This window comes from Dokdonella sp., from assembly GCF_017744955.1.
Taxonomy (GTDB): Bacteria; Pseudomonadota; Gammaproteobacteria; order Xanthomonadales; family Rhodanobacteraceae; genus Dokdonella_A.
This window is the reverse complement of record NZ_JAGIAG010000002.1, coordinates 168,242-283,584: the sequence shown is the minus strand read 5'-3', so window position 1 is coordinate 283,584 and position 115,343 is coordinate 168,242. Positions and strand designations below refer to the sequence as shown.

The window sequence follows — 115,343 nt, the reverse complement described above, 5'->3', positions numbered from 1 at the left end:
CGGAACAGCTCGGCGCAATACTCCACGTGCGCGCCCAGCCGATGGTCGTCGTCGACCAGGTGCAGCGCGGCCGAGCGGTCGCGGGCGAACTCGATCACGGCGTCGACCGGGCAGAGTTCGTCGCGCCAGCCGTGCGCCAGCGCCATCGGCACCGCGGCGGCGCTGAACGCGCGTGGATAGCCCGGGATGCCAGTCGGCAACGCCATCAGGAACAAGCCGGCGCAGGCGCGCTCGATCGACGCCGGACCGGAGATGAACGCACCCATGCTGGATCCTGCGAAGACGACGCGACCTTGCGCCGGCGCGTGCTCGAGTGCCCGCGCGATGCGCGCGTCGATCCGGCGCACGTCGCGGGTGGCGTCGAGATCGCGATAGTCCGGCCGCACCTCGGCCCAGCCGAGCGCGATGGCCGCTTCGGCGAGCGCGCTGACCTTGGTCGCCTGCGGGCCGCTTTCCAGGCCGTGCGAGAGGATGACCGTGCCTTTCATGAGAGCCGGGATTGGGGATTGGAGATGGGGGATTCGGAGAAGCATAACGGGCTTCACCGGCCGCGGCGAAAGCTTGTACGCTTTCACGTTGCCGAATCCCGAATCTCCAATCCCCAATCCCGGCCCCTCCATGCCCGCCCTAGCCATCGACGACTGGCCGCTGCCGTACGAAGAACGCCTGGCGGCACGCCCGTCCGCGGCGATCGACCTGGTCGTGATCCATTGCACCGAACTGCCGGACATGAAGCTCGCGCGCGAGTTCGGCGAACGCGTCCACTACGAGGGCACGCAGACCGGCAACAGCGGCCACTACTACATCGACACCGACGGCAAGGTGTTCCGCTTCGTCGCCGACCTGCGCGCGGCCAACCACACCTACGGCTACAACCCGCGCTCGATCGGCATCGAGCTGGTCAACATCGGCCGCTATCCGCACTGGGGCGACAGCCGCCACCAGGCGTTCACGGTGCCGTACACGCAGGAGCAGATCGATTCGCTGCGCAGCCTGCTCGCGCAGCTGCGCCACGACCATTCCAACCTGCGCTGGATCGCCGGCCACGAGGATCTCGACCGCCGCCTCGAGCCGGCCAAGGACGATCCGTCGATCCAGTTGCGACGCCGGCAGGATCCCGGACCGCTGTTCCCGTGGGAAGACGTCGTCCCGGCCAGCGGATTGGAGCGCTTGAAGCCGAAAGAGCCGGACGCGGATCGACACGGATAAATACGGATCGGGCCGAGGCAAGAAGCGTTTAGCGGACAAATCCAGCTTTGCTCGATCGGCTTTTATCCGCGTCGATCCGCGTCCAAAGCCCCCGCTCTCCCCCGCTATACTTCCGCGCCCTCCCCGAGCGACCCGCCCGATGTCGTCCAGCGTTGAAGAACTGCTGATCCTGCTCCAGCTCGAGCGCCTCGAAGACAACCTCTTCCGCGGCGAGAGCCGCGACATCGGCACGCGCTACGTGTTCGGTGGCCAGGTGCTCGGCCAGGCGCTCTCGGCCGCGCAGCAGACCGTCGACGCCGATCGCGCCGCGCATTCGCTGCACGCGTACTTCCTGCGCGCCGGCGACATCGAGAAACCGATCGTCTACAACGTCGAGCGCACGCGCGACGGCGGCAGCTTCTCCGTGCGGCGCGTCACCGCGATCCAGCACGGCCAGCCGATCTTCAATTTCTCCGCGTCGTTCCAGGTCGCCGAGAGCGGCGTCGAGCACCAGGTGTCGATGCCGGAAGTGCCGAAGGCCGACGATCTTGAACCGCCCCAGCCGCTGTCGCCGGAAGAACTCGCCAAGCTGCCGCCGAAGCTGCAGCGCTGGTTCGGCCGCTCGGGGCCGTTCGAGTTCCGCCACGTCTATCCGCGCGACGAGCTGAACCCGGCGAAGCGCCCGCCGCAGCAGCAGGTCTGGTTCCGCCTGACCCGCCGCATCGCCGACGACGCGGTGCTGCATCGCGCCCTGCTCGCCTACGCGTCCGATTTCCACCTGATCGGCACGGCGATGCTGCCACACGGCATCTCGTTCCTGCAGCGCAACGTGCAGGTCGCCAGCCTCGACCACGCGCTGTGGTTCCACCGCCCGTTCCGCGTCGACGAATGGCTGCTGTACGCCTGCGACAGCCCGACCGCGCAGGGCGGCCGCGGGCTGGCGCGCGGACTGTTCTACAGCGAGGACGGCCGCCTGGTCGCCTCGACCGCGCAGGAAGGATTGATCCGCCTGCGCCCAGAAACGGCGTAGCATCGAACCATGCGCCAGATCTACACCTCACCCCGCTTGGAAAACATTCAGCGCGTCGTCGCGCTGATGGCCGAACAAGGCATCCAGACCTCGATCGCCAACCGCCGCGCCTACCAGGGCTCGGACTGGAAGCGCTTCAGCTACACCGCCAAGGGCGACCGCGATTCCTGGCCGCAGGTCTGGGTGGTGCGTTCGGAAGACCAGACCGCCGCACGCCGCATCCTGCGCGAGGCCGGCCTGGAACCGGCGACCCGCTTCGCCGACGAACTCGCCGCCGCGCGTGTGGCCGGCGACACCAGCGGCCACCGCCGCACCTCGCTGCGCATCAAGCTGATCCTGCTCGCTCTGATCGCCGGCGTCGCCGCACTGATCGCCCTCACGCAGCTGTCGCATTGACGCTGCCGTTACCTGGCGTGAGCTAGAAGCTCGACGCGGATCAGGCGGATGAACACGGATAAAGCATTTTTTTGACTTATCCGCTTTGATCCGCCTGATCCGCGTACAGCTCTTCGCTCCCGGATCAGAGTCGGGTTTTCCAGTATCGTCGTCCCGCTCGACGAGCCACTAGAATGCGGCCATGCGCTCGGATGTCGTCCGCCTGTTCCAGACCCTGCCGCACCCGTGCGGCTATTTCGACGGGCGCACCGCGCAGAACATCGTCATCGACCCGAGCGCGCCGCAGCTGCCGCAGATCTACGACCTGGCCGTGCAGCGCGGCTACCGCCGTGCCGGCGGCCACGTCTACCACCCGCAATGCCAGAGCTGCCGCGCCTGCGTGGCCTGCCGCGTGCCGGTGGCGCGCTTCCAGCCGGATCGCAGCCAGCGGCGCTGCCTGGCACGCAACGCCGATCTCGGCGTGCAGGTCGTTCCAGCCGCCTACACCGACGAATACTTCGCGCTGTACCGCCGCTACCTGCGCGCGCGCCATCCCGACGGCGGCATGGACGACGCGCGGCCGGAGGATTTCGCGCGCTTCCTCTACACCGCCTGGAGCCCGACCCGCTTCGTCGAATTCCGCCACGGCGCGCAGCTCGTCGCCCTGGCCGTCACCGACTTCTGCGCCGCCGGGCTTTCGGCCGTCTATACGTTTTTCGATCCAGAGCAGCAATCGCGCGGACTCGGTGCCTATGCGATCCTGAGCCAGATCCGCCTCGCGCGCGAACGCGGCCTGCCGCACGTCTACCTGGGCTTCTGGATCGACCGCCACCCGAAGATGCACTACAAGTCGCGCTATCGGCCGCTGGAGATCCTGCGCGACAATGCCTGGATCGATCTGGACGCTCCTTCCGGCTGAGTCCACCGATCTTCGGTCACGGCTCACGGGGATGCGTCGATCCGACCATGCGCAACCGGCTCTACCGCTTCGGAAAATTCCAGCTCACCAACGGCGCGCGCGAACTGCGCCGCGAGGGTGAGCGCGTGCCGCTGGCGCGGCGCGCGTTCGACTGCCTCCTCTACCTGATCGAGCACCGCGACCGCGCCGTCGGTCGCGACGAGCTGACCGCGGCGGTCTGGGGCCGCGTCGACGTGACCGACGCCCAGCTCAGCCAGGTCATGCTGCAGGCGCGCCGCGCGATCGACGACAGCGGCCAGGCCCAGTCGGCGGTCCGCACGCTGCCGGGATTCGGCTATCGCTGGATCGCCGAAACCGACGAGCGCTCCGACGACGGCGGCCCGGCCGAGGCGGCAAGCGCCGCGGTAGCGGACGAGCCGCCTGCGCCGGAACCGGAAACCGAGGCCGCGCCGACCGGCACGGCAGTGTGGACGTTCGAAGCTCCGGCTGCAGCGGCGCGACGAGCGCCCGCGCCGCGACGCCGGTTCGCCGCGGCGGCGGCGATCGCCGCGCTCGCCGTCGCGCTGGCGGCAGTCGCCTGGCTGAGCCACCGCTCGCCGAACGCCGATCCGGTAGCGGAAGCAAGCGCGGAACCCTCCTCGTTCGCCGTCCTGCCGCTCGACGTGAACGGCCCCAAGGACAGCAGCTGGATACGGCTCGGCGCAATGGACCTGATCGCCGAGCGTCTGCGCGACGCGGGCCTGGCCGTGCCGCCGAGCGAGAACGTGCTGATCGCCCTGCGCGGCGCGCCGGCCGACGACGGCGGAACGCCCCGGCTCCGCGGCAATCTCGGCGTCGGCAGCCTGGTCGAGGGCAAGGCGATGCGATCGCCGGAAGGCTGGACGGTCGAACTCGCCGCCACCCGCGGCGACGCCCAGCGCTACACCGCCACCGCCAAGCACGTCGACGTGATCCGCGCCGCGCGCCAGGCCGCCGACCTGCTGCTCGCCGCGATGGGCCATTCGCCGCCGGCCGAGCGCGGCGAGAACGACGATCTCGACGAACGCCTGCAACAGGCACAGGCAGCGATGCTGGCCAGCGAACTGGACACCGCGCGCAAGATCCTCGCCGCGATCCCGGAGCAGGACGCGCCGCGCGCGCGGCTGATGCTGGCGATGGTCGACGCGCGCGCCGGCCGGCTCGACCAGGCCGACGCCGGCTATACGCGACTCGTCGCCGATCCATCCGTGCGCGCCGATCCCGTGCTGTACGGACGCGCGCTCTCCAACCGCGCCCTGGCACGCGTGCGGCTCGAACGGTACGCCGACGCCGAAAGCGACTACGACGCGGCCGTCGGCGCCTTGCAGAACGCGAATTCGCCGATCGACCTGGCGCGCGCGCTGAACGGCCGCGGCGGCGTGCGCGTCGGCCTCGACCGCTTCGACGAAGCGGCGACCGACCTCGGCCGCGCGCGCATCGAACTGCAGCGCAACGGCGACCGGCTCGGCCTGATCCAGTCGGACACCAACCTCGGCCTGCTCGAATACCAGCGCGAACGCTACGAACCGGCGTTGAAATCCCTGCTCGGCGCCGCCGACCAGTTCGAGGCGTTCGGCGCACCGGAGCGCATGCTCGGCGTGCTGACCGTCGCCTTCGACGCCGACGCGGCGCTGTGGCGCTGGCCGGAGGCGCTGGCGATCGCCGATCGCCAATGGGCGCATCGCGATCGCGCCGGCGATCCCGGGCTGGCGCTGAAGATCGCGGTCAACCGCGGCGAGGCGCTGGTGATGCTCGGCCGCCTGCGCGAAGCGCGCGAATTGGCCGCGCAGGCGCAGCGCGAGCACGCCAATACGCGCCCGCAGGCGCGCCGCTATCTCGACGCGCTGCTGGCGACGATCGCTTGGAGTGCCGGCGACGCCAGGCAAGCCGCCACCGCCGCGGAGCGCGGACTCGCGCTGTGGTCGCCCGATGATCCGGATGTCGAGCGCAACGGCGCGCAGTTGATCCTGCTGCACCAGCGCGCGTTGATCGCCGCCGGCGAAGCCTCCGTCGACACGATGGAACGCGAGCTTTCTCCCGGCACCAGGAATCCGTCGCCGTTCCTGTTGATCGCGCGCGCCGAAAGGTCTGCGTGGACGGGCAAGCCGACGGATGCCGAGAACCACTTCCGCGCCGCGCTGAAGCAGGCGGAAGCGCGCGGCACGCCGATCGGTCTGGTCACGGTCGGCGTGGCCTACGGCCGCTGGCTGCTGGCGCAGCGCCGCGTCGAGGAAGCCGGCGCCCTGGCCGGCCGGCTGGCCCCGTGGAGCGATCGCGACTTCGACGTCGCGCTGTTCGAGGCGGCCGTCTTCGATGCGCGCGGCGATCGCCGGGAGTCGGATGCGGCGCTGCAACGAGCCCGCGCGCTGGCCGGCGAACGCGAGGTCCCGAGCGGGTCGCGCACCGTCGCCTCGAAGTGACCGGCGCCGCGTCGGTAGCCGCCAAAGCGCGCCGCAAGGCGATTCCGCGCCGATCCGAAGACGAATCAAAGACGATTCAAAGACGATCCCGAAACCGCGTAACACGGGGCGGCTAGGCCGCCGGACATACTGCCGCGTCGGACCGGCGGGGAGCCGTTGACGAGGTCCGACTCGCCATCGGCGACCACTCGCGGGAGATCCTTGACCTCTATGAAACCCACCATCCTTCTTCGCCTCGCCTTCGCGGCAGCCGCCGCGTTCGGCGGGTCCGCCGGCGCGACCGTGTTCGCGCCGAATCCGAACGACTTCGTCAGATCCATCCTGCCGCTGCCGGACGGCGACATCCTGGTCGGCGGCACCTTCAGCCAGATCGGCGGCGCGCCGCACAACTACCTCGCGCGCCTCGACGAGGACGGCAACCTCGACGCGAGCTTCACCGGCATCGCCAGCGGCGGCACCTCCTATGGCGTGATGGCGATCGTCAGGCAGCCCGACGGCAAGATCCTGATCGGCGGCAGCTTCGACCAGGTCGACGGCGTCCCGCGCAAGGGGCTGGCGCGGCTCAATGCCGACGGCAGCCTGGACACGTCCTTCGCCGCGCTCGATTTCGCCGGCGACGGCAGCACGCCCGACGTCGGCGGCGTCCTGCTGCAGGCGGACGGCAAGATCCTGGTCTTCAAGACCATCGACGGCTACGGCTTCAACTCGATCAACGGCCAGCCCTTCCCGGCCGGCATCGCGCGGCTGAACGGCGACGGCACGCTGGACTCGACCTTCGCGCTGCCGGGCTCCGCCGACGGCGGTCCGGACAGCGTCTACTCGGCCGCCTTGCAGGCCGACGGCAAGATCCTTCTCGGCGGCTCCTACGGCGGCCAGCACGGCGTGCTGCGGCTGAACGCGAACGGCTCGCTCGATCCCAGCTTCCAGACCGCGAACATCAACAACCTGGTGACCGAGGTGCTGGTGCAGAGCGACGGCGCCGTCGTCATCAGCGGCCGCTTCACGACCCCGTTCCGCGGGCTCGCGCGACTGCGCCCCGACGGCAGCCTGGACAACGCGTTCGACGCGGCGACGCGCCTGAACTTCAGCGAGATCAACCAGATCCTGCAGCAAGGCGACGGCAAGCTCCTGCTCTCCGGCGGCACGGCCTACGTTTCCACCGGCTACCCGAAACCGGCGGTGGTGCGCCTCGACCCGGACGGCACGATCGACACGAGCTTCGCCGACCCGAAGATCGTCTACGCGATCGTCGTGGCGTCGGCGCTGCAGGCCGACGGCAAGGTACTCACCGGCGGCTACTTCTACGAAGCCGGCGGCGGCTATCCGCGCAAGAACCTGGCGCGGCTGAATTCCGACGGCACGATCGACATCCCCGTCCACACCGTCACGCCGGCGGCAGGCGCCAACGGCAGCCTTTCGCCGTCGACGCCGCAGAGCGTGCACGAAGGCGAGACGACGCGCTTCACGATCCAGCCCGATGCGGGCTACCGCCTCGACGCCGTCGACGGCTGCGGCGGCTCGATCCAGGGCCCCGACTACGTCACCGGACCGGTCACCGCGGATTGCACGGTCAGCGCCAGCTTCGTCGCCGACCCGAATGCGCCGACCTTCGTCGTCAACACGGCCGTCAGCACCGGCACGCCGCTGAGCGGCTCGCTGTCGCCGGCCGGGCCGCAGACGGTGCGCTTTGGACAGACCATCAGCTTCACCCTGGTGCCGAGCACCGGCTACTACGTGAGCGCCGCCAGCGGCTGCAACGGCACGTTGAACGGCGACGTGTACACCACCGGGCCAATCGCGGCCGACTGCACCGTCACGGCGGAATTCGTGGCGCCCGGCCGGGTCACGCTCGGCGGCACGCCGCAGACCGCGGTCACCGGACTGCCGTTCGCGACACCGCTGAAGGTGCGCGTGCTCGGCGCCTTTCCGGCCGTGCCGGTGCGCGGCGTGCAGGTCAGTTTCCAAGCGCCTGCCGGCGGCCCCGGCGCCCTCCTGTCCGCCTCCACCGCGACCACCGACGCCAACGGCGAGGCCAGCGTGACAGCCGTCGCCAACGGCGTCGGCGGCAGCTACGCGGTGAAGGCGGTGGTGACCGGCCTGGAGAGCGCTCCGTCGTTCTTCCTGCTCAGCAACGAAGCGATCGACGGTCCGGGCATCGAGCTGCAGGTGACCCTGAGCGCCGATCCGCCGCCGGCCTGCGGTGCCTCGGCGCATCTGGAGGTCACGCCCGGCACGCCGGTCAACTACTGCTTCACGCTGACCAACCGCACCTCGACGCCACTGAACTACCACAGCCTGCAGCATTCGCCGTGGGCGTACTTCTGGACGCTCGACAGCGATCAGGCGCTCTACCTCCAACCGCTGGCCATCGCCGCGCAGTCGACGGTCCGCTACCACATCACCACCGCCGCCACCGCCGACAGCATGGACGAGGAGTTCACCTGGACCGCGTTCGCCGCCGCGCCGGGCTATCACGCCGACACGAACGCGACGGAAGCCTTCGTCGACATCTCCGGCACCGGCCAGGCGGTGATCTCCGAAGCGCTCGGCGTCACCGACCTGCCGGTGCCGTTCCCGCTGACCTACTTCGGCACCACCTTCCGGCCGGACTCGGGCGACCATCTGTGCGTCAACAACAGCGGCACGCTGCGCCTGGTGCCCGGTTTCTACACGGAATGCCCGTCGACGCAGAATTCCGTCCTGACGCCGCCCTTCGTCGGCGACAACGGACAGACCGACAGCGACTACACCGACGGCATCCTGCCGTACTGGGACGTGCTCGGCGACAACGGCGCGGTCTACGTGCAGACCGTCGGCGCAGCGCCGAACCGGCGCCTGATCGTGCAGTGGGATCGGAAGGACCACGCCAGCGTGCCCAATCCGGCCGGCGGCATCACCTTCGAGGCGATCGTCGACGAGGACAGCGGAACGATCCGCTACGTCTACCGCGATCTCGACTTCGACGATCCCTCCGCACCGTCGCTCAGCTACGGCGGCTCGGCCACGATCGGCCTGATCGGCACCAATCCGTCGGTCGACGGCGCGGTCGACGTCGCGCCGCCTCTGCACGACGGGCAGAGCATCGTGTTCTCGCCGACCTCCCGTCCGCACATCGCCACCGCCGCGACGCATCTGCAGGTCGGCACGCCGCGCGTGCAGGCGCCGGCGAGCCTCGCTGCGAGCGCGGCCCGGCAGCAGTCCGTGACGCGAATGCTCGACATCGCCAACACCGGCAACCTGACGCTCGACTGGTCGCTCGACCGCGCCGCCGCGGCCGGACACTTCCCGGAAACGCAACGCTGGGTGCTGCCGCCCGAACGATCCGGCCTGCCGTACCGGCCGTCGACGCATCCGCAAAGCAAGAACGCGTCCGCATCGACGCGTTTCGCGCCGGCATCGGCGGCCTTCGACGTGCCCGCCTACGGCGCCATGATCGCCTCCACGACCAACCATCTCGGCGGCGCCAACTACGTGACGTTCAACGCGAATAATCCGACCGAACTGACGCCGGTGTTCTTCAATTCCGTCGGCACCCAGGGTGGCGACTTCATTCGCGACGACTTCAGCCAGCAGTACATCCTGTACTCGCCGAACGAAGGAGACGCCGTCGCCCTGCTGCGGCTGGACTACACCGATTTTCAGGCCTACCAGGTCAGCCAGCCGCTGACGACCATGCCGGCCAACGGGCAGCGGCTGAGCGGCCTGGCCTGGGACCGCAGCACCGATACGCTGTTCGCCTCCTCCGCCATGACCGGCGGCCAGGGACAACCCTGCGACGAACAGGTGGCGTTCGGCAGCTCGGCGCTGTACACGATCGATCCGGATACCGGTGAACAACGCACCATCGGCGCGATCCACTTCGACGATGCCCGCCCGCTCTGCGTCACCGACATCGCGGTCTCGCCGGGCGGCCAGATGTACGGTATCGACCTGCTCAACGATGCGCTGGTCGCGATCGACAAGACCAACGGCCGCGCCGCGCTGATCGGCTCGCTCGGCTTCGACATCCAGGACACCAATAGCATCGACTTCGACGACGCCAGCGGCGTGCTGTATCTCGCCGCCGGGTACTACCCCGCCTTCGGCACGAGCGCCGGCGGCGGCCTCTACACGATCGACCTGGTCACCGGCGTCGCGCAACGGATCTCGCCGTATCCGCTGCGGCCCAATCAGCACGGCTACCTGCAGATCGACGCCCTGTCGATCGCACGCGCCGGCGGAGCGTGCGCGTATCCGGGCGAGATTGCGTGGCTGCGCTTCGACGTCGCCGAAGGCCGCACCTCGCCGGGCGCACGTTCGCCGGTGACCGTGACCTTCGACGCCGGCGGCCTGGAGGCCGGGGAATACAGCGCCAACATCTGCATCGACAGCAACGACCGCGCGCATTCGCTGCTGGCGGTGCCGGTCGCCTTCACCGTCACGAACGGCGACGGCGGCGCGGCGATCTTCCGCGACGGCTTCGACGGCACCGTGCGCTGACGCGGTAGCGGGAAACGGCAGGCGCCGCCGGCAACGGCGGCGCTTCGCCCCTGAGAATCCTGAGCGCCGTCATCCCGCGACAACGGGAACCCGTTCGCTCCGACGATGCGCGATCAGACGAAACCGATCTCGTGCTCGCCGTGCATCGACATGACCAGCTTGACCATCGACACCGGCAGCATCAGCTCCAGCTCCAGCCGCTCGCCGGCCGGTCCCTTGCCGACCAAGGTCATGCCGAACAGCGGGCCGGACGCGTCGATCTCGACGCAGACGATGTGCGGGCCGCCGGGCGCGTCGCGCAGGTAGGGCTTGATCGGCTCGCCGAGCGCTTCCAGGGCCTGCGGGAACAGGAACACGGCATAGTTCGGGGCATCGGGCATGCGACGGTCCTTCGTGAGAGTTGCGGAAAGGTTCGATTCAGAGCGTGATCGACAGCCGCGAGGCAGCGCGCACGGCCTTGGCGATCGCTGCGTCGACGTCGACGTCGCGCGCCAGCGTGACCGCCATGCGGCGCTGGCCGCGCACTTCCGGCTTGCCGAACAGGCGCAGCATCGTATCGGGCTCGTTCAACGCTTCGGCGACGCCGTGGTAGCCCGGCCGCGCCCCGTGGCCTTCGGCGAGCACGGCGCAGGAAGCCGACGGCCCGAGCTGGCGGATCGCCGGGATCGGCAGACCGAGGATCGCGCGCGCGTGCAGTGCGAACTCCGACAGGTCCTGCGAGATCAGCGTGACCAGGCCGGTGTCGTGCGGGCGCGGGCTGACTTCCGAGAACACCACCGCATCGCCCTTGACGAAGAACTCGACGCCGAACACCCCGTATCCGCCGAGCGCCGCCGTGATCATGGCCGCCTGGCGTTCCGCCTCGGCCAGCGCCGCGTCGCTCATCGGCTGCGGCTGCCAGGACTCGCGATAGTCGCCGTGCTCCTGGCGATGGCCGATCGGCGCGCAGAAACCGGTGCCGCCGACGTGGCGCACGGTGAGCAAGGTGATTTCGTAGTCGAACTCGACGAAGCCCTCGACGATGCAGCGGCCCTGCCCGGCGCGTCCGCCGGACTGCGCGTAGTCCCAGGCGGCGTCGAGCTCGCCTTCGCCGCGCACGATGCTCTGGCCCTTGCCCGAGCTCGACATCACCGGCTTGATCACGAGCGGCAGGCCGATCTCGGCCGCCGCGGCGAGATAGTCCTCGCGCGTGTCGACGAAGCGGTACGGCGAGGTCGGCAAGCCCAGTTCTTCGGCGGCGAGCCGGCGGATGCCTTCGCGGTTCATCGTCAGCCAGGCCGCGCGCGCGGTCGGCACCACGTTCAGGCCCTGCCGCTCCAGCTCGACCAGGGTCGGCGTATGGATCGCCTCGATCTCCGGCACGACGAGGTCGGGGCGCTCTAGCTCGATCACGCGGCGCAGCTCGGCGCCGTCGAGCATGTCGATCACGTGCGAGCGATGGGCGACCTGCATCGCCGGCGCGTTCGCGTAGCGGTCGACCGCGATCACCTCGACCGCGAAGCGCTGCAGCTCGATCGCGACCTCCTTGCCGAGCTCGCCCGAGCCGAGCAGCAGGACGCGGATCGCGGTGTCGGTGTGCGGCGTGCCGAAGGCTTTCATGCGCGGACTCGTGGAAACAGGAGCGCAATTGTAGTGAGTGCCGCCGCGGCGAGTGCAGTCCGGCGAATGAGCCGTGGCGGGAAAAAAGGCGCGTCGACGCCGAAACGGCACCCCGGACCGGGCCCGCACGCTCCGCGACGCAGATTGGCACAATAGGCGCCTGCCACCGGGAATTCGCATGCGTCGCCTTCTTCTCGCCGTCCTGTTCGCCCTGCCGTCGCTCGCCGGCGCCGCACCTCCGCAGGACCAGTGGTTCACGGTCCTGCTCGACGGCCGCAAGATCGGCACGTTCGAGTCCAGGCGCGAGGTGCGCGGCGGCGAAGTGGTGACGATGCAGAAGCTCGATCTCGTGCTCGATCGCGCCGGCACCCAGGTGACGATGAGCAGCGCGGAAACCAGCACCGAGACCGAGGACGGCAAGCCGCTCGGCTTCCGCAGCGTGTCGCAGCTGTCCGGCAGCGAGACCGTCCTTGAGGGCACGTTGCGCGGCGACACCCTGCGCCTGGTCTCGAGCAACGGCGGCGAGACGCAGAAGCGCACTCTGCCGTGGCCGAAGGGCGCCCTGCTGCCGGAAGGCGTGCGCCTCGCCGGCGTGCGCGCCGGCCTCGCGCCGGGCACGCGGTACAAGGCCTTGTCGTTCCAGCCGTCGAGCGCGGACGCCGCCGAGATCACCAGCGTGGTCGGCGCGAAGGAAGATGTGGACCTGCCCACCGGCCGCCGCAGCCTCAGTCCGGTCGAGCAGACGCTGGCCTTTCCGGGCGCGCCGATGAAGACGCGCGCCTGGGTCGACGCCGACCAGACCGTCTACAAGCTGGCCATGCCGGTGATGGGCGTCGAACTGGTCCTGCTCGCCTGCGACCGCACCTGTGCGACCGCGCCGAACCAGGGCAGCGACGTGTTCGAACGCACGCTGGTGGATTCGCCGCGCGCGCTGACCCCGGCCGGACTCGCCGGCACGATGCGCTACACGCTGGCACCGCGCGAATCCGGCAAGCCGCTGACCCTGCCCGACACCGACGAGCAGAGCGTCGAGCGGCGCGGCGACGAGCTCCTCGTCACCGTGCGGCGCAAGGCGGTGGCGCGCGGCGAAGCGAAGCCCGACCGCGACGACTACCAGCCCAACGACTGGCTGCAGAGCAAGTCGCCGGAACTGGTCAAGCTGGCGCGCCGCGCCGTCGGCACGAAGCGCGATCCGCTCGCGCAGATGCACGCGGTGGAGACGTTCGTGCGCGGCTTCATCCGCAACAAGAGCCTCGGCGTCGGCTACGCCTCCGCGCTCGAAGTCGCGCGCAAGCCCGAGGGCGACTGCACCGAGCACGCCGTGCTGGTCGCCGCTCTCGGCCGCACGCTCGGCCTGGCCACGCGCGTGGTCGACGGACTCGCCTACGCGCCCGGCTTCGCCGGCAAGGAACAGGTGTTCGTGCCGCACGCCTGGGCGCAGGCGTGGATCGACGGCCGCTGGCAGAGCTTCGACGCCGCCCTGCCCGGCTTCGACGCCGGCCACATCGCGCTGTCGGTCGGCGACGGCGATCCGTGGCGGTTCTACGCCGGGCTGGACATGCTCGGGCGCATCGAGCTGCGCGAAGCCGAAGCCCTGACGCCGTGAGCGCGGACGGCTACGGCGACTCGAAGCCGTTGCGGAAGATCACGTCGTTGCCGACCTGGATCGTCCAGCTGCGCCGATGCTCGAGCAGGCCGCCGGCCATCGTCGGCGACACCAGCGCCGTCGAATCGGTCACGCGCACTTCGAGCGTGCGCGTCGCCGGCGTCGGCGAGCCTTGCGAGAAGACGTAGCTCGCCGCGTTCGCGCCGCTGATAGCGGCGCCGTCCAGATACCACTGGACGGCGATCGAGCCGATCGTCGGCTGCAGCGTCGAGACCTGGAACGTGCGCGAGGAACCCAGCCCGTAGGCGACGACACCCGAGGTCGGCGGCGATTCGCTGCCCGGCTCGATCAGGTCGATGCCGCCCGCCGGCACGCCGAATCCGCCGCGATACAGCGTGCGCACGTATTCCTGCGCGCAGACCGGACAGAACGGCACGCCGAGGAATTGCATCAGGCATTGCGTGTCGACCGGGCGGAACATGCCGCTGCTTCGATAGCGCGCGCCTTCGAACAGGCCCACGCCGGAAGTGCCCGGCGGCGTCGGAATCGGATTGCCGGGCGTGAACCAGCTCTTCCATTTCACCGACGACGCGCTGGTCTGGTCGGTCACGTTCGCTTCGCAGGGCGCCCCGCCGGAAAGATCGCTGCATGGCGGAAATCCCGGATACGGCGAATCGTATTCGTCGGCGAGGCCGGTGAAGCTGTGGCCGTACTCGTGCAGCACGATCTGCGTCGCCTGCGCATGCGTCGAGGTGGTCGAAATGTTTCCGCCCGCGCCGCCGTAGACCGGATCGTTGACGACGACGACGATCTTGTCCCAGTCCGGATACGCCGCCGCCGCGGCGAGCACGGCGCCGTCGTCGACGGTGAGCAGGCGGTGGATCTGGAACGCGCAGAACGTCGCGTCGAACGCGGTGTCGACGAATTGGCCCGCGCGCGGATCGCTTTGCGCCTCCGGATCCGAGCAGCAGGTCGCCTGCGTGCAGCCGGACTGATACGGCGGATGATCGGCGCCGGACTGGTTCGAGGCGACGAAGCCGGTCGTCCAGTTCACGAAGCTCTGATATTCCTTGTACGGCGTGAGGCCGAAGAACGACTCGCGCAGGATCGCCGCGTCGCTGTCGAACAGTCCCTGCTGCGCCGCGGTGTAGCCTTCGCCGATCACCAGCATGTCGACGCGATTGGCCGGATTGCCCGCGTTCGGCGCGCGCTCGATCTGCATCGGCGTCCGCCCGGCGTAGGTGGTCGTCTGCTCGCGCGACGCGAGCTCGTGCAGATCGAAACGCTGCGTCTTGCCGGCGTCGCCGAACTCGACCGTGTCGGCGTCGGCGAGCGGCACACGCAGCACGAAGTGCCGCACGGCGGCGTCGACCGGCCTGGCCACGATGCGCTGGTCGCCGCGATCCGGGTCACGCGCGAACTCGGCGCGCAGCGAAGGCACCTCGACGCTGCGCTCGCCGCGGCCGACGCCGTCGCGCACGAGGCGGTAGGCGATTCGCTCCTCGCCCGCCGGCTGCGCGTCGCGGGCGCGCTCCAGTGCCGCGTCGGCGATGTCGACCTGCGTGTAGAAGAGCGCCCGTACGTTCTTCGCCGCGTCCATCTCGAACACGACGTAGTGCGCCGGCGCCGCCCAGGCCGCGTTCGACGCCGCGATCGCGGCCAGCCACGTCCAGCGGAACTTCGGTTTCATCGATCCCTCCTCCGTTTTCTGCTTTCCCAACTATGGCGGAAAAAAGCGTCGGAACGGCTCATCCGAACCAGGGATTTCCAAATTGATATGTTTTTGATATCGTCTCGCTCCACTTCGAGGAGCCGCCATGAACGAGCGCAAAGCGTTTTCCGTCGCCGGCCTGCCGGTCGTGCTGCTGCTGATCGCGACCGCGATCGTCGCCTTCGTCTGGCTCGGCGGCGCCATGGGACACGGCCCCGGGCAGCCGTACACGGTCGGCGGCGCGGCCATCCTGATCGGCGCGATTTCCTTCCTCGTCAAGGGCCTGTTCCAGGTGCAGCCGAACCAGGGCCAGGTCATGCAGCTGTTCGGCCGCTACGCCGGCAGCGTGCGCGAAGAAGGCCTGCGTTGGACCAACCCGTTCTACTCGCGCCGCGCGCTGTCCCTGCGCGTGCGCAACTTCGAATCCGGCAAGCTCAAGGTCAACGACAACGACGGCAACCCGATCGAGATCGCGGCGGTCGTGGTGTGGCAGGTGGTCGACACCGCCGAGGCGGTGTTCCAGGTCGACGACTACGAGAACTTCGTGCGCATCCAGTCCGAATCGGCGCTGCGGCAGATGGCGCAGAGCTATCCCTACGACGCGCACGACAGCGACAAGCCCTCGCTGCGCAGTCACGGCGAGGAGGTCAACGCGCATTTGCGCGACGAGATCCAGACCCGCCTCGGCAAAGCCGGCGTGCAGGTCATCGAGGCGCGCATCAGCCACCTCGCCTACGCGCAGGAAATCGCCCAGGCGATGCTGCAGCGCCAGCAGGCCGGCGCGATCATCGCCGCGCGCACGCGCATCGTCGAAGGCGCGGTCAGCATGGTCGAGATGGCGCTGGCCGAACTCGGCAAGCGCGGCGTCGTCGACCTCGACAACGAGCGCCGCGCGGCGATGGTGAGCAACCTCCTGGTCGTGCTGTGCGGAGATCGCAGCACGCAGCCGGTGGTGAATACCGGAACGCTCTACTGAGCCCGCGAAGCTGCCGGAGGAGCACCGTCATGCGCAACGGACCAGTCTGGCTCACGTTCGTCGCCGCCGCCGTGATCTGGACGATCGCCTGGCTCGTGCGCAGCCGGCAACGCGTCGGACTGCTCAACTTCGTCGATCCCGCGCGCGTCGCCGATCGCGCCGGACTCGGGCGCTTCGCCGGCAACCTCCTGTACGTCCTCGGCGGCCTGATCGCGGCGTTCGGCGCGGCGGTCGGATCCGGGCTCGTCGACGACCGCATCGCCTCGTCCTTCCTGGTCGCGATGATCCTGGTGCTGGCCGCCTGGCTGTACCTCGGCGCGCAGAACTATCTGAAGCCGTGAGCGAAAAGAAAGCCTACCCGCTGCGCATCAGCGCGCCCGTGCTCGAGGCGGTGCAGCGCTGGGCCGACGACGATCTGCGCTCGCTCAACGCGCAGATCGAATACCTGCTGCGCGATGCGCTGCGCAAGGCCGGCCGCCTGAAGCCGGCGCAGAAGCCGAAGCTGATCGAGGACGATTCCGCGTGAGCCGTCTTCCGCCCGGCGGTACCGCGCTGCACCGACCGGCCGGCTCAGCGTCGATACATGCCGTCGTGATAGCGTTGGCGCCCGTTCGGCCGCGAGGCATCGCGGCGCCCGTCGCCCGGAGATTTCCCATGTCGATACGTGCCCTCGCCTGCATCCTGCTGCTCGCCGCCGCCAGTGCCCAGGCGGCCGCGCCCGCGAAGAAGAAGGCGCCGCCGGAAGCCCCGCCGCAGGAACTCGATGTCGACGCGATGGCGCGCGCCAAGGACGTCGACGCGCAGAAGACGCCGCCGCAGGACGCCGCGGCGGAAACCTCGACCGCCGCACCGGCCGACGCGGCAACGAGCGAGACGGCGAATGCCGAGCCCGCTGCGACCGAAGCGAAAACCGAAGCCGAGAAGGCCGAATCGCAAGACGCCCAATCCAAACCGGAGTCCGCATCGGCGGCGAGCAAGCCGAGCGAGAACGCCGCGCAGGACGCCGTCGCGCTGACGCCGCCGATCGACGCGAAGGAAAAGCGCCTCGCGACGTCCTGCGAATCGCGCTCGACGACGCTGCTCGACGCGGCGCAGAAAGGCGACTTCGCTGCCGCGACCAGGGACTTCGACGCGAAGATGCGCAGCGCGCTGCCGCCGGCCAAGTTCAAGGAGACCTGGAGTTCGCTGGCTCAGTTCGGCGCCCTGCAGGCGCGCGGCCAGGCGCACCCGGCCAAGGGCGAAGGCTACTTCATCGTGATGACGCCGCTGATCTTCGAGAAGACCACCCTGGTTGCCCAGGTCACCTGCGGCAGCGATGCGCGCATCGCCGGCTTCTACGTCAAGCCGTTGTCGGCCGTGCAGCCGTGAGCACCGGCGCCGCGCACCTTCGCTTCGCGGCGTGAGCGAACCCGCGCCGCCCGCCCGTTGCGATACACGGCAGCGCCTCGACGTGCTGCGCGAAGCCGCGCGGCTCGGCGTGCCGCACGACTACGGCCGCACGCGCGCGTTGCGCATCGTGCGCGAACCGCGCGAACTCGTCTGCGTCGGCGAGGACATCCATGCGCGCCACCAGTGGCTGGCGCCGCGCGCCGCGCGCGCCTTCGTGCGCCTGCGCGACGCCGCCGCGCACGACGGCGTCGAACTGCAACTCGTCTCGGCGTTCCGCTCGGCGGAGTACCAGCTCGGCATCTTGAAGCGCAAGCTCGAGCGCGGGCAGAGCGTGGAGGAGATCCTGCGCGTCAGCGCGGCGCCCGGCTACAGCGAGCATCACTCCGGTCGCGTCGTCGACCTGACCACGCCCGGCTACGCGGCGCTCGAAGAGGAGTTCGAGCATTCGCCGGCGTTCGCGTGGCTCGCGCGGCGCGCGCGCGAGTTCGGTTTCGTGCTGTCGTATCCGCGCGGCAACCGGCACGCCATCGCCTACGAGCCGTGGCACTGGTGCTGGCATGCGCGATCGTCTTCGCGCGGCGCTACCGCCTAAGTTTTTCCCGATCGAGACTCGCTTCCGAACGTCAGCATGCAGTGTCGGCAGCCGCGCGTCGCGCGCCACGGCCGCCGAACGAACGCTCTTCTCAGTCGAAGCCATCGCTGAAGAGGACGTCGCTGGGGCGCTCCACCTCGACGGCACCGATGTCGCACACCGCATTGCCGTCGGCGTTGCCGTCCTGCGGGCGTTCGATGCCGCGCGCATCGCGACGGGCACAGGCAGCGGCATCGCCGGCATCGACCAGCGGGCTTCCCGCCAGCGGCAGATGCACGGGAAGCACCGAATCGTAAAGGCCGAGCGGCGACAGTCGCGGATCGATGCCGATCAGGTCGCTTGTGGTGTGGAACGTGCACGAACCGGGCGCCTGCACCAAGTTGCGTTTGGTCGCCATCAGGTTCGGGGCGCCCAGCTCGCAATCGGAGGGAGTCTCCGGATGATCGAACCGATGATTGCCGGCCAGGACGCTGTTGCGGACCTGCAATTGGTTCGATCCGTCGAGCCACAGGCCACCGGCCTTGGTGTCCGAGGCGATTTCTCCGAACGTATTGCCGACGATGCTTACGTTGTTCAGCACTCCGTGCTCCATGCCGTAGATGTACAAGCCGCCGGCACTGCTGCGCGAGCGGTTCGCGCTGATGGTCGAATTGACCAGAACGAGGTCGAACAAACTTTCGACGGATAGTCCGCCGCCGCCGCTTGCCTGGGACTCTCCCGCGTCGTTTGCGGTGAAAGTCGACTCACGCGCTTCCACGTTGTAGCCGGAGGCGTATGCGCCGCCGCCCATTCCCACCGCGCGATTGCCGGCGACCAGGCTTTGAACGAACGACGCCGCGCCGGCGCTGACGGCGACGCCGCCACCGTTGCGCTGCGTGACGGAATCGGTCACCGCGACGCGCTCGAGCGCGACGTAGCCGCGGCGCACGAAGACCGCCCCGCCGCTCTCTGTGGTGCTGCCGTTGGTCAAGGTCAGGTCGTGCAACCCCCAGGTGAGGATCTGCGCGTTGGCGTTCTGTTCCGGGAACGTCATCACGCGCCCGTCCTGCGCGGCGTCGATGACGGTCTCGGCCATTCCGGCGCCGTAGAGGTTCATGCCGCCTGGATTGGATGTGCCGAAATCCAGCCCGCCCGGAACCTTGTAGTGGCCCGCCGGAACGAGGATGGCGCCCGGCTGGGCGACGGCCTGGTTCACCGCCTCGCGCAGCGAACAATCCTTCTCGTCGCATCGGCCGTCGTCGCCGTCTTCGGTCTTGGTCACCCGATGCACGGCGCTGCGCGACATCGAAAACTCGAGCACGGCGTCGTCGAAGACGAAGACGTAGGCGGCGACGAAGATCGAATAGGCAGTGTTCGCGCGCAGCTTCAGCCCGCGCACGAGGGATCCGCTTCCGACGCGCGCGCCGTCGTCGTTGCAGCCGCCCGGCACGTCGACGAACGCCCCCGGCTCGCCCTCGTAGACGGCGAGGATCGTGTCGTAGCCGGCGGTGTCCATGTCGACGTATTCGTCGGCATCGCCGGTGACGAATCCGAACCACAGGCCGTATTGGCCGGGACTCGCCGGATGGGACGACTGCCACCAGCAGAAGACGTCCGGATCGGTGTCGTCGGTGGTCGCGCTCACAATCTCCGGCACGGTCGCCGAAAACGGCAGCTCGGTGATCATGGTGCGCTCCGACCAGTGATCATTGGCTGGCGCGGCGTGGCCGATGCCGCAGACGCCCCAGGCGGCTGCGATCGCGCCGATGAATCGGTAGATGCCCATCGTCGTATTCCCTCACGCTTCGATTCGGAAGACACCCGCGCCGCCGCGGCTCGGGCCGGAGTCGGCCCCGCACTCCCGAGGACGGCGTCGGGGACGAGCGCTCGCAGTGCTCGGGGGGGGCGCCGCCGTCCGCAGGGTGCGGGGACCGGCATCGAATCTAGAGGGAGGACCGGCAGGTGTCGGCACGCGCCGGTAACGACGAGGTAACGCCGGAGTAACGCCGAAGAAAACATTGCGCTTTCTTCGTACTTACAGCTTCGTAGACCCGCGGACGGCGCGAAGCCGTCGGTGTCCGCGGCCCGGCCGGCGCCACCGCGGGGCGGCGCCGGCTCCCTTTTCCTACGGTTGGAAATTCAGCGTCGTGACCGACGCGGCGATCGCCGCGGAGGCCGGAATCGGCAGATCGTGGTAGTGGCCGGTCAGCCACAGCGGCAGCTGGTCGACGTAGTTCGGACTGCCGAGCACGCCGGAGTTGCCGCCCGGGATCACTTCCGTCGCGCCGATCGTCGCCGACATCTCGCCGACGAAGCGGCGCGCCGAGCCGGAGCCGAACATGAAGCCGTTCGCCGCATCCGCGCGCAGGTCGTAGTTGCCGACGTTGACGGTCTCCCACGCGCCGTCGCGCGCGATGCCGGGCAGGCCTTCGGCCAGATCGGTGAAGCCGTACGGGCTCGGAATGCCGTTCTGACCCGGCGCGCTGAACGGTCCGCCGAGCGGATGATCGAAAACGATGCGGTGCAGGCGGCCCCAGCGATAGTCGGCCAGGTTCGTCGAACCGGCGAAGGCCGGCGCGAACGCGTCCGAGCCGAGCGCGTCGAGCGATTCGCGCAGACTGTTCAACAGCACGATGTCGCGCTGGGTGGCGGCATCGTCGCTCTCCGCCGACGCGAAGAACGACAGCCCCGACGCGCTCTTCCCGCCCAGCGCGTCGAAGTTGTCCAGCACGAACTTGAGGCCGTTGAACGCGAGGCCCGCGCCCGGCAGGTGATCGCCGAGCCCGGCCTGGGTCAGCGTCGCGTCGACGGTGTCGCGCAAGGCGTGACTGCGCCAGCTCGCCCAGAGCGTCGCGGCGACGCTGGCGTCGATCTCGGCCTGGCCCGGCTGCGGCAGCGCGAGCGGATTGTCGCCGGCGTCGTAGCCCTGCGCGATGCCGGTCGGCGTCGAGTAGTCCCAGGCGCGCAGACGCTCGATCGCCTCGGCGACGTTCGCGGACGCCGCCAGCTGCGCGAGCGGCGCCGGCGCGTCGGCCGCCGTCGCGTGGTCGTAGGCGGCGAACAGATGCGGCAACAGCAGCTCCGCGTCGAGCGCCTTCGTGTTCGCCTGGAGCGCCTGCATGTCGGCCGGCGTGATCTTGTGACCGGCGCTCTTGAAGGCCTGGATCTCGCGGTCGATGCGCCCCATGCGCAGCGAGGACGCGCCGCCCCAGTCGAGGTAGTAGAGGCCGCCGCCGGGCCGCAGCTGGTTCAGCGGGTTGTTGTCGAGCGAGAAGCCGATCGGATCGTTGTTGGCATTCGCGAAATAGCCGCTCTGCGGATTGACGACGAACGGCATCTCGTCCGCCGGCAGGATCTCGAACGGCGTCGCCTGGTTCGGTTGCGGATGCGCGACCGGCATCCAGTCGTGCCCGAGCGCGCCGGAGCCGTCGCGGATCAGCCACGGCGGACGCCCGCCGCCGGGCGCGCCCTTGGTCTGCAGGTCCGTGCGCACCGGCGCTTCGGCACTGGTGAAGTAGGCGATGTTGCCGGCGGTGTCGGCGTAGGCGAAGTTCTGCGAGCCGAAATCGAAATAGGTCAGCGCATCGCGGAACTCGTCGAGATTCGACGCACGGTTGATGCGGCGGAACGATTCGATCTCCTGCGTCGCGCCGAAGCCGGTGTAGGCGATCGACAGGCCCTGCGCGTTGGCGCTGTCGATCTGCACGATCGGGCCGTTGTTGCGGCGGGGCACGACCAGCGTGAGCGCGCCGTTGGCGTAGCCGATCGACTCGTCGCGCACGACGTTGTCCGGCGTGCCGTCCATGCGGTTGACGTAGTAGCTCTGCAAGATCCACTGCAACGGCTCGTCGGCGCCGTCGTGCACGATCGCGACCGGCAGGCCGAAGCTGTTCAGGCGCAGCGTTTCCTGGAACACGTCGGTGACGTCGAGCGAGTTCGTGGTGGTGCCCCAGCACACGGTCTGGTTGCAGCCCTGGATCACGCCGGGTGCGCCGGGCACGGTCACGCCGGTGACGTCCATCGCGCGGCCGTCGCGCTTCTCGGCCGAGGACAGGTGCTGCTCCATGAACACCGGCGACAACGACAAGCCCAGGTGCGGATCGTTGGACAGGATCGGCTTGCCCGACGCGGTCAGGCTGCCCGACACCACCCATTCGTTGCTGCCGATCGGCGTGTCACGCCCGGCCAGCGCCTTCTCGAACAGCGGATTGCCGGCGATGCTGGCGCGGTAGGCGCGCGCAAGGTCGATCGTGACAGGATCGATGCGGCCGAGCGTCGGTGCGGCGGCCGCTTTCGGCGTCGCCGCCGACTTGCCCGCGCCGGGCTCGAAGCCGGGCACGGTGACGCGGTCGTCGGCCGGCGCGGAGCGATGCACGTCGCCGAAGAACAGCGCGGTGCCGTCGAATCCGCCGGCCTCGCCGGCTTGCTGGTATGCGCCGAGCTGGATCGTCGCGTCGATGTCGAGGTCGAAGGAAAGCTGGTACGCAAGACCCTTGCCGACGCACAGCGTGTCGACCGGCGTCCACGCGTCGGCGCGCGTCAGGTCGAGCGCGGCGTATTCGAGCGGCAGCGGATTGGTCGCCAGCCAGTGGTTCACGCCGGAAGCGTAGGCGGCGATCCAGCCGCGCGTGTCGTCCGACATCGCCGCCCAGCTGCGCTCGGCGGCGCGGCGCAGACCCAGCGTGCGCGCCTGCACGTCGTTGGCGAGCTGCGACTGGCCGACCAGCGCCGCCAGCGTGCCGCTGACCTGGCGCCGGGTCAGATCCATCTGGAAGAAGCGCGCCTGCGCATGGGCGTAGCCCTGCAGGAACGCGACGTCGTTGTCGCTCTGCGCCTGGATCGTCGGCATGCCGCGCGCGTCGAAGGAAATCTTTCCGGGCGCGCCGAGTTGCGGTGCCGAAACGGTCTGCGCGGCCGCAGAGGCCGAGAACGCGAGCGCGATGGCGACGGGCAACGCGCGCCGAACGATGGACGTGAACATGGATGGCCCCTTCTTCGAAATCCGACCGAACGATCGTTCGAACGAGTATGCGCCAAGGCGGGTGAAACCCCGTTGTGCAACGCATCGCGCTGGCACTTTCGCCGTGCCGCCGATTTCCGTCGCGCGGCCTATCGGTATTGCCGATCGCTCATCCTGTGCGCTCGGCAGCGGAGCGCCACGCGTACCAGGCCAGCGCGAGCCAACCGGCGATGAAAGCCACGCCTCCCACGGGAGTGATTGCACCGACTGCGCCCGGCACGCCCAGCGCGAGCGCATACAAGCTTCCGCAGAAGAGCGGCATTCCGATCGCGAACGCCGTGACGGCGACGCGCAGCGAACGCGCTTCGCTGTCGCGCGCCAGCACGCCGACGAGCAATACCGCCAGCGCATGCCAGAACTGGTAGTCGACCGCCGTACGCCAGATCGCCAGCGCGCGCTCGTCGAGACTCGCGCGCAACGCATGCGCGCCGAACGCGCCGAGCGCCACGGCCGTCGCACCGGCGACGCTTCCGATCAACAGTGCGCAACGGGCCGCTCTCACGACGTCACCTCTTCGGCATTCGCGACGTCGGGGTCTTCCGCGTCGGCGACGAAACGTCCCTGCCCGTCCAGCTCGGCGAACAGGCCGCCTTGCGCGACCAGCTCGGCGTAGCGACCCTGCTCGACCAGCTCGCCGTCCTTCAACACGAGGATCACGTCGGCATTGCGCACGGTCGACAAGCGGTGCGCGATGACGAAGGTGGTGCGGTTCTTGGTCAGCTTGTTCAAGGCGCGCTGGATGCGCGCCTCGGTGGCGTTGTCGAGCGCGCTGGTGGCCTCGTCGAGGATCAGGATCGGCGCGTTCTTCAGCATCGCGCGCGCGATCGACAGGCGCTGGCGCTCGCCACCCGACAACGAACGGCCGCGTTCGGCGACCAACGTCGAATAGCCGTCCGGCTTGACCACGATGAAGCCGTGCGCCTCGGCCGCCTCGGCGGCGAGCTGCAGTTCCTCGTCGGTGGCGTCCGGCTTGCCGATGCGCAGGTTGTCGGCGATCGAGCGATAGAACAGGCCGGGATCCTGGAACACCACCGCGATCTGTTCGCGCAGGCTGTGGATGTTGACGGTGCGGATGTCGATGCCGTCGATCGTGATGCGGCCCGCGTCCGGATCGTAGGCGCGATAGAGCAGGCTCAACGCGGTGGTCTTGCCGGCACCGGTCGGGCCGACGATCGCCGCGGTGCCTCCGGCCGGCACGCGGAACGAAAGATGCTTCAACGCCGGATGCGAGGCGTCGTAGCCGAAGGAGACGTCGTCGAACACGACTTCGCCCTGCGCCAGCGGCAGATCCGGCGCGCGCTTGTCGTCGCTGAGCACGGCCGGCGTGTCAAGCACGGCGAAGAAATCCTTCAGCGAGTGCGTCTGGAAGAACAAGCCGGAGATGAAGCCGGCGAACTGCTCCATGCGGCCGATCAGCTGCATCGAGAAGCCGACGAAGGTGACGATCGCGCCGACCGTGACCTCGCCCTTCACGTTGAGCGAGGTGCCGAGCGCGAAGATCGCGACGATCGTCAGCGTGCTCGCCGCGCGATTGGCGACCGACAGCCAGGCCCAGCCGCGCAGCACCGGGTACTGCGCGCTCAGCACCCGGCGCACCATGCTCTTGATCTCGGCCACCTCGGCCGAGATGCGCGAGAAGCTCTGCACCACCATCACGTTGCCGAACACGTCGCCGACGCGCTCGGAGATCGCGTGATGCAGTTGCTCCACCTCGCCCTGCGCCGCGTGCGTGCGGCGCATCGCGATCGCGTTGAACACGCCGAAGCTGAGCAGCAGCAGGATCATCAGCAGCGCGAGCTTCCAGTTCATCGACAGCGCCAGCGGCACCATCACCAGGATCGCCAGCACCGTCGCCAGATGCTCGCGGAAGAAGCCGAGCCAGAGCCCGAACAGGTTGCTGCTGCCGCCGTGCATGATGCGCAGCAGGCGCCCGGTGTGATGGCGGCCGTGGAACGCCAGCGGCAGGCCGATCGCGTGCTCGAAGAACTGCGCGATCACCGCCAGCCGGCGCCGATGCGCGAGGCGGTCGGCATAGAGCGACACCAGTACGCTGGCGGCGACACCGGCGAAGCCGACCCCGGCCCACCAGAGGATGTAGGTCCAGACGTGGCCGGGCTTGGTGCCGGCCAGCGCGTCGACGACGCGGCCGAACAGCCAGGGTTCGAGGAAGAACACGCCGGCGAGGGCGAGATTGGCCAAAGCCAGCAGCGCCGCCAGCCATTTTTCCGGCGCGAGCAAGGTGATGACGCGATAGTAGATGCGCAGGATGTCCACGACGTCTTCCTTCCGAGAAAACCCCGAGAAACCGCCACTCCGACGCCGTTTCGCTCGGCGACCGGCGCCGACGTCCGGATCGTGGACGGTGCCGCCGAAGCGCTTCCGACCCCGGAGCGCCTTCGAATGGCGGCGAATCCTAGCAAACGCCGACGCCCGAACATGTCGTTCATATTCGCCGGGCTAAGCTGCGACGCACACGTTTGCAGTCCGGAGACCGCACCCGATGCCGCGCCGATTCCGTCCAGTCGCAGTCGCCGCCTTGATCCTCGTCGCTGGCTGCGTCAGCACGCCGCGCGGACCGGGGCCCGGGCCGTCGCAGGAGCCGCCGCCGGTGTCGTCGTACGTCTCCGAACGCGACGCGGCGACGATCGCCGAAATGCGTGCCGCGCCGCCCACCGCGCCGGAACTCGTGCTCGGCAAGAACCCGTCCAGCGATCCCAACCGCCTCGCCGCGCAGGGCTTCGTGCGCGTCGGCACGGCGAACTACGCCGGTTCCGAAACGGTCGCGCGCGAGGAAGCGGATCGACAAGGCCAGGCCGTCGGCGCGGATCGCATCCTGCTGTATCCGCCGCTGCCGAGCGCGACCTCCGCCGCCGCCCCGGTCTGGAACGCCGCGTTCTACGTCCGCTTCAAGCTGCCCTTCGGCGCGACGTTCCGCGACCTCAAAGCCGAGGAACGCGCCGCGATCGGCCACGACGGCGGCGTGGAGATCGGCTCGGTGGTCGGCGGCACGCCGGCCTCGCGGGCGAACCTGCTGGCGGGGGATTTCGTCGTGCAGGTCAACGGCAAGCCGATCGCCGGCAAGAGCGCGTTCCAGAACCTGCTGAAGGCGAATGCCGGACGTACGGTCACGCTGACCATCGTACGAAACGGCGAAACCTTGCAACGCGTGCTGCGGCTCGGGTCTCTCGCGCCCGAATGACGGCGCGGCGACAACTCGCTTTCCTTCACGGCGGCCGGCCAGCGCGACCGCCGGCCTGGAGAACGGATCATGGCTGACAACCGGAATTCGAGGGCGGCCATACCGCCCGGCGCGCGTCCCGACCGTCTGGCAGGGCTTTCTCCGAGCGCGGTCACGCTGCTGCAGAACGTCAACACCGCCCTGGCGCGGCGCGACGCTCCCGAACTCCAACGCCGTCTCGCCGCGCTGGTGGCCCTCGCGCCATCCCATCCGGAAACACTGCGCATGCGCGCAGCGACGGCCTACCTGCAGGGACGCAACGACGAGGCCGTCGAGTTTCTGCGCCGCGTCGCGGCAGCCCGACCGAACGATGCCCAGGCCTCGTTCGACCTCGGCAACGCACTCGTGCGCAAAGGCGATTTCGAGGCGGCGATCGCGACGCTGCGCCGGGCGGCAGACCTGGATCCGACCAAGGCGGTCGCACTGCTCTCGCTCGCTCGGACCTACGAGCACCAGGGGGACATGGACGCCGCCGTCGCGGCACTCGAAGAAGCGATCGTTCGCGAACCGCCTCATCTGCCTGCGCGCGATCTGCTCGGGCGCGCGCTGCATTTCGCCGGACGCATCGCCGAGTCCGAAGCGGCGTACCGAAGCGCGCTGACGTTGTCCCCCGCCGCCGCCATGACCTGGTTCGGCCTGTCGACGCTGCGGACGCTCCGCTTCGGCGCCGACGATCTGGCGGCTCTGGAGGCACTGCGACCGGAGACGTTGCGCGAACACGAACGCGCGCCCGCCCTGTTCGCCTTGGCGAAGGCCTATGAGGACAATGACCGCTACGCCGACGCGTTCCGCACCTTCGAGGCCGCCAACGCGTTGCGGCGCAGGCAGCTGCACTGGGATTCGGCCGTGTTCACGGCGAACGTCACCGCCATCGAGCAGACGTTCGGTTCCCGGCCGGGCGAAGTCCCGGCCGACGCGGGACGCGGAGACGGCATCGTCTTCCTCGTCGGCATGCCGCGCTCGGGCTCCACGCTCGTCGAGCAAATTCTCGCTGCGCATCCCGACGTCGCATCCGGGGGCGAACTCGAAGACGTACGCGACCTCGTGCGCGACGAATCCCAGCGGCGCGGCAGCGACTTCCCCGCCTGGATCGACGACACGACGGACGCGGACTGGGCAGGGCTCGCCCGGCGATACCTCGATCGTACCGCCCATCTGCGCGGCTCGAAGCCGCGCTTCGTCGACAAGGCGCTGCTGAACTGGCGCTACGTCGGCGCGCTGCGCGCGATGCTGCCCGGCGCGCGCTTCGTCGACTGCAGACGCGATGCGCTCGAAACGTGCCTCGGCTGCTTCCGGCAATTGTTCGAGACCGAAATGGCTTTCACCTACGACCTCGGCGAACTCGCCGCGTTCTGGCGTGACTACGATCGCCTGATGCGCTTCTGGTCGGCGCGCGATCCGGAGGCCGTCTTCACGCTGTCCCACGAGAAGCTCGTCGCCGATCCGGAGGCGGAAATCCGGCGCCTGCTGGACTTCTGCGGCCTCCCGTTCGACGCCGCGTGCCTGCGCTTCCACGAGAGCCGCCGCGCGGTGCGCACGGCAAGCGCGGCGCAGGTGCGCGAGCCGTTGCGCAAGAACACGGCACGCGCGGAACGATACGGAACCTTGCTGGACCCGCTGCGGGCGATGCTGCGCACGTGAACGCACGGCGCGCGACCGCGCTCGGCGCATGCAGCGATGGCGAGGGTTTCAGCGGCTCGGCGAGCCGGACCTGATCCGCTGCCGGCGGAGGAGAATTCGACGCGAAACGCTGCGCCGCAAACGACGACGGCGGACCCGAGGCCCGCCGTCGTTGCGAACTGCAGGGCGACGCGAAGCGCCGCCCGCGACACCGCTTCCGTCAGGAAGCGGCGCCTTCTTCCTCGAGCGCCTTCATCGACAGGCGAATGCGGCCCTGCTTGTCGACTTCGAGCACCTTGACCTTGACGATGTCGCCTTCCTTGAGCTTGTCGGACACCTTCTCGACGCGCTCGTTGGAGATCTGCGAGACGTGCACGAGACCGTCCTTGCCCGGCAGGATCGTGACGAAGGCGCCGAAGTCCATCAGCTTGGCGACCTTGCCCTCGTAGATGCGGCCCGGCTCGACGTCGGAGACGATCTGCTCGATGCGCTTCTTGGCGGCGTCGCCGGCCTCGCGGTTGACCGAGGCGATGACGACGGTGCCGTCGTCGCTGATGTCGATCGTCGCGCCGGTCTCCTCCGTGATCGAGCGGATCGTGGTGCCGCCCTTGCCGATCACTTCGCGGATCTTGTCCGGGTGGATCTTCATCGTGATCAGGCGCGGCGCGTACTCGCTCATCTCGCTGCGCGAGGCGCTGATGACCTTGCCCATCTCGCCGAGGATGTGCAGACGGCCCTGCTTGGCCTGCGCCAGCGCGACCTTCATGATCTCCTCGGTGATGCCGTCGATCTTGATGTCCATCTGCAACGCGCTGATGCCTTCGGCGCTGCCGGCGACCTTGAAATCCATGTCGCCGAGATGATCCTCGTCGCCGAGGATGTCGGACAGGACGACGAACTGCTCGCCTTCCTTGACCAGACCCATCGCGATGCCCGCGACCGGCGCCTTCAGCGGCACGCCGGCGTCCATCATCGCCAGCGAGGAGCCGCACACCGACGCCATCGACGAGGAACCGTTCGACTCGGTGATCTCCGAGACCACGCGCAGCACGTACGGGAACGCTTCGATGGTCGGCTTGACCGCCTGCACGCCGCGCTTGGCGAGGCGGCCATGGCCGATCTCGCGACGCTTCGGCGCGCCGAAGCGGCCGGCTTCACCGACCGAGAACGGCGGGAAGTTGTAGTGGAACAGGAAGGCGTCCTTCGACTCGCCTTCCGGCGCGTCGATGATCTGCGCGTCGCGCGTGGTGCCGAGCGTGACGACGACCAGTGCCTGCGTCTCGCCGCGCGTGAACAGCGCCGAGCCGTGCGTGCGCGGCAGCACGCCGACGCGCGAGGTGATCGGGCGGATGTCGTCGAGCTTGCGGCCGTCGATGCGCACCTTGGTGGCGAGCACGGAATCGCGCAGCGTGCGGTATTCCAGCTCGCCGAATTCCTTGGCGAGATCGCCGGCGGCCCAGTTGCCGGCTTCGGCCTGGCCCTTGAGCGACTCGAACGTGTCGGCCTTGATCGCGGCGATCGCGTCGCGGCGCTGCAGCTTGTCGCGGATCTGGAACGCCTGCGCCAGCTTGTCGCCGACGGCGCCCTTGAGCGCGCCGATCAGCGCCTCGTTCTTGGCCGGAGCGACCCATGCCGAGGGCTTGGTGCCGGCTTCGACGGTCAGCTCGTTGATCGCATTGATCACGACCTGCATCGCCTTGTGGCCGAACACCACGGCACCGAGCATGACGTCTTCGCTGAGCAGCTTGGCCTCGGACTCGACCATCAGCACGGCGTTGGAGGTGCCCGCGACGACGAGGTCGAGATCGGAAGTCTTCAGTTCCGTCGCGGTCGGGTTCAGCACGTACTGGCCGTTCACGTAGCCGACGCGCGCGGCGCCGATCGGGCCCTTGAACGGAATGCCGGCCAGCGACAGCGCGGCCGAGGCGCCGATCATCGCCGGGACGTCGCCGTCCACTTCCGGATTGAGCGAGATCACCTGCGCGATGACCTGCACTTCGTTCTTGTATTCCTCCGGGAACAGCGGGCGCACCGGACGATCGATCAGACGCGAGGTCAGCGTCTCCTTCTCGGTCGGACGGCCTTCGCGCTTGAAGAAGCCGCCCGGGATGCGACCGGCGGAATAGAACTTCTCGACGTAGTCGACGGTGAGCGGGAAGAAGTCCTGCCCTTCCTTCGCTTTCGCCGCGGCCACGGCGGTGACCAGCACGACGGTGCCGTCGACGCTGACGACGACGGCGCCGGAAGCCTGGCGGGCGATTTCGCCCGTCTCCAGCGTGACCGTGTGATTACCGTACTGGAACGACTTGGTTACTTTCGCCACGAGTCTCTCCTGATGGGCGCTTAGCGGCGCAGGCCGAGACGTTCGATCAGCGATTTGTAGCGATCGCCGTCCTTGTTCTTCAGATAACCGAGCAGGCGGCGGCGCTGGTTGACCATCTTCAGCAGGCCGCGACGCGAGTGGTGGTCCTTGTCGTGGTCGGCGAAATGCTTGCTCAGGTGGTCGATGCGGGCCGACAGCAGGGCGACCTGGACTTCCGGCGAACCGGTGTCGTTGGTGCCGCGACCGAAGTCGGCGATGATCTTGGAGGTTTGTTCGTTGGACAGAGACATCTGCGTGAATCCTTGAATGCGGAAGCGAGACTTGCGAATGCCCACGAGGATCGTCGCGTCCGCGATGGCGCGGAGCGCACGGGCGAATCGCCCTGGGATTGACGTGGTCGTTCGCAAGCCCCGCAGGGGTTGGTCGGACGGAATGTTCGGAAGGGAACGGGCTATTTTAGCTGCCGGAGCGGTGTCGGAACAAGCAGTTAACCCTTCATGACACTGCCGCGGAGGCGTTGAAGCCGCGCAGCGGCCGCAACTGACCGGCGGCGACTTCCGCCAGCGCGACCGCGCGCCCGTTCGGGTCCAGGGCCACGCAGCGGCCCGGCGGGCCGGGCCAGTCGATCGCCTGCCCCTGACGCAGCCGCGTCGCCTGGGCTTCGTCCAGACGCGCCTGCGGGTAGCCGGCCAGGCCCTCCTCCAGCGGCAGCAACAGGGCGTCCAGGGCGGCCGGATCGGCCTCGGCCAGGCGGTTCAGCTCGTCCAGGGTGTGCATCCGCGGCGCCAGGAAAGGCTCGACCCAGGTCCGGCGCAGCACGGTCACGTGCGCCCCGCAGCCGAGCCGTTCGCCGAGATCGCGCACCAGGCTGCGCACGTAGGTCCCCGAACCGCATTCGACCCGCAGGCGCAGGCGGTCGCCGGCCCGATCGTGCAACTCGAAGCGATGCACCTCGACTTCGCGCGGCGCCGCCGCCACGTCCTCGCCGCGGCGCGCGCGCCGGTACAGCGGCTCGCCGCCCTGCTTCAGCGCCGAATAGACCGGCGGTACCTGGACGATGCGGCCGGTCAGCCCGGCCAGCGCGGCACGAATCGCCGCGTCGTCCAGCACCGGAACCTCGCGCCGCTCGACGACCTCGCCTTCGGCGTCGTCGGTGGTGGTGGTGAGGCCCAGACGCGCCTCGGTCTCGTAGGCCTTGCGCGAACCGAGCAACAGGCCGGCGATCTTGGTCGCCTCGCCGAAACACAGCGGCAGCAGGCCGGTCGCGAGCGGATCGAGGCTGCCGGTGTGTCCGCCCTTCTCGGCGCGCAAGAGTCGCCGCACCTTCTGCAACGCGGCGTTGGAACTCAGGCCTTGCGGCTTGTCCAGCAGCAGGATGCCGTGCAGGTCGCGCCAGGAAATCTTTCGGTTCGGAACGCTTTCGTCTACCGGCACGAGCTTCGATCAATGCGACGCGCGAAATTGCGCGCGCATTCTAGCGGGAGTGTCGGGCGACGAAAGGAAAGCGGAAGCCGGACGCGGATCGACGCGGATCCGCACGGATAAAGCTCCAGCCCTATTTTCCCGCTCTATCCGCGCCATCCGCGTCCGACGCTTTTCCATCAATCAGTTCCGGCCGGAGGCGAGGAAAAGGAACAAGCCGACGATGGCGACGACGGCGACCAGTCCGCGCACGATCCAGTGCACCTGGCCGGCGAGCAGCCAGGTCGTCGCGACCTTGCCGCCGGTCTTGGCGATGTCGGCGGCGTTGCCGCCGTGGATCGCGCCACCGCTCTGGGCAGGAGCCGCGATCGGATGACCGCAACTCGGACACGCCGGCGCCTTGTCCGACACCTCACGCGCGCATTCGGGGCATTTCATCAGGGCCATGGCCAGGACTCCAAAGGCAGGATCTCTCAGGATTGAACGGGACGCAGCACGATCTCGACGCGGCGGTTCTTCTGCCGGCCTTGCGGATCGTCGCTGCCGTCGGCGTGCGTATTGGATGCCACCGGCTGCTTCTCGCCGAAGCCGCGCACGTCGAACGCGCGCGCCGGCGAGCCGTCGCGCTCGTGCAGGTAGCGGTGCACCGTCTCTGCGCGGCGGCGCGACAGCCCGTCGTTGTAGGCGTCGTCCCCCTTGCTGTCGGTATGTCCGTTGACGGCGACGCCGCGCGCCGGAAACGCGGCGAGCAGGCCGACGATGCGATCGAGCACCGGCAACGCATCCGCGCGCAGGTCGGACTTGTCGAAATCGAACAGCACGTCGCCCGGCAGGTCGACGACGATCGCGCCCTGCGCATCGGGGCGCGCCTGCAGTTCGCCGAGCATCTTGCGCGTGGCGTCGAGGCGCTCCGGCGGAACGTCGGCCAGCGCGAACTCGGATTTCGGAACCGCCGCAGGAGCCAGACTCGAAGCCGGACCGCCGGTCGCGGTCGTCGACGCGATGCCCTTTTCCTGCCACAGCGATTGCGGCTGCGGCGATTCGCTCCAGGTCGAAGCCCGCTCGCCGAGCCGGGTCGGCACGCGCTCGACGATCAACTGGGCCTGCGCGGACGCGCCGAACAGCGCCGCCGCGAGCAATACGATGCGCACGACTCAGCCCGACGTTAGCGGAACGTCGATGCTGAGGCCCGGCCCGTTGGTATCGCTGCCGGCACGCCCTTCGTTGAAGACCAGCTTGATCTTCTTCGACTCCGGCGCGACACGGCCGAGGAAGACCAGCCGCCCCTGCATGGTGTCGCCGCGCGAGATGCGCAGGTTCGGATTGTCTTCCGGGCTGCGCAGCGGATATTTCTGCCCGCTCTCGTCCTGCAGGTAGGTGCCGCTGTCCGAATAGGCCAGCTCGAGAAAACTCGTCTCGCCGCTGTAGGACGCGCTGACGGTGACCAGGGTCACGTCCTCGGCGGCGACCACCTCCTTGACGCGCACGACGACGCCGACGGCGGCGGTGGCCTGCACGTTGGAAGGAATCGCCAGCTTGGTACCGGCTGCGTCGGCGGCCTGTCCGTCCGCCGCCGTCGCCGGCGACGCCGCGACACCGATCGAAAGCCCGAGGGCAAGCACCGTGGAAATCGTCCGCTTCGTCATGAATCCTCCTGTGATTGCGCGCCATCGACGCGCCGCCGAGACCGTTCGGCGGTGCTAGCGTAGAGGAAGGCGGCGACGCGGAGATTAAAACGGCGTTGCGGCGGCGTTAGAAATGGATTCGCGGCGGCCCGGCGCGCGGGCGCGATCAGTCGTGCGAGTCGCCGCGCAGCAGGGACTCGATGCGTTCGCCCTTGTCGACCGAATCGTCGTAGCGGAAACGCAGCTCCGGCACGCGACGCAGCTTCATCGAGCGCGACAACTCGCGGCGGAATTCCTTCGCCAGCTCGTTCAGCGCGGCGGTCGCCTTGATGCCCTCGTCGCCGATCAACGTGGTCACGTAGACGGTGGCGACGTCGAGATCCTTGGTGACCTCGACGTCGGACACGCTCACCGACGGCAATCCGTATTCGCGCGCGGCCGCGTGCACGAGCACGGCCAGCTCGCGCCGGAGTTCGGCGGAGACGCGGTCGGAGCGGTTGAAGGACTTCGCGGGCATAAGGTTGGGAATGAGTGGAGAAGAACGAGAAACGAGTGGAGGCAAGACCGGAACGCATCACTCGTTCCTCACTCCTCTCCACCCGTTCCTCATTTCACAGCGTCCGCGCGACCTCGATACGCTCGAAGCACTCGATCTGGTCGCCCGGCTTGACGTCGTTGTACTGCTTGACGCCGATGCCGCACTCGGTGCCGTTGCGCACTTCGTCGACGTTCTCCTTGAAGCGGCGCAGCGATTCGAGTTCGCCCTGGAAGATCACCGTGTTGTCGCGCAGCACGCGGATCGGCTTGTGCCGCTTGACCGTGCCTTCGACCACCATGCAGCCGGCGATCGCGCCGAACTTCGACGAGCGGAACACGTCGCGCACCTCGGCCACGCCGATGATCTCTTCGCGCACCTCGGTGCCGAGCAGGCCGGTGGCGACCTGCTTCACCTGGTCGATCACGTCGTAGATGATCGAGAAGTAGCGCAGATCCAGGCCGTTCGCCTCGATGATGCGCCGCGCGGAAGCGTCCGCACGCACGTTGAAGCCGATGATCGTCGCCTTCGAGGTGACCGCCGAGTTCGCGTCCGACTCGGTGATGCCGCCGACGCCGGAGATGATCACGTTGACCTTGATCTTGTCGGTCGTGATCGCCGTCAGCGCCTCGCGCAGCGCTTCGGCCGAACCCTGCACGTCGGCCTTGACGACCAGGTTCAGGGTCAGCTGGCCGGTGCCCTCGCCCATCTGCGCCATCAGGTCTTCCATGCGGTTGCCGGCCTGCTTGACCAGGCGCGACTCGCGCCGCTTGTGCTGGCGCTGCAACGCGACTTCCTTGGCCAGGCGCTCGTCGGCGACGACGACGAAGTCGTCGCCCGCCTGCGGCACGCCGGAGAGACCGAGCAACTGCACCGGAATCGACGGACCGGCCGACTCGACCTGACGGCCGGCTTCGTCGAACAGCGCGCGCACGCGGCCGTACTCGATGCCGCAGACGAGGAAGTCGCCCTTCTTCAGCAGACCCTGCTGCACCAGCACGGTCGCAACCGGGCCGCGGCCCTTGTCGAGGCTGGCTTCGATGACCGCGCCGCTGGCGCGGCCGTCCGGCACGGCGCGGAGGTCCATCACCTCGGCCTGCACGGTGATCGCGTCGAGCAGGTGGTCGACGCCGTCGCCGGTCTTCGCCGACACCGGCACGAACTGCACGTCGCCGCCCCACTCTTCCGGCACGACTTCGTACTGCACGAGTCCCTGCTTGACCGTGTCCGGATTCGCTTCCGGCTTGTCCATCTTGTTCATCGCGACGATCAGCGGCACCTTCGCCGCGCGCGCGTGCTGGATCGCCTCGATCGTCTGCGGCATCACGCCGTCGTCGGCGGCGACGACCAGGACGACGATGTCCGTCGATTGCGCGCCGCGGGCGCGCATCGACGAGAACGCGGCGTGGCCGGGCGTGTCGAGGAAGGTGATGACGCCCTTCGGCGTCTCCACGTGATAGGCGCCGATGTGCTGGGTGATGCCGCCGGCCTCGCCCGAGGCGACCTTGGTACGGCGGATGTAGTCGAGCAAGGACGTCTTGCCGTGGTCGACGTGGCCCATGATCGTGACCACGGGCGGACGCACGGACCTCTCGCCCTCGTCGCCGGCCTGCTGCGCGAGCAGGGTCGTCTCCGCGCTGGTGTCCTCGGCCGCATTGACCTTGTGGCCGAGTTCCTCGGCGACGAGCACGGCGGTGTCGTGATCGATCGACTGGTTGATCGTGACCATCACGCCCATCTTGAACAGTGCCTTGACCACGTCGGCGCCCTTGATCGCGAGCTTGGCCGCGAGATCGGCGACGGTGATCGATTCGCCGACCGCGATTTCGCGCACGACCGGCGCGGTCGGTCGGGAGAACGCATGCGCCGGACCCGAGCGCGACTGCTCGGCGACGCGCGTCTTCGGCCGCTTGCGGCCGCCGCGTCGCGCCGCGCCTTCCTGCGACAGATGCAGCTCGTTGCCGAAGTAGCGGTTGCCGCCGGCTTCGTCGCCGCCGTCGTCGCGCATGCGGTGCGAGCCGTGCGTCTTGGTCTTGTGGCGATGGCCGGCACCGTCCTGCGCCGCAGGCACGCCTTCGCGCGGCTCGCGGGCGCGGTCCACCGGCGGACGCGGAGGCGTCGCGGCGGGGCGCTCGGCCGCTCCCGTGGCCGGTGCGGGCGCCGCGGGAGCGGCCGCCGCTTCCTCGGGCTGCGCGACGGGCGGCTTCGCCTCTTCCTCGAGGCGGCGCTTCTCCTGGTCGGCCGCGGCGCGGCGCGCGTCTTCGGCGGCGCGCAGCTTGGCGTCCTCTTCCTGGCGACGGCGTTCGGCTTCGACGCGCACCTGCTCCTCGGCCTCGCGCTTCTGCTGCGATTCACCGAGCTTGCGGATCGCCTCTTCGCGTTCCGGGTCGATCTGCGCCTGCGTCTCTTCCTCGACCACGCTGCGCTTGACGTAGGTGCGCTTCTGGCGCACCTCGACGTTGACCGTCTTGGCGCTGGCGCCGCGCTGGCCCGGCACCACGGTGATCTCGCTCACCGTACGTCGCTTCAGCGTGATCTGGCGCGGTGCCGCACTCGTCTCGACCGGCGCCTCGTCCTTCTTGCCGTGCGTACGACGCAGGAAGCCGAGCAGCTTCACCTTCTCGGTGCTGCTGATGACCTGATCCGGGTCGGAAAACTTCATGCCCGCCTCGCCGAGCTGCGTGAGCAGCTTGTCGACCGGCGTGCCGAGAACCTTGGCCAGTTGCTTGATGGTGACGTCCGACATCGATTGGTTACTCCGTGGCTCGTGCGATTCGCTTCTACTACCGCCTCGCACGAGCGGCCATTTCTCTACTTCGGCGACGGCGCCCGAACGGCGTCGCGTACCCGCGCCTGGCGAAGGCGATATCCGCTTATGAAGCCTCGCGTGCGGCCATGATCAGCGCCGCGGCGCGGTCTTCGTCGATGCCCTCGATGCCGAGCTCGATGAACTCGTCGGTGGCGAGGTCGGCGAGGTTCTCGCGCGTGACGACGCCGTGCGACGCCAGCTCGAACGCGAGGCTCTCGTCCATGCCCTCGACCGTGAGCAGATCGTCCGCCGGCTTGTGCTCTTCCATGCCCTCTTCGACCGCCAGCGCGTCCGTCAGCAGGGCGTCGCGCGCACGTGCGCGCAGCTCCTCGACGATGTCCTCGTCGAAACCCTCGATGCCGAGCAGCTCGGCGGTCGGCACGTAGGCGATTTCCTCGACGGTCGAGAAGCCTTCCTGCACCAGGATCTGCGCGATCTCCTCGTCGACCTCGAGCTTGCTGGTGAACAGCTGGCGCGCCGCGTCCTGCTCCGCCTCGCTCTTCTGGCGCACCTGGTCGGCGGTCATCACGTTGAGCTGCCAGCCGCTGAGCTTGCTGGCCAGACGCACGTTCTGGCCGCCGCGGCCGATCGCCTGGGACAGCTTGTCCTCGGCGACGGCGATGTCCATCGAGTGCTTTTCCTCGTCGACGATGATCGACTGCACTTCGGCAGGAGCCATCGCGTTGATCACGAACTGCGCCGGCGCTTCGTTCCACAGCACGATGTCGATGCGCTCGCCATTCAGCTCGTTCGACACCGCCTGCACGCGCGAACCGCGCATGCCGATGCAGGCGCCGATCGGATCGGTGCGATGGTCGTGCGCGATCACCGCGATCTTGGCGCGATCGCCCGGGTCGCGGGCGCAGGCCTTGATCTCGACCAGTCCCTGGCCGACTTCCGGCACTTCGAGCTTGAACAGCTCCATCATCAGTTCCGGCGCCGTGCGCGAAACGAACAGCTGCGGTCCGCGCGGCTCGGACTTCACTTCGTACAGGTAGCCGCGCAGGCGGTCGCCGGCGCGCACCGCTTCGCGCGGGATGGCGCGGTCGCGCGGCACGTAGGCTTCGGCGTTGCCGCCGAGGTCGAGGAACACCGCGCCGCGCTCGACGCGCTTGACGATGCCGGTGATCAGTTCGCCGACGCGATCCTTGTAGGCGTCGACGACCTGGGCGCGCTCGGCTTCGCGCACGCGCTGCACGATGACCTGCTTGGCCGCCTGCGCCGAGATGCGGCCGAAATCCGGGTTCTCGATCTGCTGCTCGACGAAGCCGCCGACGTCGACGCCGGGCGCCTCGTCGGCTGCGTCCATCAGGCGGATCATGCGGTCCGGCGACTCCATCACGATGTCGTCGGGCACGACTTCCCAGCGGCGGAAGGTCTCGTACTCGCCGCTGTCGCGGTCGATCGTGACCCGCACGGAGACGTCCTCTTCCGCATAGCGCTTCTTCGCGGCAGACGCGAGCGCGGCTTCCATCGCTTCGAAGATCACGCCTTTCGGCACGCCCTTCTCGTTGGCGACGGCATCAACGACCAACAACAGTTCTTTGCTCATACCCGACTCCTTCGCGCCCGCGGCGTGCGGACGGAATGGTTCTGATCTTCGCCCCGCTCGTCGCGCCGATCGCGCGAGATGCGGGAATCAACGACGACTTTCAACTCTTCTTCTTGCGCGCGGCGGGCTTGCCGCCCTTGCCGCCCTCGGGCCGCGCCGGCGCGAGGCCGAGCGCCACGTAATCCGGTACCAGATGCGCCTTCGCCACGTTCGCGTGCGCGATCGCGACCGGCGTGCCGTCCTGGTCGACGACGATGCGGTCGCCTTCCACCGCGACGATCCTGCCCTGGAAGCGGCGGCGCCCGTCGAGCGGCAGGTTCACGGTGACCTTCGCCGACTCGCCGACGAAGCGCGCGAAATGCTCGAGCGTGAACAGCGGCCGCTCCAGCCCCGGCGAGGACACTTCCAGCGTGTAGCGCCCGGCGACCGGGTCGTTGACGTCGAGCAGGGCCGAAACCTCGCGGCTGACGCGTTCGCAGTCGTCGATGGTGACGCCGCGCTCCGGCTCGTCGATGTAGACGCGCAGCAGGCTGCCCCCCGCGTTCGGGCTGAACTCGATGCCGATCAGTTCCAGACCGAGGTCGGCGATCGTCGGCGCCAGCAGTTCGTTGAGATCTGCGCTCAAGATGGGGAAGACGGTCCGAAAAAAAGAAACAAAAAATGGGCACGAGGCCCATTCCGTAGTTCGCCGTTGTGTCGCATCCAACATTCGGCGAGCTGTCCGAGGACAGTCGGCGCGCTCCTTGCGCCTGGTCAGAAAAAAGGCCGCTCTAGGCGGCCTTCTCCCTTAGACCTCAGTGGTAGCGGGGGTAGGATTTGAACCTACGACCTTCGGGTTATGAGCCCGACGAGCTGCCAGACTGCTCCACCCCGCACCGAGCTGTCTAGTGTAACGGCAGCGCCTTTGAATGTCGATATGTCCGCATCGAATTATTTCGCGACCGCCGCGAAGGCGCTGTTGCACCATTCCAGCAGCGGGCTCCAGGCGATGCCGAGCGCCAGCAGGGCGAGGCCGTTCAGCGACAGGCTCCAGCGGAATGCGCGATCCGGCGGCAGCGCCAGCGGCGCGTCGTCGGCCGGCTCGTCGAAGTACATGACTTTCACCACGCGCAGGTAGTAGTAGAGGCCGACGATGGCGAACACGATCGCCACGATCGCCAGCCACAGCTGGCCGGCGTCGATCGCCGCCTTCAGCACCATCAGTTTGGCGAAGAAGCCGAACAGCGGCGGCACGCCGGCGAGCGAGAACATCGTGATCGCCATGATGCCGGCATACCACGGGTTGCGCTGGTTCAGACCCTTGAAGTCGTCGATCTCCTCGGCCTCGAAGCCGGCGCGCGCGAGCAGCAGGATCATGCCGAACGCGACCGCCGCCATCAGCGCGTAGCTGATCGCGTAGAACATCGCCGCGGCGTAGCCGCTGGCGCTGCCGTTGACGAAGCCGAGCAGCAGGAAGCCGACGTGCGAAATCGTCGAGTAGGCGAGCATGCGCTTCAGGTTCGTCTGCGCGATCGCGAACAGGTTGCCGACCGCCAGGGACAGCACGGCGAGCCAGGCCAGCATCAGCGTCCATTGCCCGTGTAGGCCGCCCATGCCGCCCTCGAGCAGGCGGTAGGCCATGCCGAACGCGGCGAGCTTCGGCGCCGAGCCGATGAAGACGGTGATCGCGGTCGGCGCGCCCTGGTAGACGTCCGGCAGCCACATGTGGAACGGCGCCGCGCCGAGCTTGAACGCGATGCCGACGACCAGGAAGACCAGGCCGAACGCGAGCAAGGTGCGATGCGGGCTGTTGGTCGAGAAATCGGCGACGGCGTGGATCTTGGCCAGATCCAGCGTGCCGGTCGCGCCGTAGATCATCGACATGCCGTACAGCAGCAGGCCGGACGCCAGCGCGCCGAGCACGAAGTACTTGATCGCGGCTTCCGACGAGGCGGCCGAATCGCGGTTCAGCGCGACCAGCGCGTAGGAACTCAGCGTCAGCAGTTCGAGGCCGAGATAGACCGTGACCAGGCTGCCGGCCGAGACCAGCAGCATCATGCCGAGCGTGGCGAACAGGAGCAGCAGATAGAACTCGCCGATGAACAGCTTGCGGTCGCGCAGGTAGCTGCGGCCGTACAGGAAGACCAGGCCGGTCATCAGCAGCACGAACAGCTTCAGCACGCCGGCGACGCCGTCGCTGACGAACATGTCGTTGAACGCGGGCACGCTCTGCCCCGGCGCCGGAATGCCGCAGTAGACGAGCGCCGCGGTCGCCGCCAATGCGAGCAGCGACAGCCAGTGCGTGACGTCGCGCTGCGCCGCCTTCAGGAACAGGTCGATCAGCAGGATCGAGCAGGTCGCGCCGAGCAGGAACAGCTCGGGCCGCAGCGTCACGAGATCGGCGGGGTTGAATTGGATCATCTCGGACGACCTATGCCTTTGCCATCGCCAATGCCTTCACGATCTGGAGCACGGCCGGCTCCATCAGATCGGTCAGCGGTTTCGGGTAGACGCCGAGCGCCAGCACGGCGACCGCGAACGCGCCGAGCACGATCCACTCGCGCGCGTCGAGGTCCTTCATCTTGGCGACCTTGTCGTTGCCGACCTCGCCGAAGATCACGCGCTTGACCAGCCACAACGTGTAGGCGGCGCCGATGATCAGGGTGAACGCGGCGAGCAGTGCGATCAGCGGGCTGTCCTGGAACGCCGCCAGGATCACCATGAACTCGCCGATGAAGCCGCTGGTGCCCGGCAGGCCGCAGTTGGCCATCGCGAACAGCACCATGAACGCGGCGAACCACGGCATCACGTTGGCGACGCCGCCGTAGTCCTTGATCATGCGCGTGTGCAGGCGGTCGTACATCACGCCGATGCACGAGAACATCGCGCCGGAAACGAAGCCGTGCGAGATCATCTGCACCATCGCGCCCTGGATCGCCAGGCGCGCGCCCATCGGATTCTGGTGCTGACGCACCAGCGCCAGCGCGATGAACAGGCCGAGGGTGACGAAGCCCATGTGCGCGATCGACGAATACGCGATCAGCTTCTTCATGTCCTCCTGCACCAGCGCGACGTAGCCGATGTAGATGATCGCGATCAGCGACATCGCGATGACGACCCAGGCGTACTCCTGGCTCGCGTCCGGCGTGATCGGCAGCGAGAAGCGCAGGAAACCGTAGCCACCGACCTTCAGCATGATCGCCGCCAGGATCACCGAGCCGCCGGTCGGCGCCTCCACGTGCGCATCCGGCAGCCAGGTATGCACCGGCCACATCGGCACCTTGATCGCGAAGGCGATCAGGAACGCGAAGAACAGCCAGGCCTGCTCCGTCGAACCGAGTCCGGCCCGCGAGAACGCGTCGAGCGAGAACTCGCCGGTCTTCATGTGCAGGTAGATCAGGCCGACCAGCATGAAGATCGAGCCGAGGAAGGTGTAGATGAAGAACTTCAACGTGGCGTAGACGCGCCGCGGACCGCCCCAGATGCCGATGATGATGAACATCGGGATCAGCATGCCTTCGAAGAACACGTAGAAGAGCAGCGCGTCGGTGGCCGCGAACACGCCGATCAGGAGGCCTTCGAGCGCGAGCATCGCGGCCATGTACTGCGACACGCGCTTCTCGATCGGGCCCCACGAGCCGAGGATCACCAGCACGCTGGTGAACGTGGTGAGCACGATCAGGGCGACCGAGATGCCGTCGACGCCGAGTGCGTAGTTGACCTTCAGCGCCGGAATCCACGCCATGCTCTCGACGAACTGCATCAGCGGACCGGACGGCTGGTAGCCGGTCCAGAGCGGTACGGACAGCGCGAAGGTCGCCAGCGCGATCAGCAGCGACAGCCAGCGCGCGACGCGGGCCTCGCGGCCGAACGCGAGCACGGCGATCGCACCGAGGATCGGCAGCCAGATCAGGAGACTCAACAGATGCGAAGCCATGTCCTATGCAATCCCCAATCGATCAAGGCGCGGCATGCGCAATCCAATAGACGCCACCGAGCAGCGCGATCAATCCGAGGATCATCGCGAACGCGTAGTGGTAGAGATATCCCGACTGCAGCCAGCGCACGGTCGCCGACACGCGGGCGACGACAGCGGCCGAGCCGTTGACGACGAGGCCGTCGATGACACCGGCGTCGCCGCCCTTCCACAGGCCGCGGCCGAGCGCGACGCCGCCGCGCGCGAACACCGCCTGGTACAGCTCGTCGACCCAGTACTTGTTCGCGAGCACGTTGTAGAGCGGCCGCAGCGCGTTCTTCGCCTTGTCGGCGATGCCGGGGTTCAGCAGCCAGATGTAGGTCGCGACGGCGAAACCGGCGAACGCGATCCAGAACGGCGCCTGCGTGAAGCCGTGCAGCACCATCGCTCCGGCGCCGTGGAATTCGTGGCCGAGCTCCTTCAGCACGTCGTTGTGCTCGGCGACGCGGATCGCCGCGCGGAACCAGCCGTCGAACAACATCGGTCCGATCGTGAACCAGCCGATCAGCACGGACGGAATCGCCAGCAGCACCAGCGGCAGCGTGATGACCCACGGCGACTCGTGCGGCGCGTGCGCGAGATGCCCCGGCTCGTGATGACCATGGTCGCCGTGATCGTCGTGGCCGTGGCCATGGTGCGCGTCGACGACGAAGCGCTCCTTGCCGTGGAAGGTCATGTAGAGCAGGCGGAAGCTGTACAGCGCGGTGACGAACACGCCGGCCATCACGCAGAAATAGGCGTAGCCCGCGCCCCAGCGATGCGACTCGCCGACCGCCTCGATGATCGCGTCCTTGGAGAAGAAGCCGGCGAAGCCCGGCGCGCCGGCCAGCGCCAGCGAACCCAGCCACATGGTGATCCAGGTGATCGGCATGTACTTGCGCAGGCCGCCCATGTAGCGCATGTCCTGCTCGTGGTGCATGGCGACGATGACCGAGCCGGCGCCGAGGAACAGCAGCGCCTTGAAGAACGCGTGCGTCATCAGGTGGTAGACGCCGCCGGCGTAGGCCGACACGCCGAGCGCGACGGTCATGTAGCCGAGCTGCGACAGCGTCGAATAGGCGACCACGCGCTTGATGTCGTTCTGCACGATGCCGATCAGGCCGGTGAACAGCGCCGTGGTCGCGCCGATCACCAAGACGAACGAGAGCGCCGTCTCGCTGAGCTCGAACAGCGGCGACATGCGCGCGACCATGAAGATGCCGGCGGTGACCATCGTCGCCGCGTGGATCAGCGCCGAGATCGGCGTCGGGCCTTCCATCGAGTCCGGCAGCCACACGTGCAGCGGCACCTGCGCCGACTTGCCCATCGCGCCGATGAACAGGCAGATGCAGACGATCGTCGCCACCGACCACGGATGGCCGGCGAAGATCTCGACCGTCTTGGTGAGGATCGGGCCGCCGAGCGTGGCCTGGAACACCTGCGCGTAGTCGAGCGAGCCGAACCAGTACAGCACGCCGGCGATGCCGAGCAGGAAGCCGAAGTCGCCGACGCGGTTGACCAGGAACGCCTTCATGTTGGCGAAGATCGCGCTCGGCCGCTTGAACCAGAAGCCGATCAGCAGGTACGAGACGAGGCCCACCGCTTCCCAGCCGAAGAACAGCTGCAGGAAGTTGTTGCTCATCACCAGCATCAGCATCGAGAACGTGAACAGCGCGATGTAGCTGAAGAAGCGCTGGAAGCCGTCGTCTTCGGCCATGTATCCGATCGTGTAGATGTGCACCATCAGCGAGACGAAGGTGACGACCACCATCATCATCGCGGTCAGGCGGTCGACCATGAAGCCGACGTTGGCGCTGATGCGGCCAACCTCGAACCAGGTGTAGAGGTTCTGGTTGAACACCGGCGCGCCGCCCCAGACCAGCTGGTACAGCACGTAGAACGACAGCGCGCAGGACAGCGCGACGCCGGCGATGGTGATCGCGGCGGCGCCGGCGCGCCCGACCTGGCGGCGGAACAGTCCGGCGACCACGGCGCCGAACAGCGGCGCGAGAACGATGGTCAGCAGCAGGGTCTTCGACAAAGGCATCGGCTCAACCCTTCAGCGAATCGATTTCGGTGACGTTGATCGTCGCGCGGTTGCGGAACAGCACGACCAGGATCGCGAGGCCGATCGCGGCCTCGGCCGCGGCGACGGTCAGGATGAAGAACACGAACACCTGTCCGGACGGATCGCCGAGGTAACGCGAGAACGCGACGAAGTTCGTGTTCACCGCCAGCAGCATCAGTTCGATCGCCATCAGCAGCACGATCACGTTCTTGCGGTTGATGAAGATGCCGGCGACCGCGATGCAGAACAGGATCGCGCCGAGCGTCAGGTAGTGCGACAACGGGATCATGGCGCGGAAGTCTCCTGGTTCGCGGCGGCCGGCTTCTCGGCCTGCATCTTGACGACGCGGATGCGGTCGCGCGCCTCGACGCGGACCTGGCGCGACGGGTTCTGCGCCTTGATGCCGGTGCGGTGGCGCAAGGTCAGCGGGATCGCGGCGATGATGCCGACGGTCAGGATCAGCGCGGCGACCTCGAACGGCAGCAGGAACTCGCTGAACAGCGCGCTCGCCAGCCAGACCGTGTTCGACATGCCGGCCGCGGCGGCCGGATCGACCGGCGCCTGCAGGTCCATCGAGCGCACGCCGATCAGCGCGAGCATCTCGGCCAGCATCACCACCGCGACCAGCAGGCCGAACGGCAGCGCGCGCACGAAGCCTTCGCGCAGCGGGTCGAGGTCGAGATCGAGCATCATCACGACGAACAGGAACAGCACCATCACCGCGCCGACGTAGACCAGCACCAGCGCGATGGCGAGGAACTCGGCGTCGGCCAGCAGCCAGAGGCAGGCGGTGGAGAAGAACGTCAGCACCAGGCTGAGCGCCGCGTGCACCGGGCTCTTCAGCGTGACCACGGCCAGCGCCGCGCCGACGGTGACGGCGGCGAAGGCGTAGAAACAGATCAGTTGGAAGCTCATTCGCTCACCACCGGACTTTCGGCGTCGGCGCGGTGCCCTGCCCCGACGTCATGGATGACGGCCTCGATTTCGAAACGTGCGCGGTTCATCGGTATGCCGCGTCCTGGGCGCGCGCCGCCGCGATGTCCTTCTCGAAACGGTCGCCGATCGCGAGCAGCTTCGGCTTGGTCACGATGTTCTCGCCGCGCTGCTCGAAGTGGTACTCGTGGATCGAGGTCTCGACGATCGAGTCGACCGGGCAGCTCTCCTCGCAGAAGCCGCAGTAGATGCACTTGAACAGGTCGATGTCGTAGCGCGTGGTGCGGCGCGTGCCGTCCTCGCGCGGAGCGGAGTCGATGGTGATCGCCAGCGCCGGACACACCGCTTCGCACAGCTTGCAGGCGATGCAGCGCTCCTCGCCGTTCGGATAACGGCGCAGCGCGTGCAGCCCGCGGAAACGGTTCGACTTCGGGATGTGCTCCATCGGGTAGCGCACCGTGTACTTCGGGCTCCACAGGTATTTGAACGTGAGCCAAAGACCGGCGCGCAATTCGCTCAGCATCAGGCTCTTGAAGTAGGAACTCACTCGATTCATGGCTCAGCCTCAGGCGCCCGTCGTGACCCAGCCGAAGTACTTCATGCAGCCGGCCACGAACACCCACACGATCGTGATCGGGATGAAGACCTTCCAGCCGAGCCGCATGATCTGGTCGTAGCGATAGCGCGGGAAGCTCGCACGGAACCAGACGAACGCCGTTGCGAAAAAGAACGCTTTGATCGCCAGCCAGACCCAGCTCGGCGCGCCGAGGAAACCCCACGACGCCGGGAACGGCGACAGCCAGCCGCCGAGGAACAGCACCGGCGCCAGGAACGAGATCAGGATCATGTTCGCGTATTCGGTCAGGAAGAACACCGCGAACGGCGCGCCCGAATACTCGACGTGGAAGCCGGCGACGATTTCCGACTCGCCCTCGGCGACGTCGAACGGCGCGCGGTTGGTCTCCGCCACGCCGGACACGAAATAGATCACCGCCATCGGCAGCAGCGGCACCAGGAACCAGTCGAGGATGCCCTTCGAGCCGGCCTGCGCGGCGACGATGTCGGACAGGTTCAGGCTGCCCGCGAGCACCAGCACGCTGACCAGCGAGAAGCCCATCGCGATCTCGTAGGAGATCGTCTGCGCGGCCGCACGCATCGCGCCGAGCATCGCGTAGCGCGAGTTCGAGGCCCAGCCGGCGAGGATGATGCCGTACACGCCCATCGAGGTCATCGCGAGCAGGAACAACAGGCCCGCATTGGCGTCCGACCAGGCCACGTGCGGACCGATCGGCACCACCGCCCAGGCCGCGAACGCCGGAATCAGCGCCCACAGCGGCGCCAGCAGGAACAATTTCTTGTTCGCGTTGGCCGGGTAGATGACTTCCTTCAGCAGCAGCTTGAACACGTCGGCGAAGGTCTGCGCGAGACCGAGCGGACCGATCTTGTTCGGTCCCATGCGCACGTGCATCCAGCCGATGACCTTGCGCTCCCACCACACGTACAGCGCGACCGCGATGATCAGCGGCAGCAGCGGGAACAGGAACAGCCCGAGCGCCATCGAGAGCGTCGGGAAGGTGGTGACGAACCAGTGATAGAGGTCGATGAGCCAGCTCATGTCGTCGTCACGCCTTCACCAGATCGAGAGTGGCGCCGTAGGGCGGCAGGCCGGCGCTGGCGACGTGCCCCGCCTCGATCCAGACCGCGCCGCGCGGCACGCGCGTCGAGATCTCGACCGGCAGCACCGCCGTGCCCGACACCTTCACGTTCGCGCCGGCACCGAAGCCGAGCGCCAGCGCGTCTTCCGGGTGCAGCACGGCCGCCGCGGCATGCGCCAGCGGATGCGCCTGCAACGCCGGCGAGCGGCGCAGCACGGCGTCGGCGCGGTACACCGCAGTGGTCGTGACGCGTTCCAGACGTCCGGCCGCCGGCTGCTTGCGCGGCGCCGGCGCACCGACCGCGGACGGATCGGCTTCGCTCATCTGCGCGCGCACTTCGTCGATCTCGGTGAAGCCGAAGCCGTCCAGAGACAGCGCCGAACCGAGCGCGCGCAGCACCTTCCAGCCCGGACGCGCATCGCCCGGCAGCCTGGTCGCCGCGGCGAGGACCTGGGTCGTGCCGTCGAGATTGGTGTAGCTGCCGTCGATCTCCGGCGGCAGGCCGATCGGCAGCACCGCATGGGCGGTGCGCCTGACGCCCTTGCAGGCGTAGGCGCCGACGTAGAGGCAGAAATCGGCGCTGCTGCGCGCCTGGTCGAACGCGGCCGGAGCGGCGGTGTCCTGCGACCCGGCGTGATAGACGATCAGGTGCTTGGGCCCGTTCGCCAGCATCGCGCCAGCATCGCGTCCACCGGATTGCGGCTGCGCGCCCGAGCGGGCAAGGCCGAGCGCGTTCGCGCCGCTCGGAATCTCGTCGTAGGCCGCTCCGGTCGCCTTGGCGACGAAACGCGCCGCCGCACGCAGCCAAGCGGCGTTCGGATGCTGCACGGCGCTCTCGCCGAGGATCACCACGGCAGCGCCGGCATCGGCCAGCTGCTTGACCCAGCCCGACGCGGTCGCACCGGCATCGAGCCCGGTGATCGCCTGCGCCAGCGCGGAGGATTCCGGCAGATGGCCCAGATCATTGGCCGCCTTCGCCAGCGCGAGCACGGCGTCGACCAGCGCCGCCGGCGTCGCGACGGTCTTGCCGGCCAGCTCGAAATTGAAGTCGAAGTCGATCGGGTTGATCGCGTAGACCTTCGCCCCGCCCTTCGCCGCCTTGCGGACGCGATGGTTCAGCAGCGGCACCTCGTGGCGCGGGTTGCAGCCGATCAGCAGGATCGTCTTCGCCTTCTCGATCTCGGCGACCGGCATCTCGAACGCGGGTGCGAACGGCGCGTCGGAGAAGTCCGAGGTGCGCAGGCGATGGTCGATGTTGTCGCTGCCGAGCCCGCGTACCAGCCGCGCCAGCAGATGTCCTTCCTCATTCGAGGTCAGCGGCGCGACCAACACGCCGACTTCGCCGCGCGCGGTGCGCAGGTGATCGGCGACGAAGGCCAGCGCCTCGGCCCAGCTCGTTTCGACCAGCTCGCCGTTCTTGCGGATCATCGGCTGGGTCGCGCGGTCTTCGGCGTGCAGCGCATCGTTCGAATAACGGTCGCGGTCCGACAGCCAGCACTCGTTGATCGCTTCGTTGTCGCGCGGCACCGCGCGCAGCGCTTCGCCGCGGCGCGTGTGCAGCCAGAGGTTCGAGCCGAGCGCGTCGTGATAGCCGATCGATTCGCGCGCGATCAACTCCCACGCACGCGCCTTGAACCTGAAAGGTTTGTTCGTCAGCGCACCCACCGGGCAGACGTCGATGACGTTGCCGGACAGCTCGCTCATCAGCGGTTTGCCGACGTAGGTGCCGATCTGCAGGCGCTCGCCGCGCTCCATGCCGCCGAGTTCGTAGGTGCCGGCGACGTCGGCCATCACGCGCACGCAGCGCGTGCACTGGATGCAGCGCGTCATCTCGGTCTCGACCAGCGGACCGAGGTCCTCGTCGGGAATCGTGCGCTTGCGTTCGACGAAGCGGCTGACCGAACGGCCGTAGCCGATCGACAGATCCTGCAGTTCGCACTCGCCGCCCTGGTCGCAGATCGGGCAGTCGAGCGGATGGTTGATCAGCAGGAACTCCATCACGTTGCGCTGCGCCGACAGCGCCTTGGCCGACTGCGTCTGGATCTTCATGCCGTCGGCGACCGGCGTCGCGCAGGCCGGCTGCGGCTTGGGCATCGGCTTACCGCCCATCTCGACCTCGACCATGCACATGCGGCAGTTCGCGGCGATCGGCAGCTTTTCGTGGTAGCAGAAACGCGGAATCGCGATGCCGGCCTTGTCGGCGGCCGCGATGATCATCGAGTTCTTCGGCACGACCAGCGAGCGGCCGTCGATCTCGACCGTGACGTGATCCGGCGGCACGGCCGGGGCTGCGGGCTGGGCGCTCATGCGGTTGCTCCCGTGAGCGGCCGAGCGGTGAGCGGTGAGCGGCGGAAAGCGGGAGCTTCCGCCCACTCGCCGCTGATCGCTGACCGCTGACAATTCACATCCAGCTTCATGCCGCAGCCCCCAACGGCGCGTCGACGATCGAGCGCCCGTTCTTGATGTAGTACTCGAACTCGTCCCAGTAGTGGCGCAGGAAACCCTGCACCGGCCACGCCGCGGCTTCGCCGAACGCGCAGATCGTATGGCCTTCGATCTGGCCGGCGGCGGCCTTCAGCGTGTCGAGGTCGCCGAGCTCGGCCTTGCCGTCGACGATGCGCGTCAGCATGCGGTACATCCAGCCGGTGCCTTCGCGGCACGGCGTGCACTGGCCGCAGCTTTCCTTGAAGTAGAACTGGCTGATGCGGCGGCAGGCGCGCACCATGCAGGTGGTCTCGTCCATGACGATGACCGCGCCCGAGCCGAGGCCGGAGCCGGCCTTCTGGATCGCGTCGTAGTCCATCGTCAGTTCCATCATCGTCGCCGCCGGCAGCACCGGCATCGACGAACCGCCGGGGATCACGGCCTTGAGCTGGTGGCCGTTGCGCACGCCGCCGGCCATCTCGAGCAGTTCCTTGAACGACGTGCCGAGGCGGATCTCGTAGTTGCCCGGCTTGTTGACGTGCCCGGACACCGAGAAGATCTTCGGGCCGCCGTTGTTCGGCTTGCCCTGGTTCAAGAACCACTCGGCGCCCTTGTTGAGGATCGTCGGCACCGAGGCGTAGGTCTCGGTGTTGTTGATCGTCGTCGGCCGGCCGTACAGGCCGAAGTTGGCCGGGAACGGCGGCTTGAAGCGCGGCTGGCCCTTCTTGCCTTCGAGCGATTCCATCAGCGCGGTCTCTTCACCGCAGATGTAGGCGCCGGCGCCGAGCGCATTGTGAATCTCGACGTCGATGCCGCTGCCCTGGATGTTCTTGCCGAGCAGGCCGGCCTCGTAGGCTTCCTTCAGCGCGAGCTCGATGTGCTCGAACGGCTCGTGGTGGAACTCGCCGCGCAGGTAGTTGTAGGCGACGGTCGAACCGGTCGCATAGCAGGCGATCGCCAGGCCCTCGAGCACCGCGTGCGGATTGAAGCGCAGGATGTCGCGGTCCTTGCACGTGCCGGGCTCGGACTCGTCCGAGTTGCACAGGATGTACTTCTGCCCCGGCGCCGTGCGCGGCATGAACGACCACTTCAGACCGGTCGGGAAGCCCGCGCCGCCGCGGCCGCGCAGGCCGCTCTTCTTGACCTCGTCGACGATCGTCGCCGGGTCGGGCTTCTCGGCGAGGATTTTCTTCCACGCCTTCCAGCCGTCGACCTTCAGATAGTTTTCCAGTATCCACGGCCGCTCGTAGTGCAGCGTCGTGTAGACGACCTGGTGTTCCTGTGGTGCTGGACCGTAGCTCATCGTTGCCTTGCCTCAGGATCCGATCGCCCGCGCGCGCGCGCATACGAGCGACTGCAGATTCTTCTGCCAACCCGTGGTCGCGGGGGCGAAGGCGTAGGCCTCGTCCGCGCGACCCTGATACTTGATTTTCTGCTTGCCGTCGGTGATGTCCGCCGACAGCACCGAACCGTTGGCCGTGCGCAGCGGCGTCTCGCCGGCGCAGTGGTAGTACTCGCTGGCCAGCTCGCTGTCGTAGCCCAGCGCCTCGCGACCGTGGTCGGAAAGCACCGCGCGCCGCGTGGCGAGAAAGAACGGACCGCTCAGCGCGTGACCCTCGACGTCCGTCGCCTTGGCGACATCGGCCTTGCGCACCGAATCGAGATCGACTTCGAGCCGTGCGTCGGTGTCCCAGAACTTGCCGTCACTGTCCTCGAACGTCTTCCACGTCTCCGCCTGCGCGGACGCGGGCAGCGCCACGGCGAGAACGAGAAGCGCGCCGACCACTCGATGCATGCCTCACTCCAGCCCGTCGAGAATCCGATCCACCTCGGCGGCGGTCAGCTTCTCGTGGTAGTGGCCGTTGACCACCATCATCGGCGCGCCGCAGCACGCGGCCAGGCATTCCTCTTCCTTCTTGAGGTAGATGCGGCCGTCGGGCGTGCTCTCGCCGAGCTTGATGCCGTATTTCTTCTCGCAGTGGCGCACGATGTCCTCGGCGCCGTTGAGCCAGCAGGAGATGTTCGTGCAGATCGCGACGTTGTTGCGCGCGACCGGCGTGGTCTCGAACATCGAATAGAACGTGGCGACCTCGTAGCCCCAGACCTGCGGCAGGCCGAGGTACTTCGTCACCGCGGTGATCAGTTCGTCGGTCAGGTGGCCGCCATTCTGCTCCTGCGCCGCCCACAGGCCCTGGATCAGCGCCGAGCGCTTGCGGTCGGGCGGAAACTTCGCGACCCAGTGATCGATGTGTTCGCGCGTGTGCGCGTTCAGCGCGACCAGCGGATCGACGTCCTTGACCTGCTCGTAGGTACCGGTCGCTTTCATCGATCAACCTCGCCAAAAACGACGTCGTAGGTGCCGATCATCGCGACGACGTCGGCCAGCATGTGCCCGCGCACGATGGAGTCCATCGATGACAGATGCACGAAACTCGGCGCGCGGCACTTGAGGCGGAACGGCTTGTTGGCGCCGTCGGAGACCAGATAGATGCCGAACTCGCCCTTCGGCGCCTCGACCGCGGCGTAGGTCTCGCCGGCCGGCACCGTGTAGCCTTCGGTGAACAGTTTGAAGTGATGGATCAGCGCTTCCATGTCGTCCTTCATCTCGACACGCGAAGGCGGCGCGACCTTGTAGTTGCGCACCATCACCGGCCCCGGATTCTTCCTCAACCAGTCCGCGCACTGCTTGATGATGCGGTTGGACTGGCGCATCTCCTCGATGCGCACCAGGTAACGGTCGTAGCAGTCGCCCTTGACGCCGACCGGGATGTCGAAATCGACCTCGGCGTACTTCGCGTACGGCTGCTTCTTGCGCAGATCCCACTCGACGCCCGAACCGCGCAGCATCGGCCCGGACATGCCCCAGGCCAACGCCTGCTCCGGCGGCACCACGCCGATGTCGACGGTGCGCTGCTTCCAGATGCGGTTGTCGGTCAGCAGGGTCTCGTATTCGTCGACGCGGCGCGGGAAATCGGCCGTGAACGCGTCGAGGAAGTCGAGCATCGAACCGCCGCGCCATTCGTTCAGGCGCTCGAGGTCCTTGCCCTTGTGCCACTTCGACTCGCCGTACTTCGGCATCTGCTCGGGCAGGTCGCGATAGACGCCGCCCGGGCGGTAGTAGGTCGCGTGCATGCGCGCGCCGGAGACCGCCTCGTAGCAGTCCATCAGCTCTTCGCGCTCGCGGAACGCGTACAGGAACACCGCCATCGCACCGAGGTCGAGCGCGTTCGAGCCGAGCCACATCAGGTGGTTCAGGATGCGCGTGATCTCGTCGAACATCGTGCGGATCCACTGCGCGCGTTCCGGCGCCTCGACCCCGAGCAGGTTCTCGATCGCGCGCACGTAGGCGTGCTCGTTGCACATCATCGAGACGTAGTCGAGGCGGTCCATGTAGCCGATCGACTGATTGAACGGCTTGGACTCGGCCAGCTTCTCGGTCGCCCGATGCAGGAGGCCGATGTGCGGATCGGCGCGCATGATCGTCTCGCCGTCCATCTCCAGCACCAGGCGCAGCACGCCGTGCGCAGCGGGATGCTGCGGGCCGAAGTTCATCGTGTAGTTCTTGATTTCCTGCATGGCGGCTATTTCCCTGCCTTGCGTTCGGCGCTCGCCTGCTCGTAGCGCGAATCGTCGCGGATCGTGCGCGGCACCAGCACGCGCGGCTCCACCGACGTGACCGGCTCGTACACGACTCGCTGCTTCTCGGGGTCGTAGCGCACCTCGACGTTGCCGATCAGCGGGAAGTCCTTGCGGAACGGATGGCCGACGAAACCGTAGTCGGTCAGGATGCGGCGCAGGTCCGGATGGCCTTCGAACGCGATGCCGTAGAGGTCGAACGCCTCGCGCTCGAACCAGTCCGCGCTCGGCCAGATGCCGACCAGCGACGGCAGACTCGGCAGCTCGTCGTCCGCGCAGCGCGCGCGCAGCCGCAGGCGACGGTTGTACTTGAGCGAGAGCAGATGCGCGACGACGGCGAAACGCCGAGACGGCGACGGCACGGGTTCGATGCCCTTGGCGCTGCCGTTCTCCGAGGTGATCGCCTCGCCCCACTTGAAGCGACCGACCATGCGGCCTTCGACGCCGCGGCTGAAGCCGGTGGAGGTCACGTCGCGCGTGTCCCATTCGTCGTCGCCGTAGGACAGGTAGTCGACGCCGCACAGGTCCATCAACTGCTCGAAATGCAGCTCGGCGTCGTCGCGCAGCAGCGCCGACGCGGCGAGCCAGTTCTCCGGCAGCACCTCGATCGTCGTCTCGCCGCGCGACTCGCTCAGCGACACGAGCTTCTGGCCGAGCCTGGCCTCGAGCTTCTGCGCAAACGCGGAGCGGCCGTTGCTTGCCGTTGTTTCGCTCATCTCGGTGCTCTTCTCAACGCGCAATCGTGTTCGTGCGGCGGATCTTCTTCTGCAGCTGCAGGATGCCGTGGATCAGCGCCTCGGCCGTCGGCGGACAGCCCGGCACGTAGATGTCGACCGGCACGATGCGATCGCAGCCGCGCACGACCGCGTAGGAGTAGTGGTAGTAGCCGCCGCCGTTGGCGCAGCTGCCCATCGAGATGACCCATTTCGGATCGGGCATCTGGTCGTAGACCTTGCGCAGCGCCGGCGCCATCTTGTTGACCAGGGTGCCGGCGACGATCATCACGTCGGACTGGCGCGGACTCGGGCGGAAGATCACGCCGTAGCGGTCGAGGTCCAGGCGCGCCGCGCCGGCGTGCATCATCTCGACCGCGCAGCAGGCGAGACCGAAGGTCATCGGCCACATCGAGCCGGTACGCGCCCAGTTGATCAGGGCGTCCATGCTGGCGGTGGCGAAACCGCGCTGGATCAGCGGATTGTCGTCGCCCGGGCGCAGGATGTCGTCGACGACGTTGACCGGCGCCGGGTTGTGCATCGACTCGCCGATGCGCTCTATCACTCCCATTCGAGAGCTCCCTTCTTCCAGACGTAGACGAAGCCGAGCACCAGCAGCGCGAGGAACATGCCCATCTCGATCAGTCCGAGCAGGCCGAGCTTGCCGAACACGGTCGCCCACGGGAAAACGAAGGCGATTTCGAGATCGAAGATGATGAACAGGATCGCGATCAGGTAGTAGCGCACGTCGAAACGCATGCGCGCGTCCTCGAATGCCTCGAAGCCGCATTCGTAGGGCGTGTATTTCTGCGCTTGCGGCCGCTTCGGGCCGAGCAGATTGCCGATCACGATCAGCGCGATGCCGACGATCGCGGTGACGACGAAGAACAACAGCACCGGGAAATACTCGGTGAGCACACACACCTCCGCGCCTGGCAGCGCATCAGCGATCGCTCCGGCCGGGCCGGGCGACGACGGTAAAGAAAGATCGGACGAACCGCGCTGCGGAGAAACTTCTCCGAAGCGCGACCGACCGATTTATGGTGCCCAAGAGAGGACTCGAACCTCCACGACTTGCGTCGCTACCACCTCAAGGTAGTGCGTCTACCAATTCCGCCACCTGGGCACGGCTTACTTTCCGTCCTTCCCCCCATCCTTCGGCACGTCTTTCGCCGGCGTGTCGGCGGGCGGCTTGTCGCCGTTCGCCGCGGGTTTGTCGGCGGCCTCGGCGGACGTCGGCTGCGGCTTCTCGGGAGAGGCCGCGGGCGCTGCTGCCGGCTGCGGAACTTCGCCGTTCGACGAAGGTGCCGCCGGAGCCGGTTTCGCCGGAGCGGCGACGCCGGACATCAGGCCCAGATCGTCCGACGCGCGGACCTGGGGGCCCCCGCGACCGACATAAATGCCCATGCCGAGGCTGAGCAGGAAGAACAAACCCGCGAGGACCGCCGTGCTGCGCGACAGGAAATTCGCCGAGCCGCGCGCACCGAAGACGGTTGCCGAAGCGCCGCCGCCGAAGCCCGACCCCGCCGCGGCGCCAGCACCGCGCTGCAAGAGGATCAGGACGATCATGGCGATCGCGATCAGCACATAGAGGATGTTTGCAACGATGGACAGCATGTTCCGAAACTCGTTTACGTTCGCGCGGCCTGGCAGATGGCGATGAAATCCGCCGCCACCAGCGAGGCCCCGCCGATCAATCCGCCATCCACGTCGGGTTGGCCGAACAGTTCGGCCGCATTGGCGGGTTTGACGCTGCCGCCGTACAAAAGCCGCAGCGAGTTTGCGATTGTAGCATCGAGCCGAACGAATTTGTCACGGATGAACGCGTGAACCGCTTGCGCCTGTTCCGGCGAGGCGGTCAGGCCAGTGCCGATCGCCCAGACCGGCTCGTAGGCGACCACGGCCTGGGCGAACGCGGCGATGCCGGCGCGCGCGACGACCGCATCGAGTTGGCGCGCGATGACCGCCTCGGTCGCGCCGCTTTCGCGCTCGGCACGCGTCTCGCCGACGCAGAGGATCGGCTGCAGGCCCGCCGCCTGCGCGGCGAGGAATTTCTCCGCGACCTGCTCGTCCGATTCGGCATGGTATTGGCGCCGTTCGGAATGACCGACCAGCACGCAACGGCAGCCGATGTCCTTCAGCATGGCGCCGGACACTTCGCCCGTGTAGGCGCCCTGCGCGTGGGCGCTCAGGTCCTGCGCACCGAACGCGATGCCGCTGCCGCCGTGCAGCGCGATCAGACCGTCCAGATATGGAAACGGCGGCAGCACGGCGACGTCGACGCCCTCCGGCAACGCCGCGGCGGTCGCGCCGACCAGCTCGGCCGCGCTCGCGCGCGACCCGTGCATCTTCCAGTTTCCGGCGACCAGCGGACGACGCATGACGATCCTGAACCAGCGAAAGGCGCGCAAGGATAGCCACCGGCGCCCGGAGCGACAACCGCGAACGCTGACGCCGTGCCGGCCTTGCGACTACGCTGCGCGCCGGATCACCCATGGAGAACTCAACGATGGCGGCGACTCATGCCCTGGTCACCGGCGCGTCCGCCGGCATCGGCGCGGCCTTCGCGCGCGAACTGGCCGCGCGCGGCCAGCCCCTGCTGCTGACCGCTCGCCGCGCGGACCGGCTCGACGCGCTGGCCGCCGAACTGCGGGCCCGCCACGGCGTCGACGTGCAATGCCTGCCCCACGACCTCGCCCAGCCGGACGCGCCGCGGCTTCTGTGCGAGGAGATCGAACGTCGCGGCCTCGCCGTCGACACGCTGGTCAACAATGCCGGCTACGGCGTCACCGGCAGCTTCGTCTCGCGCGACTGGCCGACGCATGCGGATTTCATCCAGGTCATGATGACGGCGCCGACCGAGCTCTGCCATCGCCTGCTGCCCGGCATGCGCGAGCGCGGCAGCGGCCGCATCGTCAACGTCGCCTCGCTCGCCGGCCTGATTCCGGCGCCGGCCGGCCATACGCTGTACGCGGCGTCGAAGGCGTATCTGGTCAAGTTCTCGCAGGCGCTGGCGCTGGAGAACCGCGCGCACGGAATCCGCGTCTGCGCGCTCTGCCCCGGTTTCACCTACTCCGAGTTCCACGACGTCAACGGCGCGCGCGAACTGCTCACGGACATGCCGAAATGGCTGTGGATGGAGGCCGAACCGGTCGTGCGCCAGGCGCTGGCGGCGCTCGATCGCGGCGAGATCGTTCACGTCACCGGTGGCGTCAACCGCACCATCAAACGCCTGTTCAAGCTCCTGCCGGACCGCCTCGCGCTGCGTCTGATCGACCGGCGCGGCAAGGATTTCCGCGTCGGCGACGACACGCCGCCGCGGCAGTCGTCGTCGTAAGAAATACAACCAGGGACGCCAGCGACCGATTCCGTGAGGCGGCGCCGGCACCGCCGGAGAGCCGACCCCGAATCGTCCCCATCGGCGGCGATCGCAACGGCGCCGTTGCCACCTTTGGTGTCCATGGGCGGCGAGGAGCTATGCTGCACCGATCGTGGCCGCCGCCTGCTAGCGACATGGGCTCATCCCGCAGCACGTCCGAATCGACACCGGCACCGGGAACGCGCTTGCGCGACTACGCCACGACGGAATTGACGCAGGCGATCGCCTGCCTGGGCTGGCGCGGTTCGCGCCTGCACGCCGGGGTGCACCAGGCGCGCAAGTCGCTGCGCCGCGCGCGCGCGACGCTGGCGCTGGGCGCGGCCACGCTCGGACCGGGAGCCGTGCTGATCGACCGCGAGCTGCGCCGCCTGAACCGGCGGCTGTCGAAGCTGCGCGACACGCAAGCCCTGGTCGGCACGCTCGACCATCTGTTGCGCAAGAACGCCGACACCGAGGCGGCCGCGATCCTGCGCCGCAGCCGCCGTGTCGCCGCACACGCCAGGGCCGAGCGGGCACGCACGACGATGACGACGGACCCGCACCTGCGCGACCGGCGCGCCCTGCTCGCCGTGCTGCAGGCCGCGCTGTCCGCCCTGCCCTGGCAAACGGTCGCCGAAACCGAGGCCCACGACGCCTTGCGCGTCAGCGCGACGCGAGCCGACGAAGCCGCCGCGCGCGCGCAACGCAGTGGCCGCGACGAGGACTGGCACCGCTGGCGCCGCCGTGCGCGGCGGTTGTCGCAACAACTGCGCGCGCTCGGCGATTCGATCGCGGCGCCGCCGGAAATCGGGGAAGGCGCCAAGCGCCTGGCGATCCTGCTCGGCGAGGCGCAGGACTACGCCCTGCTGCGCGAGCATTGCGGCAAGCGCTCCGTCTTCGCGCCGGCCGATCGCGCCATGCTGCGTGAGCTGAGCGAGCGCGGCACCGCGCACCTGCAGGAACGCATCCGCGCGGAGCTGCCTGCCGCCCGTCACACGCAATCGGACTTCCGAACCGTCGCTCTCAGGAACCGAGCAGGGCGACCAGTGCCGTCATCGCCGCCGCCAGAACCAGTCCGGCGAAGATCAGAACGATCATCGTCGGAGTGACTTCCCGCCGCCGCGCGCTGGTCGGATCGGCATGCATCGGACCGGAAAGCGAAAACAGGGCCGACGCGATGCGTCGCGGCAGGCTGCCATCGCCGCCGTCACGGCGCAGGCGATAGACGACGATCGCGCACAGCGCGAACAGCGCCCAGAGCAGCCACCCGTACTCGCCCATCCATCCGCTCACGACGGCCGTCAGATGAGCTTGATCTCGCGCAACCGTTCCTGCAGATACTCGTGCGCCGTGATCGGCTGCGGATAGCGGTTCGGATGCTCGGCGTCGACGCAGGACGGCAGCACGTCGATGAGGAAATCCGGGTTCGGGTGCAGGAAGAACGGCACCGAATAGCGCGGCTCGCGCGCGGCCTCGCCGGGCGGGTTGACCACGCGATGGGTGGTCGACGGATAGACGTGGTTGGTCAACCGCTGCAGCATGTCGCCGATGTTGACGACGATGGTGTCGGCGTCGGCGGTGAACGGCACCCATTCGCCCGCGTGCGAACGCACCTCGAGCCCCTGCGCGCTGGCGCCGACCAGCAGGGTGATCAGGTTGATGTCCTCGTGCGCGCCGGCGCGCACGTTGGGAATCTCCGGCGCGGTGATCGGCGGATAGTGGATCGGGCGCAGGATCGAGTTGCCGAAATTCGTCTTGTCGTCGAAGTAGCGTTCCGGCAGGTCGATGTGCAGCGCCAGCGCGCGCAGCACGCGCGAGCCGAGCGCGTCGAGCGCGTCGAACAGACCGTAGCCGTAGTCGCGGAACTCAGGCACCTCGGCCGGCCACAGGTTCGGCGCCATCACCTCGGCGTACTTCGAATCGCGCGGGATCTCGCGTCCGACGTGCCAGAATTCCTTCAGGTCCGGGTATTTCGAATCCTTCGCCGTCTCGATGCCGAACGGCGTGTAGCCGCGCGCGCCGCCGCCGCCGTGGACGTGGTACTTCCGCTTGGTCTCGTCCGGCAACGCGAAGAAGCGCTTGAACGCGTCGTAGGCGCCGTCGATCAGCTCCTGCGCGATGCCGTGGCCGCGGATGCCGGCGAAGCCCCATTCGCGATAGGCCGCGCCGAGCTCAGCGACGAAGGCGTCGCGGCCGGACGGGTCGGCGTAGCGGCGAATGTCGAGCGTGGGAATGCGTGCGGTCATGGCGTCAGGTCGGGCTTTCCGAGGCGGCCGATCTTACGGTGTCGGCCAGTTCGTCGGCGAGACGGGTGACCAGGTCCGCGTCGCCGGCCTCCACCGTGACGCGCACCAGCGGTTCGGTGCCGGACGGCCGCAGCACGACGCGGCCCTGCCCTTCCAGTTCGCTGCGCACGCGCTCGAACACGCGCTGCACGCCGGCGTGCTCCAGCAACGCCGCGGCGCGGCCGGCGACGCGGACGTTCACCGTCGTCTGCGCCACCTTGCGCATGCCGGCGACCGCCTGGTCGAGCGTCCTGCGCGTGCGCGCCAGCACGTCGAGCACCTGCAGCGCGCTGACGATGGCGTCGCCGCTGCTGGCGCGATCGAGCGTGAGGATGTGGCCCGAGGTCTCGCCGCCGAGCACGCCGCCGTGCTGCTTGAGCTGCTGCAGCACGTAGCGGTCGCCGACGTTCGCGCGCAGGAACGGCACGCCGAGTTCGCGCATCGCGCGTTCGAGACCGTAGTTGCTCATCAGCGTGCCGACCAGCGGTCCGCGCAGGCGGCCGCTCGCGTGCCAGTCGGTCGCCAGCACGTACAGCAGCTGGTCGCCGTCGATCAGAGCGCCGTGGCGGTCGATCATCTGCACGCGGTCGCCGTCGCCGTCGAAGGCGATGCCGAGGTCGGCGCGGGCGGCGAGCACCGCCTGCGCGAGCGTCTGCGGATGGGTCGAGCCGCAGTCGCGGTTGATGTTGAGGCCGTCCGGCTGCACGCCGATCGCGGCGACCTTGGCGCCGAGCTCGGCGAACACGGTCGGCGCGATCTGGTAGGTGGCGCCGTGCGCGCAGTCGAGCACGACCGAGAGGCCGTGCAGATCCAGCGAGTCGGGCACGGTGGACTTGCAGAATTCGGCGTAGCGCGAGGCGGCGTCGCGCACGCGCACGACCTTGCCGATCGCCTCGGAGGCGACCGTCGTGAACGGCGCGTCGAGCTCGGCCTCGATCTCTTCTTCGAGCGCGTCGTCGAGCTTCTCGCCCTGCGCCGAGAAGAACTTGATGCCGTTGTCGTGATGCGGATTGTGCGAGGCGCTGATGACGATGCCGGCGCTCGCGCGCAAGGATCGAGTCAGGTACGCCACCGCCGGCGTCGGCATCGGCCCGAGCAGGCTGACCCCGGCGCCGCCGGCGACCAGGCCGGCCTCCAGCGCGGACTCGAACATGTAGCCCGAGACACGCGTGTCCTTGCCGATCACCACGTTGACCGCACCGCCGCGCCGCGCCAGCACCGCGCCGACGGCGCGGCCCAGTTTGAGCATGAATTCGGCGGTGATCGGCCACTCGCCGACCCGGCCGCGGATGCCGTCGGTGCCGAAGTAGCGTTTCACGAAAGCGGGGATTGGGGATTGGGGATTGGGGATTGGTCAGGAATGTCGAATAGGCGGTGCACCACGAAATTGCGCTGCGCCGCTCCGCCCAATCCCGGATCCCGAATCCCGAATCCCGGCTTCATCAATCGCCCATCTGCTTCTGACGATGCTCCCAGCGCTCCTGCGCGTCGAGGGAGAGCGTCGCGATCGGGCGCGCTTCGAGGCGGTCGAGGCCGATCTCCTCGTCGGTCTCTTCGCAGAAACCGTAGCGGCCTTCCTCGATGCGCTTGAGCGCCTTGTCGATCTTGGCGATCAGCTTGCGGTAGCGGTCGCGCGTGCGCAGTTCGAGCGAGTTCTCGGTCTCGCGCGTCGCGCGCTCGGCCTCGTCGCCGACGTCGCGGACTTCGTCGCGCAGGCTTTCGATGGTCTGCCGGCTCTCCTCGACGAGTTCCTCGCGCCACTTGGACAGCTTGCTGCGGAAATACTGCAGCTGGCGCGGGCTCATGTACTCCTCTTTCGCGTTCGGCTTGTAACCGGCGGGGAGGTCGATCTGCACGGTGGTCGGCAGGGCGTAGCGTCCGTCCTGCATGGTCACGCCGTTGTCCGACGGCGGCGGCGGCGGCGTCGCGCGCGCCTTGGCGCCCTTCGCTGCGGTGTTCGGTTCTGGCTTGCTGGTAGTCACGAATCTCTCGGGTGCTGCTTCACGGGTGGACGGTTTCGATGTCGGCGGCGGTGCGGCGACCGCCTTCGGCTTGACCGGTGCCGGCGCCGGTGCCGGTTTCGCCGGCTTGGCGACCTTGACCGGCTTGGCCGGCGCTTTCTTGGCCGCCGCAGTCTTCTTCACGACGGCGGGCTTCTTGACGACGGCTTTGGCGGCGGGCTTCGTCGCAGTCTTGCGGGACGGCGCGGGCTTGAGCGGCTTCTTCGCCGGAGCGGCTTTCGCGGCCGGCTTCTTCGCGCTCGCCTTCGACGCCGGCTTGCGCGCAGCGCTGGCGGCGGCTGGCGTCGCCTTCTTGGCCTTCGCCGGCGCCTTCGCGGTTTTCGCGCGAGCGGCCGGTTTTGCTTTGCTCTTCGCCATCCTGAAGTCCATCTTGTGACTCGGCGGTCGCGTGTTATAGCCTAGTTCCCTACCCCCGGCAACCGCCGAAAACCCCTTGTCGCGACGCGCAGTTGAGCGCCCTCGCCGCGGCGGTACGATGTCACGGCCGATCATTGTCCTGATCCGATGTTACAAGCGCTGGCTGAGTCCGCTGCTCGGCACGCGCTGCCGTTTCCATCCCAGCTGCTCGGACTACACCCGCGTCGCGGTCGCGCGCTTCGGCGCGCTGCGCGGCGGCTGGCTCGGCCTGCACCGCATCGCGCACTGCCAACCGCTGTGCGCGGGCGGCCACGATCCGGTGCCGCTCGAGTTCAGCCTGTGGCCCTCGCACGTCCATCCGCCGAAGGAAGATCTTCCGCATGACTGACTGTCTGATCGTCAACGCCGAACTGGTCAACGAAGGCCGCCGTTTCCACGCCGACGTGCGCGTGCGCAACGGCCGCATCGACAACATCGGCGGCGACCTCACCTCGCTCGGCAACGAACGCGTCGTCGACGCCGGCGGCCGCTGGCTGCTGCCCGGGATGATCGACGACCAGGTGCACTTCCGCGAACCGGGGCTGACGCACAAGGCCGACATCGAAAGCGAATCGCGCGCCTGCGCGGCCGGCGGCATCACCAGCTTCATGGAAATGCCCAACACCAAGCCGCCGGCGACGAACCGCGAGGCGCTCGAGGCCAAGTACGCGCGCGCCGCCGAGGTCTCGCGCGTGAACTACGCGTTCTATCTCGGCGCCACCAACGACAACCTCGCCGAGATCCGCGCGCTCGACCCGCGCAGCGCGCCCGGCATCAAGGTGTTCATGGGTGCCTCGACCGGCAACATGCTGGTCGACGACCCGGCCGTGCTCGACGCGATCTTCCGCGACGCGCCGACGCCGATCATCACCCACTGCGAAGACACGCCGATCATCGCCGCCAACGAGGAAGCGGCGAAAGCGCGCTGGGGCGAGGACATCCCGCCGGAACAGCATCCGCTGATCCGTTCGCGCGAGGCGTGCATGAAATCGACCCAGCTGGCGATCGGGCTTGCGAAGAAGCACGGCACGCGCCTGCACGTGTTGCACATCTCCACCGCCGAGGAATGCGCGCTGTTCGCGCCCGGCCCGCTGGCCGGCAAACGCATCACCGCCGAGACCTGCGTGCATTTCCTGCATTTCAGCGACGCCGACTACGCCCGGCTCGGCCACCGCATCAAGTGCAATCCGGCGATCAAGACCGCGGCCGATCGCGAGGCGATCACGCGCGCGCTGGCCGAGGGCCGCATCGACGTGCTCGCCACCGACCATGCGCCGCACCTGGCCAGCGAGAAGGCCGAGCCGTACGTGCGCGCGCCATCCGGTCTGCCGCTGGTGCAGTATGCGCTGCAATGCGCGCTCGAGCGCGTATTCGACGGCGCGCTGACGCTCGAGCGCGCCGTCGAGGCCGTAACCCACGCGCCGGCGACGCTGTTCGACGTGCGCGAACGCGGCTACCTGCGCGAGGGCTATCACGCCGACCTGGTGCTGGTCGATCCGCGCAAGCCGCATACCGTCACGGCCGACGAGGTGCTGTCGAAATGCGGCTGGTCGCCCTTCGAAGGCACCACCTTCCGTTCCAGCATCGCGGCGACCTTCGTCAACGGGCAGCTCGTCTGGAACGGCAGCCAGGTGAGCGACTCGGTGCGCGGACAGCGGCTGGAGTTCGCACGATGACGGCGGCCGGAACAGCGGCGCCCGCACATTCCCTTTCCTCTCCGCATTTCCGACCGCTCCGGCGGACACCGGAGCCCGCCGTTCCCGGTAGACGATCGAGCCTTCGCGCGAGGGCTCTCGTCGGAATGCTGGCTTGCCTGGCCGGGGCGTTCCCGGCCATTGCCGCCGAAGCCGGCGCGTTCCCGGCGCAGGTTTCGCAAGGCGCCCTGGTCATCGCCAAGGTCGAGCCCGGCAGCAAGGTCGAATATGCCGGTCGCACCTTGCGCGTGGCGCCGGACGGCGCGGTCGCATTCGGCGTCGGCCGCGACGAGAAGGGCCCCGTCACGGTCGACGTGCGTACGCGCGACGGCCGGCACCGGCGCGTCGCGATCGAGGTCACGCCGCGCGACTGGCCGCTCGAACGCGTGGACGGCGTGCCGCCGAAGACGGTCGAGCCGCCGCCGGCGATCGCCGAACGCATCAAGCGCGAGCAGGCGCGCGTGGTCGCCGCGCGCGCGCGCGACGACGCGCGCGCGGACTTCGAACAGCGCTTCATCTGGCCGCTCACCGGCCGCATCAGCGGACGCTTCGGCAACCAGCGCGTCTACGTCGTCGACGGCAAGGACGTGCCGAAATCGCCGCATTCGGGCATGGACATCGCGGCACCCGAAGGCACGCCGGTGAAGGCGCCGGCGGCGGGGCTGGTCACGTTCGCCGACGGCGGCCTGTACCTGACCGGCGGCACCCTGCTGATCGACCACGGCCACGGCGTCAGTTCCAATTTCCTGCACCTCTCGCGCATCGACGTGAAGGTCGGCGACCGCATCGAACAGGGTCAGGTCGTCGGCGCCGTCGGCAAGACCGGCCGCGCGACCGGGCCGCATCTGCACTGGGGCATGAACTGGTTCGACGTGCGCCTCGATCCCCTGCTGCTGCTCGAACCCGCCCGCCCGGAATAGGCAAGGAAGCGATGCTCATGACCGGCGCGTGACGCGTCGGTTGCACTTCGGCGTCGACTTCAGCAGATTAGCCGCGCCGCCGCGGACCGGGGACGGTCCGCGGCGGCGGTCCGTGCGTGGATCGCTCGCAACCTTCCCACGCAAGCGGTTGATTCGTCGGAGGCAAGTCCGGAAACGCGCGGATCTTGCCGATGTGAAGAAGTACAGAAACGCACTTTCGCAACCTCCTGGCAGGAGAACCGCCGGCACCGGCCGCGCGCCGAACGCCGATCGTTTCCGGAAGATTCCTTCCGGATGCCTCTTTCAGAATGTCTCTTTCAGCATCGGGGATCACGCCTTGAACGCCCACTCGTCCGTTCGCGCCGCACGCTCGTCGCATCCGACTTCCCGCCTCGCCGCCGCGCTCGCGCTGGCCCTGCTCGCGCCCGCCGCGCTCGCGCAGGAAGCCCCCGCCGAATCCCAGGCGCCGGCGAAGAACGAACTCGGCACCATCACGGTGACCGCCGAGAAGCGCACCGAGAACCTGCAGGAAGTGCCGATCTCCATCAGCGTGGTGACGCCGGAGAAGCTCGAGGCGTTCGGCCAGTCCGGCGACGGCGTGCTGCAGCTCGCCTCGCGCCTGCCGAGCGTCTTCGCGGAAACGTCCTACGGGCGCGAATTCCCGCGCTTCTACATCCGCGGCCTGGGCAACGGCGACTTCGACCTGAACGCCTCGCAGCCGGTGTCGATGGTGTACGACGACATCGTGCAGGAGAACCCGATCCTGAAAGGCTTCCCGCTGTTCGACCTCGACCAGGTCGAAGTCTTGCGCGGGCCGCAGGGCACCCTGTTCGGACGCAACTCGCCGGCCGGCGTGATCAAGTTCGACTCGGCGCGGCCGACCCAGGAGACCAGCGGCTACGGGCGCGTCTCCTACGGCAGCCTCGGCACCGCCAACCTCGAAGGCGCGATCGGCGGATCGCTCGGCGGCGCCTGGTCCGGACGCCTCTCCTTCCTCGCCCAGCATCGCGACGACTGGATCGACAACACCTTCAAGGGCAAGAAGGACGACCTCGGCGGCTACGACGACCGCGCCCTGCGCCTGCAGCTCCGCTACCAGCCGAGCGACGAATTCGACGCGCTGCTCAACGTGCACGCGCGCCTGCTCGACGGCAGCGCGATGGTCAATCGCGCCAACGCGATCGAGTACGGCGAGGACTCCTTCGTGCCCGGCTTCGACCGCGACAAGGTCGCGCAGGACGGCAACAACAAGCAGCACCTGTTCACCTGGGGCAGCAACCTGCGCATGGTCTGGCGCTTCGGCGATCTCAATTTCACCTCGATCACCGGCCTGGAGCGCGCGACGACCTACAGCCTCGGCGACGTCGACGGCGGCTACGGCGCGGTGTTCCATCCGCCGATGGGCCCGGGCGTGATCCCGTTTCCGTCGGAGACGGCCGATGCGCTGCCGAAGGATCGCCAGCTCACGCAGGAGTTCCGCCTGTCCAACGACCAGAGCGAACAGCTGAAGTGGCAGACGGGTCTGTACTACTTCGACGAAGACATCCAGATCAACAACTTCAGCTACAACACCTTCGCCGACCACGCGCTCGACACCTGGGCGCAGCAGCGCCAGAAGAACAAGGCCTGGGCGGCGTTCGGCTCGATCGACTACGCCTTCACCGATCGCTTCGACGTGCGCGCCGGCGCGCGCTGGTCGCACGACGAGCGCGACTTCTCCGCCGATCGCCTGTTCGGTTTCAGCGGCCCGATCGGACCGCTGAAGTCCAGCCCGAGCGACTCGCGCTGGAGCGGCGACCTGACCGCTTCGTACAAGGTCAACGACGACGTCAACGTCTACGCGCGCGTCGCCAACGGCTTCCGCGCGCCGAGCGTGCAGGGCCGCATCACCTTCGGCAACGACATCTGGACGGTCAAGCCGGAGACGATCACCTCCTACGAGGTGGGCGTCAAAATGTTCACGCTGGACAAGCGCCTGCGCTTCAACGCCGACGTCTATTCCTACACGATGCGCAACCAGCAGCTGACCGCGGTCGGCGGCGCGACCAACATCGTGCGCCTGCTCAACGCGAAGAAGACCGAAGGCTACGGCGCCGAATTCGACCTCGAAGCCTTCGTCACGCCGAACTTCATCCTGACCGCCGGCGGCAGCTACAACCACACCGAGCTCAAGGACAAGGGCCTCGGCGTCGCGCCCTGCGGCGGCGGCACGCTCTGCCACGTGCTCGACCCGGTCGACGCGAACGGCCTGGCCCTGGTCGACGGCAACTCGCTGCCGAACTCGCCGGAGTGGATCGGCACGATCACCGCGCGCTACGGCATTCCGCTCGGCGACGGCGGCGAGTTCTTCGTCTACACCGACTGGAACTACCGCAGCGAGGTCAACTTCTTCCTGTACGAGTCGAAGGAATTCCGCAGCAAGCCGTTCCTCGACGGCGGTCTGCGCGTCGGCTACAACTGGGATCTGGGCAAGCGCGAGGTCGCGCTGTACGCGCGCAACCTGACCAACAAGAAGGTCATCACCGGCGGCATCGACTTCAACAACCGCACGGCGTTCGTCAACGATCCGCGCATCATCGGCGTGGAATTCCGCGCGGACCTGTAGTTCTCGGCGGCAATTCGCGCGAGGTCGAGGACGCCTGCGGCGGTTGCCGGAGACGTCCTCGAAAGAACCCTCACCCCGGCCCTCTCCCGCAAGCGGGAGAGGGAGAACCTCCTGCGGCAGCGCGATTCCGCTTGCCGCGGGAGGGAACATTTTCACGGCGTTGCGATCCTGATCACCTCTCCCGCTTGCGGGAAAGGTCGACGCGCATGGCGCGTCGGGTGAGGAGCGTCGGGGTACGGCACCTCACCCGTGGACTCTCGCGCTCACTCCTCCGGCGCGTAACCGCCTGCCACGCCCTTGCTCGCATACGCCACCGCGTCGTGCGGATGCAGGCTCTCGTAGTGCGCCACGCGCAGCTGGTAGTCGGCGATGCGCTCGTCGGCATCGAGCGCGCGCGCGACGCGGCGCGCGGCGTCCTCGCAGAACATCAGGTTCTGGCCGTTCGCCAGCGCGAAGGCCTGCTCGTCCTCGCGCTTGACCGCCGTCTGCACCGGCGTGCGCAGCGCCTGCTCGACGCGATCAATCAGCTCCGTGATCGGGAAATCGAAGCCGGACGCGAGCTTCACGCGCAACTTCGCCGCGCTGCGCTGGCTGTGCGGCGTGGCGACGATCCCGGCCGGCGTCCCCAGCCAGGCGAGCACCGCCTGGCGATCGACGGCCGCCCCTTCCGCGAAATCGCGCGCGAACTGCTCCTGGATCAGCTGCCGCGACAACGCCGCCGACGCCGGGCAGGTGCTGGAGTACTGCACTTCCAGGCCGAGTTCCGCCTCGAAGCCCGCCTCGTCCAGCCGCGCGGCGATCTCGACCGGATACGAACGCCAGCCGCTGTTGCCGCTGGCCAGCGCCGGCCGCCGCACGAGATGGTCGAAGCGCACGCTGACGCGCGCACGATCGGACAGGCCCTCATGCGAGTCGAGGAAATCGCGCAACAAGCGGCGCAACGCGGCCGGCGTCAGCACTTCGGCCGACAGGTGGCGATCCAGATGCAGGTACAGGCGCGACATGTGGATGCCGCGCGCATCGGGCCGATGGAGGTTCACGAACGCGGCGACGCGCGCGCTGACCCGCTGCGCCGCACCGTCGCCGCCGGCGATCAATACCGGCAGCTCGATCTCGTCCATGCCGACCCAGTCCAGCGCACCGGCCAGTTCCGGCCGTCGCTCGCTGGCGACGTCGGGCATCGCGCGCTGGGTGTTGTCTCGGGTCGTATTCATGCGGAAATCCAGTGACGAAGTTCGGGCCGACGTGGCGCAAGGCCCTGAATTGCGGCCATTGTGGCCGATCCTCAATGCTTCACGCAGCCCGATCGCTGCGATGCAGCGTTCAGGCCGGCGAACGCCGCCCGGCGCGCCAGGCGGCCCAGACGGTCGCCAACGGCAGGCGGCCGAACGCCTCGTGCAGCGCCGCGAGCGGCTCGTCCGCACGCGCGGCGCGGCGCGCGCGCGCGCGATCGGCCGTCCGCGAGGCCGCGCCGAGCGCGCCCAGCGCGGCCGCCGGGCACGCCGCGAATTCGGCGGCGAGCGTCGCCAGCCACTCCTGCAGAGCCGCCGTCCGCGCCGGCGACACGGCCGCCAGATCGCCGCGCGCGAGCCGATGCCGCGCGAGCAGGTCGAGCGGCAGCGGCAGCCGTCCGGCGCGCAGGCTGTCGCTCAACAGCGCGGTCTCGCGCAGCGCGCGCGAAGCGGCGGCCGCGCGGGCGCGTGCCGGCGCGTCGATCGCGCCGAATAGCTGCGCCTCGATCGCCGCCAGGGGTTCGTACAGCGCCGCATAGGTGCGCAGTGCGGCGACGCGATCCGCCGCCGGTTCCGGTTCGCGCTGCTCCAGCGCGCCGCGGATCACTGCGAACCAGCTCGCCACCGGCACCGCGGCGAAGCCCGCCTGCGTCGCCAAGGCCTGCGTCAGCGGATGACGCGCCTCGCCACGACCGGCGCGGGCGAGTTCCTCGGCCCACCATTGCAGCTTGATCGCGGCCGGTTCGGCGTCGCGGGTGGCGAAGGCGGCATGTTCGAGCTCGAACGACAGGCAGGCGAAGGCGGCTCGCGCGGCGCGCTCGTGCGGCGGAACGAACTTCAGCGCGAGCGCGAATTCGGGATGGGCCGACGCCCACTTCGCCTCGAAGCTCGCCAGCGGCGCGCCGCTCTCCTCGTCCACGCGGTCAGCCCAGGGCCAATGCGGCGAGCAGCCCGGACGGCGCCGCGACGACCTGGTCGGCGCCCCAGGCAGCGGGATCGCCGCCGTCGAGGTAGCCCCATGCCGCCGCGATCGTGCGCGTTCCCGCCGCGCGGCCCGCCTGCACGTCGCGCAGGTCGTCGCCGACGAAGACGACGCTGTCGCCGGCCTCGACGCCGGCCAGCGCGCAGGCATGCAGCAACGGCGCCGGATCGGGCTTCTTCACCGGCAGGCAGTCGCCGCTGACCACGGCCGCGCAGCGCGCGCTGAGCGCCAGTTGATCGAGCAGGGGCCGCGTCAGCCAGCCCGGTTTGTTGGTGACGACGCCCCACGGAATGCGTCGCGCTTCCAGCCGCTCCAGCACGTCGGTGACGCCGTCGTACAGGCGCGAGTGCACGTTCATCGCGACCGAATACAGGTCGAGGAAGCGCGGCAGCCACTGGTCGATCATCGCGTCGTCGGCGCCCGGCAATCCCTTGCGAAGCATCGCCCGGCCGCCGGCCGAGACGACCTGCCGCACTGCCTGCGCATCCGGCGGCTGTGCGCCGAGCTCGGCGCACAGCGCCGCCACCGCGGCGACCAGGTCCGGTGCGGAATCGACCAGGGTTCCGTCGAGGTCGAAGAACACCGCGCGGGGCGTGGAGACGTCGAGATTCATGTCGGCGCGATTCATGTCGGCACGGCTCCCGTCAGCAGGATTCATGTCGGTCTGATTCATGCCGGCCGCGAAGCGCAGACCAGATAGTTGACCGCCACGCTGCCGGTCAGCCAGGCCTTGCGCGTGAGCGGGTTGTAGGCGAGACCGGACAGATCGTCGAGCACCAGACCGGCGGCGCGCAGGTCGGCCGCCATCTCGCTCGGCTTGATGAACTGCGCGTAGTGATGCGTGCCGCGCGGCAGCAGGCGCAGCAGATGCTCGGCGCCGAGGATCGCCGCGCCGAAGGCCAGCGGCGTGCGGTTCAGCGTCGACAGGAACAGCTTGCCGCCGGGTTTCAGCAGCGTCGCGCAGGCGCGGATCACGCTGGCCGGATCCGGCACGTGTTCGAGCATTTCCATGCAGGTGACGACGTCGAACGCGGCCGGCTTCTCTTCCGCCAGCGCTTCCACCGCGATCTCGCGATAATCGACCGACACGCCGCTTTCGTGCAGGTGCAAGCGCGCCACGTCGAGCACCCCGGACGCGAGATCGATCGCGGTCACCTCGGTGCCGGCACGCGCCAGCGCCTCGCTGAGCAGGCCGCCGCCGCAGCCGACGTCGAGCGCGCGAGCACCCTTCAAGGCCACGCGTTCGGCGACGTAGCCGAGGCGTACGGGATTGAGATCGTGCAGCGGCCGCGACTCGCCGTCCGGATCCCACCAGCGCGAGGCGAGGCGGTCGAACTTGGCGAGCTCTTCGGCCCGGACGTTGGCGTTGGCGGGATTCATCGGCGTGCGGTCGGCGGCGCCACGCGGCGCAGCCGCCAATGGTACGGCCTGGGCGCCGCGCTGACGAGGACACTCGGCGATGGCACGGTTCGCGCGTCGTTTTTCGTTCTCTTCGCAAGATTCCAACGGAGAGACCCATGACTCGCACCATCGGCACGATCCTGTTCGCCTGCACGCTCGCCGCCGGCAGCGCCCGCGCCTACGACAGCGGCCTGGATCTCGGCTTCAGCGACGGGACGCTGCACGGCTGGTCCAAGCCTTACTTCGACGTCGGCGGCTACCCTTCGGAACACCTCGCCGGCATGTTCCGCGATGCCGACGGTCACTACCTGCTGATCGGCAAGGTCTGCACCAGCGCCCAGTGCGCGACGTTCGACATCGGCATCGCACGCCTGCTCGGCAGCGGCGCATTCGACACCAGCTACGGCACGAACGGCTACGTACGCACGCCGCAGGACCTGCTCGGCAACGTCACGGCGGTCGCGCGCGACTCGCACGGCCGCTTCGTCGTGGTCGGCCCGACCGCCGCCGGCGCGGCCGCCGACGTCGATTTCGGCGTGCTGCGCCTGCTCCCCGACGGCAGCTACGACTCCACGTTCGCCTACGCGCCGCCTCCGCTCGGCACCGGCGGCGGACGCAAGAACATCGACTTCGGACTCGGCGGCGGCAGCAACGACTACCCGGCCGACGTGTTGACGTCGGCCGCTGCCGCCGGCGACTACATCTACCTGGTCGGCCAGGTCTCGACGCCGGCCGGCTCCGACGTCGGCCTCGCCTTGCTGACGCCGTCGGGCCAGCTCGACGGCGGCTTCGGCAGCGGCGGCCTGGCCCACTTCAATTTCGGTTCCGACGCCGCGCCGCTGCTCTCCACGCCGACCTCGCTCGCGTTCGGCGACAACCTGCTCGTCGCCGGCGTCGCGCGGCAAAACGGCGGCGACCCGCAGTTCGCGCTCGCCAGCTACTACAGCGACGGCCACGGTTTCGACATCACGTTCTGTTCGAACGGAATGTGCGGAGGCGGCAATACCGGACGCATGCTGATCCCGGCCACCCGCGACGCCACCCGCCCCTTCAACGACCTGCAGCCGCGCGTCGTCGTCGAGAACAATTTCCTGCACGCCAACATCTACCTGGGCGGCACCGTGATCGGCTACGCGCCGGGCAGCAGCGATCTGGACAGCGACGTCTACATCCGCGGCTTCGACCACTACGGCCGCGACCTGCCCGGATTCCCGGACTTCTCGTTCCAGGGCATCTCGCATGGCTGGCTGAACCGCCTCGCAGTCGATCCGACATCCTCGCCGCCGGTGTCGTCGGGCCTTTCCACGCATCGTCTCGTCTATGCCGGCACCGTCACCGACGGCAACGGCGGCGGCAGCGCCCTGGTCGGGCGCTTCCTCACCGGAAACTCTCCGGGCCCCGACCTTTACTTCGCTCCCGGCAGCATGCCGTACGTCACGTTGACGACGCCGCACCACCCGGGCGAAACGCATCTGGAAGGCACGTTCTCGACGATCCTGTTCGACGGCCCGCACATCGTGCTCGGCGGCGACACGTACTACTGCTGCTCGAACACCACGACCACCAACTACGACTTCGTCGCCGCGCGGCTGATCGACGACGCGATCTTCGCCGACGGCTTCGATCCGTCCGCATGAACACACCTCCAAGGTCCGACCGCCTTCCCCTTCCCACGGCGAGCGTCCCGATGCCTTCCCTCTCCGGCCTGCTGCGCGCCGCCGGCGCGATCGTCACTCCGCTCGCCTGCACCGGCGCCTTCGCCATCACCGTCGAGGTCGGTCCGGACGGCCGGTACGCGACGATCCAGGCCGGCATCGACGCCGTCGTCTCCGCCGGCGGCGGCGACGTGCTCGTGGAATCGGCCTACTACCCGGAAAATCCCGTGCTCGACATCGACGACATCGCCGTCGGCGTGCACGGCGGCTACGACGCCGGCTTCCAGCCGGCCGGACTGCCGACGCTGGTCGCGCTCGGCGACGGCAACGGCGATTCCTGGCGCGTGCTCACCCGCGGCGCGCACGGCCACGCCTTCGTCGGCGGCTTCAGTCTCTACGGCGCAGCCGGGCATCCTGGGGCTTACCTACAGGCGCGCGACGCCAGCTATCTTTCATTCCAGTACAACCAGGTATCGGACAACCATCACGACGCGGTCACGCAGGACTACGTCTACGGCGGCGGCATCGAAGCGGAAGCGCACGACTCCGCCTGGGTGGAACTGGTCGCGGACGAAGTGCGCGACAACTCCGTCAGCGCACGCGACTACGCCTTCGGCGGCGGCGTCTCGCTGCATGCGTTCGACGCCGGCCGGATCACCGCCGAGCAGCTCGACGTCCACGACAACGCGCTGACCTACGCGGGACAGGCCTGCTACGGCGCCGGCCTTGCCGCGCTGGCCGGCCAATACGGCGCTGCGGACGTCGACTTGACCGACCTCACGATATCCGGCAACGGCGAATCCTGCGGCAGCCAGGCCGTGGGTCACGCCGGCGGCCTGTATGCGGCGAGCGCCGACCTCGCCGCACCGCACGGCGTACATACCAACCGCATTCGCATCGTCGGCAATACGGTCTCCGGCAGTTCCGGCTCCTCGGAATCGGTGTACCTGGAAGCCCGCGGCGGCGCCATCGACTTCTCCGACGCCCTCGTCGTCGGTGGCAATGATCGCGGCCTCTACGCATCCGACTACCGGGCGCCGCACTTCTTCGTCGAGAACGTCACGGTGGCGCGCAACGGCGGTGCCGGGCTGCGGCTCGACGGCGACGTGCAGCTGACCAACACGCTCTCCGCGCAGAACGGCCAACCCGACCAGGTGCAGGAAAACTGGCTGGTCCTTCGCTCGCTGCTCGGCTTGACCGACGCGCGCTTCGTCGACGCGGCCGCGGGCGACTATCACCTGCGCGCCGACTCACCCGCCATCGACGCCGGCACCAACTTCACGCCGCACGGCCTGCAGACGGCTGACCTCGACGGCCATCCGCGACCGTACGACGGCGGCGTCGCCGACGGCGGCTGCTACGAGAGCTCCTACGTCAGGGACCGCATTTTCGCGAACGGATTCGAAACCTCGCCGTGATCAGTCGCGCAGGCGTGCGCGCAACGCAGCCAGGTGATCGCGCGCCTCGGCATAGTCGACGTCGGACTTGTTGCCCGCGCTAGCGCGCCCCAAGGCGGCGTCGGCGGCCTCGATGCTGGCACGCGCGGCGGCGGCGTCGCGGTCGGCCAGTTCCGCGTCGGCGCGATCGGCCAGCACGCGCGCGAGCACGGTCTCGACGACGGGCTCGGCGTGTGCAGCGCGATCCGAGGCGGCGTCGAGCAACGTGCGCGCCTGCCGCGTACGGCCGGCGAGCTGCGCGCATTTTCCGGCCACCACGTCGGCTTCCGTGCGGAACGGGCTGACGGCGATCACGGTCTGGTCGAAGATCGCGCGCGCGGCGTCCGCCTCGACGGCGCAGCGCGTGTTCTTGCGCGCCAGCGACGCGCGCGCGAGACCGAGGTGGTCCGCGCCGACCGCGCGATGACGTTCGCCGAACATGGCGCGGTCCGCCGCCAGCGCCGCGCGCCATTGCGCCTCGGCGTCGCCGATGCGCCCCAGGCGCAGCAACACTCCGGCCAACGCCCGCCGCGTGGCGCCGGCCGCCGCGTTCGCCGGGCCGGCCGACTGGTGCGCGAGCACGTCGCGCAGCAGCGGCTCGGCCTGCGCGTAGCGGCCGCGCCGCGCCTCGACGCTGGCGAGGTTCCCCGCGGTCGTGAGCGTCGCCGGGCTGTCGGGAGCGAGCCTGTGCAAGATCGCGTAGGCCTCCCGCATCAGCGCCGCGCCGCCCTCGGGATCCATGCGTTGGCCGCGCAGAACGCCGAGGTCGTTCAAGGTCTGCGCAATGTCCAGGTTCGGCGCGGCGTAGATCCGGCGCTCGATCGCCAGCGCTTCGCCGAGGGCCGCTTCGGCGCCGGCGAGATCGCCGGTTTCGCGCAACGGATCGGCCAGGACCTGCAAGGCGTGCACGGTGTCCACGTGATCCTCGCCGTGCAGTGCACGCGCACGCGTCAGCAAGCCGCGCGCTTCGGCCACGGCTTGTTCGTTGTGCCCGGCGCGGCTCAACAGCTCCACCAGTACCACCTGGGCCGAATCCCACGCGCGCGCGTCGTCGGGCGCGAAGCGCTGCAACATCGCGAACGCACGGCGCAGGTCGTCGATGCCCGGATCGTAGGGCGCGGCCCAATGCGCCAGAGCGCCGCGCGCCGCCAGCGCTTGCGCGAACGCGGCGGAATCCCCTCCTCCGGCGGCGGCGTACGCGTCGATCGCCGCGTCGATGCGCCGCTTGCCGTCGGCGTACGCGCCGGCGCTGTCGTCGAGGATCGTGCGCGCGCTCTCCGCCGCCAGGGTCCTCGCGTCGCCGGCGCCGAAACGCTCGCGCGCCAATGCCACCGCCGCGTCCAGCGGTGCCTTCGCCGCCTCGATCTCGTCGCGTGCGTTGCGGACCCGGCCGATCGTCTGCAGCAGCTCGATGCGCATTTCCGGATACGCGGTGAAATCCTCGTTCGCGCGCCGTTCGCCGTAGGCGAGGAGATCGGCGGCGGTTTCGTGGTGCTCGGCGCCGGCCGGAGCCGCGCCGGTGAACAGATCGAGCAGGAACTGTTTGATCGCCAGCGCGCGCCGCGACTCGGCCTGGGCGTGCGCGGCCTGCCGCGTGGCGTCGGCGGCGGCGCGTTCGGCACGCCCTGCTTCGCGGCGCGCGAGCGCGGTCTGATGCGCGCTCCACGCCGTCGCGGCGATCAGCAGCAGCGCCGCGATCGCCGCCGCCGGCACGCCGAACGGATGGCGCGCGACGAACTTGCGCGCGCGATAGGCGGCCGATGCCGGCCGCGCCGCGATCGGCTCGCCGCGCAGGCAGCGCCCGAGGTCCGCCCCGAGCGCGGCGGCATCGGCATAGCGGCGCGATGGCTCCGGCGCCAAGCTGGTGCGCACGACGGTGTCGAGATCGCCGCGCAGCGCGCGCGCCAGCGCGGCGGGCGTGCTCGCACGCGCGGACGCCGCTGCGCCGAGCACGCGCACGGACGACGGCGACGCGGAACCGTCCGCGCCGAAGCGCGGGCGTTCGCCGGTCAGCAGTTCGTGCAGCAGCACGCCGAGCGCATGGACGTCGGTGGCGGTGGTGATCGCGCCGCCGGCGAACTGCTCGGGCGCGGCGTAGCCGGGTGTCAGGCGCAGCATCGCGGTGGCGGTGCGCGCGGAATCGTCGTCGGCGCCGAGCAGCTTGGCGATGCCGAAGTCGAGCAGCTTGAGCGTGCCGTCGCGCGCGACGAGGATGTTCGACGGCTTCAGGTCGCGATGCACGACGAGGTTGCGCTGCGCGTAGGCGACGACCTCGCAGACCTCGACGAACAGCGCGATGCGCCGCGCGAGCGGCAAGCGCAGGCGATCGCAATACGCAGTGATCGGCTCGCCGTCGTCGACGTATTCCATCGCGATGTACGGCACGCCGTTGTCGGTCACCCCGCCGTCGATCAGACGAGCGATATGCGGGTGCTCGAGCGCGGCGAGGATGCGTCGCTCGCGCTCGAACAGCGCGCGGTCGTCGGCGCGGAACAAGCCCTGCCGCAGCAGCTTCAGCGCGACGCGCTGCCGGAATCCAGCCTGCTCGCGCTCGGCGAGATACACGCTCGCGCTGCCGCCCTCGCCGAGCAGGCGCTCGATGCGGAACGCACCGACGCGACGGCCGATCCAGTCCGCATCGGTCGTGCCGCCGGCCGCGAACTCGCGCTGCAGCCGGTCGAGATCGCCCGGCGCCTCGGCGTGCGCGACAGCCCGTATCAGCGCGTCGCGCAGCTGCGGCGCGAGCGGCTGCGCGGCGATCCATTCGGCGCGGCGCTCCGGCTCGACGTCGAGCGCGCGGTCGAGCCAGCGCTCGAGCTCGGCCCAGCGCGCGGCGGAATCGCTCACGCCGCGGGTTCCTCGAGCAGGCTCGCACAAAGCGCGCGCGCCTTCTGCCAGTCGCGCATCACCGTGCGCAGGCTGACGCCGAGGCATTGCGCCACCTCGGGGAAAGCGAGCCCGGCGAACACGTGCAGTTCGACCAGTTCGCCGAGGCGCGGATCGACGGCGCCGAGACGGTCGAGCACCTGCCCGAGCGCGACCAGATCGAGCGAGGCATCGGGGGCGACGAGCTGCGGCAGCGCGTCGTCGTCACGTACGCCCTCGCCGCCGCGCTTGAGCGCGCTGCGGCGGCGCGCGTCGTCGATGGCCAGGCTGCGCATCGCGCGACCGGCGTAGGCGAAGAAGCGGCGCCGATCCGGCCAGTCCAGTTCGGCGCCGCCGAGCAGCTTCAGGTAGACCTCGTGCACCAGCGCGGTCGTGCCGAGCGTGCGCTCCCTTCCGTCACCGGCCAGCGCGCCGCGCGCGAGGCGGCGCAGCGTGTCGTAGATCAGCGGGGCGAGACGCTGCCGGGCCGCGTCGTCGCCGGCGGAATTGCGCAGCAGCAGAGTGATTTCGCCGACGTCGGCGTCCACGACCCGCCTCCCGTTCGAGGCGCCCAGTGTAGCGATCCGGCCGGCCGCGGTCGCACCGGCCCGTGCGCGGCGTCAGCCGGCCAGGCGCTCGCGCCAGCGTCGCGCTTTCGCGCCGATTTCCTGCAGATCGAGATCGACCGCCACGCGCTCGCGCAGTTTGCGCCGGCCGGCGATCCAGACGTCGCTGACCTGCTGGCGTCCGGTCGCATAGACCAGTTGCGAGATCACGTTGTACAGCGGCTGCGTCTCGATCGCGTCGAGGCGCACCGCAGCCAGATCGGCCAGCTTGCCGGCTTCGATCGAACCGATGCGCGCCTCCCAACCGAGCGCCTTGGCGCCGTTCAAGGTCGCCGCACGCAGGACGCCGGCGGCGTCGAACGCGGCGGCGTCGCCCGCCACCGCCTTCGCCAGCATCGCCGCCGTGCGCAGCTCGCCGAACATGTCGAGGTCGTTGTTGCTGGCCACGCCGTCCGTGCCGATCGCGACCGTGACGCCGGCGCGGCGCAGCTTCTCGACCGGGCAGAAGCCGGAGGCGAGCTTGAGATTGGATTCCGGGCAGTGCACGACCGAAACGCCGGCTTCGGCGCAGGCGGCGATCTCCGCGTCGATCAGCTGCGTCATGTGCACGGCGATCAGATGATCGTTGACCAGGCCCAACGCCTGCATGCGCGCGAACGGGCGCGCGCCGCGCTCGCGCTTGGCGTCCTCGACTTCCTGCGCGGTCTCGTGCAGATGCAGGTGCACCGGCAGATCGAGCTGGTCGGACAGCACGCGGATGCGCTCGAAGCTCTCGTCGGCGACGGTGTACGGCGCGTGCGGCGCCCAGGCAGTGCCGAGCAGCGGCTCGCCCTTGAATTCGTCGTGCACGGCCAGGGCGCGATCGAAATATTCGTCGCGCGTCTTGGCCCAGGCGCTCGGGAACTCGATCACCGGCAGGCCGATCATCGCGCGGAAGCCCAGGCGGCGGTACGTCGCGGCCTGCACGTCGGGAAAGAAGTAGTTCTCGTTGCAGCAGGTGGTGCCGCCGCGCAGCATCTCGGCGACCGCCAGCTCGATGCCGTCGCGCACGAACTCCGGCCCGATCGCCTTCGCCTCGGCCGGCCAGATGTGCTCCTGCAGCCAGCGCATCAGCGGCAGGTCGTCGGCGATGCCGCGCATCAGCGTCATCGGGTTGTGCACGTGCGCGTTGACCAGGCCGGGGATCAATGCGTGCTCGGACAGCATCACGCGCTCGCGCGGCGCGTAGCGCGCGCGCGCCTCGGCCGCGGGCAGCACGGCGACGATGCGCTCGCCGTCGACCGCGACCGCGTGGTCTTCGAGGACGACGCCGTGCGGCTCGACCGGAACCAGCCAGCGCGGTTCGAGCAGGAGATCGATGGGGTGCGGCGAGTCGCTCATGGGAGCTTGCAGCCTGGTCGTCTGGCGAAGATCGGGATGGGACGTGCATCGGGAGGAAGCGCCGCGAATCGTATCGGCATCGGGTCACCTCTCCCACCGGCGGGAAAGGCCGCTCCGCCGGCGCAGGTGAGGAAAACCCGACAGGCGTGGCTCACGCCTCCTCGTCGTTCGCCCCTTCCCCCACGAGCGGGAGAAGGGACATCGGTTCGCGCTTCCTCTCGCCGCGCGACACTTTGCGCGAATCCTCGAAGCGCGCCTTGCAACATTGGAACCGTGGATTCGCGACGCCGACCCGCTGCGCGGATCTCGCCGCGAACCGATCACTTCACGCGCGACATGTACTCGCCGGTGCGCGTGTCGACCTTGATCTTCTCGCCCTGCGCGACGAACAGCGGTACGCGCACGACTGCGCCGGTTTCGAGCTTGGCCGGCTTGCCGCCGCCGCCGGAGGTGTCGCCGCGCACGCCCGGATCGGTCTCGGTGATCTCCAGCTCGACGAAGATCGGCGGCGTCACGGTCAGCGGCGCGCCGTTCCACAAGGTCATGATGCAGGTCTCGTTGCCCTTCAGCCACTTCGCCGCGTCGGCCATCGCGGTCTCGTCGGCGGCGAGCTGCTCGTGCGTGGACGGGTCCATGAAGTGCCAGAATTCGCCGTCGGAGTAGAGGAACTCCATGTCGGTGTCCATCACGTCGGCGGCCTCGACCGAGTCGGTCGACTTCATGGTCATTTCCTGCGTACGGCCGTTCTTGAGGTTGCGGAACTTGACGCGCGTGAAGGCCTGGCCCTTGCCGGGCTTGACGTACTCGGTGTCGATGATCGTGCACGGATAGCCGTCCACGATGATCTTCTGACCGTTCTTCACGTCGTTCATGCCATAGCTGGCCATATGTTGCTCCGAATGTGGTTGAAGTCCGGCCGTCGACAGCCGGTCTTTCGCGGAAGAACCCGCAGGAGGCTAAACTTAGCCGGATATGATACCTGCAAAGCCGCTGCCCGCGCAGCCGCGCCGCTGGCAGCAGCTCTGGCGCGAAGCCGTCACCGACCCGCTCGAACTGCTGCGCCTGCTCGATCTCGTCGAGCATGCGCAGGACCTGTTGCCGTCCGGCGACACCGGCTTCCCCCTGCGCGTGCCGCGCGGCTTCGCCGCCAAGATGCGCTGCGGCGACGCGACCGATCCGCTGTTGCTGCAAGTGCTGCCGCAGGCGGCCGAACTGGGCGACGTGCCCGGCTTCACGCAAGACGCGGTCGGCGACCTCGGCGCGCGCGCGGCCAGCGGCGTGCTGCACAAGTACCAAGGCCGTGCCCTGCTGATCGCCACCGGCTCCTGCGCCGTGCATTGCCGGTACTGCTTCCGCCGGCATTTCCCGTACGCCGAGGAGACCGCGGCGGCGAACCGCTGGCAGCTCGCGGTCGAGCACCTGCGCGCGGATGCCTCGATCGCCGAGGTGATCCTGTCCGGCGGCGATCCGTTGTCGCTGTCGACGCCGAAGCTGGCCGAGCTGAGCGCCGCTCTGGCGCAGATCCCGCACATCCGTCGCCTGCGCATCCACACGCGCCTGCCGGTCGTGCTGCCCGAGCGCGTCGACACGGAATTCCGGGACTGGCTGGCGGCGCTGCCGCTGCAGAAGGTCGTCGTGCTGCACGCCAACCATCCGCACGAGATCGACGATTCCGTCGCCGCGGCCTGCACCGCCCTGCGCGCGGCCGGCGCGACCCTGCTCAACCAGGCCGTGCTGCTGCATCGGGTCAATGACGACGTCGACGCGCTCGCGGCACTGTCCGAGCGGCTGTTCGCGGCAGGGGTGCTGCCGTACTACCTGCATCAACTCGACCGCGTCGCCGGCGCCGCGCACTACGAGGTCGACGACGCGCGCGCACTGGCCCTGGTCGAAGCGCTGCGCGCGCGGCTGCCGGGCTATCTGGTGCCGCAGCTGGTGCGCGAGGTCGCCGGGGCGCCGTCGAAGCTTCCCCTGTGAATCCATCGCTAATCCCGAGCCCGTCACGCGGATTCGACGCGTCGATGGAAAACGCACGGCGAATCCGGTAGAAACGAAGCCATCGAAGGGCCGACGCTCGCTCCGCCGCCCGACGTCCCGTTGCCGCGTTCTCCTCGCCTTCGCACGCTCTTGCGCGAACGGCGGATACCGCCCCGGCGGGAGGATTCGACACAAAACCCCGCTCGCCGCCCCTGCCCCCCAAACCCGATGAACCGATCCGATTCCATCCTCAAACTGCTGCTGGTCGACGACTCGGTCGAAGACGCCGAGCAGATCATCAGCATGCTGCGCAACGGCGGCATCGCCGTGCGCCCGGCGCGCGCCGCCAACGAAGTCCAGATCGAGGCCGCGCTGGAACAGCAGACGCCGGACCTGGTCATCGTCGACCTCGGCTGCACCGAGTTGACCCTGCCGCAGGTACGCGACCTGGTCGAACGCGGCGGGCGCGACGTCGCGCTGATCGCCAGCGGCAAGGAGCTCGATCGCGAGAGGATCGTCGCCGCCTTCCGCGACGGCGCGCGCGCGGTGCTGCTGCGCGAATCGCAGGAGTTCGTGCAGACCATCGTGCGGCGCGAATTCGACGCGCTGACGATGCGCCGCAGCGTACGCCGCCTCGAGGCGTCGCTGCGCGAGTCGGAGCGGCGCTGCGAGGCACTGCTCGATTCCTCGCGCGACCCGATCGCCTTCGTGCACGAGGGCATGCACGTGCGCGCCAACCGCGCGTACCTCGAGATGTTCGGCTACGACAGCTTCGAGGACATCGAAGGCATGTCGATCCTCGACCTGATCGCGCCCCAGGACGCCGACGACTTCAAGGCGCTGCTGAAGCGCCTGTCGAAGGGCGAGAAGCCGCCGCAACGGCTGAACCTCAAGGCCCGGCGCGGCGACGACTCCACCTTCGATGCGACGATGGAGTTCGCCGAGGCGAGCTTCGAAGGCGAGCCGTGCCAGCAGATCACATTCCGCCGCCAGATCGCCGACGGCGTGCTGGAACAGGAGCTGGACCTGCTGCGCTCCAAGGATCTGATCACCGACCTGTTCAACCGCCAGCACATGCTCGCGCAGATCGAGCGCGCCGCCGCCGCGGCCGTCGAGGGTGCCGACGACCAGTCGCTGCTGCTGATCGAGCCGGACGGCTTCAAGCAGGTGCTCGACACGATCGGCCTCGGCAACGCCGACGTGCTGCTCGGCGACATGGGCGGCCTGCTGCGCCGCGTCGTCGGCGAAACCGACGTCGCCGGCCGCATCGCCGATCACACGTTCGGTGTGCTGGTGACCAAGCGCGACAGCGCGGCGACCCTGGCGCTGGCGGAAAAGCTGCGCAATGCGTTCGGCGAACGCATCTTCGAAGTCGGCCGCCAGTCGATCAGTCTGACCGTCAGCGTCGGCGGCGCCCTGATCGGCGAGCGCAACGCGAACGCCGACAGCGTGCTCGGCCTGGCCCATTCGAGCCTGCGCGAGGCGCAGGGCGCGGGCGGCAACCGCGCGCGCATCGTCGATCCTTCCGAGCAGGACAAGGCCGCCGCGGCGACGTCGCGCCACTGGCTCGAGCAGATCGACCGCGCGCTCGCCGAAGACGGCTTCGTGCTCTATTACCAGCCGATCATCAGCCTGCACGGCGCCGACGGCGATTTCTACGAAATCCTGCTGCGCATGCGCGGACCGCAGGGCGAGATCCTGCCGAACCAGTTCCTGCCCGTCGCCGAACATCACGGCAAGATCGCCGCGATCGACCGCTGGGTCATCGCCGCCGCGATCCGCGCGATCGCCGAGCGCGAGCGCGCCGGCCATCGCACGACGTTCTTCATCAAGCTCACGCCGCAGTCGCTGGAAGATCCGACCCTGCTGCCGTGGATTGCGCAGCAGTTGAAGAACGCGCGCCAGCGCGCCGATTCGCTCGTGTTCGAGATGCCCGAAAGCAAGGTGGTGACCAGCCTGAAGCCGGCGCGCGCCTTCGTCAAAGGCCTGGAACAGCTGCGCTGCGGCTTCGCTCTCGAGCAGTTCGGCTCAGGCCTGAACTCCTTCCAGCTGCTCAAGCACATTCCGGCGCACTACTTGAAGATCGACCGCAATTTCATGGCCGATCTGCCCAAGCACAAGGAAAACCAGGAACGCATCAAGGAGATCTGCGAGCAGGCGCATCACGCCGGCAAGCTGACCGTGGCGGAGTTCGTCGAGGACGCCGCCAGCATGTCGATCCTGTTCAGCTGCGGCGTGAATTTCGTGCAGGGCAACTTCCTGCAGGAGCCCGAGAAGGTGATGGCGCACGGCGCCGCGGCTTGACGTGCGGGCGCTTCTCCGGGGAAGGCGAAAGCCGGAAGCGGATCAAGGCAACAAAAAGCGGATAGAGCCGAGAATTCTCGAGTCTCTATCCGCGTGAATGCGCCTTGATCCGCGTCGAAAGGCTTTTCGATCAGGCCGCCGCACGCAGCGCGGCGACGCGCTCCGGAATCGGCGGGTGGCTCATCAGCAGGCGCGCGATGCCGCCCTCGCCGGAGATGCCGAACGCCTGGATCGCCTTCGGCAGCGTGTTCTCGCCGTGGTTGCCGGCCAGGCGCTCCAGCGCCGCGATCATCGACTGCTTGCCGGCCAGGTGCGCGCCACCGGCGTCGGCACGGAACTCGCGCCAGCGCGAGAACCACATGACGATCAGCGAGGCGAGGAAGCCCAGTGCGATCTGCAGCACGATGACGATGCCGAAATAGGCGAAACCGCCGCCGCCCTCGCGGTTGCCGCTGATGGCGCGGTCGATGAGGGTGCCGAGCACACGCGCGAAGAAGATCACGAAGGTGTTCAGCACACCCTGGATCAGGGTCATCGTGACCATGTCGCCGTTGGCGATGTGGCTGATCTCGTGGCCGAGCACGGCCTCGACCTCGGCGCGGTTCATGCTCTGCAGCAAACCGGTGCTGACCGCCACCAGCGAATTGTTCTTGCTCATGCCGGTCGCGAACGCGTTCATCTCCGGCCCGTCGTAGATCGCCACCTCGGGCATGCCGATGCCGGCCTTCTCGGCCTGGCGGCGCACGGTGTCGAGCAGCCACGCCTCGCTCTCGTTGCGCGGCTGCGTGATGACCTCGGCGCCGACCGAGCGCTTGGCCATCCACTTGGACATCGCCAGCGAAATGAACGAGCCGCCCATGCCCATCACCGCGGACATGATCAGCAGACCCTGCAGGTTGATCCCGCCTTCCCGCTGCGTGTAGACGTCGATGCCGGTCAGCTTGACCACGATGGTCAGCAGCAGCATCACCGCCAGGTTGGTCAGGACGAAAAGAACGATGCGCAACATGGTCTACCTCGGTTCCGATAGGTCGATAGGCCCGCCGCCGGAACGTCGCCGCATGCGGCATTCCGGCCTCGCCATGGATGGGTTCCCCAACAGGCTTTTTAAAGCCTATCCTGTTTCAATAGCGATCACGAGCCGCCGCTTGGACCTCGCCCGATGCGGCAGGTTCCGCACCCCTATGCAGCATCCATGACCTTCCACCGCGGACGTTTCGCGCCCTCGCCGAGCGGTCGCCTGCATTTCGGCTCGCTGGTCGCCGCGCTGGGCAGCTGGTTGTTCGCGCGCGCTGACAATGGCGAATGGCTGGTGCGCATCGAGGACTTCGACCGCGAACGCGTCGTGCCCGGAGCGGCCGACGACATTCTGGCGACGCTGCATGCGTTCGGCTTCGACTCGGATCGACCGGTGATCCATCAGAGCGAACGTGACGAGGTCTACCGGGCGGCGCTGCGGCGACTCGAGGACGCGGGCCAGGTCTATCCGTGCTGGTGCAGCCGCGCCGATCTCGCCGCCTTCGGCGGCATCCATCCGCAGAACTGCATTGCGCGTCCGGACCCGGCTCGCGCGCCGGCCTGGCGCCTGCGCGTGCCGGACGAATCGATCGCGTTCCTCGACGCCGTGCAAGGCGAGCAGCGCCAGGATCTGCGCCGCGAAGTCGGCGACTTCGTCGTCTGGCGCGTCGAGAAGACGGTCGCCTACCAGCTCGCAGTCGTCGTCGACGACGCGGCCCAGGGCATCACCGCGGTCGTGCGCGGCGCCGACCTGCTCGATTCGACGCCGCGACAGATCCTGTTGCAGCGCCTGCTCGATCTGCCGCGGCTGCAATACGCGCACCTGCCGCTCGCGCTCGGCGCCGACGGGCGCAAGCTCAGCAAACACGAACTGGCGCTGCCGGTCGACGGCGACGACCCACTGCCGGCCCTGCGTGCCGCCCTGCGATTCCTCGGCCAGCCGCTGCCGCCGGCGCGCAACGTGCGCGACCTACTCTCGGCCGCACTTGAGGAATTCGATGCCGGCCGCATTCCGTGCGCGCCTTCGGCACCAGCGCCGTTTGCGGCGCTGCGGAAGGACGTTTGTTGAAGCTGCGGGCACAATCGAAACGAACACGCTCGCGTTCCCACCCCACGAAAACGTAAGGAGCAAGAGTCATGACGACGCGCGTCGCCCTGGTCACCGGCGGTACCGGCGGAATCGGTACGGCCATCTGCCGCCATCTCGCCAAGCTCGGCCACAAGGTCGCCACCAACTACCGCGACGAGGCGAAGGCGGTGGCCTGGCAGGAGGCGCAGCGCAAAGACGGCTTCGAGTTCGCGATCGCACCCGGCGACGTCGCCGACGCGGCGACGGCGGAGTCGATGATCCGCGCGGTCGAGAGCCAGCTCGGACCGATCGAGATCCTGGTCAACAACGCCGGCATCACGCGCGACACGACCTTCCACAAGATGACGCCGATCCAGTGGGCCGAGGTCATCAATACCAATCTCGGTTCCTGCTTCAACGTGACCCGCCCGGTCATCGACGGCATGCGCAACCGCAAGTGGGGCCGCATCGTGCAGATCAGCTCGATCAACGGCCAGAAGGGCCAGTACGGCCAGGCCAACTACGCCGCGGCGAAGGCCGGCATGCACGGCTTCACGATCTCGCTGGCGCAGGAGAACGCCAAGTTCGGCATCACCGTGAACACCGTCTCGCCGGGCTATGTCGGCACCGACATGGTGATGGCGGTGCCGGAAGACGTGCGCGCGAAGATCGTCGCGCAGATCCCGCTCGGCCGCCTCGGCGAACCCGACGAGATCGCCTATGCGGTCGGCTTCTTCGCCGACGAGCGTGCGAACTGGATCACCGGCGCGAATCTCGCCATCAACGGCGGTCAGTACATGGGTTGGTGATGCACGCGTTCGGCCGACGCCATCCGGCGTCGGCCACGCTCCTCGGCTGAGGCACGGGAAGGACCGCCATCCATGACCCGCCGTGGATGAGGCAAGGAGCGCATCAAAGGCGATTGTCGAAATTCCGCCGAGCGCCTTCGCCGAGCGCCCCTCCACGTTCCCGATTCATCCCCAGGCAACCCCCGGCGCACTCCTCGCGGCCTCGCTCGCACGCGCTTGGACGCACGTGCCACACCGCAGCATTTCGTCGCGGCCCTCATTTGCTGCGCAACATCCGAAACTGGTGCGCCGCCGCACATTCTGTTAGCGTTGTGGAATGGCCGACGTCCGCATCATCAAGAAATACCCGAACCGTCGTCTCTACGACACGGAAATCTCCAGCTACATCACGTTGGAGGAAGTCCGCCAGCTGGTGCTGGACGACGAGGAGTTCGAGGTCCGCGACGCCAAGACCGGCGAGAACCTGACGCGCTCGGTGCTGCTGCAGATCATCTCCGAGTACGAAGAACGCGGCCAGCCGATGTTCACCACCAAGCTGCTGTCGCAGATCATCCGTTTCTACGGAGATTCGCTGCAGGGCTTCATGGGCGGCTATCTCGAGCGCAGCCTGCAGATCTTCCTCGACCAGCAGCAGCAGTTCCGCAGCCAGCTCAGCAACATGCTCGGACAGACGCCTTGGTCGATGTTGAACGATCTGACCGAGCGCAACATGGATCTGTGGAAGTCGTTGCAGCAAGGCTTCCTGAACAGCGCCGCGAACAGCGTGCGCAACGGAACGTTCGATCCGTCCAAGGCCAAGAAAGACCCCAACAAGCCTTGATGTTCCGCCCCGTGCCTTTCGGGGCTTGACACCCTCCTGCCGCATTCCTAGCATCCCGCGCGCTGCGCCGCAGCAAACTTCGGCTGCGCCGATTGCCGCAGCGCACGAGCAGGAAGTCATCGATGAGCAAGCGTATCGCGGTCGTCACCGGCGGAATCGGCGGACTCGGCACAGAAATTTGCAAATACCTCGCCCGTTCCGGGCGCTTCGTCGTCGCCGCCGATCTGGCCAGCCGCAGCGAACGCGTCGACGCCTTTCGCCAGGAGATGGCCGAATTCGGTGATTCCGTCACGTTCGAACCGCTCAACGTGGCCGACTTCGAAGCCTGCGCCGCCCTCATCGAGCGCGTCACCAAGGACCACGGCCCCATCTCGATCCTGGTCAACGCGGCCGGCATCACGCGCGACACGAGCTTGCGCAAGATGGCACCGGAGCAATGGATCGACGTGCTCAAGGTCAATCTCGAAGGCGTGTTCAACATGTGCCGGCACGTCGTCGACGGCATGACCGCGCAAGGCTTCGGCCGCATCGTCAACATCTCATCGGTGAACGGCCAGACCGGCCAGTTCGGCCAGACCAACTACTCGGCCGCGAAGGCCGGCATGCACGGCTTCACGATGGCACTGGCACGCGAAGTCGCGCGCAAGGGCGTCACCGTCAACAGCGTTTCGCCCGGCTACTGCAAGACCGCCATGGTCATGTCCGTGCCCGAGGACATCCGCAACCAGATCGTCGCCGACATTCCGGTCGGACGTCTCGGCGAGCCGCACGAAATCGCGCGCGTGGTCGATTTCCTTTCCGCCGACGATGCCGGCTTCATTACCGGTGCCAACATTCCGGTCAATGGCGGCTACTTCATGAACTATTGACGGAAAGCCGCCTTGCAGCGCGGCTGCAAGGCGATTCCGTCATCCGTTCGCAGGAGCGACTCAGTAGTCGTACCCGTCGATGAAGAGAAAATCCTCGGGATTGCGCACGCAGTCGTAGGTGACGACGTGGCGCGGACCGGTTTCGACGACCTCGAAATCGGTCACGCGCGGCGCCGGAGTGCCGTCGACGAAGACCTGCTCGTCGATGCCGAGCGCGGCCCATTTCGCCGTCGTGTAGCGATCGCTCTCGCCCGTCAGCGCGATGTTGCCGCCGTCTGCGAGCACGATGCCATAGCGCTGCATGGTTCGCAGCAGAACCTTGGCGGCGGCGTTGTAGCCGCTCGTGTCGAAATCGGCGCGCAGGCGCATGCGTACGCCATACGGCACGCTCGTCTGCGGACCGCTGGTCACCCGCGTGCCGTGCGTGGCCGGATGCACGTAACGATCGTCGGCGATGCGCGCATTGGGCAGGATGAAGCGGATCGCGTGGCCGATGTCGCCCTCGACCGCCATCGCGGCGGCGACCTCGTCGGCATTGAACAGCAGCGGCGCGATCGGAAAGCCTGCTGCGTCGGCGCTGGTGCATTGTTCGCCGCGGCCGTTGCGCGGGTAGCGTTTGGTCAGATCCCAGCGCAGCGCGCATTCGGTATCGATCGCGGTCGGGGTCACGTCGGTGGCGTAGGACTCGTACAAGGTCGTTCCCTGCACGACGAGCAGGTGGCAGTCGCCGCCGGACGCGCACTGATAGCCCGATTCGCCCTCGAGCGCGCCGCCGGGCGGCAACGGAAACGCGAAACCCGAATCGCAATCCGGCCCGCTGCCTTCGCCGGCCACCGGCAACGTCGGTGCGCCGGGCTGCGCATGCAGCACGTACATCGAAAAGTCGATCTGGAAAAGATCGCCATTGCCCCAGCCGCCGAGGCCTTGCAGGGCAGCCACCATCGATGCCGAATTCGGCGCCAGCGGCGCCCGGCTGACGTCCTGGTTCCAGACCGCGCCGGGCGGGAAGCGCGGCAGCGGCGCGGCGACCGCGAGCAGCGGCATTGCGCAGGCGGCAATCATCCAACCGCAGCGGCGCATTCCCCTCCTTCGCTCGCCGTCGCGACCCCGGAAAGAAAATCCGAGTGCGCTTGCGCCTACCAGACCAGATCGGCCGGCACGCCGTCGTCGTCGATCGCCTGCGAGTCGCACAGCAGAACCAGCGCTTCGGGATCGATCGTCTGCGCGGCAAGCCCGATTTCGCGTGTCACCAGCAGATAGCGCCCGGCGAATTGCGTGACCGCCAGCTCGCCGCCGTTCAATCGCGGCAACTGCTCGGCGGTCACGTAGATGCGCCGGATCTTGTTCGCGTGCGGGAAATGCCGCGGAATCTCCGCGGTCGCCTGGTTGAGCCCCTTGCCGTTCAGCAGCGCAGCGAGTTTCTGCTTGCGCTCCTTCTTCTCCCTCGCGCGCTGCTCCGCTTCGCGCTGTGCGCGCTCGCGCTCGTCGCGATCGTTCCTGTCGCGCAGCGCATACGCCTTGGCGAGGTCGATCTCGCCGCTCTCGCGCCGCGGCGGGCGCTGCTGTTGCTGCCCGCGCTGTTGTTGTTGCGGCCGTTGTTGCGGCCGCTGCGCCTGCTGCGGCCTTTTCTGAGGTTGCGGCTTGCTCTGCGGCTTCGCGACGAAGCCCGCTTTCAACAGCTGATCGCGCAAGGATTCGGACATGACTCGGACACCCACCACGAAACACACGTCATTTCGACGACGAAGAGCTTACACGAGCCGCGCGAACGGAAAAGCCCGCCCCCTCACGCCCGCCATCGGCCCCAATCCCCGCCGTCGGCTTTGATGAAGAGTGCGGCCACGGATGGCCGCGTTGAACGCCCCGTCCTACCGATCGACACGACACCTCTCTCTCCACAAGAGCAGCGATCATGGACGATCGCACTAGTAATGCGGCGGAGGCGGCTCGTCTCGCGCATCCGACGTCAGCGACCCGCGCATCGCCACCAGCTCGCTGCGCAGGCGATCCATCGCCAGTCGCATTTCCAGCAACTGCTGCTCGTGCGCGGAAACCGTGTCGTTGAGCACGTTCATCGTGTCGTCGACGAAGGCGAGCCGCACTTCGAGTTCGGTCAGACGGTCTTCGAGCGTGATGGTCATGCGTCGCGCCCCGGCAGGCGTTCGATCAGATGGCGGCCGTGGCGCGCGCCGATCGCGCCCTGCGCCTCGCGCTGCGCCAGCGCGAGGTCGGCAGCGGCCATTTCTCGCACGAGTTCGGCGAAGCTGGTCTTCGGCGACCAGCCGAGCCGTTCGCGCGCGAAACTCGCGTCGCCGAGCAAGGTGTCGACCTCGGCCGGTCGGTAGTACTGCGGATGGATGCGCAGGATTACGCTGCCGGGCTGTATCTTCGCACCGGGCGTGCTCACGCTGGCCACCACCGCGTGTTCGTCGGCGCCGGCGCCCTGGAACTCGAGCCCGATGCCCATCTCGCGTGCGGCCAGGATGACGAATTCCCGCACCGAATGCTGGATGCCGGTCGCGATCACGTAGTCGGCCGGCTGGTCCTGCTGCAGGATCAGCCACTGCGCCTCGACGAAATCCCGTGCGTGGCCCCAATCGCGTCGCGCGTCGAGATTGCCCAGATACAGGCAGTGCTGCAGCCCCTGCGCGACGCGCGCGAGGCCGCGCGTGATCTTGCGCGTGACGAAGGTCTCGCCGCGGATCGGCGACTCGTGGTTGAACAGGATGCCGTTGCAGCCGTACAGACCGTACGCCTCGCGGTAGTTCACGGTGATCCAGTACGCATACAGCTTGGCCACGCCGTACGGCGAGCGCGGATGGAACGGCGTCGACTCGCGCTGCGGCATCTCGCGCACCATGCCGTACAGTTCCGAGGTCGAGGCCTGGTAGTAGCGGCAACGATCGCCGAGGCCGAGGCTGCGCATCGCCTCCAGCAGGCGCACGGCGCCGAGACCGTCCACGTTGGCGGTGAATTCCGGCTCCTCGAACGACACCGCGACGTGACTCTGCGCAGCGAGGTTGTAGATCTCATCGGGTTTCACCTGCTGCAGCACGCGCAGCAGGCTGAGCGAATCGGTCAAGTCGCCGTAGTGCAGATGCACGCCGGGGCTCGTCTCGTCGAGCTCGTGGTAGAGATGATCGATGCGCTCGGTGTTGAACGAGGACGCACGCCGCTTCAAGCCGTGCACCTCGTAGCCTTTCGCCAGCAGCAGTTCGGCCAGATAGGCGCCGTCCTGGCCGGTGACGCCGGTGATCAATGCACGCTTTTTTTCCATCGCTCCCGCGCTTCGGACGTTCGACCGCAAAACGGGGATGGTAGCGGAAAAGCCCGGCCGGCGCGGTTGCGCCGGCCCGCTCAATCGAACCCGTTCGCGAAAATCGGATCGCCCGGCATCAGGCCCAGCGGACCCGGATAGGCGTAACCCGGAAACACGCTGGCGAGATCGGCGTTGCCGAGGTGGTCGGCCACGATCTCGCTGAGCACGCGACGCGAGTCGGTGGTGGTCGCGACGTCCTCGTTCTGGAACAGCTGACCGTCCTGCAGGCCGCCGAAGGTGCCGAACAGGCGGCCGCCCTGCACGCGCCCGCCGAGCACCAGCATCGGGTTGCCGCTGCCGTGATCGGTGCCGCGATTGGCGTTCTCGCGCACGCGACGGCCGAATTCGCTCTGCACGACGACGACCATGCGCCCGGCCATCTGGCTGCCGGCGAGGTCCGCATACAACGCGGACAGCACCTGCGACAAGCCGTCGACGCGCGCCGCGTACTGATTGGCGTTGAGATTGGCCTGATCGCCGGCGCCCTGGTTCTCGTGCGTGTCCCAGCCGCCGTAGTCGAGTGTGGCGACTTGCAGCCCGAGATCGCGCTTGGCGATGTTCGCGATCAGCTTGGCCTGGTTGGCGAGTCCGGCGGCGACGCCGGAGGTCGGGTAGTTCGCCCCCGGCGACGGCGTGTAGCTGGAGAGATTCAGCGAATCGATCAATTCGACCGTGTTCACCGCCCCGCTGCCGGCGAGGTCGAGCGCACCGCTGCCGGCGTACATCTGTGCCAGCGTCATCATCGTCGAGCGCTTGTACAGCGGTTGGCCGTCGACCTGGGTGCCGCTGTTCGCGTTCGGATGGAAGCTGGACGCATCGTCCAGCGTCATCGTGTCGCGCCGGCCGAGCAGACTGTCCGGCGGCGCCGAGCCCGAGGCGAGCGCCGGAATCCTCGCGCCGACGGGGACCTGTCCTGCCGATTCGAGATGGCGCGCGAGCCAGCCGCTGCTGCCGCGCGCATGGCCCGGCGTGCCGAGGTCGACGTAGTCCTGCGCATCGAAGTGACTGCGCGAAATGAACTCCAGCGGAAAGCCGACGCCGTGCACGATCGCCAGCCTGCCCTGCTGATACAGCTGATGCAGACCGCCGGCGGCGAAGTGCAGGCCGAAATTTCCCGACAGCGGCAGCGCCGCGGTCGGACCGCTGGTGCGGATGTTGATCGTCGGCCGCTTGGACTCGTACGGCGCCCGGTCCGGGCCGCTGATCGGCGGCACAAGATTGAGGCCGTCCATGCCGCCGCGCAGGAACACGAAGACGAGAAAGCGGTTGCCGGTCCACTCCGCGCGCGCCGGCCCGCTGCGCAAACCGAGCCGCATGCCGCCGAGCGCCGTCAGGCACAGGGTGGAACCTTTGAGAAAACTGCGCCGCGTGAGATTGCCCATGACGCCCTCGCTCAACGCGACATCGCTTGTGGACTGAACAGAATGCAGCCGACCATGCCGCGCAGCCGGTTGTACCAGTAGTTCGGCGCGCTGTTGGTGCCGATGCCCTGCGTATTGCCGGGCGTGCCGGTGCCGATCGCGGCGTCGGCCGGCCACATGTTGAGGCCGTCGGTGTTGCGGCACATGAAGTCGCGCACCTGCGCGTGCAGCGCGGTTCCGACCCAGCCGGCGATGGGATCGGGCACCCAGCCGAAGCAGCGCGCGAGCCAGAAATTCGCCAGCGCATTCGGCGTGTGCTGGGCGGGATCGCTGCCCAGTTCAGCCAGCGTCGTCGCCAGCACGGGTGCCAGCGGCGTCTGGCCGTTTCCGGTGCCTTCGTCGAGCGTCCAGTCGATCGTGCGCCAGGCCTGCACGAAGGCGGTGCTGCCCATCCAGTAGTCCGACGCGTCCGGAAAGCCGTTCGGCGGACGCCAGTCGAACGGTCGATGGCCGGTGCGGCGGAAGCGGTCCATGAACGCGTCGCTGCTCGGCGAACCGTTGCCGACGTTGCGGCGCACGGTGAAGTCGACGCTCACCGCGCGCAGCGCGGAAACCACCGTGTCGAACGGCCGCTTGACCTTGTTGCCGAAGTTCGCGACGTCGCCGAAGCAGCCGGAGACCGGCGGATCGCCGACTTCGCTGCCGTACAGCAGAACCGCGCGCACGACCTGCTTCAGCTGGTCGGCGTCGTTGCGCGCGACGAAGAACACGTGCGCGGCGTGGTCGATCACGGCCTGCGGCGGATCTTCGCCGAGGAAGCGCTGCGCCAGCTTGGTCGCAATGTGGCGGCCGGTGCCCGGATGCGTCGCGATGCGGTCGAGGAACGCCGCGATCTCGGAGTTCGGCGGCGTGTTCGCCGGCTGGAACAGGCCGAGCACGGTCTTCTGGCCGATGTCGTGCCAGGCGCCGATGAAGGTCTGCACGCCGTCGTTGGTCGTGCCGTTGCTGCCGTTGCCGAAGCTCCAGCCGGTCAGCGCGCGCGCCAGCTCGTAGACGTCGGCGTCGACGTAGCCGACCGGCATGCCGGCGCCGTCCTCGCCCGCCGGAATCGACGGCACCTCGCTCTGCTGCAGCTCCGGACCCAAGTAGTTCATCGCGCCGAGCGTGTGCAGCTCGAGGATCTCGCGCGCGTAGTTCTCGTTGAAGCTCGGCGCGCGATTGATGTAGTTGTCGAGGAAGTACAGCATCGCCGGCGACTCGAACGTCTTCTGCAGCATCGCGCGGAAATTGCCGAGCGAATGCTTGCGGATCACGTCGCGATCCCAGTGCGTCCAGGTCGGCGCGGCGTAGCGGTCGAAACCGTAGATGCTGAAATGGTCGTGCCAGAAGTCGGCCAGTTGCTCGATGAGCTGCCAGCGCGAATAGAACGCGCGCACGAACACGGCGCGCTCGCCTTCGCGGATCGGCAGGTCGCGCACGTAGGGACCGCCGGACGGGTTGCCGTTGACCTCGTAGTCGGCCCAGAGCTGGTCGAAGTTCTTGCCGAGCGTGACGTAGTCCGGGTGCGCGAGGCGCTGGTCGACGTCGGCATCGGTGACGTTGCCGGCGCCGTCGCGGGTCGGAGCGAGCTGCTCGTCGACGAAGGCGACCAGGCGGTCGGCGTCGCTCGCGCCGAGCGAATTGAAATGTTCGATGCTGTAGAGCGAACCGCGGCGCGGTCCGAAGCCGAGCCGACCGAGCACGTAGGCCGCGAACGGCGGCGGCGAAACCGTCGAGGAGAAACCGGCCGGCGAAGGCCCGCCCGCTTCGGCTCCACTCATCCGCTCAAGAAACTCCCGCCGCGTCGCGGACGGAATCCCCGAAATCTGCGCTGCCATGACACGCCCCGAGCCCCTGCGGAAGGCATCGTACCGATCTGCGGTGACAGGACTGTGCGGCGCTCCGCTATTCGTCGAGCGGAGCTGCGAAACTCGCTAGGCTTTTTTCCCGATCACGCTGCGGCCGCGGCCGATGCCGTAGTAGGCGAGCCCGGCCGCCTCGACCGTCTTCGGCTCGAAGATGTTGCGTCCGTCGAACACCACCGGATGCTTGAGCTGGCTGCAGATGCGCTCGAAATCCGGACTGCGGAACGCCTTCCACTCGGTCACGATCACCAGCGCATCGGCGCCCTCGAGCGCGGCGTACTGGCCGCACAGGACCAGGTCGTCGCGTTCGCCGTAGAGGCGCGCGGTCTCGGCGCTGGCCTCCGGATCGTAGGCGCGCACCTTGGCACCGGCCTGCCACAGCTGTTCGAGCAGGGTCCGGCTCGGCGCCTCGCGCATGTCGTCGGTGTTCGGCTTGAACGCCAGGCCCCAGACCGCGATCGTGCGACCCGCCAGATCCGCGCCGAAATGCCGCTCGATCAGCGTGAACAACTTGCGCTTCTGCGCCGCGTTGACCGCTTCGACGGCGCTGAGCAGGCTCGGCTCGTGACCGTACTGGCGCGCGGTGTATTCGAGCGCCTTGACGTCCTTCGGGAAGCACGAGCCGCCGTAGCCGGCGCCGGGATAGATGAAGTGATAGCCGATGCGCGGATCCGAGCCGATGCCGCGACGCACCAGCTCGACGTCGGCACCGACCTGCTCGGCGATGTTGGCGATCTCGTTCATGAAGCTGATCTTGGTCGCCAGCATCGCGTTGGCGGCGTACTTGGTCAGCTCGGCCGAACGCACGTCCATCAGCACGATGCGCTCGTGATTGCGGTTGAACGGCGCGTAGAGCGCCTTGAGCATCTCGACCGCGCGCGCGTTGTCGGCGCCGATGATGATGCGGTCCGGACGCAGGCAGTCCTGCACCGCGTCGCCTTCCTTCAGGAATTCCGGATTGGAGACGACGTCGAAGGTGACCTCGCTACCGCGCGCGGCGAGCTCGGCGATGATCGTCGCGCGTACCGAGTCGGCCGTGCCGACCGGAACCGTCGATTTGTTGACGACCACGGCATAGCGATCCAGGGAACGTCCGATCGTGCGGGCGACCGCCAGCACGTGCGAGAGATCGGCGCTGCCGTCCTCGTCCGGCGGCGTGCCGACCGCGATGAAGATCAGCTGCGCGTGCGCGATCGCACCGGCCGCGTCGGTGGTGAATTTCAGATGCCCGCTGGCGCGGTTCGCGCGCACGAGCGCTTCCAGGCCCGGCTCGTAGATCGGAATCTCGCCGCGCTCCAGGCGCGCGATCTTGTCCGCGTCGATGTCGACGCAGACCACGTCGTTGCCGACCTCGGCGAGACAGGTACCGGTGACCAGTCCGACGTAGCCGGTTCCGAAGATCGTCACGCGCATGCCAATTCCCTACTTTGGAAACAACACAAAAAACAAAGGCGCGCCGGTTTGCGGCGCGCCTTTGCGGACAACGGCAACCGGCTTACTTCTTCTCGCCGGCCTTCTCAGCAGCCTTGGCCGCCGGCTTCGCGGCCGGCTTGGCGGCAGCGGCGGGCTTCTCGGCCGGCTTTTCGATGTCCAGCAGCTCGACTTCGAAAATCAGCGTCGCGTTCGGGCCGATCTGGCCCGGCGCGTTCTCGCCGTAGGCAAGATCCGCCGGCACGAACAGCTTGTACTTCGAACCGACCGGCATCAGCTGCAGGCCTTCGCTCCAGCCCTTGATCACGCCGTTCAGCGGGAACGTGGCCGGCTGGCCGCGATCGTAGGAGCTGTCGAACTTCTCGCCGTTGATCTTGGTGCCGAGGTAGTTGACCTTGACCGTGTCGGTGGCCTTCGGCTTCGGACCGGTGCCTTCCTTCTCGGCGATGTACTGCAGGCCCGAGGCGGTCGTCTTCACGCCGGCCTTGCTCTTGTTGGCGGCGAGGAAATCGACGCCTTCCTTCTTGTTCTTGTCGGCGACGACCTTCTGCTCGGCGACGCGCTTGGCCTGCATCTGCTGCATGAAGGCCTGGCGCACCTGCAGCGCCTCCTCCTGGGTCAGCGAGGTCTTCTCGCCCTTCATCGTCGCTTCCAACGCCTGCTCGACCACCTTGATGTCGATGTCGTCCTTGATCGAGACCAGGCCGCGGCCGATGTCCATGCCGACCATGGTGCTGATCTTGTTCTTGTCGAGCGCGACAGCCGGCTTGGCCGCCTCGGTCTTCGCCGGGGCCGGGTCGGCGGCGAACGCGTGGCCGACGGAGAGACTGGCCACCAGCGCGGCCACGAGGGACTTCTGCACGAAACGCGTCATGTTTGCTCCTGGAAAAATTCGAAGTGGTGCCGGTCTGCAAGTCCGGCGGCACGGCCATGCGGCTGGCGGGCCGCCAATCGAGGGCCGCGTATTGTGGACGCGGCCTTCGACGTTGGCAAACCACCGCCTTGCGATGGAACCGGCGGTTTGAGGATGCGCTGGCGCCAAGGTTCCCGCGTGACCTCCATTCCGTTCAGCCAGGAATTCACCTCGGGAACGCGACCCTGCTTGACAGGCTCATTTTTAGTGTTATAGTTAACTACAACACTACTTCATCAATCGCCTCGTGGGAGGCCGCCATGTCGAATCGACTGATCCAACTTCTCGTTCTTGCCGCCGCGCTGTTCGGTACCGGCGCGACCGTGGTCGCCATCACGGGCCTCGGCGGTGCTTCGTCGAATCCGGTCGCCGCCGCGACGCCGACGACGGCCCCCGAGACGATGATCGTGCTGCCCGCCGTGGTGGTGCGTCCGGAGGCGGAAATCCCGGTGCTCGGCGAAATCACCGTCAGCCCGAGCCACGCCGAGCGCGTCGCCGCCGGCCTCGAGGTTCCCGCCAGCGACGACGCCCTGGATCGGGTCGCCGAGCGCGTGCGCAGTTCCTCGCGCGCCCTGCTCCCGGGTGGCGGTTTCGCCATGCCCTACTATTCCTTCGGCAAGCCTCTGCAGCACGCGAACAAGGAATGACGGGAATGAATATCGCCTGGAACGACTCGACGCCGATCTATCGCCAGCTGCGCGATCGCGTGGTGGCGATGATCCTGGACGGCGTCCTCAAGCAAGGCGACCCGCTGCCGTCGGTACGCCAGGTCGCCGGCGATTTCCAGATCAATCCGATCACCGTCTCGAAGGCCTATCAGGAACTGGTCGACGAGAACCTGGTGGAGAAACGAAGGGGGCTGGGCATGTACGTGACCGACGGTGCGCGCGAAGCGCTGCTGAAATCCGAGCGCGAGCGCTTCCTGCGCGAGGAGTGGCCGGCGCTGCACGCGCGGCTGAGCCGCCTCGGCCTGGATCTCGGAGAACTCCTGGAAGAAGCCCGGCGCGAGGAGTCGAAATGAACGCGACGGCGATGAACGATTCCGGCCCGATCGTACGCGCGCGCGGCCTGTCCAAGCGCTTCGGCACGACCAAGGCGCTCGACGCGGTCGACTTCGACATCGAAGCCGGCCGCATCATCGGCCTGATCGGCCCGAACGGCGCCGGCAAGACCACCGCGCTGAAGGCGATCCTCGGCCTCACCGATTTCGACGGCGAGCTGTCCGTGCTCGGCTTCGATCCGCGCAAGCAGCGCACCGAGCTGATGGAGCAGGTCTGCTTCATCGCCGACGTCGCGGTCCTGCCGCGCTGGCTGCGCGTGCGCGAGGCGATCGAATTCGTCGGCGGCGTGCACCCGCGCTTCTCGCACGAGAAATGCCAGGCGTTCCTCGCGCACACCAAGATCACACCCGGCATGCGCGTGCGCGAACTGTCCAAGGGCATGATCGTGCAGCTGCACCTGGCCCTGGTCATGGCGATCGACGCCAAGCTGCTCGTGCTCGACGAGCCGACGCTCGGCCTCGACATCCTCTATCGCAAGTCGTTCTACGAAAGCCTGCTGTCGGACTATTTCGACGAGAACAAGACCATCATCGTCACCACGCACCAGGTCGAGGAGATCGAACACATCCTCACCGACCTGATCTTCATCCGCGACGGCAAGATCGCACTCGCCGCGACGATGGACGAGGTCGGCGACCGCTATGCCGAAGTGATGGTCAATCCCGACCGCGCCGACGCCGCGCGCGCGCTGAAACCGCTGAACGAGCGGCAGATCTTCGGCAAGTCGATCTTCCTGTTCGACGGCATCGAACGTTCGCGCCTCGCCGAACTCGGCGAGCTGCACAAGCCGAGCGTGGCGGACCTGTTCGTCGCGACCATGAAAGGAACCTACGCATGAACCACCTGCCGCTGCTGCTGAAGCGCGAATACTGGGAACACCGCGGAGGTTTCCTGTGGACGCCGGTCTGGATCACCGCCGCGATCCTGATCATCACCGCGATGGGGATCGTCAGCGCCGAGATGTTCAGCACGAAGACGCAGGTGCACATCGGCTTCTCGCTCGACGAGCTGAGGGGCAGCATCAGCGCCGAGGACATCGCGCAGGCGGCCAACGGCCTGGACATGGCGCAGCTGGCGATCACCGGCATCGCCGGCATCGGTCTGTTCTTCGTCACCTTCTTCTATCTGCTCGGCGCGCTCTACGACGACCGCCGCGACCGCAGCGTGCTGTTCTGGAAATCGCTGCCGATATCGGATACGGCCACGGTCGTCTCGAAGGCGCTGGCGGCGCTGCTGCTGATGCCGGTCATCATGCTGGTCGTGGCGACGCTGGCCTATCTCGTCTTCCTCGTCCTGATTTCCCTGTGGGCGGCCGTGCACGGCGTGAATCCGATGCCGGCCGTGCTGGCCTCGCATCCGCTCGGCATGTTCCTGCGCTTCGTCGCCGCGCTGCCTGCGCAGATGCTGTGGGCGCTGCCCGCAGTCGGCTGGCTGCTGTTCTGGTCCGCCTTCGCGCGCAGCAAGCCGTTCCTCTGGGCCGTGCTGCTGCCGATCGTGGCGATCGCCGCGAACTGGTGGCTGGGCAAGATCGGCGGCGTGCACCTGACCGGCGACCTCAACCTCGGCACCATTCTCGGCCGCCTGCTGTTCAGCATCTTCCCCGGCAGCTGGCTCGGCGCGAACGGCGTCGCGGTCGGTGCCACGCGCATCTCGCTGAACCTCAACGACGACCACGTCGTCGGCAGCCTGGACCCGACTCGCATCTACGGCCTGTTGACCACCGCCGACCTGTGGATCGGCGTGATCGGCGGGCTCGCCCTGCTCGCCGGCGCGATCTGGCTGCGCGGTCGCCGCGTCGAAACCTCGGTCTGACGTTTGCGGCAGCTGCCGCGCTGGAGATCGGCATGCATCGTTTCGCCTTCCTCGCGAGCCTGCTCGCGCTGAGTGCCTGCGCCACGACTCCGCCCTCCTCGCCGCATCTGCGCGGTGCGGCGCTCGATCACGAAGTCGAGCAGCGGATGAGCGCCGCCGGAATTCCCGGGCTCGCCCTCGCCGTGATCGAGAACGGCCGCATCGTCCACCTGCGCGCCTACGGCAAGCGCGACCTGGAGCAGGACCTGCCGCTGACCACCGAGACGACGATGTACGCCGCCTCGATCACCAAGACGCTGTTCGCCTACGTCGTGATGACCCTGGTCGACGAAGGCCGCATCGACCTCGATCGCAGCATCGCCGACTACCTGCCCAAGCCGCTGCCGGACTACGCCAAATACGCCGATCTCGCCGGCGACGAGCGCTGGCGCACGATCACGCCGCGCATGCTGCTCGACCACACGACCGGCTTTCCGAATTTCCGCTACTTCACGCGGCAGGGAACCTACGACCCGAACGGCAAGCTGACGATCGAATTCGCCCCCGGCAGCCGCTACGCCTATTCGGGCGAGGGCATCAACCTGATGCAGTTCGTGATCGACAACGGCTTGAACGTCGACACCGGCGAACTGATCCAGGCGCGCGTGTTCGACCGCTTCGGCATGCGCGGCAGCGGCATGGTCTGGCGCGACGCGTTCGCGGCGAATCTCGCGATCGGCTACGACGAAGCCGGCAAGCCGCTCGGCCACAAGCGGCGCGGCGGCGTGCGCGCGGCCGGCTCGATGGACACCACGATCGCCGACTACGCGAATTTCCTCGCCGGACTCGCGCGCTGCGAAGGCCTCGGCGCGAAGAGCTGCGCGGAAATGAAGCGCACGCAGATCGCGATCCGCTCGGTGCAGCAGTTCCCGACCCTGTCGGAAGACACGACGACCGACAACGACCCGATCCACTTAGGCAGCGGATTGGGCATCGTCGCCTACGACTCGCCGCAGGGCCGCGCCTGGTTCAAGGGCGGCCACGACGACGGCACCAGGAATCTCGCCTTCTGCCTCGACGAAAAGCGCGACTGCGTGCTGATCCTCAGCAACAGCTCGAACGGCGAAGGCGTGTTCGCGTACCTGCTCCAGGCGACGCTCGGCCCGACCTGCCTGCCCTGGTTCTGGGCCGACTACGTGCCCTACGACCATCCGGAATGGCGCGGCGCCGAGGCGCGCCGGCAGTCGCATCCGCCGTGCGCGCCGCTGCGTTGACTCCGCTCAGCGGGCGAGGCTGCCGCGAATGCGGTACTTGCCCGGACCGTCGCCCTGCACCGACGACTGGCGCGTATCGAAGGAACCGTCGAGCCAGTAGCGCAGGAGATCCTTGCCGTCGCGCCGCACGACCACCGCCGAACCCGTTCCGGTGTAGACGACGTCGCCGGCGCGCAGCTGTTCGGCGGCGAGGCGATCGGTGATGCGGCGGCCGTCGTTGAACGCCTTTTCCAGGGCGAGGCGCACGGGGGCGCCGTCGGCCGGGACGCTGGCGACCACATCGGTCTTCGACGCGTCGAACTCGCGCCGCAGGCTGCCTTCGCCGCGGATCGCCGACATGACCTGGTAGCGATCGGTCGCCGCGGGCTTGAGCTCGCTGCGACGCAGATCGAGGTCGCCGTCGAGCCAGTACAGCACCGCCTTCAAACCCTCGCGGCGGATGACGCCGCGCACCGGCCCGTCGACGTAGATCATGTCGCCGGACTGCAGCGAGGCGACCGCCAGCAAACCTTGCGCGGGGCGGCCTTCGATCAAGGACTGGCGCATGCGCTCGCGGATCGCTTCGACGTCGGGCGCGGATTTCGGCACCGGCGGGCTCGCCGTCGAGCGCGGCGTCGGCAGCGCGACCAGCGGCTGGGCCGGTTTCGCGGCGCTGGCCTTCGGCGCCGGGGCCGGGGCAGCTGCCGCAGGTGCCGGGGCCGCAGCCACCGGAGCGGGCGCGACCGGAGCGGCTTCGACCGGCTTGGGCGCCGGAGCGGGTGCCGGTTCCGGCGCGGGCGCCTTGGCCGGAGCGGCCGCGACGGCCGGCGCCGGACGCGGCGGCGCCTTCGCGGGCTCCGGCTTGGCCGGCTTGTCCTCGACGCGCGCGAGCACGCTTTCGTAGAAACCTTCGCGCATCACCACCTCGCCCTGGCCCTTGCCGAGCTTGGCGGCGATCGACTTGTGCCACTCCTTCGGCGCGGTGACGACGACGCGCTTGCCTTCCGCCGCCGCCTGCTTGGCCAGCGCGGCGAGCCGCGCATCGCCCTTGCCGGCGGAGAAATCGGCGCCGCTGATGTCGACGCTCTGCTGCGCGGACGCGCTGGCGGCGAACAGAGCCGCCGCTAGGATCAGCTTCCTGGACATTTTGCTACTCCTTTATTTGTGGACTGGGCGCCCGGCTTCGCGGCGCAACCGTGAAAGTCTGAAATCCCCGTGCGGGGGCGGCATGTGCCGTTCGGCACGTCGGTCGTGCGGAAGCGTCACGCTTCGCGCACAAGCCCGCGTCAGGGCGGGCCGGGCAACCAGGCTCGAATCGCCGGCACGACTCTCGCCGCCGGCGACGTCACCACCCCTGCACCGCCGGAAGCGACGCGCAACCTCGCAATGCCTCTGGATCGTGAGGCTCGTCGCCGCGGGCGACACCCGAAGGCGCCGCCCGGGCTCGACGATCAGCCGCCGGCCGAACCGCCGTGGATGCCGCCCTTGGTCAGCGCGGCCGGATCGAGCAGCGCCTGCAGCTGCTTGCGCGGCAGTCCGGTCTCCTCGATCGCGACGTCGAGAATCGCGCGGCCTTCCTTGTACGCCTTCTTCGCGATCGCCGCGCCCTTGTCGTAGCCGATCACCGAGTTCAGCGCCGTCACCAGGATCGGGTTCTTGTCGAGCGCTTCCTTGATCTTGTCCTGGCGCACCTTGAAGCCGGCGATCGCCTTGTCGGCGAGCGCGACGGACACGTTGGCGAGAATCTCGATCGACTGCAGCAGGTTGTAGGCGATCACCGGCAGCTGCACGTTGAGCTGGAACAGGCCGCTCTGCCCGCCGATCGTGATCGTCAGGTCGTTGCCGATCACCTGCGCCGCGACCATCGCGACCGCTTCCGGAATCACCGGGTTGACCTTGCCCGGCATGATCGAGGAACCCGGCTGCAGCGCCGGCAGTTCGATCTCGCCGAGGCCGGCGAGCGGGCCGGAGTTCATCAGGCGCAGGTCGTTGGCGATCTTGGTCAGCGCGACGGCGAGCGTCTTCAGCTGGCCGGACAGCTCCACCGCGGCGTCCTGCGCGCCGATGCCTTCGAAGTAGTTGTCGGCGGATTCGAACTTCACGCCGGTCATGCGGCCGAGCTCGCGCGCCACCGACGGGCCGAGCTTCGGATCGGCATTGATGCCGGTACCGACCGCGGTGCCGCCGAGCGGCAGCTTGCGCGTGCGCTTGAGCGCGTCGTTGATGCGCTCGATCGAGGAACGGATCTGCGCCGCCCAGGCGCCGACTTCCTGGCCGAAGGTCACCGGCATCGCGTCCATCAGATGCGTGCGGCCGGTCTTGGCGATCTTGTTCAGCTCGCGCGCGCGGCGGTCGAGCGTCTTCTTCAGATGCGTCAGCGCCGGCAGCAGCTTCTCGCTCGCGGTCAGCGTCGCGCTGACCTGGATCGCGGTCGGGATCACGTCGTTGGACGACTGACCGTTGTTGACGTCGTCGTTCGGATGCACCTTGGTGCCGGCCGCGGTCGCGACGTGCGCGATGACCTCGTTGGCGTTCATGTTCGAGGAGGTGCCCGAGCCGGTCTGGAACACGTCGATCGGGAAGTGCGCGTCGAATTCGCCGGCGGCGACGCGTTCGGCCGCCTTGCGGATCGCCTTCGCCGCGCCCTTCTTCAGGTGGCCGAGGTCGGCGTTCGCCTGCGCCGCGGCGGACTTGATCAAGCCGAGCGCGCGGATGAACTCGCGCGGCATCGTCAGCCCGGAAATCGGGAAATTGTCGACCGCGCGCTGCGTCTGCGCGCCGTACAGCGCCTTCGCGGGCACCTTCAGTTCGCCCATGCTGTCGCGCTCGATGCGGTACTCGCTCATGCTTCACCTGCTGCGAAAAGGAACGCCGATTATAGCGGCTGGAGGCACCGCGCCGGAGCCGGATCGCCGCGGATGCTAGACTGTGCGGCCGTCTCTCCCGCATCCCTCGATGCTGCAAAACCTGCTCTACGTCGCCGCGGCGCTGCTCCTGGTGCTGCTCAACGGCTTCTTCGTCGCCGCCGAGTTCGCCCTGGTCAAGCTTCGCCACACGCAGGCCGCCACGATCGGCGACAGCCACGGCTGGCGCGGCCGCGTCCTGGTCAACGTGCACAGCCATCTGGACGCTTATCTGTCCGCCTGCCAGCTCGGCATCACGCTGGCGTCCCTCGGCCTCGGCTGGATCGGCGAACCGGCCTTCGCGCACCTGCTGGAGCCGCTGTTCGTCTCCTTCGGCATCGCCCCGGAGACGACCAAGGTCGCCGCGCTGGTGATCGCGTTCACGCTGATTTCCTACCTGCACATCGTGCTCGGCGAACTGGCGCCGAAGTCGCTGGCGATCCGCCGCCCGGAGGCGATGTCGCTGTGGACCGCCGCGCCGCTGTACGCGTTCTACTGGATGATGTACCCGGCGATCTGGGTGCTCAACGCCAGCGCGAACTGGATGTTGAGCCGCGGCGGCGTCGAACCCGTCGCGCACGACGAGGCGCACCACTATTCCCGCGACGAGCTGAAGCTGATCGTCGACGCCCAGCGCGAAAGCCGCTCGGGCGAGGAATATTCGATGATGAAGTACGCGCTCGACCTGCCCGAGCTGGTGGTCGGCGACGTGCTGCGCACGCGCGACCAGCTCGCTTCCTTGCGCGAAGGCATGAGCCGGGCCGACGTTCTGGCCGAGTTCGACCGCACGCGCTACAGCCGCTATCCGTGGTTCGACGCCGACGGCGACCACGTCGTCGGCATCCTGCACATGAAGGACCTGCTCCATGCGATGGCCGCGAACGGCACGGTCGACGACATGAAGTCGCTGCTGCGTCCGCCGATCCTGCTGCCGCTGCACACGCCGGTACTCGACGTGCTCAAGCGCTTCCGCGCCGGCGACACGCATCTCGCCCTCGGCGTCGAGGAATCCGGCCGCGTCGCCGGCTTCTTCACGCTCGAGGACATCCTCGAGGTGCTGGTCGGCGACATCGAGGACGAACACGCGCGCGGCGTCGCCGCGCCGCGCAGCGGCACCGGCGAGGAGGCGACGGAGGAGTTCGTCATTTCGGGCGGCACGCCGATCTACAAGCTGGAACGCCTGCTCGAACGCGACATCGCCGCGCCGGCCGACGTGAACTCGGTCGGCGGCCTGATCATCCACCGCCTCGAACGCCTGCCGGTCGAAGGCGAGACGCTGTCCTTCGACGGCTTCGACCTGACCGTGCACACGATGCAGGGCGCGCGCGCCAAGACGATCGTCGTCCATCCCCACGAGAACCGTTCCGAGGAAACCGCATGAGCTCCGCCCTACTCGCCCTGTCGCCGCTGGACGGCCGCTACGCCGCCAAGACCGCAGCGCTGCGACCGATCTTCAGCGAATTCGGCCTGATGCAGCGGCGCGTGCGGGTCGAGCTGCATTGGCTGCTGGCGCTGGCCGAGGAGCCGCGCGTCGCCGAGGTGCCGGCGCTGTCCGCCGCGGCGCGCGCCGCGCTGCTGGCGATCGCCGAGCGCTTCGGCGAGGAGGACGGCGAGCGCATCAAGGCGATCGAACGCACCACCAATCACGACGTCAAGGCGGTCGAGTACTTCATCAAGGAAAAGATCGCCGATCATCCCGAGCTCGGCGCGGTGAAGGAATTCATCCACTTCGCCTGCACCAGCGAGGACATCAACAACCTCGCCTACGCGCTGATGCTGCGCGACGCGCGCGACGGCGTGCTGCTGCCGGCGCTCGACGCCGTCATCGCCAAGCTGCGCACGATGGCGCACGCGCACGCGAAGCTGCCGATGCTGTCGCGCACGCACGGCCAGACGGCCTCGCCGACCACGCTCGGCAAGGAGCTCGCCAACGTCGTCGCGCGCCTGGAACGCCAGCGCCGGCAGATCGCCGCGGTCGAGATCAGCGGCAAGATCAACGGCGCGGTCGGCAACTACAACGCGCACGTGGTCAGCTATCCGGAAGTCGACTGGCCGGCGTTCTCGCGCCGCTTCGTCGAAAGCCTCGGCCTGGTGTGGAATCCGTACACGACCCAGATCGAGCCGCACGACTGCGTCGCCGAGCTCGGCGATGCCGTGCGCCGCGCCAACACGATCCTGATCGACTTCGCGCGCGACGTCTGGGGCTACATCTCGCTCGGCTATTTCCGCCAGACCTTGAGGGCGGGCGAAGTCGGCTCCTCGACCATGCCGCACAAGGTCAATCCGATCGATTTCGAAAACGCCGAAGGCAACTTCGGCCTCGCCGACGCGTTGTTCGAGCATTTCAGCGCCAAGCTGCCGATCAGCCGCTGGCAGCGCGACCTGACCGACTCGACCGTGCTGCGCGCGCTCGGCACCGCCTTCGGCCACACGCAGATCGCGCTCGACGCGCTCGCGCGCGGCCTGGACAAGCTGACCGCCGCGCCGGACCGGCTCGCCGCCGATCTCGACGCCAGTTGGGAAGTGCTCGCCGAGGCCGTGCAGACCGTGATGCGCCGCTACGGCCTGCCCGAGCCGTACGAGCAGCTGAAGGCGTTGACGCGCGGACAAGGCATCACGCAGGCCGCGTTGCGCGAATTCGTCGCCGGTCTGGCGCTGCCGCAGGATGCCAAGGACCGCCTGCTCGCGCTGACGCCGGCAACCTACGCCGGTCTCGCCGAGTCGCTCGCCCAATCCGTCTGAGCCATGCCGACGCCGCCCGCGATCGAGACGCGCGCCGACGCACGTCACCTGCTCGGCATGCCCGCCGCGCGCTTCCTGCGCGACTACTGGCAGAAGCGCCCGCTGCTGATCCGTGGCGCGTTCGCCGGTTTTCGCAATCCGGTCGCGCCGGAGGATCTCGCCGGCCTCGCCTGCGAGGAACTGGCGCTTTCGCGCATCGTGATCGAGCACCGCTCGCACGACGGCGGCCGAGGCGGAGCCCGCGCCGGAGCCAGTCGATGGGAACTGCGCAACGGCCCGTTCGCCGAGGCGGACTTTGCCGAGCTGCCAAAGACGCACTGGACCTTGCTGGTGCAGGACGTCGACAAGTGGGACGCCGACGTCGCCGCCCTGCTGCCGCACTTCGCGTTCCTGCCGAGCTGGCGCATCGACGACGTGATGATCAGCTACGCCGAGGACGGTGGTTCGGTCGGCGCGCACGTCGACCAGTACGACGTGTTCCTGCTGCAAGGCCTCGGTCGCCGCCGCTGGCAGATCAGCACCGACGCGTCGGCATCGAAGGAATTCCGCACGGACGCGGAATTGAAGCTGCTGCGCGAGTTCGTACCAACCCACGAATGGGTGCTCGAACCCGGCGACATGCTCTACCTGCCGCCCGGCGTGCCGCATCACGGCGTCGCGCTCGGCGCCTGCATGACCTACTCGATCGGCATGCGCGCGCCGTCGCAGGCGGAATTGCTGGTCGATTTCGCCGAGACGCTGGCCGAGCGCATTCCCGATTCGTCGCGCCTGGGCGACCCGGACCTCGCCCCCTCCCGCGGCGACGGCGAGATCGACGACGCGGCGATCGCGCGCGTGACGGCGGCGATGCCGTGGTTGCTGATCGATGCCGGTTCGAAGGATGAAAAGCACGCAGGAAGCGATGGCGGCCATCCGGGGAAGGCCGATGCGTCGTTGCTTCGCACGTGGTTCGGGCGCTTCATCACGCGCTACCGCAGCGCACAGAGTGCGGCGCCGAATCCGCGCCGCTTGAGCGACGCCGCGTTCGCCCGCGCATTCGAGCAAGGTGCGCGCGTGCGGCGCAATCCATGGTCGCGCAGCGCGTGGATGCGCGAAGGCCGCGGCGCGCGGTTGTTCGTCGCCGGCGACGCGCATGCCTGCTCGGTGGGTTTCGCCCGGCTGGTCTGCACCGGCCCCGAGTTCGCGCTCGCCGACGTGCCGAAGGCAGCCGGCGACCGCGACGTGCTGCGCGCGCTGATCGACGCCGGCCATCTCGCCCTGCTGCGTTCGTCGCGACGCGGGAACCGCGCGTGATTCCGGACGCGGACTTCCACGTCGAGTTCGCCGCCTGGCTCGGTGACGACCAGCCCGCGCTGCGGCAGGTACGCGAACAGGTCTTCATCGTCGAACAGCAATGCCCGGAAGACGAGGAATGGGACGCGCTCGACGCGTCCTCGCAGCACGTCCTCGCGCGCGACCGCGACGGCCGCCCGATCGGCACCGGGCGGCTGACGCCCGAACGCAAGATCGGCCGCATGGCGGTGCTGGCCGAATGGCGCGGCCACGGCGTCGGCGCCGCGATCCTGCGCCAGCTTCTGGAACAGGCGCGCGCGCTCGGCTACCCGGCGGTCGAGATGCACGCGCAGACGCATGCGATTCCCTTCTATGCGCGCCTCGGCTTCGTCGCCTACGGCGAGGAATTCCTCGAATGCGACATCCCGCATCGCCGGATGCGGCTCGAACTCGAACCGTTCGCCGCGCCCGAGCGCGCAGCGCCGCCGCCCAGGCCGGAGGCACGCAGCCTCGCCGCCGACGATCGCGGGCAGACCCTGGCCGCGGTCGCCGCCCTGCTCGGCGACACGCAGCACGAGCTGGCGATCCTGACCCCCGACCTCGACCCCGAGCTGTTCGACACGCCGGCCTCGCTCGAGGCGCTGAAGCGCATCGCGCTGTCCGGCCGGCGCGCGCGCATCCGCATCCTGGTGCGCGAGCCGCGCGCCGCGCTGACCGAGGCGCGCCGGCTGATCACGCTGGCGCAGCGGCTGCCGAGCGCGTTCGCGCTGCGCACGCCGATCGACGACGTCGACCGGCAGTACGCATCGGCCTTCCTGTTGAACGACCGTCGCGGCTACCTGTTCCGCCCGCTCGCCGCCCGCCTCGAAGGCGAAGGCTCGACCTACGCGCCGGGTCGCCACGCGCAACTGCTCGCCCTGTTCGACGAAGTCTGGGAGCGCTCCGAGCCGGCCAGCGAGCTGCGCGCGCTGGGAATCTGAATCGACGCCCCCAACTGCTCTGAGTGCAGCGCAACAAAGTTTCGTTAAGCGGTTATAATTCCGTCGTTTCGCCCGCCCTCTTCAGGAGCGGCTGCGTCCAGCCTGTTGCAAGGCGCGCATCCGGCGCGCCTTTTTCGTCTGTCAGGTGTCAGCGTGAGCGCCAACCAGCCCAGTCTTCTCCAGCAGTTCCAGGCCACTTCCCCGATTTCCGGCGGCAATGCCGCCTTCATCGAAGATCTCTACGAGCAGTATCTGGCCGATCCGGCCGCCGTCGCGCCCGAGTGGCGGGAGTTCTTCGGCGCGCTGAAAGGCCGCGAGGCCGGCGACGTGCCGCACTCGGCGGCGATCGCCCGCATCGAGCAGGCGCAGAAAACGAACGGCCATGCTGGCACCGCATTGCCGATCGGCGATGCGCAGTCGCAGAAGCAGGCCGCGGTGCTGAAGCTGGTCACCGCCTACCGCTCGCGCGGCCATCTGGCGGCCAAGCTCGATCCGCTCGACATGGAGCACGCCTTCACCGCCGCCGACCTGCAGGCGATCGGCCTGCTGCCGCGGCCGTCGGCGCCGGACCTGGACCCGTCTTTCCACGGCCTGGGACCTGCCGACCTGGAATCGGAATTCAGCACCGGCTCGCTGGCCGGCCCGCAGCGGCTGAAGCTGCGCGAGCTGGTCGCCCTGCTGAAGGCGACCTATGCCGGCAGCATCGGCACCGAGTTCATGCACATCTCCGACGTCGAGCAGCGCCAGTGGGTGCACGAGCAGCTCGAACGCGCCGGCGGCCACTACGGCCTCAGCGTCGAGGACAAGAAGCGCGTGCTGGAGAAGCTGGTCCAGGCCGATGGCCTGGAGCGCTACCTGCACACCAAGTACGTCGGCCAGAAGCGCTTCTCGCTGGAAGGCGGCGACAGCCTGATTCCGCTGCTCGACGAGCTGATCCGCCGCGGCGGCGCCGACGGCATGAAGGACATGGTCGTCGGCATGGCCCATCGCGGCCGCCTGAACGTGCTGGTCAACACGCTCGGCAAGTCGCCGCAGAAGCTCTTCGCCGAATTCGAAGGCAAGTTCGACCATCCGGACGATCCCGCGCATTCCGGCGACGTGAAGTACCACATGGGCTTCAGCGCCAACATCAAGACGCCGGGCCGCACCGTGCACGTCGCGCTGGCGTTCAACCCCTCGCATCTGGAAATCGTCAACCCGGTCGTCGCCGGCTCGGTGCGCGCACGCCAGACGCACCGCAACGACGCCAATCGCGAGCACGTGGTGCCGGTGCTGATCCATGGCGACGCCGCCTTCGCGGGCCAGGGCGTCAACATGGAGCTGTTGAACATGTCGCAGGCGCGCGGCTTCGCGGTCGGCGGCGCGATCCACGTGGTCGTCAACAACCAGGTCGGCTTCACCACGTCCAATCCGCACGACGCGCGCTCGACGCTGTACTGCACCGACGTCGCCAAGATGGTCAACGCGCCGGTGTTCCACGTGAACGGCGACGATCCGGAAGCGGTGCTGTTCGTCGCGCGCCTGGCCTTCGACTTCCGCCAGAAGTTCAAGCGCGACGTCGTCATCGACCTGGTCTGCTACCGCCGCCACGGCCACAACGAGGCCGACGAGCCGGCCGCGACGCAGCCGTTGATGTATCAGCTGATTCGCGCGCGCCCGACCGCGCGCGAGCTGTACGCCCAGAAACTCGTCGCCGAGAACGTCATCGCCGATACCGACGCGAAGGCACTGGTCGACGGCTATCGCAGCCGGCTCGAGGCCGGCACGCCGATCGCCGAGCTGGATGCCGAGTACAAGGACGAGTTCGCGGTCGACTGGAGCCGCCACCTGCGCGCCTCGCTCGACCAGACGATCGCGACCGGCGTGCCCAAGGACAAGCTGGCCGAACTCAACCGCAAGATCCTGACCATCCCATCCGGTGTCGCCCTGCAGTCGCGCGTCGCCAAGATCTACGAGGATCGCGCCAAGATGGCCGCGGGCGACCAGTCGATGGACTGGGGCTTCGCCGAGAACCTGGCCTACGCGACGCTGATCGACGACGGCTACGACCTTCGCCTGGTCGGCCAGGACTCCGGCCGCGGCACCTTCTTCCATCGCCATGCGGTGCTGCACGACCAGAACAGCGGCGGCGACTACATCCCGCTCGCGACCCTGCGCGACAGCGGCGACGTGACCATCGTCGACTCGCTGCTCAGCGAGGAAGCGGTGATGGCGTTCGAATACGGCTACTCGACCTCCGAGCCGCGCACCCTGGTGCTGTGGGAAGGCCAGTTCGGCGACTTCGCCAACGGCGCGCAGGTCGTCATCGACCAGTTCATCTCCTCCGGCGAGGCGAAGTGGGACCGGCTGTCCGGCCTGGTGCTGCTGCTGCCGCACGGCTACGAAGGTCAGGGTCCGGAGCATTCCTCCGCGCGCCTGGAGCGCTATCTGCAGCTGTGCGCGCTGGAGAACATGCAGGTCTGCGTGCCGACCACGCCGGCGCAGATGTTCCACATGCTGCGGCGACAGATGCTGCGCGACGTGCGCAAGCCGCTGATCGTGATGACGCCGAAGTCGCTGCTGCGCCACAAGCTGGCGGTGTCGACGCTAGACGAACTCGCCGACGGCGGATTCCACCTGGTGCTGCCCGACACGACGTCGAAGAACGCGAAGAAGGTGCGTCGCGTGGTGCTCTGCTCGGGCAAGGTCTATTACGACCTGGTCGAGGAAGCGGGCAAGCGCAAGATCGAGGACGTCGCGCTGGTCCGCGTCGAGCAGCTGTATCCGTTCCCGCGCACCGAAGCGGCGGCCGAACTGGCCAAGTTCGCCGCGGCGAAGGAAATCGTCTGGTGCCAGGAAGAGCCGATGAACCAGGGCGCCTGGTACCAGATCAAGCATCATCTGCAGAGCCTGGTCGGGCCGAAGCAGTCGCTCTCCTACGCCGGCCGTGCACGTTCGCCGGCGCCGGCCTGCGGTCATCTTTCCACCCACCTCGTCGAACAAGCGGCCCTGGTCGAACAGGCGCTGGTCGCGCCCGTCGGCAACGACAACGTCTCGGAGTAATTCATGGCAATCGAAGTCAAGGTCCCCGTCCTCCCCGAATCCGTCTCCGACGCGACCATCGCGACCTGGCACAAGAAGCCGGGCGATGCCGTCAAGCGCGACGAGAACCTGGTCGATCTGGAGACCGACAAGGTCGTGCTCGAAGTGCCGGCACCGGCCGACGGCGTGCTGAAGGAGATCAAGTTCGACACCGGCGCGACCGTGACCAGCCAGCAAGTGCTGGCGATCCTCGAGGAAGGCGCGGCCGCCGCGGCGGCTCCGGCCGCGAAGGCGGCGGAACCGGCCAAGAGTGAAGCACCGAAGGCCGCTGCGGCTCCCGCCCCTGCTCCGGCGGCGGCGAAGACCTCCGAGCTCTCTCCCGCCGGCCAGCGCGTCGCGACCGAGAACCAGATCGATCCGGCCAACGTCTCCGGCACCGGCCGCGACGGCCGCGTGACCAAGGAAGACCTGATCAACTTCATGCGCAACGACGGCGCCGCCAAGCCGGCTGCTGCTGCGCCTGCCGCCGCCAAGCCCGCCGCTTCCGGCGGCCGCACGGAAGAGCGCGTGCCGATGACGCGCATGCGCGCGAAGATCGCCGAGCGCCTGATGCAGTCGAAGAACTCGATCGCGATGCTGACCTCGTTCAACGAGATCAACCTGGCCAAGGTCGCCGCGATGCGCAAGGAGCTCGGCGAGCAGTTCGAGAAGGCCAACGGCATCAAGCTCGGCTTCATGAGCTTCTTCGTCAAGGCGGCGGTCGAGGCGCTGAAGCGCCATCCGATCGTCAACGCCTCGGTCGACGGCAACGACGTCATCTACCACGGCTATCAGGACATCTCGGTCGCGGTGTCGACCGACAAGGGCCTGGTCACGCCGGTGCTGCGCGACGCGCAGAACATGGGCTTCGCCGACATCGAGAAGGCGATCGCCACGTACGCGAAGAAGGCGCGCGAAGGCGGCCTGACGCTGGACGACCTCGCCGGCGGCACCTTCACGATCACCAACGGCGGCACCTTCGGCTCGCTGTTCTCCACGCCGATCGTCAATCCGCCGCAGAGCGCGATCCTCGGCATGCACACGATCAAGGAACGCGCGATCGTCGAGAACGGCCAGGTCGTCGCCGCGCCGATGATGTACGTCGCGATCAGCTACGACCATCGCATCATCGACGGCAAGGATGCGGTGCTGTTCCTGGTCGACATCAAGAATCAGCTCGAGAATCCGAGCCGCATGCTGCTGGGAATGTGAGCGGAACGGCGGTGAGCGGTGAGCGGCAAGAGCATCTGCACGCCGCCGCTCGATCGCTTTTTCCGCTCACCGCTCACCGCTGACCGCTCACTTCTAGGAAATCCAATGGCAGACCAATTCGACGTCATCGTCATCGGCGGCGGCCCCGCCGGCTACCACGCCGCGATCCGCGCCGCGCAACTGGGCCTCAAGGCCGCCTGCGTCGACGCCTGGACCGGCGCCGACGGCAAGGCCGCGCTCGGCGGCACCTGCCTCAACGTCGGCTGCATCCCGTCGAAGGCGCTGCTCGATTCCTCCAAGCAGTTCTGGAATCTGACCCAGCATTTCGACGCGCACGGCATCACGACCAAGGACGCAGCGATCGACGTCAAGACGATGATCGGCCGCAAGGACAAGATCGTGAAGCAGTTCACCGGCGGCGTCGCGATGCTCTACAAGGGCAACAAGATCGCCTCGTTCCTCGGCACCGGCAAGCTGCTGAAAGATCGCCAGGTCGAGATCACCGCGCCCGACGGCAGCAAGCAGACGATCGCCGGCACCAACGTCGTCATCGCCACGGGCTCGGCGCCGATCGAGCTGCCGTTCGCCAAGTTCGACGGCAAGTACATCGTCGACAACGCCGGCGCGCTCGCCTTCGACGCGGTGCCCAAGCGCCTCGGCGTGATCGGCGCCGGCGTGATTGGCCTCGAGCTCGGCAGCGTCTGGCGCCGTCTCGGCGCGGAAGTCACGATCCTCGAAGCGCTGCCGGATTTCCTCGGCGCCGCCGATGCCGACGTCGCCAAGGTCGCGCTGAAGGAGCTGAACAGGCAGGGCCTGAAGATCGAACTCGGTGCGAAGCTGTCGAAGGCCGAGATCAAGAAGAACGAAGTCCATCTCACCTACACCGGCAAGGACGGCGAGAAGCAGTTGGTGGTGGACAAGCTGATGGTCGCGGTCGGCCGCCGCGCGTATACCGACGGCCTGCTCGGCGACGGCACCGGCGTCAAGCTCGACGAGCGCGACCGCGTCGTCGTCGACGAGCACTGCTGGACCGGTGCCGAAGGCGTGTGGGCGGTCGGCGACTGCGTGCGCGGTCCGATGCTCGCGCACAAAGGCTTCGAGGAAGGCATCATGGTCGCCGAGCTGATCGCCGGCAAGGCGGGCCACGTCAACCTCGACACGATCCCGTGGGTCATCTACACCGAGCCGGAAATCGCCTGGGTCGGCCAGACCGAAAAGCAGCTCAAGGACGCCGGCATCCCGTACAAGACCGGCAGCTTCCCGTTCGCGGCGATCGGCCGCGCGGTCGCGATGAACGAACCGGCCGGCATGGTCAAGATGATCGCCCACGCCGAAACCGACCGCATCCTCGGCGTGCACCTGGTCGGCGCGAACGTCTCCGAGCTGGTCGCCGAATGCGTCGTCGCGATGGAGTTCAAGGGCTCGTCCGAGGACCTCGCGCGCATCGTGCACGCGCATCCGACGCTCAGCGAGGCCGTGCACGAGGCGGCGCTGGCGGTGGACAAGCGCGCGATCCACAAGATGAACTGACTCGTGCGTTTTCGGCTGGCACTTCGGATCTCACTGTGCGCTCCGATGCTGGTCCTGGTCGCGGGCTGCGCTACCACGCAGCCCACGCAAGCTCCCTCCGCCGGTCCCGGCCGCGTCCAACCTGCGGCGGAACCCGTGCCGCCCGAGTACCGGGCGGCGATCGGGGCATCCGAACGCGTCGGACTGGACGTCTATCGCCGCGATCACGCGGCATCCCGCACGACCGACGTCCTGCTGCAGCTCCCCGGCGCGCCTTCCCTGCAGGAAGGTGCAGGCTGGCTGACGCAGGACGTCGGCAACGGCGTCTATCGTGTGGTCTATCTGCTGGGACGGAAAGAGGACCTGCGCGCGTGGGCCGAAGCCGACTACCACGTGAGTTCGGATTCGATCGTCGATCCGCACCTAATTTCACCGCCCCGGCCGCTCTCTCCGGATGAAACGCCGCTCGCCCGGGCCGTCCAAACCGCGATGTCGGCGGAGTGGCTCCGCTGCGCCGAGCGCTACAACGTCGTCACCCGGCCTGCCGGCGGCGAGGACGCTTCGATCCACGTCTACTTGCTGCCAGCGAGGATGGAGGGGAATTCCTTCCCGCAGAGCGGTTTCCACGATTTCGCCGTTTCCGCGGACGGGTCGGCGATCGTCGATCACTACAGCCAGACCAAAGCGTGTCTCCGATCGACTGCCAGTCCGCCATCCGGAGGCAAGCTGCACGCTCTGATGGCAACCCATCTGACGTCACCGGTTCCGACGGCGTTCCACGTGTTCATGAGCTTGGACTACGGCATGCCCGTGTATGCCGTAACCGTCGACAATGGGCTGCTGTGGTCGATCGACCAGGGACACATCCGCTCGCAGGGTAAGGTATCCAGGCCCTGAGGAACGTCCCTGCGGTGGCCGTTGCTTCACTAGAGAGTGGCGGGACGAACGGCTCCTCGTCGAAACTCGCTGCCTGAGAACCGGACGGAGTCCTCGTGCGCATCTGGAGCCTGCACCCGCAATACCTCGACGCCAAAGGCCTGGTCGCGCTGTGGCGTGAAACCCTGCTGGCGCAGGCCGTGCTGCTCGGACGCACCAAGGGCTACACGCGCCATCCGCAGCTCGATCGCTTTCGTGCCGCCGACTCGCCGCCCGGCCTGGTCGCCGACTATCTGCGCGTCGTGGC

101 protein-coding genes and 2 tRNA genes (2 of these 103 running past the window's edge) are annotated in these 115,343 nt (G+C 68.4%); 43 read left to right on the top strand and 60 right to left on the bottom strand.

Annotated features, from left to right (window positions below; genetic code table 11):
- Window positions 1-488: the 5' portion of an alpha/beta family hydrolase gene (locus J7520_RS06335; RefSeq protein WP_291185506.1), read on the bottom strand. 25 nt of this gene lie to the left of the window's left edge; the window shows 488 of its 513 coding nt (coding positions 1-488); the start codon lies at window positions 486-488; its stop codon lies off the left edge, out of view.
- Window positions 489-618: 130 nt separating this feature from the next.
- Between J7520_RS06335 and J7520_RS06330 the strand changes: the two genes are divergently transcribed.
- From J7520_RS06330 to J7520_RS06305, 6 genes are all read left to right on the top strand, one after another.
- Window positions 619-1,209 (top strand): N-acetylmuramoyl-L-alanine amidase, encoded by a 591-nt coding sequence (locus tag J7520_RS06330; protein WP_291185504.1) that lies wholly within the window; start codon window positions 619-621, stop codon window positions 1,207-1,209.
- A gap of 139 nt (window positions 1,210-1,348) precedes the next feature.
- On the top strand, window positions 1,349-2,218 hold the full coding sequence (gene tesB, locus J7520_RS06325; protein WP_291185501.1) for an acyl-CoA thioesterase II: 870 nt from the start codon (window positions 1,349-1,351) through the stop codon (window positions 2,216-2,218).
- Between the two features lie 9 nt (window positions 2,219-2,227).
- Window positions 2,228-2,614, top strand: coding sequence for a hypothetical protein (locus J7520_RS06320; RefSeq protein WP_291185498.1), 387 nt, complete (start codon window positions 2,228-2,230; stop codon window positions 2,612-2,614).
- Window positions 2,615-2,795: 181 nt separating this feature from the next.
- Window positions 2,796-3,512 (top strand): arginyltransferase, encoded by a 717-nt coding sequence (locus J7520_RS06315; protein WP_291185495.1) that lies wholly within the window; start codon window positions 2,796-2,798, stop codon window positions 3,510-3,512.
- A 47-nt stretch (window positions 3,513-3,559) separates the two neighbouring features.
- Window positions 3,560-5,950, top strand: coding sequence for a winged helix-turn-helix domain-containing protein (locus tag J7520_RS06310; protein WP_291185492.1), 2,391 nt, complete (start codon window positions 3,560-3,562; stop codon window positions 5,948-5,950).
- Window positions 5,951-6,160: 210 nt separating this feature from the next.
- Window positions 6,161-10,429: a hypothetical protein gene (locus J7520_RS06305; RefSeq protein ID WP_291185489.1), complete on the top strand. Its 4,269-nt coding sequence runs from the start codon at window positions 6,161-6,163 to the stop codon at window positions 10,427-10,429.
- A 113-nt stretch (window positions 10,430-10,542) separates the two neighbouring features.
- Here the strand turns inward: J7520_RS06305 and J7520_RS06300 are convergent, their stop codons facing one another.
- Both J7520_RS06300 and purT read right to left on the bottom strand, forming a co-directional pair.
- A complete protein-coding gene (locus J7520_RS06300) occupies window positions 10,543-10,809 on the bottom strand; it encodes a hypothetical protein (RefSeq protein ID WP_291185485.1) in 267 nt (88 codons plus the stop codon).
- A gap of 37 nt (window positions 10,810-10,846) precedes the next feature.
- Complete coding sequence (gene purT / locus J7520_RS06295; protein ID WP_291185483.1) at window positions 10,847-12,028, bottom strand: formate-dependent phosphoribosylglycinamide formyltransferase; 1,182 nt, start codon at window positions 12,026-12,028, stop codon at window positions 10,847-10,849.
- 178 nt (window positions 12,029-12,206) lie between these two features.
- Here purT and J7520_RS06290 point away from each other — a divergent pair, with 178 nt between their 5' ends.
- Entirely contained in the window at window positions 12,207-13,634 is a 1,428-nt protein-coding gene (locus J7520_RS06290) for a transglutaminase-like domain-containing protein (RefSeq protein WP_291185480.1), read from the top strand.
- Between the two features lie 10 nt (window positions 13,635-13,644).
- Here J7520_RS06290 and J7520_RS06285 read toward each other — a convergent pair whose 3' ends face one another.
- The gene (locus tag J7520_RS06285) at window positions 13,645-15,324 is read right to left on the bottom strand and encodes a M64 family metallopeptidase (RefSeq protein WP_291185478.1); all 1,680 of its coding nucleotides are present in this window, start codon (window positions 15,322-15,324) and stop codon (window positions 13,645-13,647) included.
- A gap of 127 nt (window positions 15,325-15,451) precedes the next feature.
- Between J7520_RS06285 and J7520_RS06280 the strand changes: the two genes are divergently transcribed.
- The 5 genes from J7520_RS06280 to J7520_RS06260 all read left to right on the top strand — a co-directional run bounded on the left by J7520_RS06280 (window position 15,452) and on the right by J7520_RS06260 (window position 18,302).
- The gene (locus tag J7520_RS06280) at window positions 15,452-16,321 is read left to right on the top strand and encodes an SPFH domain-containing protein (protein WP_291185475.1); all 870 of its coding nucleotides are present in this window, start codon (window positions 15,452-15,454) and stop codon (window positions 16,319-16,321) included.
- 29 nt (window positions 16,322-16,350) lie between these two features.
- Window positions 16,351-16,662 (top strand): hypothetical protein, encoded by a 312-nt coding sequence (locus J7520_RS06275; RefSeq protein ID WP_291185472.1) that lies wholly within the window; start codon window positions 16,351-16,353, stop codon window positions 16,660-16,662.
- Window positions 16,659-16,847, top strand: a complete 189-nt coding sequence (locus J7520_RS06270; RefSeq protein WP_291185469.1) for an Arc family DNA-binding protein — start codon at window positions 16,659-16,661, stop codon at window positions 16,845-16,847. Before J7520_RS06275 ends, J7520_RS06270 begins: the two co-directional genes overlap by 4 nt.
- Before the next feature lie 128 nt (window positions 16,848-16,975).
- Window positions 16,976-17,689, top strand: coding sequence for a DUF3887 domain-containing protein (locus J7520_RS06265; RefSeq protein ID WP_291185466.1), 714 nt, complete (start codon window positions 16,976-16,978; stop codon window positions 17,687-17,689).
- A 31-nt stretch (window positions 17,690-17,720) separates the two neighbouring features.
- Window positions 17,721-18,302 (top strand): M15 family metallopeptidase, encoded by a 582-nt coding sequence (locus J7520_RS06260; RefSeq protein ID WP_291185463.1) that lies wholly within the window; start codon window positions 17,721-17,723, stop codon window positions 18,300-18,302.
- A 91-nt stretch (window positions 18,303-18,393) separates the two neighbouring features.
- On the opposite strand, the gene J7520_RS06255 is transcribed toward J7520_RS06260, so the two are convergent.
- The 4 genes from J7520_RS06255 to J7520_RS06240 all read right to left on the bottom strand — a co-directional run bounded on the left by J7520_RS06255 (window position 18,394) and on the right by J7520_RS06240 (window position 25,575).
- The gene (locus J7520_RS06255; RefSeq protein ID WP_291185461.1) at window positions 18,394-20,067 is read right to left on the bottom strand and encodes a CSLREA domain-containing protein; all 1,674 of its coding nucleotides are present in this window, start codon (window positions 20,065-20,067) and stop codon (window positions 18,394-18,396) included.
- A 339-nt stretch (window positions 20,068-20,406) separates the two neighbouring features.
- A complete protein-coding gene (locus J7520_RS06250; RefSeq protein WP_291185458.1) occupies window positions 20,407-23,262 on the bottom strand; it encodes a penicillin acylase family protein in 2,856 nt (951 codons plus the stop codon).
- Between the two features lie 148 nt (window positions 23,263-23,410).
- Window positions 23,411-23,749 (bottom strand): DUF423 domain-containing protein, encoded by a 339-nt coding sequence (locus tag J7520_RS06245; protein ID WP_291185456.1) that lies wholly within the window; start codon window positions 23,747-23,749, stop codon window positions 23,411-23,413.
- A gap of 50 nt (window positions 23,750-23,799) precedes the next feature.
- The gene (locus J7520_RS06240; protein WP_291185454.1) at window positions 23,800-25,575 is read right to left on the bottom strand and encodes a glucan ABC transporter ATP-binding protein/ permease; all 1,776 of its coding nucleotides are present in this window, start codon (window positions 25,573-25,575) and stop codon (window positions 23,800-23,802) included.
- Window positions 25,576-25,837: 262 nt separating this feature from the next.
- Here J7520_RS06240 and J7520_RS06235 point away from each other — a divergent pair, with 262 nt between their 5' ends.
- Entirely contained in the window at window positions 25,838-26,500 is a 663-nt protein-coding gene (locus J7520_RS06235; RefSeq protein ID WP_291185452.1) for a PDZ domain-containing protein, read from the top strand.
- Window positions 26,501-26,569: 69 nt separating this feature from the next.
- Window positions 26,570-28,180 carry a tetratricopeptide repeat-containing sulfotransferase family protein gene (locus tag J7520_RS06230; RefSeq protein ID WP_291185450.1) on the top strand — a complete coding sequence of 537 codons (1,611 nt, stop codon included), beginning with the start codon at window positions 26,570-26,572 and terminating at the stop codon, window positions 28,178-28,180.
- Between the two features lie 199 nt (window positions 28,181-28,379).
- Here J7520_RS06230 and pnp read toward each other — a convergent pair whose 3' ends face one another.
- From pnp to tpiA, 29 genes are all read right to left on the bottom strand, one after another.
- A complete protein-coding gene (gene pnp / locus J7520_RS06225; protein ID WP_291185447.1) occupies window positions 28,380-30,482 on the bottom strand; it encodes a polyribonucleotide nucleotidyltransferase in 2,103 nt (700 codons plus the stop codon).
- A gap of 20 nt (window positions 30,483-30,502) precedes the next feature.
- Window positions 30,503-30,772: a 30S ribosomal protein S15 gene (gene rpsO, locus J7520_RS06220; RefSeq protein ID WP_291185445.1), complete on the bottom strand. Its 270-nt coding sequence runs from the start codon at window positions 30,770-30,772 to the stop codon at window positions 30,503-30,505.
- A gap of 205 nt (window positions 30,773-30,977) precedes the next feature.
- Window positions 30,978-31,916, bottom strand: coding sequence for a tRNA pseudouridine(55) synthase TruB (gene truB, locus J7520_RS06215; RefSeq protein ID WP_291185442.1), 939 nt, complete (start codon window positions 31,914-31,916; stop codon window positions 30,978-30,980).
- Between the two features lie 171 nt (window positions 31,917-32,087).
- Window positions 32,088-32,351 (bottom strand): zinc-ribbon domain-containing protein, encoded by a 264-nt coding sequence (locus J7520_RS06210; RefSeq protein WP_291185439.1) that lies wholly within the window; start codon window positions 32,349-32,351, stop codon window positions 32,088-32,090.
- Window positions 32,352-32,377: 26 nt separating this feature from the next.
- Window positions 32,378-33,055: an OmpA family protein gene (locus tag J7520_RS06205; RefSeq protein ID WP_291185436.1), complete on the bottom strand. Its 678-nt coding sequence runs from the start codon at window positions 33,053-33,055 to the stop codon at window positions 32,378-32,380.
- A gap of 3 nt (window positions 33,056-33,058) precedes the next feature.
- Window positions 33,059-33,550 (bottom strand): hypothetical protein, encoded by a 492-nt coding sequence (locus tag J7520_RS06200; protein ID WP_291185432.1) that lies wholly within the window; start codon window positions 33,548-33,550, stop codon window positions 33,059-33,061.
- Window positions 33,551-33,695: 145 nt separating this feature from the next.
- Window positions 33,696-34,046 (bottom strand): 30S ribosome-binding factor RbfA, encoded by a 351-nt coding sequence (rbfA, locus tag J7520_RS06195; RefSeq protein ID WP_291185430.1) that lies wholly within the window; start codon window positions 34,044-34,046, stop codon window positions 33,696-33,698.
- A gap of 94 nt (window positions 34,047-34,140) precedes the next feature.
- Window positions 34,141-36,810 (bottom strand): translation initiation factor IF-2, encoded by a 2,670-nt coding sequence (gene infB, locus J7520_RS06190; protein ID WP_291185428.1) that lies wholly within the window; start codon window positions 36,808-36,810, stop codon window positions 34,141-34,143.
- A 127-nt stretch (window positions 36,811-36,937) separates the two neighbouring features.
- Window positions 36,938-38,425, bottom strand: a complete 1,488-nt coding sequence (nusA, locus tag J7520_RS06185; RefSeq protein ID WP_291185425.1) for a transcription termination factor NusA — start codon at window positions 38,423-38,425, stop codon at window positions 36,938-36,940.
- A 100-nt stretch (window positions 38,426-38,525) separates the two neighbouring features.
- On the bottom strand, window positions 38,526-39,050 hold the full coding sequence (gene rimP, locus J7520_RS06180; protein ID WP_291185422.1) for a ribosome maturation factor RimP: 525 nt from the start codon (window positions 39,048-39,050) through the stop codon (window positions 38,526-38,528).
- 173 nt (window positions 39,051-39,223) lie between these two features.
- Window positions 39,224-39,300 (bottom strand) — tRNA-Met (locus J7520_RS06175).
- A 55-nt stretch (window positions 39,301-39,355) separates the two neighbouring features.
- Window positions 39,356-40,825: an NADH-quinone oxidoreductase subunit NuoN gene (nuoN, locus tag J7520_RS06170; RefSeq protein ID WP_291185421.1), complete on the bottom strand. Its 1,470-nt coding sequence runs from the start codon at window positions 40,823-40,825 to the stop codon at window positions 39,356-39,358.
- Window positions 40,826-40,835: 10 nt separating this feature from the next.
- Entirely contained in the window at window positions 40,836-42,341 is a 1,506-nt protein-coding gene (locus tag J7520_RS06165; protein WP_291185419.1) for an NADH-quinone oxidoreductase subunit M, read from the bottom strand.
- A 22-nt stretch (window positions 42,342-42,363) separates the two neighbouring features.
- Window positions 42,364-44,406, bottom strand: coding sequence for an NADH-quinone oxidoreductase subunit L (gene nuoL / locus J7520_RS06160; protein WP_291185417.1), 2,043 nt, complete (start codon window positions 44,404-44,406; stop codon window positions 42,364-42,366).
- A gap of 4 nt (window positions 44,407-44,410) precedes the next feature.
- Window positions 44,411-44,716 (bottom strand): NADH-quinone oxidoreductase subunit NuoK, encoded by a 306-nt coding sequence (nuoK, locus tag J7520_RS06155; protein ID WP_291185416.1) that lies wholly within the window; start codon window positions 44,714-44,716, stop codon window positions 44,411-44,413.
- Window positions 44,713-45,342, bottom strand: a complete 630-nt coding sequence (locus J7520_RS06150) for an NADH-quinone oxidoreductase subunit J (RefSeq protein WP_291185414.1) — start codon at window positions 45,340-45,342, stop codon at window positions 44,713-44,715. The genes nuoK and J7520_RS06150 overlap by 4 nt, the downstream gene beginning before the upstream one ends.
- An 85-nt stretch (window positions 45,343-45,427) precedes the next feature.
- Complete coding sequence (nuoI, locus tag J7520_RS06145) at window positions 45,428-45,916, bottom strand: NADH-quinone oxidoreductase subunit NuoI (protein ID WP_291185411.1); 489 nt, start codon at window positions 45,914-45,916, stop codon at window positions 45,428-45,430.
- A 9-nt stretch (window positions 45,917-45,925) separates the two neighbouring features.
- On the bottom strand, window positions 45,926-46,975 hold the full coding sequence (nuoH, locus tag J7520_RS06140; protein WP_291185408.1) for an NADH-quinone oxidoreductase subunit NuoH: 1,050 nt from the start codon (window positions 46,973-46,975) through the stop codon (window positions 45,926-45,928).
- Window positions 46,976-46,982: 7 nt separating this feature from the next.
- The gene (nuoG, locus tag J7520_RS06135) at window positions 46,983-49,322 is read right to left on the bottom strand and encodes an NADH-quinone oxidoreductase subunit NuoG (RefSeq protein WP_291185405.1); all 2,340 of its coding nucleotides are present in this window, start codon (window positions 49,320-49,322) and stop codon (window positions 46,983-46,985) included.
- Window positions 49,323-49,428: 106 nt separating this feature from the next.
- Window positions 49,429-50,742: an NADH-quinone oxidoreductase subunit NuoF gene (gene nuoF / locus J7520_RS06130; protein ID WP_291185403.1), complete on the bottom strand. Its 1,314-nt coding sequence runs from the start codon at window positions 50,740-50,742 to the stop codon at window positions 49,429-49,431.
- 12 nt (window positions 50,743-50,754) lie between these two features.
- Window positions 50,755-51,234: a hypothetical protein gene (locus J7520_RS06125; RefSeq protein ID WP_291185401.1), complete on the bottom strand. Its 480-nt coding sequence runs from the start codon at window positions 51,232-51,234 to the stop codon at window positions 50,755-50,757.
- Window positions 51,235-51,237: 3 nt separating this feature from the next.
- A complete protein-coding gene (gene nuoE, locus J7520_RS06120) occupies window positions 51,238-51,765 on the bottom strand; it encodes an NADH-quinone oxidoreductase subunit NuoE (RefSeq protein ID WP_291185398.1) in 528 nt (175 codons plus the stop codon).
- Window positions 51,762-53,015, bottom strand: a complete 1,254-nt coding sequence (locus tag J7520_RS06115; RefSeq protein ID WP_291185396.1) for an NADH-quinone oxidoreductase subunit D — start codon at window positions 53,013-53,015, stop codon at window positions 51,762-51,764. The genes nuoE and J7520_RS06115 overlap by 4 nt, the downstream gene beginning before the upstream one ends.
- A 5-nt stretch (window positions 53,016-53,020) precedes the next feature.
- Window positions 53,021-53,791 carry an NADH-quinone oxidoreductase subunit C gene (locus J7520_RS06110; RefSeq protein ID WP_291185393.1) on the bottom strand — a complete coding sequence of 257 codons (771 nt, stop codon included), beginning with the start codon at window positions 53,789-53,791 and terminating at the stop codon, window positions 53,021-53,023.
- A 13-nt stretch (window positions 53,792-53,804) separates the two neighbouring features.
- Entirely contained in the window at window positions 53,805-54,359 is a 555-nt protein-coding gene (locus J7520_RS06105) for an NADH-quinone oxidoreductase subunit B (RefSeq protein WP_291185390.1), read from the bottom strand.
- Window positions 54,350-54,706 (bottom strand): NADH-quinone oxidoreductase subunit A, encoded by a 357-nt coding sequence (locus tag J7520_RS06100; RefSeq protein WP_291185388.1) that lies wholly within the window; start codon window positions 54,704-54,706, stop codon window positions 54,350-54,352. Before J7520_RS06100 ends, J7520_RS06105 begins: the two co-directional genes overlap by 10 nt.
- A gap of 123 nt (window positions 54,707-54,829) precedes the next feature.
- Window positions 54,830-54,914 (bottom strand) — tRNA-Leu (locus J7520_RS06095).
- Between the two features lie 5 nt (window positions 54,915-54,919).
- A complete protein-coding gene (gene secG, locus J7520_RS06090) occupies window positions 54,920-55,402 on the bottom strand; it encodes a preprotein translocase subunit SecG (RefSeq protein ID WP_291186521.1) in 483 nt (160 codons plus the stop codon).
- Window positions 55,403-55,419: 17 nt separating this feature from the next.
- Window positions 55,420-56,169 (bottom strand): triose-phosphate isomerase, encoded by a 750-nt coding sequence (tpiA, locus tag J7520_RS06085; RefSeq protein WP_291185386.1) that lies wholly within the window; start codon window positions 56,167-56,169, stop codon window positions 55,420-55,422.
- A gap of 113 nt (window positions 56,170-56,282) precedes the next feature.
- Here tpiA and J7520_RS06080 point away from each other — a divergent pair, with 113 nt between their 5' ends.
- Together J7520_RS06080 and J7520_RS06075 are read left to right on the top strand one after the other, a co-directional pair.
- On the top strand, window positions 56,283-57,125 hold the full coding sequence (locus J7520_RS06080; RefSeq protein ID WP_291185384.1) for an SDR family oxidoreductase: 843 nt from the start codon (window positions 56,283-56,285) through the stop codon (window positions 57,123-57,125).
- Window positions 57,126-57,352: 227 nt separating this feature from the next.
- Entirely contained in the window at window positions 57,353-58,255 is a 903-nt protein-coding gene (locus J7520_RS06075; protein WP_291185381.1) for a CHAD domain-containing protein, read from the top strand.
- Here J7520_RS06075 and J7520_RS06070 read toward each other — a convergent pair.
- From J7520_RS06070 to dksA, 4 genes are all read right to left on the bottom strand, one after another.
- Window positions 58,170-58,439, bottom strand: a complete 270-nt coding sequence (locus tag J7520_RS06070) for a hypothetical protein (RefSeq protein WP_291185378.1) — start codon at window positions 58,437-58,439, stop codon at window positions 58,170-58,172. The genes J7520_RS06075 and J7520_RS06070 overlap by 86 nt on opposite strands.
- Before the next feature lie 8 nt (window positions 58,440-58,447).
- The gene (locus J7520_RS06065; RefSeq protein ID WP_291185375.1) at window positions 58,448-59,392 is read right to left on the bottom strand and encodes a 2-oxoglutarate and iron-dependent oxygenase domain-containing protein; all 945 of its coding nucleotides are present in this window, start codon (window positions 59,390-59,392) and stop codon (window positions 58,448-58,450) included.
- Window positions 59,393-59,396: 4 nt separating this feature from the next.
- Entirely contained in the window at window positions 59,397-60,749 is a 1,353-nt protein-coding gene (glmM, locus tag J7520_RS06060) for a phosphoglucosamine mutase (RefSeq protein ID WP_291185372.1), read from the bottom strand.
- Window positions 60,750-60,873: 124 nt separating this feature from the next.
- Window positions 60,874-61,413, bottom strand: a complete 540-nt coding sequence (dksA, locus tag J7520_RS06055) for an RNA polymerase-binding protein DksA (RefSeq protein WP_291185369.1) — start codon at window positions 61,411-61,413, stop codon at window positions 60,874-60,876.
- Between dksA and J7520_RS06050 the strand changes: the two genes are divergently transcribed.
- From J7520_RS06050 to J7520_RS06030, 5 genes are all read left to right on the top strand, one after another.
- Entirely contained in the window at window positions 61,400-61,828 is a 429-nt protein-coding gene (locus J7520_RS06050; protein WP_291185367.1) for a hypothetical protein, read from the top strand. The two genes, dksA and J7520_RS06050, sit on opposite strands and share 14 nt — an antisense overlap.
- A 99-nt stretch (window positions 61,829-61,927) precedes the next feature.
- A complete protein-coding gene (gene yidD, locus J7520_RS06045) occupies window positions 61,928-62,197 on the top strand; it encodes a membrane protein insertion efficiency factor YidD (RefSeq protein ID WP_291185364.1) in 270 nt (89 codons plus the stop codon).
- The gene (locus J7520_RS06040) at window positions 62,190-63,524 is read left to right on the top strand and encodes a dihydroorotase (RefSeq protein WP_291185362.1); all 1,335 of its coding nucleotides are present in this window, start codon (window positions 62,190-62,192) and stop codon (window positions 63,522-63,524) included. Before yidD ends, J7520_RS06040 begins: the two co-directional genes overlap by 8 nt.
- Before the next feature lie 125 nt (window positions 63,525-63,649).
- Window positions 63,650-64,462, top strand: coding sequence for a M23 family metallopeptidase (locus J7520_RS06035; RefSeq protein ID WP_291185360.1), 813 nt, complete (start codon window positions 63,650-63,652; stop codon window positions 64,460-64,462).
- A gap of 337 nt (window positions 64,463-64,799) precedes the next feature.
- On the top strand, window positions 64,800-67,067 hold the full coding sequence (locus tag J7520_RS06030) for a TonB-dependent receptor (RefSeq protein WP_291185357.1): 2,268 nt from the start codon (window positions 64,800-64,802) through the stop codon (window positions 67,065-67,067).
- A gap of 263 nt (window positions 67,068-67,330) precedes the next feature.
- Here J7520_RS06030 and folE2 read toward each other — a convergent pair whose 3' ends face one another.
- The 4 genes from folE2 to ubiG form a co-directional block, all read right to left on the bottom strand.
- Complete coding sequence (folE2, locus tag J7520_RS06025; RefSeq protein WP_291185354.1) at window positions 67,331-68,281, bottom strand: GTP cyclohydrolase FolE2; 951 nt, start codon at window positions 68,279-68,281, stop codon at window positions 67,331-67,333.
- Window positions 68,282-68,390: 109 nt separating this feature from the next.
- On the bottom strand, window positions 68,391-69,218 hold the full coding sequence (locus J7520_RS06020; protein WP_291185351.1) for a squalene/phytoene synthase family protein: 828 nt from the start codon (window positions 69,216-69,218) through the stop codon (window positions 68,391-68,393).
- Window positions 69,219-69,222: 4 nt separating this feature from the next.
- Window positions 69,223-69,909: an HAD-IA family hydrolase gene (locus J7520_RS06015; RefSeq protein WP_291185348.1), complete on the bottom strand. Its 687-nt coding sequence runs from the start codon at window positions 69,907-69,909 to the stop codon at window positions 69,223-69,225.
- Between the two features lie 41 nt (window positions 69,910-69,950).
- The gene (ubiG, locus tag J7520_RS06010; RefSeq protein WP_291185346.1) at window positions 69,951-70,661 is read right to left on the bottom strand and encodes a bifunctional 2-polyprenyl-6-hydroxyphenol methylase/3-demethylubiquinol 3-O-methyltransferase UbiG; all 711 of its coding nucleotides are present in this window, start codon (window positions 70,659-70,661) and stop codon (window positions 69,951-69,953) included.
- Window positions 70,662-70,798: 137 nt separating this feature from the next.
- Here ubiG and J7520_RS06005 point away from each other — a divergent pair, with 137 nt between their 5' ends.
- Window positions 70,799-72,319 carry a hypothetical protein gene (locus tag J7520_RS06005; protein WP_291185344.1) on the top strand — a complete coding sequence of 507 codons (1,521 nt, stop codon included), beginning with the start codon at window positions 70,799-70,801 and terminating at the stop codon, window positions 72,317-72,319.
- Window positions 72,320-72,369: 50 nt separating this feature from the next.
- The gene (locus tag J7520_RS06000; protein ID WP_291185341.1) at window positions 72,370-73,755 is read left to right on the top strand and encodes a choice-of-anchor Q domain-containing protein; all 1,386 of its coding nucleotides are present in this window, start codon (window positions 72,370-72,372) and stop codon (window positions 73,753-73,755) included.
- Here J7520_RS06000 and J7520_RS05995 read toward each other — a convergent pair whose 3' ends face one another.
- The 4 genes from J7520_RS05995 to efp all read right to left on the bottom strand — a co-directional run bounded on the left by J7520_RS05995 (window position 73,756) and on the right by efp (window position 79,471).
- Entirely contained in the window at window positions 73,756-76,620 is a 2,865-nt protein-coding gene (locus J7520_RS05995) for a serine/threonine-protein kinase (RefSeq protein ID WP_291185337.1), read from the bottom strand.
- Complete coding sequence (locus tag J7520_RS05990; protein WP_291185334.1) at window positions 76,617-77,186, bottom strand: ECF-type sigma factor; 570 nt, start codon at window positions 77,184-77,186, stop codon at window positions 76,617-76,619. The genes J7520_RS05995 and J7520_RS05990 overlap by 4 nt, the downstream gene beginning before the upstream one ends.
- A gap of 72 nt (window positions 77,187-77,258) precedes the next feature.
- Window positions 77,259-78,584 (bottom strand): TRZ/ATZ family hydrolase, encoded by a 1,326-nt coding sequence (locus tag J7520_RS05985; RefSeq protein ID WP_291185332.1) that lies wholly within the window; start codon window positions 78,582-78,584, stop codon window positions 77,259-77,261.
- Between the two features lie 320 nt (window positions 78,585-78,904).
- Window positions 78,905-79,471, bottom strand: a complete 567-nt coding sequence (gene efp / locus J7520_RS05980) for an elongation factor P (protein WP_291185328.1) — start codon at window positions 79,469-79,471, stop codon at window positions 78,905-78,907.
- 85 nt (window positions 79,472-79,556) lie between these two features.
- Between efp and epmB the strand changes: the two genes are divergently transcribed.
- Entirely contained in the window at window positions 79,557-80,561 is a 1,005-nt protein-coding gene (gene epmB / locus J7520_RS05975) for an EF-P beta-lysylation protein EpmB (protein WP_291185325.1), read from the top strand.
- Between the two features lie 228 nt (window positions 80,562-80,789).
- Window positions 80,790-82,865, top strand: a complete 2,076-nt coding sequence (locus J7520_RS05970) for an EAL domain-containing protein (protein ID WP_291185322.1) — start codon at window positions 80,790-80,792, stop codon at window positions 82,863-82,865.
- A gap of 130 nt (window positions 82,866-82,995) precedes the next feature.
- On the opposite strand, the gene htpX is transcribed toward J7520_RS05970, so the two are convergent.
- Entirely contained in the window at window positions 82,996-83,874 is an 879-nt protein-coding gene (gene htpX / locus J7520_RS05965; protein WP_291185319.1) for a protease HtpX, read from the bottom strand.
- A 186-nt stretch (window positions 83,875-84,060) separates the two neighbouring features.
- On the opposite strand from htpX, the gene gluQRS reads away from it, so the two are divergent.
- The 4 genes from gluQRS to phbB (J7520_RS05945) all read left to right on the top strand — a co-directional run bounded on the left by gluQRS (window position 84,061) and on the right by phbB (J7520_RS05945) (window position 87,449).
- Window positions 84,061-84,951 (top strand): tRNA glutamyl-Q(34) synthetase GluQRS, encoded by an 891-nt coding sequence (gene gluQRS / locus J7520_RS05960; RefSeq protein WP_291185316.1) that lies wholly within the window; start codon window positions 84,061-84,063, stop codon window positions 84,949-84,951.
- Between the two features lie 68 nt (window positions 84,952-85,019).
- A complete protein-coding gene (phbB, locus tag J7520_RS05955; protein ID WP_291185314.1) occupies window positions 85,020-85,760 on the top strand; it encodes an acetoacetyl-CoA reductase in 741 nt (246 codons plus the stop codon).
- A gap of 316 nt (window positions 85,761-86,076) precedes the next feature.
- Window positions 86,077-86,580, top strand: coding sequence for a polyhydroxyalkanoate synthesis repressor PhaR (phaR, locus tag J7520_RS05950; protein ID WP_291185312.1), 504 nt, complete (start codon window positions 86,077-86,079; stop codon window positions 86,578-86,580).
- 122 nt (window positions 86,581-86,702) lie between these two features.
- A complete protein-coding gene (gene phbB / locus J7520_RS05945) occupies window positions 86,703-87,449 on the top strand; it encodes an acetoacetyl-CoA reductase (RefSeq protein WP_291185309.1) in 747 nt (248 codons plus the stop codon).
- A gap of 60 nt (window positions 87,450-87,509) precedes the next feature.
- Here the strand turns inward: phbB (J7520_RS05945) and J7520_RS05940 are convergent, their stop codons facing one another.
- From J7520_RS05940 to J7520_RS05905, 8 genes are all read right to left on the bottom strand, one after another.
- Entirely contained in the window at window positions 87,510-88,529 is a 1,020-nt protein-coding gene (locus J7520_RS05940) for a hypothetical protein (protein WP_291185306.1), read from the bottom strand.
- A gap of 56 nt (window positions 88,530-88,585) precedes the next feature.
- The gene (locus J7520_RS05935; RefSeq protein ID WP_291185304.1) at window positions 88,586-89,152 is read right to left on the bottom strand and encodes a DUF2058 family protein; all 567 of its coding nucleotides are present in this window, start codon (window positions 89,150-89,152) and stop codon (window positions 88,586-88,588) included.
- A 222-nt stretch (window positions 89,153-89,374) separates the two neighbouring features.
- Complete coding sequence (locus J7520_RS05930) at window positions 89,375-89,590, bottom strand: SlyX family protein (RefSeq protein WP_291185301.1); 216 nt, start codon at window positions 89,588-89,590, stop codon at window positions 89,375-89,377.
- Window positions 89,587-90,726, bottom strand: a complete 1,140-nt coding sequence (gmd, locus tag J7520_RS05925; protein ID WP_291185297.1) for a GDP-mannose 4,6-dehydratase — start codon at window positions 90,724-90,726, stop codon at window positions 89,587-89,589. Before gmd ends, J7520_RS05930 begins: the two co-directional genes overlap by 4 nt.
- Window positions 90,727-90,806: 80 nt before the next feature.
- On the bottom strand, window positions 90,807-92,150 hold the full coding sequence (locus J7520_RS05920) for a DUF1501 domain-containing protein (protein ID WP_291185294.1): 1,344 nt from the start codon (window positions 92,148-92,150) through the stop codon (window positions 90,807-90,809).
- An 11-nt stretch (window positions 92,151-92,161) separates the two neighbouring features.
- The gene (locus J7520_RS05915) at window positions 92,162-93,949 is read right to left on the bottom strand and encodes a DUF1800 domain-containing protein (protein ID WP_291185290.1); all 1,788 of its coding nucleotides are present in this window, start codon (window positions 93,947-93,949) and stop codon (window positions 92,162-92,164) included.
- Between the two features lie 153 nt (window positions 93,950-94,102).
- Complete coding sequence (locus J7520_RS05910; RefSeq protein ID WP_291185288.1) at window positions 94,103-95,446, bottom strand: UDP-glucose/GDP-mannose dehydrogenase family protein; 1,344 nt, start codon at window positions 95,444-95,446, stop codon at window positions 94,103-94,105.
- An 82-nt stretch (window positions 95,447-95,528) separates the two neighbouring features.
- Window positions 95,529-96,338, bottom strand: a complete 810-nt coding sequence (locus tag J7520_RS05905) for an FKBP-type peptidyl-prolyl cis-trans isomerase (protein WP_291185286.1) — start codon at window positions 96,336-96,338, stop codon at window positions 95,529-95,531.
- A gap of 299 nt (window positions 96,339-96,637) precedes the next feature.
- On the opposite strand from J7520_RS05905, the gene J7520_RS05900 reads away from it, so the two are divergent.
- The 5 genes from J7520_RS05900 to J7520_RS05880 are packed head-to-tail and all read left to right on the top strand — an operon-like array spanning window position 96,638 to window position 100,503.
- Window positions 96,638-97,024, top strand: coding sequence for a hypothetical protein (locus J7520_RS05900; RefSeq protein ID WP_291185284.1), 387 nt, complete (start codon window positions 96,638-96,640; stop codon window positions 97,022-97,024).
- Window positions 97,025-97,029: 5 nt separating this feature from the next.
- On the top strand, window positions 97,030-97,398 hold the full coding sequence (locus J7520_RS05895) for a GntR family transcriptional regulator (protein ID WP_291185281.1): 369 nt from the start codon (window positions 97,030-97,032) through the stop codon (window positions 97,396-97,398).
- A complete protein-coding gene (locus tag J7520_RS05890; RefSeq protein WP_291185278.1) occupies window positions 97,395-98,276 on the top strand; it encodes an ABC transporter ATP-binding protein in 882 nt (293 codons plus the stop codon). Before J7520_RS05895 ends, J7520_RS05890 begins: the two co-directional genes overlap by 4 nt.
- Window positions 98,273-99,250, top strand: a complete 978-nt coding sequence (locus tag J7520_RS05885) for a hypothetical protein (RefSeq protein ID WP_291185276.1) — start codon at window positions 98,273-98,275, stop codon at window positions 99,248-99,250. Before J7520_RS05890 ends, J7520_RS05885 begins: the two co-directional genes overlap by 4 nt.
- 32 nt (window positions 99,251-99,282) lie before the next feature.
- Entirely contained in the window at window positions 99,283-100,503 is a 1,221-nt protein-coding gene (locus J7520_RS05880) for a serine hydrolase domain-containing protein (protein WP_291185273.1), read from the top strand.
- A gap of 6 nt (window positions 100,504-100,509) precedes the next feature.
- On the opposite strand, the gene J7520_RS05875 is transcribed toward J7520_RS05880, so the two are convergent.
- The gene (locus J7520_RS05875) at window positions 100,510-101,628 is read right to left on the bottom strand and encodes a hypothetical protein (RefSeq protein WP_291185270.1); all 1,119 of its coding nucleotides are present in this window, start codon (window positions 101,626-101,628) and stop codon (window positions 100,510-100,512) included.
- A 305-nt stretch (window positions 101,629-101,933) separates the two neighbouring features.
- Window positions 101,934-103,328, bottom strand: coding sequence for a class II fumarate hydratase (locus J7520_RS05870; protein WP_291185268.1), 1,395 nt, complete (start codon window positions 103,326-103,328; stop codon window positions 101,934-101,936).
- A gap of 109 nt (window positions 103,329-103,437) precedes the next feature.
- Between J7520_RS05870 and J7520_RS05865 the strand changes: the two genes are divergently transcribed.
- The 9 genes from J7520_RS05865 to J7520_RS05825 form a co-directional block, all read left to right on the top strand.
- The gene (locus J7520_RS05865; protein WP_291185266.1) at window positions 103,438-104,766 is read left to right on the top strand and encodes a hemolysin family protein; all 1,329 of its coding nucleotides are present in this window, start codon (window positions 103,438-103,440) and stop codon (window positions 104,764-104,766) included.
- Entirely contained in the window at window positions 104,763-106,127 is a 1,365-nt protein-coding gene (gene purB / locus J7520_RS05860) for an adenylosuccinate lyase (protein ID WP_291185265.1), read from the top strand. Before J7520_RS05865 ends, purB begins: the two co-directional genes overlap by 4 nt.
- Before the next feature lie 3 nt (window positions 106,128-106,130).
- Entirely contained in the window at window positions 106,131-107,420 is a 1,290-nt protein-coding gene (locus J7520_RS05855; RefSeq protein ID WP_291185262.1) for a cupin domain-containing protein, read from the top strand.
- Window positions 107,417-108,379 (top strand): GNAT family N-acetyltransferase, encoded by a 963-nt coding sequence (locus J7520_RS05850; protein ID WP_291185260.1) that lies wholly within the window; start codon window positions 107,417-107,419, stop codon window positions 108,377-108,379. Before J7520_RS05855 ends, J7520_RS05850 begins: the two co-directional genes overlap by 4 nt.
- Window positions 108,380-108,532: 153 nt before the next feature.
- On the top strand, window positions 108,533-111,421 hold the full coding sequence (locus tag J7520_RS05845) for a 2-oxoglutarate dehydrogenase E1 component (RefSeq protein WP_291185258.1): 2,889 nt from the start codon (window positions 108,533-108,535) through the stop codon (window positions 111,419-111,421).
- A 3-nt stretch (window positions 111,422-111,424) separates the two neighbouring features.
- On the top strand, window positions 111,425-112,651 hold the full coding sequence (gene odhB / locus J7520_RS05840) for a 2-oxoglutarate dehydrogenase complex dihydrolipoyllysine-residue succinyltransferase (protein ID WP_291185256.1): 1,227 nt from the start codon (window positions 111,425-111,427) through the stop codon (window positions 112,649-112,651).
- Between the two features lie 105 nt (window positions 112,652-112,756).
- The gene (lpdA, locus tag J7520_RS05835) at window positions 112,757-114,181 is read left to right on the top strand and encodes a dihydrolipoyl dehydrogenase (protein ID WP_291185254.1); all 1,425 of its coding nucleotides are present in this window, start codon (window positions 112,757-112,759) and stop codon (window positions 114,179-114,181) included.
- Window positions 114,182-114,226: 45 nt separating this feature from the next.
- Window positions 114,227-115,057: a hypothetical protein gene (locus tag J7520_RS05830; protein ID WP_291185252.1), complete on the top strand. Its 831-nt coding sequence runs from the start codon at window positions 114,227-114,229 to the stop codon at window positions 115,055-115,057.
- A 95-nt stretch (window positions 115,058-115,152) separates the two neighbouring features.
- Window positions 115,153-115,343: the start of a pyrimidine dimer DNA glycosylase/endonuclease V gene (locus J7520_RS05825; protein ID WP_291185250.1), read on the top strand. It continues 295 nt past the right edge of the window; 191 of the gene's 486 nt are visible here — the first part of the coding sequence; it begins with the start codon at window positions 115,153-115,155; its stop codon lies beyond the right edge, outside the window.

What these genes read in the sequence shown, in the direction of transcription:
- J7520_RS06330 (WP_291185504.1), top strand. Translation starts at nt 619, where the DNA reads ATGCCCGCCCTAGCCATCGACGACTGGCCGCTGCCGTACGAAGAACGC.
- tesB (WP_291185501.1), top strand. Translation starts at nt 1,349, where the DNA reads ATGTCGTCCAGCGTTGAAGAACTGCTGATCCTGCTCCAGCTCGAGCGC.
- J7520_RS06320 (WP_291185498.1), top strand. Translation starts at nt 2,228, where the DNA reads ATGCGCCAGATCTACACCTCACCCCGCTTGGAAAACATTCAGCGCGTC.
- J7520_RS06315 (WP_291185495.1), top strand. Translation starts at nt 2,796, where the DNA reads ATGCGCTCGGATGTCGTCCGCCTGTTCCAGACCCTGCCGCACCCGTGC.
- J7520_RS06310 (WP_291185492.1), top strand. Translation starts at nt 3,560, where the DNA reads ATGCGCAACCGGCTCTACCGCTTCGGAAAATTCCAGCTCACCAACGGC.
- J7520_RS06305 (WP_291185489.1), top strand. Translation starts at nt 6,161, where the DNA reads ATGAAACCCACCATCCTTCTTCGCCTCGCCTTCGCGGCAGCCGCCGCG.
- J7520_RS06300 (WP_291185485.1), bottom strand. Translation starts at nt 10,809, where the DNA reads ATGCCCGATGCCCCGAACTATGCCGTGTTCCTGTTCCCGCAGGCCCTG.
- purT (WP_291185483.1), bottom strand. Translation starts at nt 12,028, where the DNA reads ATGAAAGCCTTCGGCACGCCGCACACCGACACCGCGATCCGCGTCCTG.
- J7520_RS06290 (WP_291185480.1), top strand. Translation starts at nt 12,207, where the DNA reads ATGCGTCGCCTTCTTCTCGCCGTCCTGTTCGCCCTGCCGTCGCTCGCC.
- J7520_RS06285 (WP_291185478.1), bottom strand. Translation starts at nt 15,324, where the DNA reads ATGAAACCGAAGTTCCGCTGGACGTGGCTGGCCGCGATCGCGGCGTCG.
- J7520_RS06280 (WP_291185475.1), top strand. Translation starts at nt 15,452, where the DNA reads ATGAACGAGCGCAAAGCGTTTTCCGTCGCCGGCCTGCCGGTCGTGCTG.
- J7520_RS06275 (WP_291185472.1), top strand. Translation starts at nt 16,351, where the DNA reads ATGCGCAACGGACCAGTCTGGCTCACGTTCGTCGCCGCCGCCGTGATC.
- J7520_RS06265 (WP_291185466.1), top strand. Translation starts at nt 16,976, where the DNA reads ATGTCGATACGTGCCCTCGCCTGCATCCTGCTGCTCGCCGCCGCCAGT.
- J7520_RS06255 (WP_291185461.1), bottom strand. Translation starts at nt 20,067, where the DNA reads ATGGGCATCTACCGATTCATCGGCGCGATCGCAGCCGCCTGGGGCGTC.
- J7520_RS06250 (WP_291185458.1), bottom strand. Translation starts at nt 23,262, where the DNA reads ATGTTCACGTCCATCGTTCGGCGCGCGTTGCCCGTCGCCATCGCGCTC.
- J7520_RS06230 (WP_291185450.1), top strand. Translation starts at nt 26,570, where the DNA reads ATGGCTGACAACCGGAATTCGAGGGCGGCCATACCGCCCGGCGCGCGT.
- rpsO (WP_291185445.1), bottom strand. Translation starts at nt 30,772, where the DNA reads ATGTCTCTGTCCAACGAACAAACCTCCAAGATCATCGCCGACTTCGGT.
- J7520_RS06210 (WP_291185439.1), bottom strand. Translation starts at nt 32,351, where the DNA reads ATGGCCCTGATGAAATGCCCCGAATGCGCGCGTGAGGTGTCGGACAAG.
- J7520_RS06200 (WP_291185432.1), bottom strand. Translation starts at nt 33,550, where the DNA reads ATGACGAAGCGGACGATTTCCACGGTGCTTGCCCTCGGGCTTTCGATC.
- rbfA (WP_291185430.1), bottom strand. Translation starts at nt 34,046, where the DNA reads ATGCCCGCGAAGTCCTTCAACCGCTCCGACCGCGTCTCCGCCGAACTC.
- infB (WP_291185428.1), bottom strand. Translation starts at nt 36,810, where the DNA reads ATGTCGGACGTCACCATCAAGCAACTGGCCAAGGTTCTCGGCACGCCG.
- nusA (WP_291185425.1), bottom strand. Translation starts at nt 38,425, where the DNA reads ATGAGCAAAGAACTGTTGTTGGTCGTTGATGCCGTCGCCAACGAGAAG.
- nuoN (WP_291185421.1), bottom strand. Translation starts at nt 40,825, where the DNA reads ATGATCCAATTCAACCCCGCCGATCTCGTGACGCTGCGGCCCGAGCTG.
- J7520_RS06165 (WP_291185419.1), bottom strand. Translation starts at nt 42,341, where the DNA reads ATGGCTTCGCATCTGTTGAGTCTCCTGATCTGGCTGCCGATCCTCGGT.
- nuoL (WP_291185417.1), bottom strand. Translation starts at nt 44,406, where the DNA reads ATGCCTTTGTCGAAGACCCTGCTGCTGACCATCGTTCTCGCGCCGCTG.
- nuoK (WP_291185416.1), bottom strand. Translation starts at nt 44,716, where the DNA reads ATGATCCCGTTGTCGCACTACCTGACGCTCGGCGCGATCCTGTTCTGC.
- J7520_RS06150 (WP_291185414.1), bottom strand. Translation starts at nt 45,342, where the DNA reads ATGAGCTTCCAACTGATCTGTTTCTACGCCTTCGCCGCCGTCACCGTC.
- nuoI (WP_291185411.1), bottom strand. Translation starts at nt 45,916, where the DNA reads ATGAATCGAGTGAGTTCCTACTTCAAGAGCCTGATGCTGAGCGAATTG.
- nuoH (WP_291185408.1), bottom strand. Translation starts at nt 46,975, where the DNA reads ATGAGCTGGCTCATCGACCTCTATCACTGGTTCGTCACCACCTTCCCG.
- nuoG (WP_291185405.1), bottom strand. Translation starts at nt 49,322, where the DNA reads ATGAGCGCCCAGCCCGCAGCCCCGGCCGTGCCGCCGGATCACGTCACG.
- nuoF (WP_291185403.1), bottom strand. Translation starts at nt 50,742, where the DNA reads ATGAGCTACGGTCCAGCACCACAGGAACACCAGGTCGTCTACACGACG.
- J7520_RS06125 (WP_291185401.1), bottom strand. Translation starts at nt 51,234, where the DNA reads ATGCATCGAGTGGTCGGCGCGCTTCTCGTTCTCGCCGTGGCGCTGCCC.
- nuoE (WP_291185398.1), bottom strand. Translation starts at nt 51,765, where the DNA reads ATGAAAGCGACCGGTACCTACGAGCAGGTCAAGGACGTCGATCCGCTG.
- J7520_RS06115 (WP_291185396.1), bottom strand. Translation starts at nt 53,015, where the DNA reads ATGCAGGAAATCAAGAACTACACGATGAACTTCGGCCCGCAGCATCCC.
- J7520_RS06110 (WP_291185393.1), bottom strand. Translation starts at nt 53,791, where the DNA reads ATGAGCGAAACAACGGCAAGCAACGGCCGCTCCGCGTTTGCGCAGAAG.
- J7520_RS06105 (WP_291185390.1), bottom strand. Translation starts at nt 54,359, where the DNA reads ATGGGAGTGATAGAGCGCATCGGCGAGTCGATGCACAACCCGGCGCCG.
- tpiA (WP_291185386.1), bottom strand. Translation starts at nt 56,169, where the DNA reads ATGCGTCGTCCGCTGGTCGCCGGAAACTGGAAGATGCACGGGTCGCGC.
- J7520_RS06080 (WP_291185384.1), top strand. Translation starts at nt 56,283, where the DNA reads ATGGAGAACTCAACGATGGCGGCGACTCATGCCCTGGTCACCGGCGCG.
- J7520_RS06065 (WP_291185375.1), bottom strand. Translation starts at nt 59,392, where the DNA reads ATGACCGCACGCATTCCCACGCTCGACATTCGCCGCTACGCCGACCCG.
- yidD (WP_291185364.1), top strand. Translation starts at nt 61,928, where the DNA reads ATGTCACGGCCGATCATTGTCCTGATCCGATGTTACAAGCGCTGGCTG.
- J7520_RS06040 (WP_291185362.1), top strand. Translation starts at nt 62,190, where the DNA reads ATGACTGACTGTCTGATCGTCAACGCCGAACTGGTCAACGAAGGCCGC.
- J7520_RS06035 (WP_291185360.1), top strand. Translation starts at nt 63,650, where the DNA reads ATGCTGGCTTGCCTGGCCGGGGCGTTCCCGGCCATTGCCGCCGAAGCC.
- folE2 (WP_291185354.1), bottom strand. Translation starts at nt 68,281, where the DNA reads ATGAATACGACCCGAGACAACACCCAGCGCGCGATGCCCGACGTCGCC.
- J7520_RS06015 (WP_291185348.1), bottom strand. Translation starts at nt 69,909, where the DNA reads ATGAATCGCGCCGACATGAATCTCGACGTCTCCACGCCCCGCGCGGTG.
- ubiG (WP_291185346.1), bottom strand. Translation starts at nt 70,661, where the DNA reads ATGAATCCCGCCAACGCCAACGTCCGGGCCGAAGAGCTCGCCAAGTTC.
- J7520_RS06005 (WP_291185344.1), top strand. Translation starts at nt 70,799, where the DNA reads ATGACTCGCACCATCGGCACGATCCTGTTCGCCTGCACGCTCGCCGCC.
- J7520_RS06000 (WP_291185341.1), top strand. Translation starts at nt 72,370, where the DNA reads ATGCCTTCCCTCTCCGGCCTGCTGCGCGCCGCCGGCGCGATCGTCACT.
- J7520_RS05985 (WP_291185332.1), bottom strand. Translation starts at nt 78,584, where the DNA reads ATGAGCGACTCGCCGCACCCCATCGATCTCCTGCTCGAACCGCGCTGG.
- efp (WP_291185328.1), bottom strand. Translation starts at nt 79,471, where the DNA reads ATGGCCAGCTATGGCATGAACGACGTGAAGAACGGTCAGAAGATCATC.
- epmB (WP_291185325.1), top strand. Translation starts at nt 79,557, where the DNA reads ATGATACCTGCAAAGCCGCTGCCCGCGCAGCCGCGCCGCTGGCAGCAG.
- J7520_RS05970 (WP_291185322.1), top strand. Translation starts at nt 80,790, where the DNA reads ATGAACCGATCCGATTCCATCCTCAAACTGCTGCTGGTCGACGACTCG.
- htpX (WP_291185319.1), bottom strand. Translation starts at nt 83,874, where the DNA reads ATGTTGCGCATCGTTCTTTTCGTCCTGACCAACCTGGCGGTGATGCTG.
- gluQRS (WP_291185316.1), top strand. Translation starts at nt 84,061, where the DNA reads ATGACCTTCCACCGCGGACGTTTCGCGCCCTCGCCGAGCGGTCGCCTG.
- phbB (WP_291185314.1), top strand. Translation starts at nt 85,020, where the DNA reads ATGACGACGCGCGTCGCCCTGGTCACCGGCGGTACCGGCGGAATCGGT.
- phaR (WP_291185312.1), top strand. Translation starts at nt 86,077, where the DNA reads ATGGCCGACGTCCGCATCATCAAGAAATACCCGAACCGTCGTCTCTAC.
- phbB (WP_291185309.1), top strand. Translation starts at nt 86,703, where the DNA reads ATGAGCAAGCGTATCGCGGTCGTCACCGGCGGAATCGGCGGACTCGGC.
- J7520_RS05940 (WP_291185306.1), bottom strand. Translation starts at nt 88,529, where the DNA reads ATGCGCCGCTGCGGTTGGATGATTGCCGCCTGCGCAATGCCGCTGCTC.
- J7520_RS05935 (WP_291185304.1), bottom strand. Translation starts at nt 89,152, where the DNA reads ATGTCCGAATCCTTGCGCGATCAGCTGTTGAAAGCGGGCTTCGTCGCG.
- J7520_RS05930 (WP_291185301.1), bottom strand. Translation starts at nt 89,590, where the DNA reads ATGACCATCACGCTCGAAGACCGTCTGACCGAACTCGAAGTGCGGCTC.
- gmd (WP_291185297.1), bottom strand. Translation starts at nt 90,726, where the DNA reads ATGGAAAAAAAGCGTGCATTGATCACCGGCGTCACCGGCCAGGACGGC.
- J7520_RS05920 (WP_291185294.1), bottom strand. Translation starts at nt 92,150, where the DNA reads ATGGGCAATCTCACGCGGCGCAGTTTTCTCAAAGGTTCCACCCTGTGC.
- J7520_RS05915 (WP_291185290.1), bottom strand. Translation starts at nt 93,949, where the DNA reads ATGAGTGGAGCCGAAGCGGGCGGGCCTTCGCCGGCCGGTTTCTCCTCG.
- J7520_RS05910 (WP_291185288.1), bottom strand. Translation starts at nt 95,446, where the DNA reads ATGCGCGTGACGATCTTCGGAACCGGCTACGTCGGACTGGTCACCGGT.
- J7520_RS05905 (WP_291185286.1), bottom strand. Translation starts at nt 96,338, where the DNA reads ATGACGCGTTTCGTGCAGAAGTCCCTCGTGGCCGCGCTGGTGGCCAGT.
- J7520_RS05900 (WP_291185284.1), top strand. Translation starts at nt 96,638, where the DNA reads ATGTCGAATCGACTGATCCAACTTCTCGTTCTTGCCGCCGCGCTGTTC.
- J7520_RS05895 (WP_291185281.1), top strand. Translation starts at nt 97,030, where the DNA reads ATGAATATCGCCTGGAACGACTCGACGCCGATCTATCGCCAGCTGCGC.
- J7520_RS05890 (WP_291185278.1), top strand. Translation starts at nt 97,395, where the DNA reads ATGAACGCGACGGCGATGAACGATTCCGGCCCGATCGTACGCGCGCGC.
- J7520_RS05885 (WP_291185276.1), top strand. Translation starts at nt 98,273, where the DNA reads ATGAACCACCTGCCGCTGCTGCTGAAGCGCGAATACTGGGAACACCGC.
- J7520_RS05880 (WP_291185273.1), top strand. Translation starts at nt 99,283, where the DNA reads ATGCATCGTTTCGCCTTCCTCGCGAGCCTGCTCGCGCTGAGTGCCTGC.
- J7520_RS05875 (WP_291185270.1), bottom strand. Translation starts at nt 101,628, where the DNA reads ATGTCCAGGAAGCTGATCCTAGCGGCGGCTCTGTTCGCCGCCAGCGCG.
- J7520_RS05870 (WP_291185268.1), bottom strand. Translation starts at nt 103,328, where the DNA reads ATGAGCGAGTACCGCATCGAGCGCGACAGCATGGGCGAACTGAAGGTG.
- J7520_RS05865 (WP_291185266.1), top strand. Translation starts at nt 103,438, where the DNA reads ATGCTGCAAAACCTGCTCTACGTCGCCGCGGCGCTGCTCCTGGTGCTG.
- purB (WP_291185265.1), top strand. Translation starts at nt 104,763, where the DNA reads ATGAGCTCCGCCCTACTCGCCCTGTCGCCGCTGGACGGCCGCTACGCC.
- J7520_RS05855 (WP_291185262.1), top strand. Translation starts at nt 106,131, where the DNA reads ATGCCGACGCCGCCCGCGATCGAGACGCGCGCCGACGCACGTCACCTG.
- odhB (WP_291185256.1), top strand. Translation starts at nt 111,425, where the DNA reads ATGGCAATCGAAGTCAAGGTCCCCGTCCTCCCCGAATCCGTCTCCGAC.
- lpdA (WP_291185254.1), top strand. Translation starts at nt 112,757, where the DNA reads ATGGCAGACCAATTCGACGTCATCGTCATCGGCGGCGGCCCCGCCGGC.
- J7520_RS05830 (WP_291185252.1), top strand. Translation starts at nt 114,227, where the DNA reads ATGCTGGTCCTGGTCGCGGGCTGCGCTACCACGCAGCCCACGCAAGCT.